A 113,513-nucleotide genomic window follows, 5' to 3' on the forward strand; every position below is an offset into this window, starting at 1 on the left:
TTCCCCGAACAGGACGAAAACATCGCCTTTGCGGAAGACCGTATTCTCGGAAAGACGTTTCAGTGCAACCGGATTTTCCATGCTGTCAGCTCTTTGATTCGTGTGCCGTCGAGCAGTGGCTCATACGAACTTTCCCAAAGACATGACTGCACTGGCACAGAATGGGAACTCATTTTCGGTGACCATTCATTTCAAATCGTGAGGTCGGTCTCTGTTGTTCCTAGAATGCAGCGAAATGCCGAGGCCGTTGGAGATCGGCGCGCCGATACTGAAACGAGTTCGCTGGAAACGCTGGTCTACGGATACTTGCGAGGCTATTGGCGCAGTCTGAGGCTCAATGTTGGCGCGTTCTATCATTGTCGAAGTCACCAATCGGCCGCGTTCCGGACGTGACCGCGCGAACAGCAGACCGACAGCTTCCGGGTACGAATGCGAGTGGCGTGAACGACCGACATCAAGGAGCTTTCCAGCCGTTTCGCGCTACCTGCTGGAGATTAAGTTAAAGCCGAAATATCCGGGATTAGGCAGCAATTGCCACCAAATTGGTAATCGTGGAGATTTCATGAAACAGGCAAATTCAATCCCGATTTTTCGACACGGATTTGTGAGCGCTGTTTAAGCGCTTTTCGGCCTTGTCGTCCGATGCCCCCTTCAATAGTTTCTCCCAGTCATCCGGAGGGTTGCCGCTATTCAGCATATCCTTAAACACTGCATATGCATCTGACTTCGATCCGTAAGTTCTCAAACTGTTTTCGTCATTCACCCATGCGAAAATGATCACCTTAGCTCGACTGCTATAGCGGAAGAAAAGGCGAAATCGCGCCGCGCCAAATTTCGCTCGAAACCAATGCCGTCGATTGGTTCCGAGTGTCTTGCCTTGAACATAGGATGTCGAAGTCGGGTCTTGGGGAATCTTTTCAAACATCAATTCCAGAAGCGCGGCCAGCAGTTTGGCGTTGGCGCTGTCCTGGTAACCCTCAAGTTCCTTGAGCTTCAGCGCATCGACCGATGCAGTTAGTTTTTCCAACTGGTCGAGCAGAAGTGGGTGAGCATGTACAGTCCAGCCGTTGATGACAGGCATAGGTCAGATATTCACATCGCCCGCGATGGGGTCTTCCAGATTGAAATGCATCCCCTTGGTCAGTTCAACCATTCGGTCGACCAATGCCTTCGGAAACTCCTGGACACGTTCTGGATGCTTCTCCATATCGTCAGCGAGGAAGCTCAAGAAGCTATCAATCACAGGGTCGTCATCAGCTTCGTCCAATTCCTTCTCGATGGAGACATGTCTGTTCTCATCGACATAGAACGCAACTCGTCCACCATAACCAAGGCCAAGTGCTTCGCGCACCGCCTTGGGAACGGTCACTTGGCCTTTCTCGGTGATCGTGCCTATCTTTTTCAACAGGGCAGGCATTTTAGTCCCTTATGAGTCTCTTTAGCTGGCCCGAAAAGTAAGGATTTTTGCTTACTTTGTCAATGCCCGAATAAATCTATAGCGCGGCCGCTAGGCAGCGCAGTTGGTGGCAGTTGCTACCTAATTCCGGAAATATCTTCGCTGTCCTCGTACGGTCAATTCTCCCCACCAGACTTTGGGTCTGTCTCGGATGGCGTGGGCGCGATGTGAGGCACCGCTGCGAGAATGACCAACACGATCGCGGTTGATAAGACGGCAGTTACTTCCATTCCCAGGCCAGCCACTATGCCGATCGCGGCTGTCGCCCAGATACTGGCCGCTGTGGTGAGCCCCTCTACCTCGCGCTGCGCCGAGCGGATTATGATAGCACCCGCGCCGAGGAAGCCTATTCCTTGAACGACACCCTGCAGTACCCGTGACAGATCGCTGATCTGCATGCCGCTCTGCAGTGGACCTAAAACGAACAGTGCAGCACCCACGGCAACCAACATATGTGTCCGCAAGCCAGCACTTCTGCCCTTGCTCTAGCGTTCGAACCCGAGAATCCCACCGAGAACCGCCGCGATCACAAGGCGCACAGTGATGCGAGTTATGGCCGCCGCGTCTGGCACATCAGAGAATTCTTTGACTAACGTCCCCCAAACTTCGTCTCCCACGGTCGCATCCTTATGTCGTTCGCAAATTTGGCATGTAGACGAGGTGACATACAAACACCGCGCTGGCAACTTCACTGCCGCCATCGTCACCCGTGAGCGTAGCGTTTGTGCTGATAGGGGAATAACAGCCATATCGGACGGTCAATTGCAGCGCGCCTTCCCCCAACCGTCTAGCGGAGCGATACTCGTGAGAGCGAAAGCAGCAAGCGCCGGGATGTAAAGCCGTGTCCGCATTTAGGGACGTGCAAACACGGTGTGAATGACGGGAATAAAGGCGCAAAGCTGCCTCTCAATCATGCAGCCATCGATGTCCGCTTCGGGCCGGCCGGAAGGCGTCATGGCACGGAAACGATATCGCGGCCGCTTCTCCATCGTCGGAGACATTAGCAGGCCCTGCCACGTCCAAAAGTCGATTTGAACAGCATTGCTCCCGCCTGAGGCGAAGCGATATCTGCGGGGTACATGGGCCTGCTTCTTCGGGCCTTGGTCTTTGGTGTCGTCCGTCATGCCCGCTGATATGGACGCAATAGGAAGCTTTTTAAAGATTTCGTGTTGCCATGGCGGCATGACAAAGCCGCCTCACCCCCCTCGATCAAAGCCGTTGCTCCGCGACGACGGCGGGCCGTTGCAAAGTCGGACGATCAATAAGCGGAATCCAGCGCAACCACGATTGCCGTTCGATCCCTTGCCGTCGCGGATCGAACCTGCGCTTGCCTCCCTGAAACAAACGCCGCCGGCGGCGGGCAATTGGGGCTGGGAAGTAAAATGGGACGGCTATCGTTTGGCAATCCACGTCAGCGCCGCGGGCGTCCAAATCCTAACGCGAGGCGGCTATAATTGGGTCGATAGATTTCCAGCAATAGAGAAAGCCGCCCGCGATCTCGGGCCAACATCGATGATCCTAGACGGCGAGGGTGTCGTTCTCGATGAACAAGGACGGTCGGATTTCAACGCCCTCCAGACCTCCCTCGGGGCCGTCGGCCGACGTAGCGGCAACAAGACGGCTGGCAACGCGATCTTCTACGCGTTCGATCTTCTGTATCTCGATGGCCACGATCTGCGCGGCCTCGAATACAGCGAACGGCGGCATCTGCTTGATGATACCTTGCGAGGGTTCGACGGTGCCATTCGCATTTCGGAAGAAATCGAGGCTGATCCCGCCGCCCTCCTTGAACATGCCTGCCGCCTCGGGCTTGAGGGCATTGTCGGCAAGAACCGCGATAGCCGTTATAGAAGCGGCCGAACTGGCGATTGGGTAAAACTGAAATGCGTCCAATCGGAACCGTTCTTCATCGTCGGTTATGAACCGTCCAAGGCGGCACCTGGCGGCTTCGGTTCGCTTCTCCTAGCCGCCTATAAAGGCGACGATCTCGTCTATGTCGGGTCGGTCGGCACTGGTTTTAAAGAGCGTGTCGCCCTCGATCTCCGTGCTATATTCGACAAGCTGGCATGGACGCGGAAAGCACCGCCTATGGCATACGACGGCAAGCGGGCGGTGGTATGGGTCCAACCAACGTTGATTGCAGAAATCGAGTTTCGGCAATGGACACCTGACAACAAACTTCGCCATTCCGCTTTCAAGGGACTGCGGGAACAGGAAGACAACGCCAGCGTTTACCGAATGGAACATTGAGACGGCGGCTTTCACTCCGTTTTTCGGGAGGATCGAAAATCAAAGCGCCGACACGCTCGGCCGACGGTGAAGATTACACCCTCGATCTGGAAGACACCTTAGACCACCAAGTAGATGAAGTTCTATCTCACACGTTTATTTGACGAGCAGATAATCGTCGGCACCATCGAGACGAGGTTCTACACGATCGTCGGAATTCTCGAGGTCCCTACAGCGCAGATATTCGGCTTTTCGAGCTTCTCTTACGAGCGGAGTGGCTTCTTACATCATCTCTCACCTTCTTCCTCGCCGCCGGTGCGTTGAAAAATTATGGTCAGCAACAGCTTCTTCGGCCGATTTCGAACCTCTTGATTGAGCACTCTAAATTTCCACAACGAGCGCGGGCTCGAAGCCAGTATTTTCTCCGGGATATCCACGGGGATTGGATACGATACGCGTGTCGGCAATGGTGTAGTCGGCGCGATGATGCACATGACCATGCACCCAGAGCGTAGGCCCGGTCTGGCGAATGAGGTCTTCGAGATCAGAGGCATAGCAGGCCGAGAGCGGGTCATGGCGAAACATGGCCGCAATCGAACGCGGAGACGGCGTATGGTGAGTGACGACCACACTCTTCTGGCCACCGCGCTTGCGGAGTTCGGCAGCGATGAAGTCCCTCGTCTCGACGTGTTTTCTGTAGGCATGCAACGGCCTGAACTTGGAAAACGGGTCTTTGGACAACTTGATCTTTTTGAAGTCGTTCATTCCGCTTTGGGCATATGACATTGCGACCTGTGGATCGTGTCCGAAAAGCCGGAAATCGGACCACAGCGTGCCGCCCACAAAAAACACACCATCGATCTCCACGCCTTCATTTTCCAGGAAATGAAGATCGGGGTAGCTTGCCATCTTGGCGTCGCGCAGGCTTTCCTGCAACGACGCGCCATAGAACTCGTGGTTTCCCGCCACGAAGACGATCGGTATCTTGAGAGCCATTCTTTTGGTCAGCCACGCCAGGCTTGGAAGTACACCTTTTATCAGCACGTCGCCGGCGCAGACCATAACGTCCGCGTCTGATGGCGGCTCAACGTTGAAAGGCTCACCAAATTCTAGGTGAAGGTCAGAAACGATCCAGATTTTCATAGGCTAAGCCATGCTCCATCGGGATAAAAACGGGAATTCTGGCAAATATCGGCTGGCAAACTTCATCCTCATATCGAGGGCGACCGGGTCAAACTGGAAATACAGAGTGCGCTTGGATTCCTCAAGGGAAAGCCACCCACCGTCCAACCGCCATCGCTTGCCAAATAGGCGATCAATGTCCATGCAGCTCAAAGACCGCAGTGATCGCAAGGCATCGTCCCGCGTTTTCGGAGTGGGCGCATGACGTTCGGCAACCTCCAGCCATTCTACGATGTCCTGCTCGGGAATGCTGGCCAGCTTCCTGATCTCCGCGGCTATGTCCTTCGGCACATCGGCCACCGCTGCTTTGCACGCCTCAACGAAACGGGGGTCTTCCGTGTAATCAATCCTCCACTGCTCGGGGTAGACACGCCAGAGAATCGTCTCCGCCTGCTCTGTCCACCGACCGTCGAGGATTAGTCCAAGAGTCTGGAAAACCTGAAACGCCCGTGGTTCGAGGTAGGCCGGACCGCTGCCATGGGCCGCGAGGATGTTGGGCCCGGGAAGGCCTACTGGATTCCGTCCGCCGCGAGTTCCAGCGAAGTGCCGGTAGCCTAAAACACTCGATTTACTGGACAGCCAAACGACGGCCGTTGCGATATCATCCCAGCGCGGCAGGTTCGCGGGCAATTTAGGTTGGGCTACAGGCTTCGCGCCTCCCGTTACTTCAACGGCGTGCCCGAGGGCAATCAAAGCCTGGCACGCCACCTCAAACGCGCCGATGGATAAATGGCTCCAACCCCCATCCGGAGCGTTTGGAAGGCTTTGCGCTAAAGACTCGGCGACCGGGCCTACCCAATCTGGAAGCGGAATTGGTTTTGCGACCACTCCTTTGCCAACGACGATTCGATGAAACAAAGGTTCGAAGCCGATTTCGTCAAGCGCTTCCCCCAGGGAACCAGGCATCGGTTTCCCGCCCGTCTTGCGTCTGGATGATTGTGTGCGTTTCGCCATCATGTACCCGTCCTCGGTTGCGTTTTCGCAAGACTGACGGCGGTCCGCCGATAACGGCGGATAGTTTCGACAACCTCCTCACCCGTCATCGTCTTGACTTCCACGAGGCGGTTTACAAGCTCCTCCAGCGCGCGTCGCTGAGCCTGAATTATAGACGTCGCTCTTCGTAGCTCCGCCTCCAGAACCGTATGGACCTCCCTGCGAAGCTCGGGATGGTATGTTCGCATGGCAGCCAACTCGGCCTCGGTGAGCCCTCCCACCATCAGCGTGTGCCCCATGCCCAGGGACCCTTCCACCGCCGTGGCAAGATCGGTCGCCCGGTTTAGGTCAGCACTACTTGATCCCGCCCGCCGTCTCCAAACGAACCAAAGACCTCGATTTCTGCGGCGATACCCCCCAAGCAGACCGCAATAGCGTTCTCGTAGTGCGTTCGCGTCTTTCGTTGCGCTCCTGCGTGCTCGTATTCAACGTAACCGAGCACGCGATTTTCGGCGTTGATTCGATAGCTCGAGATTTTCATGCCGGTGACGTTGCCGTGCCCTAGCTCGAAACCCACAATTGCGTGGCCCGCTTCGTGGACTGCCAAAGCGCGGATATATTCGTCCGGTAACGCAGACATGGGACGAAGCTTGCTGATTATGTGTCGACCGCTGACTTTTTCCGATTGACGCCGGGCAGAACGTTTCGCGTCCTTGACCAGTAGCTCGATATCGGCTCCGGACAAACCGTCCGTCGCGAGATCAAATTGCTCAACCTCACCGACATCGAGCGTGATGCCGCTATGAAACGTCAGGATCGATTGACGAGCCTTGGCGTCTGGAAATCCGACCTCGATGTGTCGGTCAAGCCGCCCCGCCCTCCTGATCGCGCTATCCAGCTGGTTCGGAAAATTGCAAGCGCCGACCACCACAACACCTTGTCGGGGCTCAAATCCGCCCAGCAGTTCCAAAAGTGTTGCGATGATAAACCCGAAATAAACGTCGTGCCGGTCCCTTCCACCCCGAGAGCCAATGGTGTCTATCTCGTCGATAAATAGTATGGCGGGCGCATTAATCTTCGCTTCGTTGAACGACGCTCGCGTCGCCTTGATGGCATCGTCGAGGTGGCCGGCCTCCAGCCACTTTGATACCGAACCGTACACAAGCGGTACGTCGCAGGTATTGGCGAGTGCACGCGCGAAAATGGTTTTTCCGACCCCGGGCGGCCCCGAAATCAAGACCCCGGCGTGGACATCGCTCCAAGGAACTAGTCCGGCTTTATAGTTCGCTAGGTCGTTCGCGAGTTCATGGCCCCACTCCATGAGCTCCCCATAACCGTGCAAGTCAGACAATGTCAGGCCGACGGGCTTGGGCTTAACGAGCCCTTCGGCAGTCGGCATTCGTTTCGGAAGACTTCGCAGCCGCTGAAAAGCCTGCAAAGGATCGCGTCGATCTTGGAAAGCCTTATAGAGGCGCGGCCACGGTTCGGTTAGCAGGAGCTCGACATTCTCACTGACTATCGGAAGTCCAGCCCGCCGAAGTGCGGCCTCGGCATGCCTTTCTGTTCGAGAGCCAAGTGGCACCACTGCATCGCAGAGGAGGCGGTCGTCGTCTTTGATTTCGTAGCCGACCGGCGCAAAGAATATCGCCCTCTCGTCGCGCAGGGCCTCGGCTTCGTTTCGAAAGGCTTCTCGCTCCATTCGAAGACATTGGATTGGAACACCGTGGTCTTCCAGATTTGCGAAGCGAAGTGGCGGGCAGCTTCCGCAAAAATGGGGAAATAGAAGTCTTCGTTCGCCACCAGCGTCAGAATGGCCTTCGTATCGATCCTGTTCCAGGATCGCAGAGCATCAGCGACTGCGCAGTAGGCCATGAAGGCCGGTAGCGTCAGAGCCTCGGCTTGACCGTTTCGGACCATACGCCATGGCACACGCGATTGTTTTCCAAACCGGTTCTTCGGCATGGACACCCCCAATTTATTGAACTCATCAATCCAGTTAGTAAAATCGACCGCCATAAAAGCGCACCCATAACCATCGGACCGCTTTCTGCGGCCGGAGATCGAACCTGTCAGCCCGCTCCAGCCGATGCCATCGAGAGAGAGTACGGGCGACACCTACCTCACACGAAGATAATAGGCATGTAGGGGGCACCGAACGAAGCCAGCCACAAAATACTCGCGCGATGCCGCCGTCCAGGATTTCGCCCGAGCAAAGGCACACGTCGGCATCTGGGATTTCGAGCAGCGTGAAGCCTGGGTCTGCCTCAAGATAGAGGCCGGAGAAAATCCAAGCTTTCATTGCTGCCTCGGAGAACGCTGTTCCCAGTAGCTTGGATCGACTTGCTCGCCAAGTTCGTACCATCGAGAGAAAGAACGGGCGATCCGAAGCCCAGGGTCCAAAAAATAAAGCTCACTGGTAAGTAGCGGCTGACCGTCAGAAAACTTCGGGTGAGCGCTAGGCAAACCTATTAGACACGGAACGGTTCGACGGGCGATTGTCCACTTGTCGATTTTTGTCATGCGCATAGTTGCGGCAATCTCTGGCTGTCTAAGATCGCAAGACAATTGCTGAAGATGCGCGGAGAGTTGCTCTCGCGTCATTCCAAACCAGGCAATCGAAGAAGATGCACTCACTGTACCACCTCAAAACTTCGCGGCCCCACCCTGAAGGCTGGGTCGGTAATTGCAGTCTAACCGCCCGAATCAGATTCGAGGCCACCTGCCGAAGTCTTCAATTACAGCTTTATTAACTATTTTCAATTGATAAAAGACGTAATTTACGTCTTATTTGACGGAGCGCCGGAATGTCTGTTTCTGCAAAGAATGGCTACTTTGTTGACTGGGGATTTGATACGCGCTGCAAGAGGCCTGATAGGGCTCAGCCAAAGCGCGTTGGCCAAAAAAGCTGGAATTACTCAAAAGGCGTTGAGTGAGTTTGAACTCGGGAGAAAGCCCATCACGGCGAAAGCCAGCGAAAAGCTGCGCCGCGTTTTCGAGGAAGAGCAGGTCCAGTTCATTGCGGCAAATATTGCGGAAAGCCACATCGCTGGAGCGGGCGTGCGATGGAAAATTGCTCATCCCTACACAGACATAAAAGTAATCTGATTTGTCGGCGGTCCGCTAATCCAAATTTGGATGCATGCAATACAGCCCGCCCTTCGCCTTACAGTTGTGGTACAGGTGCGAGCCGGCAAAGGCGGTGCGCCAGCTTGTATCTTTTAGGAGGGCATCGGCTGGCTGATCGCCCGCTGCCACGCATCGCCTTCACCACCAATGCCGAAAAAGGAATCCGCTGACGCGGATGCTTTACTGCTCGCCCGTAGAGTGATCAGCGGCATGGCATATCAAAGGGCGTTCGGTGGCGTACGAAACCTCCTCGCATGGATATCAAAATATTGAAGCTGCCCGCCGCCACCTCATCGCCAGTTTCGAAATTCGTGGCCTCGCAATTACGCCGCTGGCTTCAAGTTTTGTCCGCAAACCGCGGCTAATCTTTCGCCCGCAACAGTTTTCTCCCAGTTCAGGCTGGGCCCAACCGAGCAGGGCCCGAGCCGCCTGGATAAGATTGACCGTCAAATAAATTGAGGTCGCAGCCGTCGTCGGTCTCCGTGCAGCGTAGGGTGGTCGCTGACGACCGTGACGCAACAAAGGCGTCGTGTACGAGCGGTATTCAAAAATCCCGGCAACTGTGTCATTCTACGATAGATCCGCTAACTGCCCCCTCGCGGGCAACCTCGATCCCGGGGGCGAATCGGGAAATCCAGCAAAAGACCTTCGGAACATCAAAACTGACTGGTTTGTCGACCAATTCGTCGCCCAAAATCACTGGCATTTCGCGCAGAGGCTTGCCTCTTCAACAAATCGAGCGCGGCCGGTCGACGACTCGACCCATCGACCTTTCGGTCCCAAGCCGATTCTGCACATTATCGCGAGAGCAGCCCACGCCCGATCCCAAAATCAGGGCCGGCAACCGGTTGAATTATCAAGATTTTATGTTATATTCACGGTCGACAGAGGTACAATGAAAGAATTGGCCCTGTCGCCCAGGAGCACCGGCAAAACGGGCGTGTCCGACACAAAATCCTGGAAAAAGTGGTGGGCCCGGAGGCGGCAGCATAATACAATAAATTCAGATACTTAACAGGCCCGCACCTTCAAAAAACGGGCTTTGAATTCATTTTGTAAACTGAACCGCACCCCGCACCGCTCATCTTCAAGGATGAGTGTAAATGTACATATTAATTCCTGCAAAAACGGTCAACGTCAACACGTTGCCGGTGTTGCACAGATACTTCCTGACCGCCTTTGAAACGAGCTTCTCTGCGCAGGCAACCGCTGCACAGGCTCGTAGGGTCGTGTTCACAAAGGAGGCGGTCCGTTGACCCTACCGACAAAGTTCCCTGAGAATTATTGGAATCATAAAAAGCTATCACGGCGAGAACGGACAGCCTTACGTGATACGGCAGCATATATCCTTCAATCCGAAAACGGTCGCGGACGAGCAGTCTGCGCATGTGGACACTCGGGCAAAGGCACCAAAGTCGTCGCTCTGTTCCTGAAGAGTGATGGGACCGCCGGAACCAATGGAACACTTCGATGCGGATCGCCATGGCTTTGCGCAGATTGTGCACCGTTGAAGGCAAACCAACGTCTGGAGCGGCTTCAAGACCTGGCGAATGCTCTAGTTACAGAAAACGGGAAAATGGCATCGATCACAATTACTGTTGGTCACGATAGAGCCTCCCATTTGCAGGACATCAAGCAGGCAATCGAAACAGCGTCACGAAAGGCACGACAGGGGGCTCCATGGGAACGGCAGAAGCTTCGGCACGACGTCATCGGGGTCTTATCCGCTCCAGAGGTGATATATTCACTAAGACACGGTTGGCATTTCCACATTCACCATGCCTTTTTAACTGGGGAGACAGGGAACTCCGAAGAATTGGGTTGGTGGTTTGTTCGGCGATACCTCAAGTATCTGGCAAGCGCGGGCTTTACCGCCAACATCCAAAGCCAGGAAGTTTCAATGGTACGCGACCCGAGACGATTTTTTACCTATTTGAGAAAGGGAGTCACACGGTTGGCGCAGGATGTGTGGGGGCTGCGTAAACCTGGAAAACTCAGAGATAAACATCTTTATCCATTCGATATTCTCCAGAAAGCGTCTGGATGTAAAATCATGAAATCCCTTTGGAAAGAATACGCGGATGTCATGCCCGGAACACGGTCATGCGTATTGACCCGGTCGATAGCGGTTCGTCTGAACATCAATCAGGACGACGATACTGCAGAAGTAGCGCACGAACATATAGTAGGTCAGCTACCTGCACCTACCTGGAAAGTGCTCGTAAACAGACGCAAAACAAATGTCATCTTGAGCCTTCTCGAAGATCGTGGTGCAGCAGCATGGCAGGAAATCTGTTCGCTGGCTCTAACTTTGGCGGCAGAAAAGTCCTCGATCAATGCCGTCCAGACCCAGGACAAAATTCCTACAAAGACATTCGAGCATCGGCCGAGTGCAGCGCAGGTTGCAAATTTGGCGCTTCATTATAAATGGCATCTCACCCGTAAGGAGCGAAACGGCGAAGCGATCAGGATTGCATTAGATCGAGAACGTGGCCATGCGGTAGCCAATGGCCTTACCTTTTATCCGCCTAAAATCAGGGACGTTCTCGAAATATACGGCAATGAAGGCGTCTGCTCTTGATAGACGGGCACGGCCCAATGTCTGATAGCGGTCAAACCATCCAAAACGGCTTTACAGTTATTGCGACCAAGCATCGTTGCGCGGCCGCTTGGCATTTGACCGAACCAGTTGTTAGCCAAGCGCGAACTGGTATCGCAGGGTGCGTTTTCTGCCATTTCATCGAAACAGAGGTCCTGGTATGTTGAAGCCGCTGAGAAGACTTACCTACGCCTCGCAGATTTGCGCGAGACGTAGGCGCGCACTTTAAACGACAGCCAGATATTTCTGTTTCGGCTCAATTCGGGTAGATTTTGACCTTAAAATCGAAAATCTCTTTCCCGCCTTAGCAGTCAATTTCGCCGCCTTAGCAGCTTCGAAGCGGCCAGTATTAAAGGCACCCCGACTATGAACTGGGCCGCGACTCCGCCAGAAATCCAACCGATAGCAGCCATCTTGATCGTGCCACCATCCATAGCCCCAACAAGCCAAAGCCCACCAAAAAACCACATAGCTGAAGCCGTGGACTGGATTATGCCTGCCCACCAGATATACCGCGCCACATCGACAGGGCCACGGAGCCGCCAGTCGCTACGATAAACCCGATAAATTAGATATGGGAACAAGACGCCAAAAAGATTGCAAAAATTCAGTACCAAGGCAAAGGCGGAAAATCGCCCGGTAACTGCGGCTGCGGCGAGTAATCCAACATAAATCGCCGGAAATGCTGCACGGCCGCCCGCAAGCGCTGCAAGTGTAATTATCGGCGCACCGACGTAGAATCCTGACACCCCAAACACCGCCCAAGGAAACTGGACCACTCCAACTAGATCAGCTGCAAATGTGATCGTGGTGATTAGCACCCCATTTACAATTGTGCTCGTCCATCCCTCCGCTGATTGCAACTCAGAAGTTTCGATTAGATTTCGCATTAATGAATCCCCCTACGGCATTGATTTCGAAAAAGGGTACAGACCGCCAATTTTACTGCTCTGCAAATTAAGCGGATAGGGCACGGCATCAACAATGTTTTCTAGGCCAAGGAAACTCTGCAAAAGACGCTCGTAGCTAAAACCGATCAATGCAGAGGGAGAAGAAATTTTCTTCAAGCTAAAATCCAGGTTGCGGATAATTTCTTCAACACCAGGGTCAGATGCGAATGCCGATGACTTATAAGAGCTGATTAAGCGTTCTTGATCGAGTTCCAATCTACTCCCGGTCCCTACTTCTCCCGAGAAAGGAAGGATCACTTCGAAGAGCGACGATGAGGTCTCGTCACTGACAAACTCGTAGCGAAACGGCTCTGTTGACTTGGGCTTATTGGTCAGGATCACAGCCCTGTTTCCGTTCGCTTCAACCAGGCGTAGCTGGTCAGCACTACTGAGATCACGATCAGCGGGAATTTCGCTTGCTTCGCACGCTGTCGCAAAATCGAAATGTGCAAAATCGAGAACTTTACCTATACCAGCAGAAGCCTCCCAATTTCGCCATACGAAGGAAATCAAGTCCTGAAAAAGCTTCTTCGCTCGATGTTCATCCCCCGGAAATACAAGGGATACGTAAGTAAATTCAAGAAGCCTATTTCGTCCCTCTTCCGGCCTAAAAACGCGCATTGTACTATATACTTTTCCGACCAAAGCGGACGAGGCTATTAGACAATCCAAGTTACCTTGAGAAAGCTTAAGTTTAGTTCCGGACAATTCCGCATTTATGGAAGCTCTATCACCGTCATTTTCTCCAGACCTTTCCAGTGTTGGGGGGTGTACTTCTATTGCCCCGAAGTGGTCCATCCACGATCTAGTAGCCGCGAGCCCCGAAGAATAAAGCTTGATCAAATTACCTCTATCAATAAGGCTCATTTCCTATCCCTCCACCAATTATTGCATCAAATTACTTTTTGTATAAAAATGCAACTAGAGGGAATCTAAGAATGCTAAAAAAACTTATCCGCGTCGCCATCGGCGACATTATACCGAACCTGGCAGATGGAGGCCGCATCGACGAAGAAGTTCTGGAAATTTGCATCCGGTGTAAAGAACATCTATTCCTCCAGCTTGGAATTGATGTCCAGACACTTTATGTCCGTGGCTCTGTCGCCATAGGTTCAGATGTCCCAATGTATTCCGACTTAGATTTGGTCGGTTTTTGCAACTCTACAAGCTACGACAAAGCAGAAGCAGATGTGATTGTTCGTCGAATCGGCGAAAGTTACAGTCGATTTTCGTTGATCGACCTTCAAATCGTGTGCGCCCCACACGGTGTCGCACTCTCGAAGAACTTACAGTTATTCTATAACTTAAGTTTGCAGCGTATTTTGGCGGTTGGTCCGGACATTATGGCGACGATACCTAGAATAACAAGCACAACATATCTACACAGAACAATTTACAGTGAATATTGGCTGGAGTCGAATAAAATAAAGGAGTATATATTAAAAGGAGTACCTTTCAGCTACGCTGGGGAACCGAGAGGCCCTGATTTTTTGGCACGATGGTATGCCCGCCTTTTCCTTAGATTGTCAGTGATGCAAATGTACAAAAATACAGGCTATTTAGTGAGCGATCTTGAAACCTGTGCTACGATATGTGCAGCTTACCGACCAGAGCATGCTCAAGTCTTCGAGGAATTTTTCGTTGCAGAAAGATTTCCACCGAAAGACCCTCGGCAAGTTTTAACTTTGATTGCCGCTGGATTATCTTTGTCGCGCGAGCATTGGTAATTCACTGTTCGTCATGTTTTTCCCCAATCATATTTCGGCCAGCTCTTTCGAAAAGCTTAAGTAAGTTATCGTGTCATTCGGCGATTGCCAGTAAACCTTCTGACCTGCTTGTCTGCGTTCATAAGTTAGCTCTGCTCATTTTCTGGTCCTGCACCTGGACCGGGCTACACACTCGCAATGGGGAGAGCCTTTGAGGCTCGTACGCGGGCGGCCATAGTCACTTCTCCACACTTAGATAATCTGCCTCGCATGGCAGTAGCTGGTGAAGAGGTGCTCGTTTTGGCGATCAAAATGGCAGACAAGGAACGCACTCATGCGGCTGCATAGGACCTTGCGTTCTTTCTACAGAGGATAGAAGACGTTCTAGGAATCTACGGTGGTGCGCGGGGCCGTATCGGCAGCGTTTTCCGCATAAACGACAGCGTTTGGGCGATCTAAGGCACGCTTTACTGTCATAGCAGCCCATCCCCCACCACGAGCAGTTTTTATGCCGCGCTGGTTGAGAACTTCGGCCAAGGCGCGGAACGTTACCACGCCCTGATCCTGCAACTGCTTTACCACCGGCAGGATATTGGCGGCGAATGCGTCGGCAATCATTGCGTTCCGCGCCGCGCCAAACAACTGGGCTTGCGTAAGATTAGTTCGATTGCCGAGAGCAGCACCGGCTTTCTTTTTTGCCTGGAGCGCTTCCCGGGTACGCTTTGAGATGAGCGCTCGTTCCTTTTCAGCCAGCGCAGCATAGAGATGCAGCATAAAGGGATCGGCGTCTGCACCTAGTTCGGTCACGATGAACGGAACGCGTTGCGCCATGAGCCCGGCGATAAAAGCTACGTCGCGTGAAAGCCTGTCGAGCTTGGCTACAATAACAGGGACCTTTGTCTTCCGGGCGATCCGAAGGGCTTCGGAGAGGACTGGACGACGGTCAAGTGCATCAAACCCCTTGCCCGTCTCCACTTCCTGGAACCAGTCTGTGACGACAAGACCTTCCGCTTCTGCAAACCGCTCAATGTTGGCACGCTGGGCTTCAAGACCCAGTCCACTTTTGCCTTGGGCCTGGGTAGAAACGCGGACGTATGCGATGGCTGACTTCATGAAAGTGATTTCTGTAACATTTCTATATGCTCATTTAGCCATGTTACAGCCCTTAAATCAACAATGCGCGGCGTATTAGCCTTATGGACAGAACAGGCCTGGTGCATAGCGACAAAATCGCTGGGGTTCTATTGGTGGGTAGCAAGCTAGAAAAGATCAGGCTTTGGAAATCTGCCATTTTGCGAAATCAACAAACACATAGGAAAACCAATAAAGTAAGATTGGAACCAAAAGTGCAAATAATGGCTCTGACCCACCGATTCGAGACAGATTGAAGTTTGCGCGTGCCCCCAGATTGTGGAACGTTCGGTTCCGTACAGTAACAACGAATGAGCCGACATCCTTGAATGGAACCGAAAAAATTCCGTTCTCCTCGTCGATCACCAAGGTTTTTATCTCCGGTAGGATTATTGTCTTGAATTCATCAATGAGTGCCGTTGCAAGATCGTCTCCCAGCTCTGCCAAAGAAAAATCTAAAGTCGCTCTCGCGAAGCCCTCATTCAACCCAGTGTAGTGCTGTAGAAATTTTTGTAACATGCCAAGCTCACCTGGAGCTTTTTTCTCATCATAAATACTTGAAAGAAAGCTATGTGCGTGCCTGAAGTCCTTGTCATTAGAGACGTAGATGAGAGGACATGCGGCCGAAATTCTTTCAAGTATTCTATATGTGTAAAGGAAGCTCTCAGTGAATTTTTGCTCTCCGAGAGACTTAAGTAGAAATCCAAGCTCCGCAAGAATCTCAATATAAAAGCCTTTATTGAGAATTCTAGCTCTGCGAAAAAGTGAGGCAATCTCATCTTCGTCTGGGCGTTCTTCAAAAATATAGTCTAGAATCCGGTCAATCTCATCTAAAGCAATGTCATCGCCAGGATTTATAAAGTTTTGATTTGCCTCGTAGAGGACTTCATCCGTTCCGTCATCGCGAAGGTGCGCTGTCCCAGACAAAAGGCGCAATATTTTTATGATCTCCGGCGGCTCACTCGCGAGAAGCAACGAAGGGCTGCAGGAACCCACTGGGACTTCGAATTTTTCGACCATTCTTAATTTTATGACGGACATTAGTTAGCCGTCAGTTCGAAAAATACTTCTGTCAGTTGTTCCTCGCGCGCGTCCTTCAAGTCATCGATATTTTCGATGAAATGCAAAGATAACTCTCTCCTGTATTTACCGACATTTACCTTCGACGGGTTGATGGCTTGAAATGCCGCTTCGAAAGCAACTATACATGAGGCGAAATGATCGGCGGTGAGTTGGCTCAGTTCGGGATTTGACTTCTTAGCACCCAGAGTGAAGCCAATCAGATTATTTTCATTCCGTAGCCAATCCTTCGCAATATTGTTTGCCGACACTCGGTCAACCTGTGTCAGGACATCCGTAAAGCTTGTCTGCTCGGATGTAAGGCCTGATTCCATCACTTTTCCGACAAGGATTTCATCGAGTTTTTCTTCAATGAAGCGTGAATTCTGATTGTTCGGCCCCCCGGTAAGGAAAGCCAAGTAGGCAGACGCTACGTCCACCATGCGAAAACTACCTTTAGGCGAGTTCTGCTCAGTTTCCTTTTCTTTCAGGATAGTGATGTTTTGCAATGCACCATCACCCACCATCTTGCCTATGAGATTGCCAGTCAGCATCTCCACCTGGTGGCGAACAGTCATCGGCTTTTGACCGTTGTTAAGGGTGATCATGCGATACAGGAGGAGATCATACTTTTGTGCGATTATGACATTCACGAAAATAGGCCGGGCCGGATCAAAGCCATCCTCTTGGCTTGCAGCCTCTAGCGTGTTCAGCCGCTGCATTCCATCGAGTACATATCCTTCACTGATATTGTCTCGAATGAAATCAGATATAGCGTCGATATCGACCTCCGCAGACATCGCCTCATTGACAAAGGCGAGCGTTATGGAAGGCATTATGCAACCCGCAAGAATGTCTTTTTTCAACCTGTCGTAAAAACGCGGGCGTTGAAGTTTGCGCTGCTCCTCGAATCTATCAATAAGGGGGTAGAACCGCTCAAGCGCATCCTCATATGTAGTGCGCCCGCTAATCACCGCGCTCTTGATTACTTCGTCTCGCCTGACGTCAAAAAGGTCCATGATTCGCCCCGGAATTTACAATGCCTCCGTTTAGCTACACCATCGGTTGTTAATCGTCTCTAACGCCCTCCCCGAAATGTGGTGGAATGAGGCCGAAACTTGAAGTGCCAAGTTACGATTTCTACTCCGCATAGGATGTTTGTCCTTCTCCCGACCACTGGTGCCAGACTTACGCACTTATTTAAGGATGGCGCTTGAGATTATTTGGCTTGGCGATAATCTCCTTCAACCACAGATGGAGGGGTTGAATGACACTGACAAATCGGGATGCATCGCTGGTTTTGGGAATGTCGATGAGAGGCGACAAGAAGCACGACATCGCCGCTTGGTTCGGCGAGAACCAGGCACGGATCGCGGAAGTTGAGCAAGGACAATTTGGAAGCGTCTCCGCCGCGCCAGCGAACGAGCTTCCTCCTAAGGGTGCGCCTGGTCCAAAGGGGCGTCGTCTTCGGGGCAAGGTAACAAAAGCTGTGGAAGCCTTGGAGAAGAATGACGTCGCGACAGCGATGCAGTTGCTTAAAGATGGACTCGCCGACTTCGCCAAAAATGAAGCTTAGAGATAGTCTCTAGGGCGCTCCAGCAGTTTTCGACAAGGCGGTATCCAGGCAAGCCGAGGACCAGTCCGGTCTTCGGCTTTGCTCCAGACGAACCATGCGTATCCGGTTGCAGTGGAAGCTTTTTGATCTACGCGGCCCTTTACCATTGGAACGCGCTCCGAAAATTGGGCGAAAACAGATGGCGGCTTATGCCGAAAGATCGTTTCATATCTCCCAATACTTTCGAGAAAGACCGTCCTTGCTAGAATCGCTACTCCGACCCTCGCTACATCCAATGCCTGGTGAACGAATTCCTCTGCCAAACGAAACGGCGGGTTTGTGATGACCCAGTCATAGCTACTGCGCCGACAGGGCGAGGTCAAAAAGTCTCGGATCGGGCCGAAGCCATAATGGTACGCGTCGGCAGAATCCACCGATGAAAAATACTCTGCCAACGGACGGCTCATGTAACCCCTGCCACATGCCGGTTCCAAACAGGACATGGCTTTGACACCCTCAACGCCGACAACGTGCTCAATGAGCGCCCTGGTGGCCCATGGAGGGGTTGGAAAGTCGTCTGGACTGTCAGCGGCTTCATACCGTTGTGCCATCACAGCGTGGGATGTGTTTTGCATTACTGATTCCTGTGAGACTTGACCACCGGCAGCGGTGGCATGCCCATACCCGCCTTTCGTACAAATTAACATCGCTACTTTGTTTGAAGCTGATCACGTCGGCTATTGTAGCCGATGAATTTCCGGACAATCCTTGGTGTAGGCACAAACTTACCAGGGGCCTGCGGCTGCCAGCCATGCCTTCGTGAACACGAAGCCAGCAGGCCAGGGGGCGCTGCCCCCGTGGACCCCCAAAAGAAGTTAACATTGACCAAGAGCGCAATTGTAAAAATTCGAATTTCAAATGCTGACAAAGTGCGCCTGGAGCGTTTTGCGGATGAAGCCGGGAAATCCGTCTCCGAGATCGTCCGTTCTGCCATTAACGAAACCACACGAGGACAGGTTGCCGGTCAACAGCGGCGCGAAAATATCGCTAAACTGCGCCGTTCAACGAACCTCATGCTTGAAGCCTTCGCTGGGAAGCCCATCGATATCCCGAAGCTCAGGGATATCGCGGCGCAGGTGCGTAAAGATGCCATCAGGGCTCTAGCATGATTTGCGACATGATAATCAAAGCTCTCCGTTTTCTGACGAAGTCGAACGTGAACAGGCTGATAAGCCACCTCCGGAACGGCAACGACAACGATGCCGTTGAGTTCGTCAGCGGGACGCCAGCGGATATCACCGACATGCGTATTGACGCGTTGGCGAAGCGCTCAACATATTCGATCCGGCACTGGGTCGTGGCCCCGCACGAAGCCACAACAAGGGCGCAGATGCGGGAGGTCGTTTCCATGATTGCCGGAGAATTCGACTTCGACCCAGGGCGAGCGGTGATCATCGAGCACAGGAAGTCGCGTGTGACCTCAGACGCACATTCCACCCATTGGCATGTACTGGTCGGTGAAATTGATCCTGCTTCAGGTAAGGTGCTTAGATGCTCTTTTGATCGCGTTATTCACGAACTGGTCGCTCGGTGGTCCGAATACAAATTTGGGCACAAGTTTGTGCAGGGAAATCATACAAAATCGGTGATCGGTGGACTGCGAAAACGCGGTGCTGTCGATGCCGCGTCAAGCGTCGAGGCTCAACTTGGCGGAGCGTTGCCTCCATCGGGAGAAGCTTTTACGCATGCCGAGCATCAGGCAAGGAAAAGAGCCGGAACCGATCTCCCCGTTGTCAGGCAGGCGGTGAAGCACGCTATGTCGATAGCGACCACAAGAGCTGAACTGGAATCTATTCTGTCCAGTTCATCTTTGCTCGTCATGCCTGGCGACAAACCAGACACATGGATCGTAACCGACGGAGGCGGCGAGTTCATCGGCTCTCTTGCGCGCCTAGCCGGAAGCAGAAAATCAGAAATCACAAAAGTCATGGGAGCAGCCGGTGATGAGCCAGCCAGTAGAAAGACAGACAATCCAACAAGCAATTTTGACCGAAGCGCGAGTCATCCGCAGCCTGCTGGAGCCACAAAGCGACCAACAAACGCCCGGCCCCCAAGTCCTTATCGAGATACAGTTCAAAATCCTGGAAGCTCTCGAAAAGGTGTCGAGCGAGATCGAGAGCATCAATCAGAAACTGGATTACCCCAAAAAGGCAACCGGGACGCCTTAAGTTGGTTAGCAAAACTTGATGGATACAGTGATCAGCTCTCTTTGCTTCTCGGCAAGGCGAACATGCTCTCTATGCCCCAGGAAGAACGTATTATTGCGTCTCTCTGGGAGATTGAGGAGCAAGCGCGTGCCGATCTCAGTAGGCATATTCCTGTCCTTGATTATTCTGAAAAGACCCAGCGCCTGCGGGTCGAAGCCGCAGACCTGGAAGAAAGCTCAGCCAAGAAATGGGATCAACTCTTCTGTGCCGAGGAGCGACTCCGCAAGGCCAAACGGCCGAGATGGTGGCATTACCTATTAGGAATTGCTTTTGTTTTCGAGCGTCAGCATCGGCACCTGGCGTTAGTGACTCAGCAAGCCTCTGACGAACTGGAGGCTTGCAAGCACTGCCTGGAGGCAGTGAAATCGAAGCTGCTTCAGCAAGAAGTTCACGACAAACAGCGGCATGCCGATCTTGTTCGATACATAGCTCAGCGAAAGAAGGCTGCTGGCCCAACTCTTGCGCAGGTTGATGCTGCGAATGAAATCATTCGCCTTCATCCAGCACTCGCATTCTGTGGTCTCAATTTCGTTCTCGCCCGGGCGACCGCCCAGGTCGATGAAGAAAAGCGAACCGAGGCGAAAGTGGCCAGAAACCTCGATGATGATGGGTTCGGCTATAAGCGGTGACCACCAAATCGACCTTTGGGGCGGTACGCGAGTAGCCAAATATCCAGCGTCGAGATGCTTTTTCGTCGGGGCTATTTGAATGGCGAGGGCCTGGAGACAAAACGCCGGTCTGCATCTACAGCTGTATTCGCTTCTTCATGTCGTGCCGCATCCGAACCTGTCGATCAATGGCGGCTATCAAGTCCGCGCTGGGCCGAGCCCTGAACCGTGTCGTGATATCCCCTAACTTTCAAACGAAGTCCACTACATCACGTCACTAGGTCTTAGTGAAGTTCGATAGGAAACTCCGTTTGAAAGTTAGGGGATTGAATCTATTTTCATTTTTCCTTCTTTTTTTGTTGCCACACACAATTTTATGCAGCAGCATTTTGTCATCGACAACAGCGCAGCCCAGAAGCGCCCGATCCAAAAATGAAGAACTCAAAGGTGATTACCAAGGCCGAAATCGCTCGTGCCGCAGACGTAGCCAGGACTGAAAATGTGACAATTGAAATTGAATGCGTTGACCGGATCATTCGTGTAAGCCCAGCGGCTCCGCTTTCATGGACAATGAAGTCGGCTTCCTCCAGTAGTCGCGGGGTGGTACTCTGATGCCTCGCACGCTCCCCCTCTATGTCACTAAAGAAAAATCGCGGCACGGCAAAATCGTCTTCTATTTCAGAATTGGAAAAGGAGAGCGAATCCGTTTGCCTGGTTCTCCGGGTTCGAAAGAGTTCAAGGTAGCTTATCAAGCTGCGTTGACCGGTAAACATCTTGTGCAGCCTCATTACCAGGAATATGCCCGTTCACTACGCTGGTTGGTCCGCAGATACATGGAAAGCTCCGCCTGGGCTTCCCTTAGCGTTGCCACCCGGAAGCAGCGGGGGAATTTCTACAGCCAGGTCATCGAAGCCAGCGGCGACGTCGATTGCCGAATAGTAAGAGACAAAGACATCAGGCAAGCCCTGGAACGGCGGCGAAATACACCGTCATCCGCAAACAACTTCTTGAAGGCTATGTCGGCGCTGTTCAAATGGGCGCTCATTCAGGACTATGTTGAAACTGACCCTACGGTCGGCGTGAAACGCCTGAAGGTGAAAGATTCTGACGGCTTTCCAATTTGGACCATCGATGAAGTCCACGCATATATGCGACATTGGCCTGTAGGCACCCGCGAACGATTGGCCTTCGAACTACTCATAGCATCGGGCCTGCGCAGATCAGACATGGTTTTGGCAGGGCGTCAGCACCTGAAAGATGACGTCTTCTCAATCAGGACAGCAAAAACGCGAACGCCGGTCACACTGGAATTCTCCGCGAGAGTTTTGGAAATGATCGAGAAAACAGAAACAGGTGATTTCGCGTTTATTGTCGGTAGAAAAGGTCGACCTTTAACGAAGGAATCTTTTGGAAATTGGTTCCGTGAAGCGTGCCGTGCCGCCAATATTCCCAAAAGTGCGCACGGCCTCCGAAAATTTTCTGCAACACTCGCGGCAGAAGCCGGAGCGACGACTCATCAGCTGATGGCGCAATTTGGCTGGGTGACGGTTCAACAGGCTGAGCTGTACACGAAAAGCGCTGATAGAGCGCGACTGGGCAAAGACACATCGCGCATTGTGGCAGAACAAATCGAGACTATCCTTGCCCCGCACCTTGAGCAGGGTGCGGGAGAAAATTCAATTAAACAAACGAAAACAAAAGGATAGAATTTGAGTGGTGGGCCCGGAGGGACTCGAACCCCCAACCAAGCGGTTATGAGCCGCCGGCTCTAACCATTGAGCTACAGGCCCTTTTCCCGGCAGGCGGGGCAGCCGCGGATCAATGGTATTCAGCGGTGCATTTTGGCTCTAGCTTAGATTCTCTTCTGCCACAAGGCTTTGCCGCAATGCCTACACAATCCACCTCCAAGAAGGCCGCAGGGACAGATCAATTGGAGAGAACCATTCATGACGATCAGGAATTTTTCGCGACCGGCTTTCGGCATATTGACGGCTGCAGCAATCGCTCTTGCCGCAGCGACCGCTGCACGCGCCGATGAAGCCACGCCGCGCGAAGCCGTTATTTCTGTTTCCGGCGAAGGCCGGTCGGCAGCGACACCGGACATGGCCGTTCTGTCCTTCAGCGTCCTCAGCGACGCAAAGACGGCTCGCGAAGCGCTCGACGCCAACAACAAGACCATGGCCGACGTATTGAACGCGCTGAAGACGGGCGGCATCGCCGCTCGCGATCTTCAGACGTCCGGTTTTGCCGTCAATCCACAGTACCAGTATCCCGACAACAGCGATGGCGCAAACAAGCCGCCGGTGCTGATCGGCTATCAGGTGGCCAATTCGCTGACAATCCGGGTGCGCGATCTCGCCAAGCTCGGTGGCATCATTGATCAGGCCGTGACGCTCGGTGTCAACCAGGGCGGCAGCATTCAGTTTACCAATGACAAGCCGGAAGCCACCATCATCGAGGCCCGCAAGGCAGCCGTTGCCGATGCCGTGGAAAAGGCGAAGGTGCTTTCAGAAGCCGCCGGCGTCTCGCTCGGCCGGATCGTCGAGATTTCGGAGAACTCGCAGCGTCCTGAGCCGATGCCGATGATGCGCGCCATGGCAAAGGAATCGGCAGCAGACGGAGTGCCGCTCGCAACCGGCGAAAACGCCTACAGTGTGAACGTCAACGTCACCTTTGCGATCAAGCAGTAAAAAACGCCCTGCACCGCTGCCCGGCCGTTCCGGGTGGCGGACGCAGCAGGCTTAAAGGCCTCGACAAAAAGCCTCCCGCAGCACTGCGGGAGGCTTTTTGTCCTGAACCGTCGATCATCGTCAGCCGGGATGGAGACGTTGCGGGTGCGCCTCCTCCTGCGGTCGTCCGTGACTGCGTGTACAATGTTTACCGGCCGAGCGTCGGGCAGCCGCGAACATTGGCGAAGACGATACTACGGTAGTTGCCATGACGATGGCCTTCCACGACGACGCGGCGCGGGCTTACATGCACGACCTGTGCGCGGCGCAGGCCGTAGGCGCGAGCCTTGTCGGTCGCAAGCCAGGGCTCGCAACGACCGCGACGATCTGGCCCCCAGCCCGGACGACGATCATGGCCCCAGTCGGGGCGGCGGTCGGGATAACCGCCATACTGGACATCGACGATACCATCAGAGCGAATGCCGAAAGACAGGGTCTCGGCGGAAGCTGCCGTCGCACCAAGCCCAGTCACAGCGGAAAGACCGATCAGGCCGGCCACCATCAGTTTTGCAAAAAGCTGTTTCATCTTCTTTCTCCCTTGGACTTCGTTTGACCTGCCCTTTGCGGCTCCGCTGCGCGGAAACCATGTCTTCGGGCTATGAAACGGAGATTAAAGGGGATCACCTGAACGCCGGACGAACCGCCCATTCATGCGCGGTTCAGGCATATCGGCAGCCATTTGGCGAAGCAAAAAGCGAGGGATCAGCGCGCCAGAGCCTGTTCGAAAACGCGGATGTTGCGATAATGCGTCAGCCGGATGACGAGCCCGCCGTCGATCTCGAAGACGAAGACGCTGGGAATGGAATAGGATTGGCCGCTCGCTTCCGGCAGGCCGGGCGCCCGTTCGCGGTAGCGGCCGCGCGCCGTGGTATCGACGGCGACCCGCTGCCCGAAGGCATCGTGCATCACCACGATATCGCTGAAATTTTCGTCGAAATGGCGGAAATAGCTCATGATCGCCGTGCGCAGCGGTTCGGCGCCGATTGTCCTTTGCCCAAGCATGGTATCGAGCGCCACATCCTCATCAAGGAAGCTGCCGATAGTCTGGAAATCACGCTCGTTGAGCGCTTCGATGAAACGGCTGGCGATGGTTTGCGCGTCGGTCAATGATCTGTCTCCTGAAGCAGCCTGGACTAACACTCCCCCGGAGCGGTCCTGCCGATCTCAGGGAAACACCAAACCACTGATTTCGTTCCATGAATTATACGAGAATCGACTGCAATGCAGATCCGAGCCTGCTCTTCGGAAAACGCCGTGTCCAGAAAAAATACTGCCCGCTTTCAAGGCCCCAGATGCAGGACGATGTCCCGCCTGTGGGGCCGGCTGCGGTGCTCGAAGAGATAGATGCCCTGCCAGGTACCGAGCATCAATCGCCCTGCGAAAACGGGAACGCAAATCGACACCTGCGTCAACGCTGCCTTGATATGGGCCGGCATATCGTCGGGGCCTTCCATCGTATGGTGGAGCCATCCCATGGAGGGATCATCCGCCGGGGGAACGAGGCGATGGAAGAACAACTGGAGGTCGCGTTGGACGTCCGGATCGGCGTTCTCCTGGATCGTCAGGGAACAGGATGTGTGGCGCACGAAGAGCGTCAGCAGCCCCTCGCCCCTGCCCGCTTTCTCCACGAAGGCAGCGGCCTCCTCGGTGAACTCGTAAAGCCCGGCGCCGCGGGTGGAAACGGAAATGATCTGTTGCGGCATGGTGGCCTCGGCAATTGCAGGGAGACCTTACAATTCCAGAATGCTCTTGAAACCGCCATAGATCATGCGCTTGCCGTCGAAGGGCATGTCCCATTTATCCGGCGCGAGACGTGGATCCGCCATGACCTTGGCGTTGATTGCATCCCGCTGTTCGCGTGAGGGATAGGTGATGAAAGAGAAGATCACGACCTCGTCGTCGGTTGCCATCACCGCACGCGGGAAGGACGTCAGTTCGCCATAAGGCACATCGTCGGCCACGCATTCGACGTAGGAGAGCGCGCCGTACTCCTTCCAGACGCTGCCGGCGACAGTGGCCATCGTCAGATAGGCATCCAGATTGGCCTTCGGCACGGCAAGAATAAAACCATCGACATAGGTCATGACATCCTCCTCCTCCTGAAAGGCTTCAGAGACGATAGCACGGTTCCGGCGTTGCGGAAAAATCGCCTCGCTTCTCGGTTCGATCATTTTAATTGAACAATTTATGAGCAAAATTATGCTCACAAAAAAGGCGATATGCGTTATTTTCTTGCGCGTGCGGTGCGGGAGCCATAGCTAAAAGTCGCAACGGCGGAGATTTCGGTCATATTCGACAAGCAACCCGCCGCCGCACGACTTAGATCCTGCCTGAACGCGAGCGGCCAACGCCAGCACAGGGGATCGGGCCGATCGTCGGACTCTTGAAGTCCACCAAGGAGAGAGACATGAACCTGAAGACATTGACGGGCGCCACGCTGGCTGCCTCCCTGCTGTTTGCCTCGACTGCCTATGCCGATATCACCATCGGCCTCGTCGCCCCGCTTACCGGTCCGGTTGCCGCCTATGGCGCCCAGGTCAAAAACGGAGCAGAAGCGGCCGTTGCCGAGATCAACAAGAATGGCGGCATTCTCGGTGAACAGGTCGTCCTGAAGCTGGCCGACGATGCCGGCGAACCGAAACAGGGCGTTTCCGCCGCAAACCAACTTGTGGGCGAAGGCATCCATTTCGTCGTCGGGCCGGTTACATCCGGTGTCGCGATCCCCGCGTCCGACGTTTTTGCCGAAAACGGCGTCCTCATGGTGACCCCGACCGCAACGGCGCCAGATCTCACTGCCCGCGGCCTGACCAACGTGCTGCGCACCTGCGGCCGCGACGACCAACAGGCGGAAGTTGCTGCCGCTTACGTCCTGAAGACTTTCAAGGACAAGAAAGTCGCTGTTATCCATGACAAGGGAGCCTATGGCAAAGGCCTGGCCGATGCCTTCAAGGGGGCTATCAATGCCGGTGGCATCACGGAAGTGCTTTATGATTCCGTCACTCCCGGCGACAAGGATTTCAGCGCCCTCATCACTCGCCTGAAGGCGGAGGGTGTCGAGGCCATCTATTTCGGTGGCTACCATCCGGAAGGCGGTCTGCTGGCACGTCAGCTTCATGACCTGCAGGTCAACGCCACCATCATCGGCGGCGAGGGCCTCTCCAACACCGAATTCTGGGCAATCGGCAACGAATCGGCAGCCGGAACCATCTTCACCAACGCATCGGATGCGCTGAAGAACCCGGACTCCGCCGCCGCGGTCAAGGTTCTCGAAGCAGCCGGCATCCCGCCGGAAGCCTTCACGCTCAACGCCTATGCTGCTGTCGAAGTGCTGAAGGCCGGCATCGAAAAGGCTGGTAGCGCCGAAGATGCCGCAGCCGTCACGACCGTACTAAAGACCGGCGAACCGATCGCAACCGCCATCGGCAAGCTGACCTACGGCGAAACCGGCGATCTCACCTCACCGAGCTTCTCGCTGTTCAAGTGGGAAAATGGCAAGATCGTCGCTGCGGAATAAGCCCGCAACGATCCGAAATGATAAACGCCGGAAGGAAACTTCCGGCGTTTTTTATTGGAATTCTCTTCTCCCCGGCGAGAGAAAGGGCATCAAGAAGATGGAAAGCCCCTGCTCCGCCACTGGCTTTTCGGAACTTCGGCACCGACATCGAACCCAAAAGAGTAAATACGGGTCCCTTCCGCATCCACTTCGCAGCGGAAGGAGAGATCGTACCAGCGGTTCCTGGCGCGAAATGCGGCGCGCTGCACCTTGAGAATATTTCCCTTCGGCAGATCGTAGGAAGGAACAAGCTCAGCCTTGTAGGCTGGCGAACCGTTCTGCAACTGGGCATAAAGCTCACTGCTGCAGAGACGGGCGATGCGCTCGCTGCGCGACAGGTTGCCCATGGCAGTGCGCGCAATCGGGTCGTCGCTGACGTCCTTCGAAAACAGCTTTTTGACTTCCGGAATCTCCTTGTCGATTTCCTCCGGCTTTTCCGCTTCGGCCGGAGCCTTCGAATCCGCCTCGACAACACCGGGCAGAGGGTAGGCCTTTTCGGAAGGCACCGCATCCGCCATGGCTGTCAGCGCTTCGATTTCGGGCTTCTTTTCAGCCTCTGCCGCCTTTTCGGGCTCGGGGGACTTTGCCTCCTCCTGTGCTGTCTTTTCAGGCTCGGGGGGCTTTACCTCCTCTTGTGCCGTCTTTTCAGGCTCCGGTGGTTTCGCTTCCTCCTCTACCGTCTTCTCCGGCTGCGGCAGGGGTTGGTCTTCGGACGAGTTGCCTTCATCCGCGCGCTTGGCGCCGGTGTCTTTGTCCGCGAATTCATAGACCGGGCGCAGCACGGGGATCGGAACTTCCGCCGGGGGCTGCTCGGCGGCAGGCTGCTCCTGTGCCTGCTGCTCCTGAGGTGGCGGAGGCGGTTGTTCTTCGGCCTTTTTCTCCTCCGGTGTCGGCTCTGCGGCCTTTTCCGGTGGTGGCGGCACAATCTCGACGCTGATGGTCTCTTCCGCCGGCGGCGTGAAGTCGGGCATCGGCAGCTGGAAGAGCAGCACGAGACCGACGGCAATATGAAGCGCGACCGAGACAATCGTGCCCCAGCCAATCTCTTTCCAACGCCGTTTTATTTGCTGCTGCATCAATACCTTCACACCCGCCGTGCAAAAAATCGGCGGGTCAAAACGAAAACCATCCCCATCAGTTTGGCCGGCAGGTCCGAAATATCAATAGCACTACGCGCTTTTGAAGAACTGAGGTGCTGCAATCTAACCCGGAAAGGCTCTAAAGCGTGAGGACATCCCCATCGGCGGGAATCCGCAACTGAGATGCGTCGATACCGTTGGCATCTGCCACCTTTCGCAGATCCTCTCGAGCAACCGTGGCATGGTCCAGCGCTTCCATATGGACGGCGACAACCGTTGCAGCTTCAGCAAGTTTGCAAACGCTCACCGTCTCGGCCGCATCCATGACGATCAGGTCGCCATCCCACTTGGCACCACAGGAATGGGTGACGATCACGTCAGGGGCGGTCTCGCGGATCGTCTTCTCCACGGGGGGATAGAGAACGGTGTCACCGGCCCAATAGACTGTCGGTTCGCCCTGCCCCTCCAGGGTAAAGCCCATGACGGATCCCATCAGCTCGACCACCGGGCCAAGTCCGTGGCTGCCGTCCCTACGCGTCAGGGTCAGCCCCTTCCAGGTAGCGCGCTCCGTCAACCGTGTGACATCGGTGAAACCCGAACTGCGGATCGCTTCCTCGTCACCGGGCTGGCAGAAAATCGGCAGATCCTTGGGCAAGCGCTCCTTGGCCACATCGTCGAAGTGATCCGTGTGGAGATGGGAAATGACGACCAGCTCCACGCCATCCAGAATATCTTCGATCGCGACGGGAAGTTCGGTCATCGGATTGGGCGAGCGCCCTGTGAAGGACGGCAGTGAATGTTTTGACGCGAAATAGGGATCAATCAGCACGACATGGCCGGCATAGTCGAGCTTCAGGGTGGCGTTTCGGATGAGCTGTAGCTTCACGCGGTATATCCTCTGGCAGTAGAAAGCCTGTGCGCAAAATGATTGAGCACAGGCCTTAAAACAAGGGCGAAATCTCGTGCCGGAGCGACACCGCCTGGCTGCGCACCGGCTAAAACATGCCGCGTAAAAGTATGCGGCCGTTTTGCGATAGTCGCGACACTCGTCGCGACACACGAAAAGGCAAGATCACATTGTCCACTCCGCATCCAGTGAGTAGGCGCGAACATAGTCGACCTTCATCTGCGCACCATCATCAAAGTCGCTGGAAGGTGTTCCCGCCGTACCGCCCACGGCCAGGTTGAGGACCATATACATAGGACCGTGCATGTCGGAGGGTGTCCTCTCCCGGGCGATCTCCACGTCATCGAAATACCAGACCAGTTCGTCTTCGGTCCATAGCAGGCCGTAGTTGTGAAACCCGTCCGTAGTCGGCACCTGAGTGGCGGTTTCCTTCGTTGTGCGGGACCCCGTTTCCATCGAATGGACGGTCGTATGGATCGTCTGCGGCTCCTGTCCGCGCATTTCGACAACATCGAGTTCGGGCGGCCATTTGCCGTCTTCCGGCAGGAGCCAGAACGCCGGCCACGCGCCGCGATCATTTGGCATGTCTGCCCTTATCTCGAAGTAGCCATAGGTTTGCGCGAATGAGGAATGGGTCGTCAGCATGCCGGAGGTATAGGTGCGCCCCCCGACTTCCTGCTCCATACCCTGCGGGGTCCGTTCAGCGCTGATCGTCAGGATTCCGTTCTGCACGGAAAACGGATTGAGCGATCGGGTCGGCTCATAGGCGGGATTGACGTACCATTGCAATTCGCCGTTGGTATGAAGCGTGCCGCCACTCTCCGGTGCCCAGGGAAATTTCGCGTCCCAAATACCAGTCTTGCCGCTGTGGAGCCAGAGCGTCGAGAAATTATCGAAGAAACTCCGCGTCATCTCGGATTTATCGATCGAGAGATCGAACTGTTCCGCCTTCAAATCTTGCGCCTGGACGCCTGCCAGAACGAGCTTTTCGCCATTGCCGAGATCGAGGCTCAGATCATTTCCCTTCTGTGTCAGCCGGGCGAGCACGTCCTTGAAGGAGGTCAGACCGTAACCTTTCAGGCGCAAGGTATCCTCAGCCCCGAAATCACCGATCCGGTCGCTTCCCGATCCACGCTCCATCAGAAAAATGTCCGCGCCGGCGCCCCCGAACAGCACGTCATTGCCACGTCCACCATAGAGTGTCTGCGCACCCGAGCCGCCGGAAATTATATTGTCGGCGGCGTTGCCGAAGGCGTGTCGCCCGTCGCCGGACACCTGCAGGTTCTCGAAATTGGTGGGGAGCGTATAGCTCATCCAGGTCGAGATCGTATCGATGCCCTGGCCCACCGCCTCATCCGCGGCGTTTTTCGCGGAATAAAGGTAGTAAATGTCGTCGCCCGTCCCACCGCTCATCGTCACCTGGACATTGGCGCTGCCCCACATCGAGTCGTTTCCAATCGATCCATTCAGGATTGGGCCCGAGCCGACTGCGGAAAACCAGGCCGTGGAATCCGCACTGTAGTAGAGGACTTTGCCTATGGCATTGATAACGCTTTTACTCATCGGGCTGCTCCATTGCACGCAAAAGGCCCCAGCACCGACAAGGTTATCATCGAGAAGTTGCAGAACCAAGTGCTGCAGTGCAACAAACATGGACTAACAAGTTTTTATTTCGAGATGGAGCAGAGCCTAGCTGTTCCTTCAGGGAGGCTGCCGCTTTTGGAAAGCAAAGGCCCTCGCAGCAAAAAGGCCGGACAACAGGCCCGGCCTTTCAAAAGGTTCTGGTATCGACCCAGATCAGCTATCGAGGAACGAGCGCAGCTTCCTGGAGCGGCTCGGGTGCTTCAGCTTGCGCAGCGCCTTCGCTTCGATCTGACGGATACGTTCGCGGGTAACCGAGAACTGCTGACCGACTTCTTCAAGCGTATGGTCGGTGTTCATGCCGATGCCGAAGCGCATGCGCAGCACGCGCTCTTCGCGCGGGGTGAGCGATGCGAGAACGCGGGTCGTCGTTTCGCGCAGGTTCGCCTGGATAGCCGCGTCGATCGGCAGAAGCGCATTCTTGTCCTCGATGAAGTCACCGAGATGCGAATCCTCCTCGTCACCCACGGGGGTTTCGAGCGAGATTGGCTCCTTGGCTATCTTCAGGACCTTACGGACCTTTTCGAGCGGCATCGCCAGCTTTTCCGCCAGCTCTTCCGGCGTGGGCTCGCGGCCGATCTCATGCAGCATCTGGCGCGAGGTACGGACGATCTTGTTGATCGTCTCGATCATGTGCACCGGAATACGGATCGTGCGGGCCTGGTCGGCGATCGAGCGAGTGATTGCCTGCCTGATCCACCAGGTCGCGTAGGTCGAGAACTTGTAGCCACGACGGTACTCGAACTTGTCGACGGCCTTCATCAGGCCGATATTGCCTTCCTGGATGAGGTCCAGGAACTGCAAGCCGCGGTTCGTGTACTTCTTGGCGATCGAGATCACGAGACGCAGGTTCGCTTCGACCATTTCCTTCTTGGCGATGCGCGCTTCGCGCTCGCCCTTCTGGACCATAGAAACAATACGGCGGAATTCGGCGATCGAGATGCCGGTTTCGGTCGCAAGGTTCTGGATTTCCGCACGGATGGTACGGATCATCGTGTTCTCGCTCTTGGCGAATTCCTTCCAGCCCTTGGCCGCAAGGTTCGAGATCGACTTCATCCAGTTCGGATCGAGTTCGGCACCGGAATACTGCTCAAGGAACGAGTCTCGCTTGACGCCGTAGCTTTCAGCGAGGCGCAAGAGACGGCCTTCGTTCTGCATGAGGCGCTTGGAGATGTCGTAGAGCTGCTCGACGAGGCTGTCGACACGGTTCTGGTTGAGCGACAGCGACTTGACGGCCGTTATCAGCTCATCCTTGAGCTCCTTGTAACGGCGCTCCTGGGCTGGCGACAGCGTACCGGTTGCCTGCAGGCGGGCTTCCACCTGCTGGTCCTGCAGCTTGCGCAGCTTCTTGTAGGTGTCGGCGATCGTGTCGAGCGTTTCCATGACCTGCGGGCGCAGTTCCGCTTCCATCGCAGCAAGCGAAAGGTTCGACTCGTCGTCGTCCTCTTCCTCTTCTTCTGGCGGAAGGCCTTCACCACCGACATTGGTGATGTCGTCTTCGGAGCTGCGGACCCGGCGGGTCTTTTCCTTTTCTTCGGCAGCCTTGCGGTCTGCCTCGATCTTCTCCGGCGACTGGAACTGCGGTGCAGCCTTGGCCTCGGGACCGGAATAGGTGGTTTCGAGATCGATGATCTCGCGCAGCAGCGTCTGGCCTTCGTTGAGTTCGTCACGCCAGATAATGATGGCCTGGAACGTCAACGGGCTTTCACAGAGACCCGCGATCATGGTTTCGCGGCCGGCTTCGATCCGCTTTGCGATCGCGATTTCGCCCTCGCGCGACAGGAGCTCGACCGAGCCCATTTCGCGCAGGTACATGCGAACCGGATCGTCGGTACGATCGGTTGGCTCTTTCTTCTTCGCGGTTGCAAGCGCGGTGCCGCTCGAAGGCGCGATTTCGCCGCCTTCGCTCTCGTTATCGTCGCTGCTGTCGTCGTCGTCGCCACCGGCGGCTTCGTCGGCTTCCTCGTCCTCGACGACGTTGATGCCCATATCGGACAGCATCGCCATCGTGTCCTCGATCTGCTCGGAGGTCACTTCCTCGGACGGCAGAACAGAGTTGAGTTCGTCCATGGTGACGTAGCCGCGCTTCTTGGCGGCTTTGATCATCTTCTTGACCGCGTCATCCGAGAGATCGAGAAGCGGGCCATCGGGAGCGCCTTCGCGTTCAGCTTCTGCTTCTTCGTTCTCTTTGACTTTGGTTGCCATTCTTCGTCGCTTTCCCTGGACAAGCATTCGTGTATGCGGTGTGAACCCTTCCGGTTCGGGGGCTGCACCAGCTCCCGCCGCGAATCATTACCCCTGACGTAACGGGATGATGTTTAATTCCTGATTAACCACGACAGTCACCGTGGATGGTGTGGCCGGCTGCGACAGCAAGCCCATTGAAAGACCACTTGCATGATTGTCGTATCCGCCGTACCCATTTTCACCTTCTGCGCCAGAATGGTGATTCCCAGAAAATTCCGCTCCGTCAAGCGATTCCGGTAAAAAAACCGTTCAATTCGGTAAAAAACGCTGAATAGAGCCCTAAAGACCGCATTCCGGCTTCCTGTGGCAGATGTAGGCATGCGCGCCTAAAAGACAAGGGGTGCAGCGCAGCAGAAAGCATCGTTTAGCTCAACTTTCGATTCGGTCTGTTACGGTCCACAACCCGCCGAGAATCAGTTTTCGCTGAAAAAAGCGTGGAATCAACACAGCCGATCGCCAAGATACCGGGTACAATCTGCAGGTCCAGCGCAGCCTATGCGGCCTAAACGCCCCAGTCCATGACGACCTTGCCGGAATTGCCCGAGCGCATCGCCTCGAACCCTTCACGGAAATCATCAATGCCGATACGGTGGGTAATGACCGGTGTGAGATCGAGCCCGCCCTGCACGAAGGCGATCATCTTGTACCAGGTCTCGAACATCTCACGACCATAGATGCCCTTGAGGTTCAGCATCTTGAAGATGACCTTGTTCCAGTCGATCTCGAAGCCGGTGGGAGCGATGCCGAGAATGGCGATCTTGCCGCCATTGTTCATCTTGTCGATCATGTCGCGGAAGGCAGGTGCCGCTCCCGACATCTCAAGCCCCACATCGAACCCCTCCGTCATGCCAATGCTCTTCATGACATCGGCAAGGTTCTCCTTGGAGGCATCGACGACATAGTCGATACCGACCTTGCAGGCGAGATCCAGCCGGATCGGATTGATGTCGGTAATCACGACCTTGCGGGCGCCGGAGCGCTTGGCAACCATGGCGCCCATGATACCGATCGGTCCGGCGCCGGTGACGAGCACATCCTCGCCTACCAGATCGAAGGAAAGCGCCGTGTGTACGGCATTGCCGAAGGGATCGAAGATCGCAGCGATCTCGTCCGGCACGTCGTCGGGGATCGGAACGACATTGTATTCTGGAATGCAGACGAACTCGCCGAAGGAGCCGGGCCGGTGTACGCCGACGCCAAGCGTGTTACGGCAGAGGTGGCCCCGGCCCGCCCGGCAGTTGCGACATTTGCCGCAGACGATATGCCCCTCGCCCGAAACTCTCTCGCCGACATGATACTTCGTAACAGAAGAACCGATCTGCGCGATCTCACCACAGAATTCATGGCCGACGACCATCGGCACGGGAATGGTCTTCTGCGCCCATTGATCCCAGTTCCAGATGTGCACGTCGGTGCCACAGATCGCCGATTTGCGGACTCGGATCAGGACATCGTTCGGGCCTGGCTCAGGAACGGGCACATGCTCCATCCAGAGGCCTACCTCCGCCTTTGCCTTCACAAGAGCCTTCATCATGTTGGTCATCGCGCGCTCCTCATAAAGCAGATTCCTGCCTCGGCTCGCCAACCTAGCAACTTCCCGAGGGCTTTCACAATGGCTGCATCCGCCGTCTCATGACGCTGGAAAGCTGGGGTCAAGCAGCGTGGGGCGAATTAAAACGGAACGAAACTTCAACCCGCACGTTTTCCGGCCATCGAATCTAAAGGAGAACGTGATGAAAAAGACCCTCATTGCCGCTGCTGCCTTTGCAGCCCTTGCAACCACTGCCGTCGCGCAGGAAGCCACGGTCACTGGCATGGTCGGCGGCGCCGCAACCGGCGCTATCGTCGGCGGCCCGATTGGCGCCGGCGTCGGCGGTGTTATTGGGGCGGTCGCAGCCGCCACGATCGATCCGCCTCCGGCCAGGGTGATAACCTATGTCCAGCAGCAGCCGGTCCAGCAGTCCATCGTCGTGCAACAGCCTGTCGTGATCGGCAAGCCCATTCCGCGCGACGTCGTGCTCGTTCCCGTGCCGGAAGACCAGCGCTACGCCTATGCGGTTGTCAACAACCAGCGCGTCATCGTCGATCCGAACACCCACACGGTCGTTCAGGTCCTCAACTGACGGTATCGCCCAGATCAGTCCGCTGCAGCGTCGTTGCAGCGGACTTTGCATGCGCACGATGAAAAACGGAACATTATTGGGCGCGTTTGGCGTGTCTTTGGTCCCCCAACAAGTATAAAACAAACTAACATATTGAAAAATATAATATTTTTTCTATTAATCCTGTTTCATTTCCGACTATTTGAGACAGCCCGCATTCATCGGCCATTCATCCGATCCCTGCATAAAAAACCTGCGAATTTCAAAGGACTAGGCCTTATTCGAGGGTTAAGGGAAGACGATATGAACAAGTTCAAATTTGCCACGTTTGCCGCCGCTGCATTTCTCGCAGCCTCTGTATCTCATGCGGAAGACCTGGTCTTCACGCTGAAGAACGGCACCGGTTCCGTTCTCAACAATTTCTACGCTTCGCCGGTCGGCGTCGAGCAGTGGGAAGACGATATCTTCGGCCGCCAGGCTCTCGGCCCAGACGAAAGCATGGAAATTACCATCGCCGATGGCCGCGACGTCTGCAAATATGACATGCGTTTCGAATTCCAGGGCGACGAGCTGACGACCACGACCGACACGCAGGACCTTTGCGAATTGGGCGAATACACCATCACCGAATAAGCCCTCAAGCTATTCGGCCAGACGAGCGGCTCTGCCAGAGATGGCAGAGCCGCTTTCATTTCATGCCAGGGATTTCATCGGATCACGCCCAGCGAACGTCCGACATCCTCGAAGACGGCAATTGCCTGCCGGACATCCGCCTTGCTATGTGCGGCCGACATCTGCGTGCGGATACGGGCCTGCCCCTTGGGCACGACGGGGAAAGAGAAGCCGATCACATAGACGCCCTTTTCCAGCATGCGCGCCGCCATTTCCTGGGCGAGTGCGGCATCCCCCAGCATGACCGGGATGATCGGATGCCCCTCGCCCGCCAGCGTAAAGCCGAGCTTCGACATCTCGCTGCGAAAAAGAACGGAGTTCGCCTCAAGTCGTGCCCGCAAAGCACCACCATTGTCGATAAGATCAAACACCTTGAGGGAAGCCGCCGCGATGACCGGCGCCAGCGTGTTGGAGAAGAGATAAGGACGCGAACGCTGGCGCAGCCACTCGACCACCTCACCCTTACCGGATGTATAGCCTCCGGATGCGCCACCCAACGCCTTGCCGAGTGTTCCGGTAATGATGTCCACGCGGCCCTCGACGCCACAATATTCCGCCGAGCCACGACCGTTCTGACCGACGAAGCCCACGGCGTGACTATCATCGACCATGACCATCGCGCCGTATTTCTCAGCGAGATCGCAGACGCCGCCGAGATTGGCGATAATGCCATCCATGGAAAACACGCCGTCGGTCGCAATCAGCTTGAACCGGCTGCCTTCGGCCTTCTTCAGCTCCTCTTCCAGAGCGGTCATGTCGTTGTTGGCATAACGGAAGCGCTTTGCCTTGGAGAGACGCACGCCGTCAATGATCGAGGCATGGTTGAGGGCGTCGGAAATGATCGCATCCTCTTCTCCGAGCAGCGTCTCAAAGAGCCCGCCATTGGCATCGAAGCAGGAGGAATAGAGGATCGTGTCTTCCATGCCGAGGAAGGAAGAGATGCGGGCTTCGAGCTGCTTGTGCTCTTCCTGGGTTCCGCAGATGAAACGCACGGAGGCCATGCCATAGCCGTACCGATCAAGCGCCTGCTTGGCGGCGTCTGCCAGCTCGGCGTTGTCGGCGAGACCGAGGTAGTTGTTGGCGCAGAAATTCAGCACTTTCTGGCCAGATGCGACTTCGATCTCACCGCTCTGCTTGGACGTGATGACACGCTCGGACTTGTAAAGCCCAGCCGATTTAAGTTCGTCGATTTCGCGGATGAGGTGGTCGATAAAGGCTGATGTCATGATTGCGATCCGGGGTTCCAATACTGTATTCGACGATGACAGACATAACACAGCCAACCTCGCCTCGCATCGGCGCAAACGTCAGATCATGGCGCCGCGGCGGCCAGAAGGAAGACGATGAACATCTTCGAGAGATTTTCCCTGAAGGGTCAGGTGGCGCTTGTCACCGGCGGCGGACGGGGCCTCGGTTTCGAGATCGCGCGGGCACTTGCCGAGGCCGGCGCACATGTCGTGATCACCGGTCGAACGATAGAGACACTCGACACCGCCGTCATGACCATCGCAAATGCTGGCGGCAGTGCGCGAGCCGCCGCATTCGATATCGCAGACAGCGACGCCCAGCGGACTACCCTCGCAGATATCGAAAAAAAACACGGCCGGCTGGACATCCTCGTCAACAATGTCGGCGCCCGGGACAGGCGACCACTTGCCGATTTCGAGGATGACGCCGTGCTCGACCTGATCCGCACAGATCTGGTTGCCGCGATCACCTTGTCACGGGATGCGGCGACCTTGATGAAGAAGAGGCAATACGGGCGACTGATCTCGATTACCTCGATCAACGGCCAGGTGGCGATGCCGGGCGACGGCATCTATCCCGTCGCCAAACAGGGACTGACCGGTCTGATGCGTTCCATGGCGATCGAATTCGGCCCCTTCGGCATCACCAGCAATGCCATTGCGCCGGGCTGGTTCGCGACCGAGACCAATGCTGTCATGGCGGAAAACGAGGAGCTGATGCCGTTCGTTCGCCAGCGCATCCCCGTTCAGCGATGGGCGCGGCCGGACGAAATCGCCGGTGCGGCGCTGTTTCTCGCCAGCCCCTCGGCCTCCTTCGTCAACGGCCATGTGCTGACCGTCGACGGTGGAATGACCGTCAGGATGTAAGCTCAGCTTTTCTGCAAAGCGAGATGGGCGCCAAGGCCGACGAGTACGGCGCCACCGGCGCGTTGCAGCAGACGTTGCGCTGTGCTCGACTGCTGTAGTCTCTTCATGATAGCGCCTGCCAACATGACGCAGATGATATCGGCGGACGAGAACACGCAGTTGACGATCGTGCCGAGCACCAGAAACTGCAGCCAAACCGGCTGGGCAGCGGCTGCATCGACGAACTGCGGCAGAAAGGCGAGGAAGAAGAGCGCAGTCTTCGGATTGAGCACCTCGACCGTGACGCTTTCCAGAAAGGCGCGACGTGCGGATTTGGGGATAAACCCGACCGGACCGGTTCCCCCGCTCGCCTTGGCACGCATCAGCGAAAGGCCGAGCCAGACCAGATAGGCGGCGCCCATCAGCTTGACGGCCATATAGAGTGCCGGCACTGCATGAAACAGAATGGAAAGACCGGCCGCAGCGGCAATCACATGCACATAGCAGCCGATATGGATACCGAGCGTTGCCATCAAGCCGGCCCAGCGGCCCCGCGCCATCGTCTGCGCGGCGGCGTAGAGCATGGAGGGGCCGGGAATATAGGCAAAGATCGCGGTCGTGATCAGGAAAGTGACGAATAGTTCGAACGACGACATGTAAGCCTCTGGTTTTGGAAGACCGCCCAGCCGTTATGTAACCGGCGCAATACTCATTGATAGCCGAAAAAGGAATCCTGCCCAAGAACGCGCGGCCGTTTCAGCCACGCTCGTGGTCGCGGATCGCCTTCAGGAAGATATCGCCGTAACGTTCGCGCTTGGACTGGCCGATGCCCGAGATGTCGAGAAGCGCGTTGGCATCCGAAGGCCGCTCCTTGGAAAGGGCAACCAGCGTCGTATCCGGAAAGATCACATAGGGCGGCACGTTCAGCTCCTTGGCAAGCGTCGCGCGCACGGCCCTCAGCGCCTGGAAAAGTTCGCCGTCGCGGTCCGACAGTTCGCTTCGGGCCGCAGCCGCCGCTCCCGATTTGCCGTTGCGCTGGGATTTCCCCGATGTCGGCCGGTCCTTGCGGAAGCGCACCTCCCGTTCACGCTTGAATACCGCGCGGCTTTCGGGCTCCAGCTTGATGGCGCCGAAGGCGGAATGATCGACGCTGACGAGACCGCCGGCGAGAAGCTGGCGGAACACCGATTGCCAGGTCTTGGCCGCTATATCCTTGCCGGCGCCGAAGACAGGCATATCGACATGGCCGAAGCGCTCGGTCTTTTCGTTGCTAACGCCCATCAACACGTCGATCACATGACCGGTACCGAAGCGTTCGCCCGTGCGGTAGACGGCGGCAAGCGCCTTGATCGCCGCATCCGTGCCATCCCAGGTCTCGACCGGCTTCAGGCAGGTATCGCAGCTCTCGCAGCGCCCCGGATGCGCTTCTCCGAAATGTCCCAGGATTGCCTGTCTGCGGCAGGAAGCAGTCTCGCAGATCGCAAGCAACGCATTGAGCTTGGCGCGCTCGACGCGCTTGATTTCATCTGCCGCAGAACCTTCGTCGATCATCCGGCGGCGCTGGATGACGTCGGCCATGCCATAGGCCATCCAGACGTCGGACGGTTGGCCGTCACGACCGGCGCGGCCGGTTTCCTGATAGTAGGCTTCCACCGAGCCCGGCAGATCGAGATGGGCGACATAGCGCACGTCCGGCTTGTCGATGCCCATGCCGAAAGCGACGGTCGCGACAAGGCACAGGTTTTCCTCCTTGAGGAACGCATCCTGATTGGCGTCACGCACAGCGCGGTCCATGCCGGCGTGGTACGGAAGGGCTCGGATGCCCTGCGTGTTCAGCCATTCCGCCGTGTCCTCGACCTTGGCGCGCGAAAGGCAATAGACGATGCCGCTCGAACCCTCGTGGCGAGATAGAAAGCGCAGAAGCTGCTGGCGCGGCTGGTCCCGCTCGACGATTTCATAGGCGATATTCGGCCGATCGAAGCTGGTCGAGAAAACCTCTGCTCGCTGCAGGCCGAGCCGCTCGATGATATCTTCGCGCGTATGCGGATCGGCCGTCGCCGTCAGCGCAATGCGCGGCACGCCCGGAAAATGCTCGCCGAGCTGGCCGAGTTCGCGATATTCCGGCCGGAAATCATGGCCCCATTGCGAGACACAGTGAGCCTCATCGATCGCGAACAGCGCGATCTTCGCCCCGTTGATCAGGTCGCGGAAGGATGGCGTCAGGATACGTTCGGGCGTGACATAAAGGAGATCGAGCTTGCCGGCACGCAAGGCATCACGAACAGCAAAGGCCTCGTCGCGCGTGAGCGAAGAATTCAGTGCCGCCGCGCTGACGCCAACCTGCTTCAACGCCTCCACCTGATCGCGCATCAAGGCGATCAGCGGCGAGACGACAATGCCGACGCCGTTGCGGCACAAAGCCGGGATCTGGAAACACAGCGACTTGCCGGCCCCCGTGGGAAACAGCACGACCGCATCGCCACCTGCCGTCACATGCTCGACCACGCCGGCCTGCTTGCCGCGAAAGGCCGAGTAGCCATAGACGGTCTTCAAGACATCGAGCGGGTTTCGGGCACCTTCACGGTCAAACAGGGGATCGATACGGTCTTTTGTCTGCGGCATGGAATCGCTTTCTTGGAGAGCGGACTATGGCACGGATCATGACACGACAGCCATCGCCTGCGACCCCAATGCACGATTGGTCCCCTTCTACTTGCCCGCCGGCCCTTTCACGCGGCCCGACAACACGCCGAAACCGTCAATGATCGCTTCCTGGTTTTCAAGACGCGTCACTTCGAGCTGAACCTCCTGCAACGTCCGTAGGATCTGGCTGACACTCTCGTCGTCCCCCTCCTCCGTCGCGTGGGCAAGCTCGTTTTCCAGTTCATGCCGCTGCCACAGCAACGCCTTGGTGCGCTTGTGCAAAGAGAGCGCCTGGAGATAACCCTCCCGTGCATCCTCGGGTGCCGCCTGAATGGTCGCGGTCCAAAGCCGCGTGTAGCGGATCTGCTGATCAAGCCCCTTCAGAAGTGCGCCAAAACCTTCCGCTTCCAGCTGTTCCATCAAACCTTCGCGAGACAGGCGCGGTCCCTTGGCGGCGGCGGCATTGAGCACAGACGACCAGAAGCGCTGGAGATCGCGATTGTCGTATTCGATCGCGGAAATCTCGTCATATTCCTCGAACAGAAGCTGCGGGTGATTGACAATCGTCAAGGCCAGCACACTTTCGCGCAACGGCGGGAGGCTCTGGCTGCCGCTCACCAGTGAAGAGCGGGCCAGGCGTTCAGAAACACCGCCGGTCCCTCGCTGGGCCGAAGGCCCGCCACGCCCCTGCGGGCCGTTGCGTGCTCCGTCTCTTCCCTGATTGCGGTCGAAATTGCGCTGAAAACCCTGTTGCCGATTGCTGCCCTGGAAGAAGGCATTCAGCCGGTCGCGAACATCCTGTCCGTAGTGGCGACGCACGTTCTCGTCGGCGATGACCGCAACCACCTGCTTCAATGTCGCTTCCAGTTCAGCGCGCTTTTCCGGCGTATCGAAGCCTCCAGACTGCACTTCGCGGATCCACACCATCTCGGACAGTGACCGCGCCGACGCCATCACCTTGTCGAAGGGACCGCGCCCTTCGTTGCGGACGATATCGTCGGGGTCCTTGCCATCAGGCAGAAGCGCAAAGCGCACGGACCGGCCGGGCTTCAGATGCGGCAGGGCGAGGTCCACGGCGCGGTTTGCTGCGCGAATGCCGGCGCCGTCGCCGTCGAAGCAGAGCACCGGCTGCTGCGTCAGCTTCCACAGAAGTTCGAGCTGGTTCTCGGTCAGCGCTGTTCCCAGCGGCGCGACGGCGTTCTCGATGCCGACCTGATGGAGCGCGATAACGTCCATATAGCCTTCGACGGCAATGATCGTGCCAGCGCCATTTTCGTTTTGCGCGGCGTTGCCGTCGCGGCCAGCCCCAGACATGGCTTTTCTGGCACGAGCAAAATTGTAAAGCACGCTTCCCTTATGGAAGAGTTCGGTCTCGTTGGAATTGAGGTATTTCGCCGGCGCATCCGGTGACATGGCGCGTCCACCGAAGGCAATGACCTTTTCGCGGGATGACAGGATCGGGAACATGATGCGGTCGCGGAAGCGGTCGTAGGAAACCGGAATGTCCGGCCCGTGAACGACAAGACCGCAGGCCTCGATCTGCTCCTTGGCAATACCCTTGGTCGCCAGATGCTCCTTCAGCGCATTGCGGCTCTCGGACGCATAACCAAGTCGGAACGTCTCGATCGTGCGCCCCGTCAGCCCGCGATCGCGCAGATACGCACGCGCCTTGGCGCCGTTGGCCGTCTGCAGCTGATCCTGGAAAAACTGCGTCGCCATTTCCATGACGTCCTGCAGGCTCGCCCGCTGGCGGTCACGCTTCTCGGCCTCGACATCCGGCTGCGGCATCGCCACGCCGGCAAGATCGGCGATCTGCTGCACGGCCTCAGGAAAGTTCATGCCGTCGAGATCAGTCAGGAAACGGAAATGATCTCCCGATACACCGCAGCCGAAGCAGTGATACCTCCCCTTGCGATCCTCGCAATGGAAGCTCGGTGACTTCTCCCCGTGGAAGGGGCAGCACGCCCAGAAATCGCCGCGCGACGCATTGGTCTTCTTGCGATCCCAGGTCACGCGTTTGCCGATCACGTCCGAAATCGGAACGCGGTCACGAATCTCATCGAGAAAGGCGTTGGAAAAGCGCATGAAAACCTCTGATCTGGCCTTCATATAGGCGTCAAAATCCCGCCACGCCACCGCCGATATCAGGCATGCCCGCAATTCACAGGCAGTCGTGACGGAGCATTCACCTTAAACGGTACAGAAACAACAAAGCGTTTGACATTGCTGCGTTGCAACAGCGATGAAGTCATCCATATTCCGGAAACATGATCATGGCTCTCACCGCACAAAGCCTGGCCGAAAGCGAAGATTTCTTCGCCGCTATGCGTGCGAGCGCCCGCGCGCTGACAGCGATGTTCGCAGAGTTTCCGCGCCTGAGCTCGATCTTCGCGTCTCAACAGCGCTGGCTGCTGGCGCAGGCGGGATTTGCAATTTATTTCGGCTGCCCGGCACTCGGACGGGAAGCAGGCCTCTATTCCGGCCGCTTCGTTGCAACCGCGGTCGAATACGATATCGCCAGCCGAAACACGGCAGCAGCCTTCCTGCAGGAAATGCTCGCCTACCGTTTCGTCAAATATATCGACAACCCGCCCGATAATCGCACGCGTCCGCTGGAGCCGACGGAGACCGCCCTTCATCCCGTCCGGCAATGGATGCATGTGCATCTTGCCATCCTCGACGGCCTGGACGGCGGTCGCCGAGCAGATATGCTTGCCAAAGACCCGGCAATGTTCCCCGGCCTGGAAGCAAGGACCGCCTACAGCATCCTTGAAAACCAGCGGCTTCGCCAACCGGGCGAAGCCTTCAATCTTTTCACATGGGCCAATGCCGGCGGCGGGGTGATGGACTACTTCATCGGTCGTATCGAAAGCTGGGATCGGAATGATCAACAGGTGGCGGTAGGGCCGATCGTGGCGGCAGAACTCTGCCGCACCTTCATGATTTCGAAAACCCACTTCAAGCGCCTGATGAAACGCGCGTCGGAAATGGGAAGCCTTGGCTTCCAGAGTACCGGCCCAAGCGCCGGCCTCTGGCTCTCCCAAGGCTTTGTGACCGAATATCGCAATTATCAAGCCGAGAAATTTGCGATTATCGACGCTGCATTCGAAGCTGAAGCAGGTAAGGCTCCCGCTTTCAGAGAGCTGAAAGCAGTTCTTTGAGGATGCCGGAGGCCTTGGCGAAATCCATCTGGCCTGCATAACGTTCCTTGAGGATCGCCATGCACTTGCCCATGTCGCGGATGCCCGCAGCACCGACTTCCGCGATCACTTCGGCTGTTACCGCACGCACCTTATCGTCGGAAAACTGTTCCGGCTGGAAGTCGGCGATGATGGCGATTTCCTCGCGCTCATGTTCCGCAAGCTCCGGGCGGCCGGCATCGTCGTAGATCTTGGCCGATTCTTCGCGCTGCTTGACCATCTTGGCGAGGATCTGCAGGAGGTCGTCGTCGGAGGCCGCGTCCTTGCCGATGCCGCGATTAGCGATGTCGCGCTCCTTAATCGCCGCCTGCACGAGGCGCAGCGTCGAAACGCGGCGCGTGTCCTTAGCCTTCATTGCGGTCTTCAGCGCTTCGCTGATCGTGTCGCGCATATCGTTTTCTCCCGCCGGTAGCGAAGGCCGGCCGCTTGAAATGCGCCGTGCCCAGGGTTGTGATTTTGCGCAGTCTTAGACCAGCAAGGGCAAAACAATCAAACCGAATAGTCAAATAATTGATTTTATTATTCTTTTATTTCAAAACAATTCACAGGGAGGTGTTGACCGCAAGGGCGGTCGGGACTATTTTCCGGCACCTGCACCGAAATTGGCATGACACAGAGCGACCGCGGGGTTTCCGCGCGCCCATGCCTGAGCACGAGATTTGGCACACGGCCGCGGGAGGCGTCTCCCCGCTTCCCGTCACACGAACGGGATAGAAACGATGACCGCGACTGCTCCTTGGACCACCGAAAAACCCACCGCCCTGCTCGTTCTGGCCGATGGCACCGTCATCGAGGGCAAGGGGATCGGCGCCACTGGCCACGTCCAGGCCGAAGTCTGCTTCAACACGGCGCTGACCGGCTACGAGGAAATCCTGACGGACCCTTCCTATCTCGGCCAGATCGTTACCTTCACGTTTCCGCATATCGGCAATATCGGCACCAATGACGAAGACATCGAAGACCTGACGCCGGCTGCACGCCACGGCGCGGTCGGCGTCATATTCAAGGCCGAGATCACCGAACCGTCCAGCTACCGCGCGTCCCAGGACCTCGACGAATGGCTGAAGGCCCGCGGCATCATCGGCCTCAGCGGCATCGACACGCGCGCACTGACCGCCTGGATACGCGAAAACGGCGCCCCGAACGCCGTCATCGCCCATGATGCGAACGGCGTCTTCGATATCGAAGCCCTGAAAGCAGAAGCTGCCGCCTGGAGCGGCCTTGAAGGCCTCGACCTCGCCAAGGCCGCCTCCTCCGGCCAGTCGTCGCGCTGGACGCAGACCCCCTGGGTCTGGAACGAAGGCTACGGCGAACTCGACGAGGCGAAGGCTCGCCACCACATCGTCGCCCTCGACTTCGGCGTGAAGCGCAACATCCTGCGCCTGTTCGCCGGCCTCGACTGCAAGGTCACCGTCATGCCCGCAACCACCAGCGCGGAAGAAGTTCTGGCCCAGAAGCCGGATGGGATCTTCCTGTCGAACGGCCCCGGTGACCCGGCCGCAACGGGCGAATACGCCGTGCCAGTTATCAAGCAGCTGATCACCACGGATATCCCGGTCTTCGGCATCTGCCTCGGCCATCAGATGCTCGGGCTCGCGCTCGGTGCCAAGACCGAGAAGATGCACCAGGGCCACCACGGCGCCAACCATCCGGTGAAGGACCACACCACCGGCAAGGTCGAGATCGTCTCGATGAACCACGGCTTTGCGGTCGACTCGAAGTCGCTGCCGGACGGCGTCGAGGAAACGCATATCTCGCTGTTCGACGGCAGCAATTGCGGCCTGCGCATGAACGGCAAGAACGTCTTCTCCGTCCAGCATCACCCGGAAGCTTCCCCCGGCCCGCAGGACAGCCACTATCTCTTCCGCCGCTTCATCAACATGATCAACGAGAAGAAGGGCGAACCGGCTTTGGCCGAACGCTGAGAGTCAGGAAGACCGGAGTGGAATGGAAAAGGCCCGCGCGTTGCGGGCCTTTTGGTGTCTGCGGAACCTGCGAGCCGGCTCAGGCTGCTCGCTGCAAAGCCTTTCTCTCCCGCGACAGGAAGCGGAAGAAGCGCCAGGTCAGCGAGATGCTGGCAGCCGTCAATCCGATGACGAAGCCGTACCAGATTCCGACGCCGCCGAAGCCCAGCGGGAACGCCAGCACATAGGCCGCAACAAAACCGATCGCCCAATAGGAGATCAGCGCGAAGATCATCGGCACCGTCGTATCTTTCAGGCCGCGCAGCATGCCGGCTGCAAGGGCCTGCACGCCATCAACGAGCTGGAAGGCACCGGCAATCACGATCAGCGGCCCGGCATAGGCAACGACGTCCATCGCATCCGGGCGGCGGATATCCAGATAGAGCATGGCAAGCTCGTGCGAAAACAGCGCGAAGACAAGGCTGCCGATGACGGCAAAGCCGCAGCCAAGCACCAGAACGGAGATTGCGGCACGCTTGATGCCTTCCGCATCCCCTCGCCCATGTGCCAGGCCAATGCGCACGGTCGCGACCTGCGCCAGGCCGAGCGGGATCATGAAGGCGACCGACGCAAATTGCAGCGCGATGCCATGGGCGGCAAGCTCGACAGTACCGATCATGCCCATCAGCAAAGATGCGACCGTAAAGAGGCTCACCTCGGCAAGAATCGTCACGGCAATCGGCAGGCCGAGCTTGACGACTTCCTTCAGCACCGGCCAGTCGGGGCGCCAGAACCGGACGAAAATCTCGTAATCGTGTGTCTGTGGCGTCCGCTGGATATAGATGTAGAGCAGAACGAAGCTCATCGTATTGACGACCAGCGCGGAAATGGCTGCACCGACAATGCCCAGCACGGGGGCACCGAGATGGCCGAAAATCAGGATATAGGCGAGCACGGCATTGGTCGCGAGGATGGTGATCGTCACATAGAGGATGACGCCAGCCCGCTGCAGCGAGCTCAAGAAGCCGCGCAGCACCATGAAAAGGAGCGCCGGGAAGATGCCCCATTGCGCCACCCGAAGATAATGGCCGGCAAGCTCCGCCACGGCCGGCTGCTGCCCCATAGACCGCAAGACCGTCTCTGCGTTCCAGAGCAGCGGCGCAGTGATGACGCCATAGCCCAACACGGCCCACATGCCCATGCGCACGGCGCGGCGCACGGCGACACGATCGCCACGACCTTCGGCCTGCGCCACGATCGGCACGACGGCATTGGCGAAACCGGACCCGAAAATGAAGACGGTGAAGAACATCTGCGCAGCCAGAACCATCGCCGCAAGCTCGGTGGTACCGAGACGGCCAACCATCAGCACGTCGGTTGCATGGATCGCAAACTGTGCGATCTGCGCCCCGATGAAGGGGATTCCGAGCGTGATGCTGGCGCGGTAATGCGCAGACCACGAATTGTTCGCGCCAACTTCCGCTGGGTTATCGATCCTCGTCAACATGATGGGGTTAGGCCTTTGACTTCGTCGCAGCCGGACAATGGCCGCACGATGGGAAGCCGGGAAATACCGCAATATGCGACAAATGGCCAGAGATCGGATCAAAATCGCTTATTTTTTCATCAAAACATCACAGAAACTGATGGATTTTGAGAAAAGAAGTCTGGGCTCTTTAAATCCGAGGCCATTTGAAAAGCGCCGCCTACGACGCGACGCTCTCCAGGGCGGCACCCACTGGCATTGGCCGCAGCTTTGCGAGATAGACGGCGAGTGCCAAGACGATGAAAAATCCCGACAGAACATACGGCGCACCAGCAAAGTGAACGGTCGCTCCGGGTGCGGTAAAACTACTGAAGATCTGCGTGAACATCAGCGGACCGATGATGGTGGTGAAGCTGGAGATGCTGGACAACGCACCCTGCAACTCGCCTTGCGCAGAAGGTGGAACCCGGGCTGCCGCGATGCTGCGCAGCGGTGGATCGGCGAGAGCTTCGATGCAGGTCAAGAGGATCACCGCATAGACCATCCAGCCCTGGAAGGCCAAGGCATAGCCGAACAGCCCGAGCCCGGTGAAGGCCAGCCCCACCGCACCGGATTTCCATTCGCCGAGCCGTGGCACGACACGCGGCAGCACGAAGCCCATGACCAAGGCCCCGCAAATACCGAAGATGCCGAGCGACAGACCGATCTGCCCTTCGCTCCAACCATAGCGCTCGGACGTTACGAAGGACCAGACGGCAGGATAAACCGCATGGGCCTGCCAGTAGAGGAAAAACACCAGCAGGATCCAGCCGATGCCCGGATAGTTGCGCATCTGCTTCACCGCACCCAGCGGATTGGCCCGCTTCCACTCGAACCTGCGGCGATGCTCCTTGCCCAGCGTTTCCGGCAGCAGGAAAAAGGCGACGACGAAATTGATGAAGGAAAGGGCTGCGGCGCCGTAAAAGGGAATGCGCGGCCCGAATTCACCAAGGATGCCGCCAAGCACAGGCCCGAGCGCAAATCCCGTGCCGAAGGCGATGCCGATCAGTCCGAAATTCTTGGCCCGGTTGCTGTCGTCGCTGACATCGGCAATGTAAGCGGAGGCCGTGGAAAAGCTTGCGCCGCTGATGCCGGCGAGCACGCGCCCGACAAACAGCATCCAGTAGGTCGTAGCCAGCGCACAGATCAGATTGTCGAGCGCGAAGGTTAGCACGGATGCAAGCAGCACCGGGCGCCGACCGAAGCGATCGGAAAGATTGCCAATCAGTGGCGCGAAAAGTAACTGCATACCGGAATAAACAAGCAGCAGCCAGCCACCCTCGACCGCCGCCTCGCTGATCGTGGCGCCCGTCAGCTCCTCCAGATAGGCAGGCAGCACCGGCGTGATGATGGCGATGCCCATGATATCGAGAAACAGGATGACGAAGACGAGGAACAGGCCGCGCCGTGCCGATTTCGGATCGATCATCATTCCCTCCACCGGCCAGAAACTCGATACGGAACGGGAACAAACCGATCCATTTCCTGCGTAACGCAAAAAATCAGGCGAAACAATCCATGAACATTTCAATGTTCGTGATGCAGAGATAGCCGGAATTGATGACACGCCGATTGTTCGTCATCGATTGTCAGCGGTTCTGTTTGATGAAGTCAACAAAGGCGCGCAGCGGCGCGGGCATATGACGGCGGCTGGCGTAATAGAGAAACGGCCCCGGAAAAAACGAAACCCAATCTTCCAGGATCGGCACGAGTTTGCCCTCGGCAAGCGCCGGCACCAGAAAGTCCTCGAATGTCCGGATGATGCCGAAGCCATCGATAGCCGCCCGTATCTCCAGTTCGACTGTATTGGCAATCAGCCTCGCTGGCGGCGTGATGCGCAAGACTTCGTCTCCCCGCTCGAATTCCCATGGCGACATCGCGCCGCTCAGGAAGCGGTGACGGATGCAGGTGTGGTCGAGAATATCGTTGGGATGGAGAGGCTCGCCCTGATCGGCAAGATAGGACGGTGCAGCGGCGGTGACATAACGTTGCTCGCCAGGACCAATCGGGACGGCGATCATGTCGCGCTCCAATCGCTCGTCATAACGAATACCGGCATCGAAGCCTGCGGCAAGCACGTCGATGAAGCTATCCTCTCCCCGCACTTCCAGCGTGATGTCCGGATACTTTTTCAGGAAAGCACCGATAAGCGGCGGGAGAAAGGTCATCGCCACAACGGTCGGCACGTTGAGCCGCAGGGTGCCAGCGGGGCTTTCGCGAAAACTGTTGATCTGGTCGAGCGCCAACGCCACGTCACCGAGCGCCGGGGTCAACCGTTCCAGCAGGCGTTCCCCCGCCTCCGTAACGGTAACGCTGCGGGTGGTGCGGTTGAGGAGGCGAACCCCGAGCCGCTGCTCCAACCGCCGCAGGGCCTCGCTCAGTGCAGAAGCAGATACGCCCCTTTTGAGTGCCGCAGCGCGAAAACTCCGCTCTTGGGCAACCGCAGTAAACGCATCGAGGTCAGCAAGGGGAAGGTCGCTCATTGTTTTAAATTCCGCACAAGCTGAAGAACCGAAGGCGGAATATCGCACAAGACGCATTTCTACGAAACAGACGTCATGGCGGGAAAATTGCAAGAAGCGTCCGGTAGAAACGCAGAACACGATTCAAATGCGCAGTCTTCAACAACAAAAAAGGCCGGGCGAAATTCGCACCGACCTTCCTCACTCCATCTCTACGACACTGCCAGTACATCCGTGGTCAGGCGGAGATGAATCTCTTGTTGAAGCGAATATGGTGGACATATGTGTCCGTTTCAAGACAGCCGTGTAAAATATTTAAAACAAAGGAAAATCCGACTTCACTTCATCCAGTCTGGAAAGGCTCTTTCAGCCGTATTCCTTTTGTCGCGGTCATCGAAAGCTGAGCCCGTAGTTAGAACGTGATCTTCACCGAGGGTGCACTTCGATTGGCAGCACCGTGGAACACGGCCTCGATATTGTTGCCATCCGGATCGAACAGGAAGGCGGCATAGTAACCGGGGTGATAGGGCCGCTCGCCCGGCCCGCCATTATCCGTGCCGCCATGGGCAAGTCCGGCCTCGTAAAAGGCCCGCACGGTCGCCTCGTCCGCCGCCTGAAAGGCGAGATGATGGCGGCCGGTCAGTGCACCGGTGGAGGCTTCGCTGTCGAGCGAGGAGATGAAGAGTTCGTCAACCCAGAAAAAGCCGTTTCCTTCTCCACCGATCGGGATACCCAAAACCTCGAGAACGGCGCCGTAGAAGCTGCGGCTTGCCGATAGGTCCCGCACGACCAGCTGGATATGGTCTATCAGGCGCCCGCGATGCAGTTCGTTGGTTTCCATATTCCATCTCCTCTGGCTTGAGACAGGACATCTAGGCGGCGACGCCGGGCTTTCAATGCCTCTCACTCAGTCGTCGGGAAACGCGTCATAGGCCGGCAGGCAATTCGTGATCTCGTGCCAGATGGCCTTCGATCCCGCGAAGATATGGGCTGACGGACGGATGGAGGGCGCATCAACGAGCGTCCCCATCGTCACGTGCACATACTGCCCCTCGCGCACAACGGAATAAAGAAGAGAGCCACAAGTGGCGCAATGGACATCATGCGCCGCCTGTTCATCGCCGTAGATGAGAATGCCATCGGCGCCGCACACGAGTTTCAGCTTGTCCCGCCCGATCCCTGCAAAGGGCTTGAAGGCGGAACCAGTGGCCCGACGGCAATTGGAGCAATGGCAGTTCATGGCGTATTCGAACGCATCCGCCACTTCATATTCGACAGCACCGCACAGGCATTTGCCCCGCAAGCGCCGTGCTGCCGGATCGACCATCTCTCCTACCACCGCAGCCATCCGTCAGCTCAGATATTGCCCTTGAACGTATCGCAAGCCGAAAGCTTGCCGCTGTCGAAGCCGCGCTTGAACCAGGCTGCGCGCTGCTCCGACGTGCCATGATTGAAGCTTTCCGGAACCACATAGCCCTGGGTTCGCTTCTGCAGCGTGTCGTCGCCGATCTGCGTCGCGGCATTCAGCGCTTCTTCAAGGTCGCCCTGTTCAAGCAAGCCCTTCTGCTCGGTGTATTTGCCCCAGATGCCCGCAAAGCAATCGGCCTGAAGCTCGACACGCACGGACATCTGGTTCGAATCCGCCTCGCTCATGCTCTGACGCTGGGCATTGACCTTGGGCAGGATGCCGAGAAGATTCTGGACGTGGTGGCCGACTTCATGCGCAACGACATAGGCTTCGGCAAAATCGCCGGCCGCATCGAAACGCTGGGCGAGCTCGTCAAAGAACGCCATATCGAGATAGACCTTGTGATCGCCGGGGCAATAGAACGGCCCGGTCGCCGCCGATGCCATGCCGCAGGCCGAGTTGATGCTATCGCGGAAGAGAACCAGCTTGGGCTCCTCATAGGTTTCGCCACCGGCCTTGAAGATGCCGTTCCAGGTGTCTTCCGTCTCGGCGAGCACGGTGGAGACGAAGGCCTTGCGCTCCTCTTCTTCAGCGGAGCCTTGCGTGGTGCCCTGGCTCTGCTCGTAGCCGGAGGGGCTGGGGCTCGTCTGCCCGCCATCCATGACCTGTAACAGGTCAATGCCCATCATCTTCAGAATGAAATAGATCACGACGAGAAAGATGATCGTGCCGATGCTCATGCCGCCGCCGCGACCACCGCCACCGGTTGGAATACGAAAGCCGCCGCCGCGGCCGAAGGGGTTGCCGCCCATTCCGCCGCGCACCGGCCCGGAACCGCGCGCATCCTCGACATTGCCCGACTGGCGACGGCCTTTCCATTCCATGATGCAACTCCCGTCTGCATATCTTTCTATAGCGGCTGCGAAAACGAAGCCTTAACCCGCATATAACGCGCCAGAACGAAATTTGTGCAAGGTCAAATCAATAAACTTCATCACGCATGACGGCAGCTTCCCGCTGGCACACAATGAGCGAACATGCCAGCATGGGCGCTTGCTTTGGGAGGAGCGCATCATGAAAGCCATGCGTCTGGAGGCGATCGGAAAACTGTTCGTGCGCGAGGTCGAAAAGCCAGTGCCTGGATCGGAAGATTTGTTGGTGAGAGTAGAGGCCTGCGGTATCTGCGGCACCGACCGGCATCTTCTGCACGGCGAGTTTCCGTCCACGCCTCCCGTGACGCTCGGCCACGAATTCTGCGGCATCGTCGAGGTAGTGGGTGAAGCGGTCAAGGGTTTCAAGCCCGGCATGCGCATCACCGGCGACCCCAATATTTCCTGCGGCCTCTGCCCGCAGTGCCAGGCGGGCCGCGTCAATCTCTGCGCCAACCTCAAGGCGATCGGTATCAGCCGCGACGGCGGTTTTGCCGATTATGTCATCGTGCCACAGAAGCAAGCTTTCGATATCCCGCTGACATTGCCGCCCGAACACGGCGCCTTCTGCGAGCCGCTTGCATGTTGCCTTCACTGTATCGATATGGCTCGGATCAAGGCCGGATCATCCGTCATCGTGCTCGGTGGTGGTGTGATCGGGCTCTTGACGGTGCAGCTTGCGCGGTTGGCAGGCGCGACGACTGTTATCCTGTCGACACGACAGGAATCGAAGCGTCGGCTTGCGGAAGAACTCGGCGCGACCGCCAGCTTTGATCCTTCCGAGGACGATCCGATCGGCGGGCTTGCGGGTCTAAAGGGATTGCTGCCGGGAGGCGCGGATGTCGTCATCGAATGCGCCGGTGTCCGCGAGACGGTAATGCAGGCGCCGAAACTGGCGAAATCCGGTGGCACCGTCGTCATCCTCGGCGTGCTTGCTCAAGGCGAGAAGGTTGAGATCGAACCTTTCGACATTCTCTTTCGCGAATTGCGCCTCATCGGTTCTTTCATCAATCCGCATACCCACCGCCGCGCGGCCGATCTCGTCGCTTCCGGCAAGATCAATGTCGAAAAGCTGATCTCGCGTAAGATCACGCTTGATGAGGCACCAGAGACGATCCGCAATCCCGCCCGGGCGGGCGAGATCAAGGTTCTGGTGATGGCAGGGACGTAGCCCGTGCTACCGATCGATCATCGCCAAGGTAGCGGGCGCATACCGCGCACCGGAAATCCGATCCGATGCAAGGGCCGCATCGAGTTCTGACATCTCGTCGCCGCTCAGGACGATATCCGCCGCGGCTACGTTTTCCTCCAGATACCGGCGGCGCTTGGTGCCAGGGATCGGCACGATGTCCTCTCCCTTGCCAAGGATCCAGGCGAGTGCGATCTGGCCGGGCTTGGCATTACGGCGGGCGGCAATATCCTTGACGATCCCGGCCGCCTTGACATTCGCGTCGTAATTTTCACCCTGATAGCGCGGATCATTCTTGCGGAAATCACCTTCCGGATACTCCTCCGCCCGCTTGACCTCGCCCGCCAGGAAACCGCGACCAAGCGGCGAGAACGGCACGAGACCGATGCCCAGTTCGCGCAAGAGCGGAATGATGTCGGCTTCCAGATTGCGCTCCCAGAGCGAACACTCGCTCTGCACGGCGGAAACCGGATAGACAGCATGCGCCTTGCGGATATTCGCAACACCCGCTTCGGAGAGGCCGAAGAAGCGTACCTTTCCTTCCTGAACGAGCTCGCTCACCGTGCCGGCGACATCTTCCATCGGCACGGCCGGATCGACCCGGTGCTGATAGATGAGATCGATATGATCGGTGCGCAGGCGCTTGAGCGATCCCTCAACCGCACGCCGGATATTTGCGGGCGAGCTGTCCAGATCCCGTCCCTGCTGCTTGCCTTCATTGATGACAAAACCGAATTTCGTCGCGAGCGTCACCTCGTTGCGCTGTCCTTCGAGCGCGCGGCCGAGAAGCTCCTCGTTCCTTAGCGGACCGTAGACCTCCGCCGTATCGAGAAAGGTGCAGCCGAGTTCGATGGCGCGGTGAAGGGTGGCGATCGATTCTGTTTCGTCCGCCGGCCCGTAGGACTGGCTCATGCCCATGCAGCCGAGGCCAATGGCGGAGACCTCAAGCCTTTGCGAGCCGAGTTTTCGTTTCTGAAGTGTCATGGATCAAGTCCTTCCGAAACCTGGAATTGCATGAAGAGACATAGGTTTGCCGGTGACCGATTGAAGGCTCCAGGCAGAAATATCGTCGTTACGATCAAGGATTCACAGTGAACCGCAAAGGATTCGGATTTTCTGTCGATTCCTTGATTTTCGGGGTTCCGCTCAAAGGCACATTTGCCTATAAGCCGCTTCTAGCCTTTTAAGACTGACAGCATGCGCCCCGGCCGGTGACGTTCTCACCCTGGCCGGTTTTTCGCGCACGCGCAAGAACGGATAGAGCCCATGCCCAAGCGCCAAGATTTGAAATCGATCCTCATCATCGGCGCGGGTCCGATCGTCATCGGCCAGGCTTGCGAGTTCGATTATTCCGGCACCCAGGCCTGCAAGGCGCTGAAGGAAGAGGGTTACCGGGTCATCCTGGTCAACTCCAACCCGGCGACTATCATGACCGACCCCGGCCTTGCCGATGCGACCTATGTCGAGCCGATCACCCCGGAAGTCGTCGCTAAGATCATCGCCAAGGAGCGCCCGGACGCACTCTTGCCAACCATGGGCGGCCAGACGGCGCTCAACACCGCGCTCTCCCTGAAGCGCATGGGCGTGCTCGACCGCTACAATGTCGAGATGATCGGCGCCAAGCCCGAGGCTATCGACATGGCCGAAGACCGGGCCCTGTTCCGCGAAGCGATGTCGCGCATCGGCCTCGAAACCCCGAAGTCGCTGCTGGCCAACGCCACCGAAATCAAGGATATCGACCGCAAGCTGCATGTTGCCGAGCGCGACAAGCTGAAGGCGCAGCTTTCCGGCGCGGAACTCGACAAGGCGCTGGACGCCCTGGAAAACACCTGGAACCTCGGCGAAACCGACCGCAAGCAGCGCTACATGAGCCACGCCATGGCGATCGGCGCGCAGGCGTTGGACACCATCGGCCTGCCGGCGATCATTCGTCCGTCCTTCACCATGGGCGGCACCGGCGGCGGTATTGCCTACAACCGCTCGGAATTCTTCGAGATCGTCAATTCCGGTCTCGACGCCTCTCCTACCACCGAAGTCCTGATCGAAGAATCTGTTCTCGGCTGGAAGGAATACGAGATGGAAGTTGTCCGCGACACCGCGGACAACTGCATCATCATCTGCTCGATCGAAAACATCGATCCGATGGGCGTTCACACCGGCGATAGTATCACGGTTGCCCCTGCCCTGACGCTGACCGACAAAGAATACCAGATCATGCGCAACGCATCGATCGCGGTGCTGCGCGAGATCGGCGTCGAAACCGGTGGCTCGAACGTACAGTTCGCCGTCAACCCCGCAAACGGCCGTCTGGTCGTCATCGAAATGAATCCGCGCGTCTCGCGCTCGTCTGCGCTTGCCTCGAAGGCGACCGGCTTCCCGATCGCCAAGATCGCCGCAAAGCTTGCTGTCGGCTACACGCTCGACGAACTGGACAACGACATCACCGGCGGCGCGACGCCTGCTTCGTTCGAACCGTCGATCGACTACGTCGTCACCAAGATCCCGCGCTTCGCCTTCGAGAAGTTCCCCGGCGCCGGCACCACGCTGACGACGGCGATGAAGTCGGTCGGTGAAGTCATGGCCATCGGCCGCACCTTCTCCGAATCGCTGCAGAAGGCGCTTCGCGGCCTTGAAACCGGCCTCACCGGCCTCGACGAGATCGAGATCCCTGGCCTCGAAGGCACCGGCGACAACCGCAACGCCATCCGCGCCGCCATCAGCACGCCGACGCCCGATCGTCTGCGCATGGTCGGCCAGGCGCTGCGCATGGGCATGAGCGAAGCCGATGTCCATGACGGCTCCAAGATCGATCCGTGGTTCATCGCCCAGCTCAAGGCAATCGTCGACATGGAGGCCCGTATCCGCGAACACGGCCTGCCGGGCGATGCCGAAAACCTGCGCAAGCTGAAGGCCATAGGATTCTCCGATGCTCGGCTTGCCACCCTCTCCGGCAAGCGTCCGAAAGAAGTGGCCGAGATACGCAACGGGCTGAATGTTCGCCCGGTCTTCAAGCGCATCGACACCTGCGCTGCCGAATTCGCCTCGCCGACCGCCTATATGTACTCGACCTACGAAACGCCCTTCAACGGCGCTGCGCGCTCGGAAGCCCTCATCTCCGACCGCAAGAAAGTCGTGATCCTCGGCGGCGGTCCCAACCGGATCGGCCAGGGCATCGAGTTCGACTATTGCTGCTGCCACGCCGCCTTCGCCCTGAAGGATGCCGGCTATGAAGCGATCATGATCAACTGCAACCCGGAAACCGTCTCGACTGATTACGACACCTCCGATCGCCTCTATTTCGAGCCATTGACGGCCGAAGACGTGATCGAGATTCTCAAGGCCGAGCAGGAAAACGGCGAACTGGTTGGCGTCATCGTCCAGTTCGGCGGCCAGACCCCGCTGAAGCTTGCCGAAGCGCTGGAGCGGAACGGCATCCCGATCCTCGGCACCGCGCCCGACATGATCGATCTTGCCGAAGACCGCGACCGTTTCCAGAAGCTCCTGATGAAGCTGGACCTCAACCAGCCGAACAACGGCATCGCCTACTCCGTCGAGCAGGCCCGCATCGTCGCGTCGGAAATCGGCTTCCCGCTGGTTGTTCGCCCGTCCTACGTTCTCGGCGGCCGCGCCATGCAGATCATCCATTCGGAATCGATGCTGCAGACATACCTGCTCGACACCGTGCCGGAACTGGTGCCGGAAGACATCAAGCAGCGCTATCCGAACGACAAGACCGGTCAGATCAATACCTTGCTCGGCAAGAACCCGCTGCTGTTCGACAGCTATCTCAGCAACGCCATCGAAGTCGATGTCGATTGCCTGTCCGATGGCACCAACGCCTATGTGGCCGGCATCATGGAGCATATCGAAGAGGCCGGCATTCACTCCGGAGACTCGGCGTGCTCACTTCCGCCGCGCACGCTGTCGAACGGGATGCTCGACGAGCTCGAGCGCCAGGCGAAAGCCATGGCCAAGGCGCTGAACGTCGTCGGCCTGATGAACGTGCAGTTCGCCATCAAGGACGGCACCGTTTACGTTCTTGAAGTCAACCCGCGCGCTTCGCGTACCGTGCCCTTCGTCGCCAAGACCATCGGCGCGCCGATCGCCAAGATCGCCGCCCGCGTCATGGCTGGCGAGAAGCTCGATGCGAGTTTCGCGGCCTATGGCGAAAAGCCCGATCCGCGCAAGCTGAAGCACATCGCGGTCAAGGAAGCCGTCTTCCCGTTTGCCCGCTTCCCCGGCGTCGACATCCTGCTCGGACCGGAAATGCGCTCGACTGGCGAAGTCATCGGCCTCGACACCGATTTTGCTCTCGCATTCGCCAAGGCCCAGCTCGGTGCCGGCGTTGATCTGCCGCGCGATGGCGCCGTGTTCGTCTCGGTGCGCGACGAGGACAAGGAGCGCGTGCTCCCGGCGATCCGCATCCTCACCGACATCGGCTTCAAGGTTATCGCCACCGGCGGCACCCAACGCTTCCTCGCCGAAAAGGGCATCGCTGCAACCAAGGTCAACAAGGTGCAGGAAGGCCGTCCGCACATCGAGGATGCGATCCGCAACCGCCAGGTCCAGCTCGTCATCAACACGACGGATAGTAACAAGGCGATCTCGGACTCCAAGTCCCTGCGCCGCGCGACCCTCATGCAGAAGGTGCCGTACTACACGACAATGTCCGGTGCCGAAGCAGCCGCCAACGCCATCAAGGCACTGAAGGCCGGAAGCCTCGAAGTCCGGCCGCTGCAGAGCTATTTCTGAGGTTATCGAAATTTAGGCATGAGAGGTGAGAAATCTCCTCACCTCTCACAATCATCATTCATAAGCATCATCTAAATTTCCTATTGCGCCTACCTTAGGTTTTTGCTCTTATGCAAAAATACTACCGGAGGACGCGCAACGCCCGCTGATAATGCTTCCTGGCTTGCTCAGAATTATCAATTTCTGCTGGGCCTTATTCCCGTAGCTGCCGGTACGCTAATTATTCTGAGTGTTTGTATTGCAGTAATTCGCAATCAGACATCCGTCGCGGCGCTTGGGGTTTTAGCGTTTGGGGCTGCTTTATGTGGATCTGCCGTTTTCGCAAGCATCTCATGGGGCACGAAGGAGGGAAAAATTCAAACCATTGCAGGTGCTCTGGCTGAAGCGGCAGCAGCCGCTGACCGGACCAATTCCGCAATAGAAAGTCTGAAGGGGGCTTTGGTCGCCCTAACAGGATGCGGAAAAAGGCGCTTGCTGCGAGCGGACTGCCGTGATTCCATGCCCGAGTGATTGGCCGGCAGGAGCAGGACATGCGGGGCAGTGATATCCAGACGGCGGGTCTGTTTTCTTATGTGAGCTGCGAAGCACGCGTTCCGGCAAGCCATCCGCTGCGGGCAATCCGCGTGATTGTCGACGAGGCACTGGAAGTTCTGTCGCCTGATTTCGAGGCGATGTATTCAGCGATCGGCCGCCCGTCGATCCCGCCGGAGAAGCTTCTGCGCGCCCTGTTGTTGCAGGCTTTCTACACGATCCGCTCGGAGCGCCAGCTCATGGAGCAGATGGACTACAATCTGTTGTTCCGATGGTTCGTCGGCTTGTCGATGGACGCGCCGATCTGGGACGTCACCGTGTTCACCAAGAACCGTGAGCGGCTCCTGGCTGGCGACATCGCCGCCAAGTTCCTGGCCGCATTGCTGAGCCAGCCGCGAGTTAAGGCTCTCTTGTCAGACGAGCACTTCTCGGTGGACGGCACCTTGATCGAAGCCTGGGCCAGCATGAAGAGCTTCAAGCCCAAGGACGAGACTGATGGTGACGGTGATGACAACAACGGCTCCGGCGCTGACGCGAACAAGCCCGCAAAGGCTACGGCACGCAACCCTGAGCGGGATTTCCACGGCGAGAAGCGCAGCAACGCAACTCACGCGTCGACCACCGACCCGGATGCCAGGCTTTACAAGAAGGCCCGTGGGCAGGCGGCCAAGCTTTGCCACATGGGCCACGTCACCCTGGAAAACCGCAACGGGCTGGTTGTCGACGCCACGCTGACCCATGCGACAGGAACCGCAGAGCGCGAGGCTGCACTGGATATGGTGGGCCGCATGGATGGTCGTCATCGCATCACATTGGCTGCAGACAAAGCCTACGATACGGCAGACTTCGTTGCCGCCTTGCGGGATATCAAGGTGACGCCACACGTTGCTCAGAACACGGCGAACCGACGCTCAGCCATCGATGGTCGTACCACCCATCACCCCGGCTACGCTGTCAGTCAGCGCATCCGAAAACGTATCGAAGAGGTATTCGGCTGGGCCAAGACCAGCGGCGGAATGCGCAAGACCCGCCATCGCGGAAAGGATCGCGTCGGTTGGATGTTCACCCTGACAGCGACGGCTTATAATCTGGTGAGGCTGCCAAAGCTGCTGACGACGGCATAATCGCGCCCGCAATCCGCCGAGACAGGGCGGATGACGACAAAAGGACCGAAAAGGCCGCTGAAAAAGCCTCATCCCCGCTCGTCTTCGAACCGTCTAGCGAGGATCGGTAGAAAAATTAGCGCTATTTCCGCAACCTGCTAAATGAGAGAGTCGACAGAATAGTCCCTACTCCGAAAACTATCGATTCAAATGGAAAACCAACCTTCAAGACGGATAACACATTCTTTTTATGCGCTACAAATCCAGAACCGTGCAAAGAAAGTAAATTTGAATATAATACTGAATTCGATTGGAAATCGATACTAGCAGACTCAAAAACATTTCAAGGAAATATAGCTGAAATCGACAAATCCGTACGTGCCAATCAAGATTCTCTTGGCAGTATTCAGGATGCCTTGAAAGATATCAGGCCAAACACTTAACCCTCACGATTCTGAGGAGGCTCAATATCCGCCAATGATCGGCAATATCTCGCCGGTGATATAGCTTGAGCACTGCGGCGAGGCGAGGAACACATAGGCCGGTGCGATTTCCTCAGGCTGAGCGGGGCGCTTCATCGGTGTATCCTCCCCGAAATGCGCCACATCCTCCGCCTCTTTGTCAGAAGGGTTGAGCGGGGTCCAGACAGGCCCGGGTGCCACCGCGTTGACGCGAATGCCCTTGGGTGTCAGCTGGCTGGCAAGAGAGCGCGTAAAGGCATGGATACCGCCTTTGGTCATCGAATAGTCGAGGAGAGCCTTGCTACCCTCCAGCCCGGTCACCGAGCCCGTGTTGACGATTGCGCTGCCCTCCTTCATATGCGGGACAGCGGCCTGCACCATGAAGAAATAGCCATAGAGATTGGTCCTCAGCGTCTCATCGAAATGTTCTTCCGTCAGATCCAGTACGTCGGCCGTATGGACCTGAAAGGCTGCGTTATTGACCAGCACATCCAGCGTTCCGAAGACCTCGACCACGGCCGCAACCGCCTTTTGACAAAACGCTTTGTCCTTAACATCTCCCGGGATCGCCATTGCCTTGCGTCCTTCAGCCTCGATTGCATTCACGGTATCGTCGGCATCGCGTCCCTCCGCCAGATGCAGGATAGCGACATCAGCGCCCTCCCGCGCGAAGAGAACAGCAACGGCACGGCCGATACCACTATCACCGCCCGTGATCAGCGCAACTTTGCCCTCCAGCTTGCCGGATCCCTTGTAGAAGGGCGCCTCGTAAAGTGGAGCGGGATCGAGCTTGAACTCGGCACCGGGCTTTGGCAGATGTTGCTTGGGAAACGGGGGAACGGGATAGGCTCTCGCGCCGGCCTGCATCGCCTTTGGACGGGACGATTTCGCCCGCCGGTCCTTGGCATCGGCCTTGGCGACCTGCTCTTGTATATCCCGCTGCTGCTCCGCCGTGCGCTTGGCCGGGCTCATCGTGTTCGAAGGGTTTGCCTTGGCGACCATGTCACCTCTCCTTACGTGTTTACCCTCAGGAAACCTGGGTAGGCTTGATCGTCCCAACTGACACCGTGCCTTCAACGACGCCTCGCGGCTCGTCGCGTCGGGCAGCCTGCGAAGACTGTTCTTCGCGAACGGCATAAAGTCGCTCGTTGCGAAAGGCGCTCGCATCGCGCGTCGAGTTACCTTCAGCGGGCATCGCATCGATTTCCATGAAGTCAAGTTCGGCCTGGGCCGCGACCACGCGTGCATCAGCAGGTGAAAACGCCCTGACGACCACCTCGCCCATATTCTCCGCGACATCCCAATTGGGATCGGTGGGCTGAGCCACGGGTACAAGTCTGAACAGTTTAAGAGTTTTGGTTGCCTGAAGCATCGGATCATCCTCCATCCTTGAACGCCGCCGCCACACGACCTGCACCCTTGCTGGCAAAACCTTCCACAGCATCGGCGCGAGAGAGTGCCGCACGAACGATCGACTGAATTTCCTCATCGCCGATCTGTTGTCCGGCAAAACCTTCGTCTGGCTCGATGCCGGGATCTTCCTCATGATCGCTGACGATCTCGGTGTCGCGCACGAGTTCCTCGAGAAATTCACGACCCTTGGCATCTCGCGCGATATAGGCGACAAGCGCGACGAAAAGGCGCCTGTGGGCGTTCAGCCGTCCGTCAATCTGCTCGAAAGTCAGTGTCTGCATGCCTGGTCCCTTTCAAAGGAACAATGAACCGACCGGACATTTGTTCCGCCTGCCTGCCGCCTTCGCGCACAACATGGAATTCCATGACGCGGGCGCGACGTTTCGAACCATGCGAATAATCTGGCTTTTGCGATGCACTTTCTGCTATAAGCGTCGTTCAAATGTTTCGGACGGTTCCGGGGTTCGCGCTCCGGAAGCCGTTTTCTTTTGCGTCGGGCCCGCCATGCGTGGGCCCAGCGCGCATTATGAAGGACAGTGCAATGGTCGAAAAAGTGCCGATGACTCAGAGCGGATTCGTCAAGCTGCAGGATGAACTGCGCTGGCGTCAGCAGGAAGAGCGCCCGCGGATCATCGAAGCGATTGCCGAAGCTCGCGCCCATGGCGACCTTTCGGAAAACGCAGAATATCACGCCGCCAAGGAAGCGCAGAGCCACAACGAGGGCCGTATCGGCGAACTCGAGGACTATGTTGCGCGCGCTGAGGTGATCGACCTGTCGAAGATGTCCGGTACCACCATCAAATTTGGCGCGACCGTCAAGCTGATCGACGAAGACACGGAAGAAAACAAGACCTACCAGATCGTCGGTGACCAGGAAGCAGACGTGAAGCAGGGCCGCATCTCCATCTCCTCGCCGATCGCCCGTGCGCTCATTGGCAAGGAAGTCGGCGATTCTATTGAAGTGGTCGCCCCCGGCGGCTCCAAGGCCTACGAAATCCTCGCGATCAACTGGGGCTGATCCACAGGCAGGCTTTTCACTGAAGGCCCGGTGGCTTTTGCCCCGGGCTTTTTGCATGCAGAAGGATACGATACTTGACCGATATCCGTAACGTCGAGATCATCGCGCCAAACTTCAAGAAGCGCCTTTCCGGGGTGACATCGACCATCGTGCAACTCGTGCCCGTGCAGCACAGGCAGGGTCAGAAGATCGCCACGTTAGGCCCCGGCCTTCCCGAGAATATGCCACGCATCCGGTTTTCTGACCTCCTTTCCCTATGGACGCCGCCCAAGGGACGGAAGGATCGTGTGTGGCATGCGCGTCGCAACATAGAGATGCTGCCGGGCATCTTGATGCGCGATGTCCTGCGCATGCCACTCAAGCTGCTCTTCACGTCGGCAGCTCAGCGAAAACATTCGGCATGGACCCGCTTTCTCATCCGGCGCATGGACGCGGTGGTCGCCACGTCCTCACGCTCCGGCTCGTTTCTCGACGTGCCTCATACGGTGATAAATCACGGTATCGACCTTCAACTCTTTCACCCCGATATGACCGAACTTTGCGGGAATGCCACCGGCACACGTCTGGTCGGCTGCTTTGGTAGGGTGCGTCACCAAAAGGGCACAGACCTCTTCGTGCGGGCCATGGTCGATCTGCTGCCGCGCTACCCGCAATGGAGCGCGATCGTTTGCGGACGTGTTACGCCCGAACACCAGGCATTCGCAAACGATCTCAAGCGGCTTGTCGAGAAAAATGGTTTAACCGATCGCATCAAGTTCATGGGAGAGGTAGACGACATCAAGCCTTGGTATCGGCGCTTGTCCCTTTATGTCGCACCCTCGCGCAACGAGGGGTTCGGATTGACGCCTCTTGAAGCAATGGCGTCCCAGACAGCCGTCGTTGCTTCCGATGCAGGCGCCTATGCTGAACTCGTCAACCCCGGCAAAACAGGGTTGATCGTACCGGCGGGTGACTATGAGGCGCTACGTGACGCAATTGAAATTTACCTGAAAGATAGTCGCAAAACGGAGGAAGATGGAAAGGCAGCGCTGGAGTGGACGCGCGCATTTTTCGACATCTCCCGCGAAGCCTCCGCCCTGGCTGATGTTTATGAACGCCTTCTGACCTAGAGTTTGTCAGAGACAAAATGGAAACCGGCTTTCCCGAAAAGACAAACGAAAACAAACGAATCTAGAGGATGTCCGGTTTAATCTGAACCGGACATCCTCTAGTCAGCTTTTTTCCAATCGGTCGCTGAAGGGAATTCCACATTTTCCCAATGCCGAAATTCGGGAAAAATTCGTGAAAGCTATACCGCTTCCCCCCGCAATCTCGCTGGCGAAATCAAGGTGTTTGAGGATACGCTCTTCTGCGCGCGCAATTCCTGAAAACGCTGCGTTTTCCTTACCCTCATAGAAACGGGGCATATCAGCGTTGGAAATATCCACGCCGACAAATCCAATCATTTCAGGACGACAGGCAACAGCGAATTGCACCGCCGATACCGCGACGGATCCTCCTTGAAACACGCCCTTTTCCGGAGCGACAGAAAAGCCGGCGCTATGATCGCCGTTGAAACAAACGAACGGCAGCGTCTCCAACTCGTCAATGCTTCGGGCATCACGCCCGTAAGGCTTAGCGATGCTATCAATGAGCAGAATTTTCCTTTCGGCCAGCCAATCCTGCTTCAGTTCACAGATCGCACGCATGACAGCGACGGAGAGCAGGCAGGGGATGTCACACCTCAATGGTGCCAGGAATCGCTCAAAATGCCGATAGACAAAGCGTTCGTCCTCCACCGCGATCGCAAGCGGAGCGGGCAACCCCTGATCCATGAGCGCCATGGCGCCATTCAGAAGAACTGCCGAATGGGGAGGTATCTTGCTGACATCGGTCGATTTGATTGAAGGGCCGGAACCGACGACGAAAATTTCATTTGTCGCCAGTTGCTTCCATTCATCGAGCGGGGTCAGCGTCGCAACGCGCTGGCCGCGAAATCGGATCGCATCGAACGCATCGTCGTTTCGCTGTTCCAGACGAAGATGCGGCAACCAGTCCTGTGCGTGGGCGCGTTTTTTCCCGAGTATCAGCCGACTGCCCAGCTTCCATACCTTGCGAGCAAACGGCCTATCAATCCCCATCAGACTTCAACAAGACCGTGCTTCTTCACCTGGCGAATGGTGAGCATGGAGCGAACGGTGTCCACCTGTTCGTTTGCAGTCAGCACCTCGATGACAAAATCCTGAAACGTCGTTAGATTTTCGGCCACGCAATGGAGCAGAAAATCGCTGTCGCCAGATACCATCCAAGCCTGACGCACCAATGGCCAGTCGGCCGTTGCCAAGGCAAAGGACTTCAGATTTGCCTCCGACTGATGACGCAGCCCCACCATGCAGAAAGCAACGAGATCCAGGCCGAGAGAAGGGCCATTGAGAATGGCATGATAGCCTTCGATGATCCCTTTTTCCTCCAGACGTCGAACACGTCGCAGACAGGGTGGCGCAGATATTCCAACCCTGGAGGCAAGCTCGACATTCGTCATTCGTCCATCGGCCTGCAGCGCGCGCAGGATACGGATATCAATGCTATCGAGTTCGGCGCGAAACACGGTCTTCTCCTGTTTGAATCGTCGTCTTTCTGAACCAGAACGCCTGCTCCGCGCAAGAAAATTTCAACGTCGCGCATGTATTGTTGGTAACATCAACGCCGCACTTGTATATGTGGCTTCGGTATCCATAAATAACAGGAACGTTTTTTGAACTGGTCGATCGGCTGGGCGTGTAAATGCGCCCGCTATCTGCCCAGAGCTTAGGAATTACAAAATGACTGCCCGTCACACCAAAGTTCTCATCATCGGCTCCGGCCCGGCCGGCTACACAGCTGCGATCTATTCGGCGCGTGCCATGCTCAACCCGGTGCTCATCGCCGGCATGGAACAGGGCGGCCAGCTGATGATCACCACGGATGTGGAAAACTATCCCGGTTATGCCGATCCGGTCCAGGGTCCGTGGATGATGGAGCAGATGCTGAAGCAGGCGCAGCATGTTGGCGCCGAGATCGTCAACGATCTCGTCACCAGCGTCGATTTCTCCGTGCGCCCCTTCAAGCTGACCACCGACAGCGGCACCGACTGGACGGCCGACGTCGTCGTCATCGCCACCGGCGCCAAGGCGAAGTGGCTGGGCATCGAGACGGAACATACCTTCCAGGGTTTTGGCGTGTCGGCCTGCGCCACCTGTGACGGCTTCTTCTATCGCAACAAGGACGTGATCGTCGTTGGTGGTGGCAACTCCGCTGTTGAGGAGGCCCTCTATCTCTCCAACCTCGCAAAGACCGTGACCGTCGTTCACCGCCGCGACAGCTTCCGTTCGGAAAAGATCCTGCAGGAACGCCTGTTCGCCAAGGAAAACGTCAAGGTGCTCTGGGACCACGAGGTCACCGAATATCTGGGCACGCCACCCAAGCCGCCGATGCCGGCCTCGGTCAACGGCGTCAAACTGCGCAACACCAAGACCGGTGCGACCAGCGACATGCCGATCGATGGCGTCTTCGTGGCCATCGGCCATGCGCCGGCCGTCGAGCTTTTCAAGGACCAGCTGCGCCTGAAACCGAACGGTTACCTCTGGACCGCACCGGATTCGACCGCGACCAATATTCCCGGCGTTTTTGCTGCAGGCGACGTCACCGACGACATCTACCGGCAGGCGATTACCGCCGCCGGCATGGGCTGCATGGCGGCCCTCGAGGCGGAAAAGTTTCTGGCGGGCCACATGCCTGTCGCAATTGCAGCCGAATAGAAGCTGCGAATAACCGAAGCGGATCAACCGCTTCGGCACGGGAACAGACAATTGAGCTCCCCGGCGGAACGAGGCACCGTTTCCGCCGAGGGCGTATATGGGGGAAAGCATGCCGCTAGACTGGGATAAACTGCGTATTTTTCATGCGGCAGCTGAGGCGGGTTCATTCACCCATGCGGCAGACAAGCTCCATCTTTCCCAATCGGCCATCAGTCGACAGGTCTCCTCGCTCGAGCAGGATGTCGGCCTGAAGCTGTTTCACCGCCACGCGCGCGGCCTGATCCTCACCGAGCAGGGCGAAATTCTCTATCGCACCGCCCATGAAGTCCTCATGAAACTTGAAAGCGTCAAGGTGCAACTCACCGAGACGACCGACAAGCCGAGCGGCAAGCTGCGCATCACCACCACCGTCGGCCTCGGCCAGGGCTGGTTGACGGACAAGGTACAGGAATTCCTGTCGCTCTATCCCGACATGCAGGTTCAGCTGATCCTCGACAACGAGGAGCTGGACGTGAACATGCGCCATGCCGATTGCGCCATTCGCCTGCGCCAGCCGCAGCAATCGGACCTCATTCAGCGCAAGCTCTTTACCGTGCACATGCACGTTTACGCCGCGCCGTCCTACATCAACAAATACGGCGAACCGCAGTCGATCGAGGATCTGGACAACCACCGGATTATCACCTTCGGCGAACCGGCGCCGAACTATCTTCTCGACGTCAACTGGCTGGAAATCGCAGGGCGAGAATCGGACAATCCCCGCCCCTCGCACCTGCAAATCAACAGCCAGACCTCGATCAAGCGTGCCTGTTTGCTCGGCATCGGTATTGCCATGATGCCCGACTATATTGTCGGCCGCGATCCGGGCCTGATCCAGCTGCCCATCGGCGCCGACATCCCCTCGTTCGATACCTATTTCTGCTATCCGGACGAGATGAAGAACGCCGCCAAGCTGAAGGTCTTCCGCGATTTCATCGTCGCCAAGGCCAGAAACTGGAACTTCTGAACCGACGCCTAGAACTGCCGAAAAAATCGGCCGCTTTGGATCAGCGCCCAACTCTATGATTATTATGGATTTTCCGGAACGACAAAGTTAACGCATTGTCGCAAAATGGAATTCTGCACATTTTATTCGCAGGAGTGCGCCCAGCACATGGCTGGCATGCACATTAAATGATTGCTAACAGCCCAAAAAACCAGCATACCGCACCCAGCTGATGCACTTTTGGTGGCTTTTTTCCTCCCAGTGCCACCGCAGCAGCTGTTCCCCTCTGGAGGTTTAATTACCTTCATAACTATAAAGGCCCCAAGTTTTCTTGTGGGCCTCTTTTTTTGTCCTGATTTTGGCGAGAGTGGCGCGACCGGCGTGGTGTTCGCCGGCCGCGCGACCGGATAATTAAGAGAGCGACGCGTTGAGGCTGATCGGGACCGCCGAGAGCGCCTTCGATACCGGGCACCCCGCCTTGGCCTTGTCCGCGAGCTCCTTGAAGGTCGCTTCATCCGCGCCCGGGACGCTGCCTGTCAGGTTGAGTTCGATCGCGGTAATCGCAAAACCATCGGGAACCTGCTCAAGCGTGACGACTGCCTTGGTATCCAGACTGTCGGCGGTAAAGCCGGCCTCGCCCAGGATCATGGAGAGCGCCATGGTGAAGCAGGCGGCGTGTGCCGCGCCGATCAGCTCTTCCGGATTGGAGCCCACAACCCCTTCAAACCGGGTCTTGAAGCCGTAGGGGTGCGATTTCAATGCGCCGCTTTCGGTGGAAACCTCGCCTTTTCCATCCTTCAGGCCGCCGGACCAGTGCGCGGATCCATTTTTCTGAATTTTCATCTCAAGTCTCCCTGTTTCGCTCGCGTTGGGCGAGCCGCCGTTGGTGGCGACCGCCAAGTTCTCCTTGGTCAACAAACTATGGCAGACGAGTTGAGAGACAACCGGGGCGGCGGAATTTCATGAAATGCTCTGCCCGGCTCGCAGATTTTTTTAATAGCAAGCATTGAAAATTTACCAACGCGCGCCATATTAGAGATAGCTGAGGCACATGGTGGTCTTCTCCTCCCGGTATCCACCGCCGCAGCTGTTCCCCTCTGGAGGTTTTAACCTTCACACCTAGATGGCCCCCAACTCCGTTGCGGGGCTCTTTTTTTGCCTGCATCCCAAAAAATCGGAACACGATACCTTTAAAATCGCGATCTTCCGATCTATGTATCGGTATATCGGGATTTAACGATACAGAGTTTCGAGATGGACAGAGACGATATTCTGAAAGCGCTTTCCCACCCCATGCGGATGGAGATTCTTTCCTGGCTGAAGGAGCCGGAAGCGCATTTCAAAAACCAAGAGCATCCGCTCGACATGGGTGTCTGCGCCAGCCAGTTTGAACGCTGCGGCCTGTCGCAATCCACTGTTTCCGGCCATCTCGCCACCCTGCAGCGCGCCGGTCTGGTAACGACCCGGCGCGTCGGGCAGTGGATTTTCTACAAAAGGAACGAGGAGACCATCAAGGCGTTCCTGAAAGACATCGGCGAGGCGCTTTAGGCCTCGCCCACATCATCCGGCTTGGACCGGACCTCCCAAGCATCCTTCCCGCAACGAAAAGGACGACCAATGGCTTCCCTCTTTGACCCCATCCAGATCGGCGATATTGCGCTTGCAAACCGCATCGTCATGGCGCCGCTGACCCGTAACCGCTCCCCGGGCGCCGTGCCGAACACGCTGAACGTCACCTACTATGAACAGCGCGCCTCTGCCGGCCTGCTGATCACCGAAGCAACCGCCATTACCCATCAAGGTCAGGGCTATGCCGACGTTCCCGGCCTCTACAGCAAGGAAGCGCTGGATGGCTGGAAGAAGGTAACAGACGCCGTTCACAAGGCGGGCGGAAAGGTCGTCGTGCAGATGTGGCATGTCGGCCGCATCTCCCACACAGACCTGCAGCCCAACAACGGCAAGCCGGTATCCTCCTCGGCCATCCGGGCAAAGTCCAAGACCTACCTCGTCAATGAGGACGGTACGGGCTCCTTTGCCGAAACCTCCGAGCCCCGCGCCCTGGAACTTTCGGAAATCCCCGGCATCATCGAGGATTACCGCAAGGCCGCACGTGCAGCGATCGACGCCGGCTTCGACGGCGTGGAAATCCATGCCGCCAACGGCTATCTGATCGACCAGTTCCTGCGCTCCGACATCAACCAACGCACCGACCAGTACGGCGGCTCGATTGAAAACCGCGCCCGCTTCCTGTTCGAGGTGGTCGATGTCATCACCAAGGAAATCGGCGCCGGCCGCACCGGCATTCGCATCTCCCCGGTCACCCCGGCCAATGACGCAAGCGATCCGCAGCCGCAGCCGCTGTTCACCTATGTCGTGGAAGGCCTGGCGAAATATTCGCTCTCTTATATCCACATCATCGAGGGCGCGACCGGCGGCCCCCGTGACTTCCAGCAGGGCGAAAAGCCGTTCGACTACAAGGCACTGCGCACAGCTTACGAACAGGCCGGCGGCAAGGCGGCCTGGATGGTCAACAACGGTTACGACCGGCAGGAAGCCATCGACGCTGTCGAGCAGGGCCGCGCTGATCTCGTCGCCTTTGGCAAGCCGTTCATTGCCAATCCGGATCTCGTCGAGCGGTTGAAGGAAAACGCCCCGCTCAACACCCCGGACCAGGCCACCTTCTACGGTGGCGGTGCCAAGGGCTACACCGACTATCCGGCGCTCGAACAGGTCGCCTGATCGTCCCGTTCGAACCTTGGAATATCGAAGCCGTCCGCAATTCGCGGGCGGCTTTTTTGTCGATAATCCGAAGCGAATGACAAACGGCAATCATTTACAGGATGTCCGATGCCGCCGGATCGTATAGAGCCAAGGCAATCGAGACCGGAGTTGAACCAATGATCATTCGCGATGCGACCCTTGAGGACCTGCCAGCGATCCGAGACATCTATAACGATGCCGTCGCCAACACGACGGCGATCTGGAACGAGACGATCGTCGACCTCGAAAACCGCGCCAAATGGTTCGCCGATCGGCAGAAGAGTGGCTATCCGGTCATCGTTGCCGTGGCGGAAGATGGCACTGTTGCCGGCTATGCCTCCTTCGGCGACTGGCGCGCATTCGATGGCTATCGTCACACGGTCGAACACTCCGTCTATGTCGAGAAAAACCAGCGCGGCGGCGGCATAGGCAGGGCGCTGATGGTGGCTCTGATCGAGCGCGCCCAGGCACTTGGCAAGCATGTGATGGTCGCCGGTATCGAGGCCGGCAACACGGGCTCCATTCGCCTGCACGAAAAACTTGGCTTCGAAATCACCGGCCAGATGAAGGAGGTCGGCACCAAGTTCGGCCGTTGGCTTGACCTCACCTTCATGCAGATCATCCTGCCGGGTTCAGACCCGAAGTAATCCCTACGCCGCCAACTCCCTGCCGACCAAACGCCGTGGCGCGAGCGCTTTGACACAGAACAGCGCGTAGACGATCAGCGGCAGGCAGACGAGATAAGAGATGCGGATGCCCGCATGCTCGGCAACAAAGCCCAGCAGCGGCGGCGCAAGAAAGAAGACAATAAACGTCACCTGTCCAAGAGCCGCGACATTGAGATGCGATGCGCGATCGGTGCGCTGCGCCGCCGCGGAGACGGCAAGCGGGTAGACCGCACTGCAACCTGCTCCCATGGCCGCAAAGCCGAACAGCGCGATGTAGGCATGCGGCGCGAGCCACACGGCGGCAAGGCCGAAGGCTGCCAGAAGAAGAAGCCCCGCGGCAACGTTTCGGGCACCAAAACGATCGACCACCGGATCGGCAAAAAGCCGCATCATCGCCATGAAGAATGTGAAGAGTGTCAAACCAAGCCCGCCGATGAATGGCTCAACCGCGAATACATCGCGCATATAGATTGCAGACCAGTCGATCCCTGCCCCCTCCACCAGGAACGCAGCGACGCCGATGATGCAGAGCGGTAGCAGTCCCATTGTCGGCACGGCAAATAGAGGCGCTGCCGCATCCTCCTGCAACTCCCGCGCTGGCGCATTGCGGATGCCGGTGATCACAAATCCACCAATGACGAAGACGATGGCGACCGTCACCGCCATGTGCGTCTGCATGGAGATATCGGCCTGTCGGATGCCGGATGCGATCAGCGCGGTAACGAAGAAGCCGAGGCTCCAGAAGCCATGGGCACGGTTCATCATGCCATGCCCGGCCTGTGCCTCAATGCGGTCGATCTCGACATTGAGGTTGATTTCGAGCGCACCAGCCAGAAGCCCGGCGCAAAAGAAGGCTGCAAAGACTGCAGGTGCGGCACCCAGCCACGGAATGAGCGCGAGTATGGCGCTGATCCCCAGAACGGTGATAAAGGCTGTCGTTCTTGCACCCAACCGCGCAATCAGATGCGAGGAGAAGGTCAGCGAGATCAACGCACCGATTGACATGCCGATCAGCGTCAACCCCAGCTCGGACTTGTTGACGCCAAGCGCCACCTGCAGGTCGGGCATGCGGGCAAGCAAGGCCCCCAGCGACACGGCAAAGAGAAAAAAGCAGGCATAGATTCGGTGTTGCGGCGCAAGCATGGGTGTCTCCTCGTAGAACGTTCTATAGAAGGAGTCGCCGCATAAAAAAACTGCCGGGGCGATGCCACCGGCAGTTTTCGCTACAAATTCAGCAGTATGTCGCGCAAAAGTGCGCAGCGGTTTTGCGACAACGACATGTGCAGCAAAAATCTGCAGCACAGCGCAATTGAAAGATTGCGCTGTGCTGCAATCTTTTTACTTGCAGGCTGCACAGAAGCGCTGGATGCGCTTGCAGGCTTCCTCAAGCTGGGCTTCCGAAGTCGCATAGGAAATGCGGAAGTTGGGGCCGAGACCGAAAGCCGAACCATGAACGACGGCGACGCCTTCCGATTCGAGCAGCTCGGAGACGAAATCTTCGTCTGACTCAATCAGCTTTCCGGTCGGGGCAGTCTTGCCGATCAGCCCTTTGCACGACGGATAAACGTAGAAGGCGCCTTCCGGCGACGGGCACTCGATGCCCTTGGCCTGGTTCAGCATCGAGACGACGAGGTCGCGGCGGCCTTCGAAGATCTTCTTGTTTTCCGGGATGAAATCCTGGGTGCCGTTCAGCGCTTCCACGGCCGCCCACTGGGCAATCGAGGTCGCACCCGAGGTCTGCTGGCCCTGGATCATGTCCATCGCCTTGATCAGCTGCAGCGGCCCGGCTGCATAGCCGATACGCCAGCCGGTCATTGCATAGGCCTTGGAGACGCCGTTCATGGTGAGCGTGCGGTCATAGAGCGACGGCTCGACTTCGACCGGGGTAACGAACTTGAAGTTGCCATAGGTCAGGTGCTCATACATGTCGTCGGTCAGGACCCAGACATGCGGATGCTTGACGAGAACGTCGGTCAGCGCCTTCAGCTCATCGTAGCTGTAGGCAGCGCCCGACGGATTGGACGGCGAGTTGAAGATGAACCACTTGGTCTTGGGCGTAATCGCCTTGTCCAGGTCTTCGGCCTTCAGCTTGAACTTGTTTTCCTGGGTGGTCGCCACGAACACCGGGGTGCCGCCGCACAGCGACACCATCTCGGGATAGGAAACCCAATAAGGTGTTGGGATAACGACTTCATCGCCCGCATTCAGCGTTGCCATGAAGGCATTGAAAAGAATCTGCTTTCCACCGGTGCCGACGATCGTCTGCTCCGGGGCGTAGGTCAGGCCGTTTTCGCGCTTGAACTTCTCGGCGATTGCCTTGCGCAATTCCGGGATGCCGGAAACCGGCGTGTACTTCGTCTCGCCTCGGTTGATCGCGTCGATGGCCGCTGCCTTGATGTTGTCAGGCGTATCGAAATCCGGCTCGCCTGCACCAAGTCCGATCACATCGCGACCCTTGGCTTTCAGCTCACGGGCTTTCTGGGAAACGGCGATGGTGGCGGATGGCTTCACACGGGAAAGAGCGTCGGCAAGAAAGGCCATGATACGGTTGTCCTGATCAGGTTGAAACGGCATGCGGGCCAATGGAGCGGCGCAGGCTCCATAGCGGTTAGGTGTATGTCGAAAGAGAGGCTGCGTTTCAAGCGGAAACACCCGGCAAAGCCGGCAAAAATCGTGACCATGACAATGTTTCATCGGTGCCGTCAGCCTCCAAGATGAATTAGCTTCTCCACTTATCCATCCAGCCACCTGAAATGACTCTGCTTTTCCGCCTGACCTCGAAAGCGTTGGAGCGCCAAAAATCAAAGTTGAATCAGACGTTGAAGAAGGTTGATTTATTCAAGGAAAACAGTTGGTTTTCCGCTTTTTCATAAAATCACGATTTCGACACAACAAATGCGTCGGCAGGCCGCAATTCAGTCTTCGTGCAGCCGATTTCCGGGCCTCTTCTCATGCCGAACATGAATCTTTTGTAATGAAGGGGTCCTGGAATGTTTCTTGATGAACAACTGATCCGGACACAGACGAGCCGGCGCGATCTGCGCCTTGGCGTCGCGCTTGCGGCACTGAGCCTGAGTTTTCTGATGCTCGCCGGGCTCTTCGCCCGCGCTCTCGCCGAAACGCCGCAGCCGCGGGAAGCAGCACCCGGCCTCGTGCGGCCCAACGACATGGGCACCGGCGCCCTGCTCTTTCCCTCGCCACAGCCCGGCTATTTCGTCGAGGCGCTGCGGCTGGCGACGGACGTCGAGATTGATGTGTCAGGTCCCATCATGCGCACCCGTGTCACCCAGCGCTTCCAGAACCCGTCGAAGGGCTGGGTGGAAGTCTTTCCGCTTCCCGACGATTCCGCCGTCGATGTCATGAAGATGCAGATCGGCGACCGCTTCATCGAAGGCGAGATCAAGCCGCGCGAAGAGGCCCGTCAGATTTACGAAGACGCGAAAGCCGAGGGCAAGAAGACCGCACGGCTGGAGGTGCCGCTCAACCTGCCGGCCGGCTGGCACTTCGACACGGTGTTTGGCGAGGAAGGCTCAGGTGGGGGCACCGAGCACGCCGCAGCAATGCCCTCCCCTGAAGCGGAGATGGTTGCAGACCTCATAGCCGCTGCCCCGACCGCACGCGCCGCCAGCATGATCGCCCAGGCGGCCAAGCCTGTAGCCTTGCCGCAGACCACAACCCTTGCCGACCGGCATATCCTGATCGGCCTGATGCTGATCGCCATCGCCGCGATGGCGGCCATCGCCTTCGGCCTGTGGCGCTGGCAGATGCAGGGTCTTTTCACCGCGAAAGCTGAATCCCGCCATGAGCCTTGAGAGATCGAACGAAAGGCGCGCCGGGTTTCTGGCGCGCCTCAGTGCCGGCGAAACCGTCGTCCTGGCCATCATCGCCATGATCGCCCTTGCCGGAACGCTTCTGATCGGCAAAGGCCTCTACATGAAGGCCAAGGCGGAACTCTCGCAGGTTCTGCTGCAACGCAGCTTTGCCGCCGAGCTGCGCGGCGAGACAGGGGCGAAACCCTGGCCCTGGGCCGACTTCACCACCGAAGCGGAGATCACAGCGCCGCGCCTTGGGAAAAGGCTGTGGTACTCGCCGGGGCCAGCGGCGAAGCCGTTGCCTTTGGTCCCGCCCATCTTTCCAACACGCCGCAGCCGGGCGACAGCGGCACCGCCGTCATTGCCGCCCATCGTGATACATATTTCCGCTGGCTGAAGGACGTGAAGCCCGGCGACCTGCTCCTCATCACCCGCAAGGACGGCCGGGAGCTTACTTTCCGCGCAGGGCCGGGCCGGATCGCCCGCTGGGACGAAAGTGGCATCAATGCCAATGCCGCGGGCCATCATCTCGCACTCGCGACTTGCTGGCCTTTTGATGCAACAGCGCGAGGCCCGATGCGTTACATCGTGAGCGCTGAGCTGATGGAAGACGCCTCGCTTGCAGCGACCGATGCAGGCGGCGCAGGGCAAGAACTCCCGGAAAAGTCGTCTGACAACGCACTTGCCCAAAATTCGGTCAACTGATACTTGACGGCCTCGATCCGCTACCGTCAGGACTTCCCATCGTGAATCGCATTCAGGCCAACCTGCTTCTGCTTCTGTCGGGCGCCATCTGGGGTGCCGGTTTCGTCGCGCAATCCACTGCGATGGGTCAGGTCGGCCCTTTTTGGTTCACAGGCATGAAATTCGCACTGGCAGCGCTGGTCGTCGCGCCGCTCGCCTTTTTCGAGACACGCAGGGCAACAACCGCGATGCCGAAAAACAGTATCCGCAATTTCACGATCATTGGGCTTGCCCTGTTCTGCGGCGCCATCACGCAACAAATCGGCCTCTTGACGACCAGTGTCACCAACTCCGGTTTTCTCACCGGGCTCTATGTCGTGTTCGTGCCGTTGCTGACCGTCATCTTCCTGCGCCGCCAGCCGCACTGGATCATCTGGCCGGCGGCAGCCATGGCGATGTTTGGTATTTTCCTGCTCAGCGGCGGCTCGCTCGCGGGCCTCAATAGTGGCGACCTCATGACCATCGTCTGCGCGGTCTTCTGGGCCATTCAGGTGATGCTGGTCGGGATTTTTGCAGTCAGCACCGGCCGTCCCATGATGTTGTCGCTGGTGCAATTTTCCACCTGCGCCTTCGTCAGCTCCATCCTCGGCTCCGTCATGGAACCGATCAGTTTCACAGCGATCAACAACGTCCTGCCGGAAATCCTCTATGCCGGTATCCTGTCGAGCGGTGTCGCCTTCACCTGCCAGGTTGTCGCTCAACGCTACACGACAGCCCCGCAGGCGGCGATCTTCCTGTCCAGCGAAGCGCTCTTCGCCGCGCTCTTTGGAATGCTGCTTCTCGGTGAAACGATTACGCCGATCGGCTATGTCGGCTGCGGCATCATCTTCGCCGCCATGATGTTGGTGGAGCTCGTTCCCGAGCTGACGAAGCGCAATGCCGAAATGAAGGCCTCGACCTAAAACGGCCTGATCCCGGCAGGAACAATAACGTCTCCACCTGCCGAAAACGTGCTGTTCCAAATCGAGACAAGCAGCTCGGCCGTTAACGTATCGTTTACGGATTGTCTCGGCGATTCAGGTATCAATATCAGAAACGACTGCGACATTTCCTGACGCAGACGCCTAAATTTTTCTCACAATCAGACAAAAACAAGCGATTTCAATAGCTTGCAATGCAACCTGAGAAAGTCTTCTTTTTTCAGCAATTGATCTCATTTTGCGCAAAGTGAAAAGGCGCATTTGTTTCGTCAAACTTTTGCTTGCCAATTCAAAATAAACGCATCAATCTTACTGTGTTCGGGCAATTTACGGACACGGGAAGACCTTGAATAAAGCGCGCCGGAGACGCCAAATGTTCCGGGCAGTCGGGCAAGATAAGCTTTGTGTTGACTGGCTGCAATTACAGGACCCTTTCCTCCTCGATAACTGCCTGCCCCACGCCCTATGGGCAAAATCGTAATGCTGCCCGCCGCTTCGGGCAGAGGAAAAAGGACCTGACGCATGGCCGAAACTGGCATTGTTAAATTCTTCAACACCGATAAGGGCTTTGGTTTCATCAAGCCCGACAATGGTGGGGCTGATATCTTCGTGCATATCTCCGCCGTACAGGCTTCCGGCCTGAACGGACTGTCTGAAAACCAGAAAGTCAGCTTCGACACGGAACCGGATCGCCGCGGCAAAGGCCCCAAAGCGGTCAATCTGCAGATTTCCGGCTGATCGCAAAATCTGCACACGATTCAAGTTGAGGCCCGGCACTGTTGCCGGGTTTTTTCGTTCAGGCTGCATTCAGCCTCATGGTCTTAACCTCTTGTCATCATGAAGACCGGAAATCCTCCGGTTATCAACGGGACCACGACCATGAAGAAGATGATCAAAGCTGCTGTGCTCGGCCTTGCAACGTTCGCTACGGTGCTGCCGGCTCTTGCCCCCGCCCATGCTGGCGACTGGGACCGGCGCTATTATCGTCGTGACTACCACCACGGCCACCACAACGATGGCGACGCCGTTGCTCTGGGCGCACTCGGCCTTGCGACCGGCCTCATTGTAGGCGGCGCGATCGCCAGCCAGCCGCGCTATCAGGAACGGGTCTACGTCGATCCGGAACCCGAATATTACGAGCCTGCACCGGTCTATCGTCGCCCGCGCCCCGTCGTCGTCGATAATGGCTATGGATACGGCGCAATCGAGCCTTGGAGCTCCGGCTGGTACGACTATTGCGAACGCCGCTATCGTTCCTTCAACCCGCGCACCGGCACTTTCCGCGGCTATGACGGCCGCGACTACTTCTGCCAGGCTGGCTAAGGGATGTCGCGTCAGAACTTAAATCGCCGCACTCTTTGAGAATTTCCGGTTGAACCCGACAAAAGGCCCGCGTCCAGGAATGGAGCGGGCCTTTTTCTGTTTGTACTCTGCCTCAAAGACCGCGCAGATAAGGATTGGTGCGGCGTTCTTCGCCAATCTGCCCGCCAGGGCCATGACCGCAAATGAAGCCCACGCCATCCCCAAGCGGCAGGATCTTGTCACGAATGGAATCGAGAAGCTGCTGATGATTGCCGCCGGGCAGATCCGTGCGCCCTATCGAACCATGAAAGAGCACATCTCCGACATGAGCAAAGCCCTGGATGCGATTATAGTAGACAACATGACCCGGCGCGTGACCCGGGCAATGTAGAACCTCGAATATATGCTCGCCGAAGGAAACAGTATCACCATCTTCCAGCCAGCGATCGGGCAGCACGTTCTCGACTTTCATTGCCAATCCAAAACGCTCTGCCTGACTTTCCAGCCGCTCAAGCAGTGGCAGATCGTCCTTGTGCGGACCAATGATCTCCAGACCGAGCGTGTCCTTGAGTTCCTTGGCGCCGCCGGCATGGTCGATGTGGCCGTGCGTCAGCCAGATCGCTTTCAAGGTGATGCCGTTTTCCTTGATCGTCTGCAAAATGACATCGACATCCCCGCCAGGATCGACAATGACACCTTCCTTCGTGTCGGTGTCGAAAAGCACCGTACAGTTCTGCTGGAAATGGGTAACCGGAATAATGCCCGCCTGTAACATGCCTGCCTCGCTGAACAACAATCAGCCTGCATATAGAACGGCAATGACGGGAATGAAACCTGCCTTCAGACCGAGCCCCGCAGCTTCGCGTTCATATTAACGAAGCTGGGCAAGTTCTACGGGCGGTTGAACCGGCGCAAGGTTCACAGTTGTCATCAGCAGGGCAGCCACGGCCAGCTTGGCGGCAATAACCGTAATAACAACGGGTCGCAACTGGCTGGCGGCTGCGGATTCGACGTAGGTGACAGACTGGTTCATCGGACGGGTCCTTTTCATTTGGCCTGTTAACACCGGGAAATCGGAAAGGTTCCTGAAAACGGAACAACTGCAGTATTTTAGATTTCAGCGAAATACGCTGTTCCCTGCGATACAGGCGCCCGCCAAAGGAAGGACCGGAGATGCTGCACCTGGAGTTTGTCAGGGAAAAGTGAGAACCGGTTTTTCCGAAAAGACAAACGAAAACAAAAGAATCTAGAGGATGTCTGGTTCAATCTGAACCAGACATCCTCTAATACTTTCTCAAAGTTGAAAATTGACTCCCATCCTCATACGCTGCACGTTATGGTGGCCGAATGACCGGCGTAGAGCCCGCTCACGGGGGGAGCCTGGTAGCGGGACAGAGACGGGAGCACTCATCATGGAAGCACTCTTGCCCATCATTACCCAGTTGATCGCAGGCGCTGCGGGCGGAAACGCCGCCGGGGCGGCCCTCAAGCAGCAAGGTCTCAGCGTCATCGCCCGCACGATCGTCGGAGCGATCGGCGGCCTTGGCGGCGGCTTCATCGTGCAGATGGTCGGTGGTGAAGCTGCTGCGGCGGGTCTTGTCGCTCAGGCGATCGGCGGCCTTGTCGGTGGCGGCGTGCTGACCGGACTTGCTGGCGCCGTTCTCGGCCGCAAGGCGTAAACAACTCGGTCCGTCCTGCGATTTGCAGTGGAGACATAGCTATTGGGACAGGAAAAAGGCGGCCTCCATCTTGGGCCGCCTTTGTCTTTACTGGCACAAATAAATGCTTATTCGGCAACGGCTGCGACCGGATAGACTTCCTTCATGTAGTCGTTCATCAGCGTTTCGCAGATGGTCGACGGCGTGAAGCGGTGAGGACCGATTTCGGAAACCGGCGTTACTTCCGCGGCCGAGCCCGTCAGGAAGCATTCGGTGAAGCTGTCCAGCTCTTCCGGCATGATCGCCCGCTCAATGACCTGATAGCCCCGACGCTTGGCGAGCTCGATGACGGTCTGGCGGGTGATGCCATTGAGGAAGCAATCCGGCACCGGCGTATGGATGACGCCATCCTTCACGAAGAAGATGTTGGCACCCGTCGCTTCCGCAACCTGCCCACGATAGTCAAGCATCATGGCATCGGCGTAGCCCTTGGCTTCGGCGGCATGCTTGGAGATGGTGCAGATCATGTAAAGGCCGGCGGCCTTGGAAGCGCAAGGGGCGGTTTTCGGGTCCGGACGGCGATACTCGGCGATGTCCAGGCGAATTCCCTTCAGCTTTTCGACCGGGTTGAAATAGCTACCCCACTGCCAGATGGCGATAGCGACATTGATGCGATTGCTTTGGGCGGAAACGCCCATCATCTCCGAGCCGCGCCAGGCGATCGGGCGGACGTAGGCATCCGAGAAGCCCTGACGCTTCAGAAGCTCGATCGTCGCCGCATCCAGCTCTTCAACGCTACAGGGGATGGTAAAACCAAGAATTTCAGCCGACTTGTGAAGACGCTGATTGTGTTCGGTCAGCTTGAAGATGCGGCCGCCATAGGCGCGCTCGCCTTCGAAAACAGCACTTGCATAGTGAAGCCCGTGGGTCAGCACATGGATCTTGGCGTCCTTCCAGTCGACAAACTCGCCGTTGAACCAGATCTGTCCATCCATCTGGTCGAAAGGAACTCCTGCCATGCTCTTATCCTCCGGCGTATCCGCGCCATTTTCTTTGCGATTTCGATATCTCCACGCGCCGCTCGGACGGCAAATTGTGGAGGGGAATGATCCTGAGTGAATTTGGATTGGCGATCGCATCGCCACCGCCTACATTCAACGCAGGACGCTGGCGTCGATTGTCTCGCCTTTCTAGGGTGAAGACTTACCAACCGTAGAAAATTATGTCAATAAAGCTGACATAATTTTTCGAAAGTTGCAGCGAAGGCCTTGCAAACGAAAGGAAATGACTGCGTGGCAGGACAGCCCAATCAGAACTCCGCGATCAAGGCCACCCCTGAAGGCTCCGATTCCGTCGATTATGAGATCATCGAGCTGCTGTTCTTTGCCTATCGTGACTTTACCTCCGATCCGGATGTGATCCTGGAGAAGCGTGGTTTTGGACGCGCCCATCACCGTGTCCTGCATTTTGTGGACCGTGAACCCGGCATGACGGTGGCCGACCTGCTCGATACGCTGAAAATCACCAAGCAGAGCCTTGCGCGGGTGCTCAAGCAGCTGATCGATTCTGGTTATATCCACCAGATCGCCGGGCCTGAGGATCGGCGCCAGCGTAAGCTCTATACCACCAAGGAAGGCAAGGCTTTGGCCCGAGCCTTGGCAGAGCCACAGTCACGGCGCATAGCCGATGCGATTGCCGCAAGTGGGCCTGAAGCAAGAGATATCGTCACGCGCTTCCTGGCCAGCATGAAGAACAAATCGGACGACTGAGACCATCGCCATCCCCGCCGTCGCAAGGATGGATTTCAAATCGAGGGCAGCGCCCGGACATGGAACCATGACCAAGACAGTGAATATTCCCGATGATGCCGCCCATTTGCTGGTGGTGGACGACGACCGGCGCATCCGTGAACTTTTGAACCGCTACCTGATGGAGCAGGGTTTCCGGGTTACCACGGCAGCGGATGCAGACGAGGCACGGCGCCGTCTGCAGGGCATCGACTTCGACCTCCTGATCGTGGACGTGATGATGCCGGGCGAAACGGGTATTTCCCTCACCCAGGACCTGCGCAAGATCAAGACTGTGCCGATCATCATGTTGACGGCGCTTGCCGAATCCAATGCTCGTATCGAGGGCCTGGAGGCCGGCGCCGACGACTATCTGCCGAAACCTTTTGATCCGCGCGAACTCGTGCTGCGCATCAACAACATCCTGCGACGCAACGCTCCGGCCCAGCAGCCGAAGGTGGAGCAGGTCATTTTCGGCCCCTTTACCTTCTCAGTCGTGCGCAAGGAACTGCGCCGCGGCGCGGATCATATTCGGCTGACGGACCGCGAACAGGAAATCATGATGCTGTTTTCCCAGCGTCCCGGCGAAACCATCCCGCGTCACGAACTTGTCAGTGACGACGCGGAGGTCGGTGAACGCACCATCGACGTCCAGATCAACCGGTTGCGCCGCAAGATCGAGGACGACCCGTCCAATCCGGTGTTTCTCCAGACAGTGCGCGGCATCGGCTATCGGCTGAGCGTGGACTGACGAATGAGGTCTCATGGCAAGCTTTAAGGGAATGTGCCGGGGCCTGAAGGTGAGACGGCGAACCTTGAACCGCAACAGCGCCTGGGGTCGCTTTACACTCTGGCTGCGCCGCCGGCTGCCGATGGGGCTTTACGCCCGCTCGTTGCTGATTGTCATCATTCCGATGGTTCTGCTGCAGTCCGTGGTTGCCTTCGTCTTCATGGAACGGCACTGGCAGCTGGTGACGCAACGCCTTTCCTCGGCTGTAACCGCCGATATCGCCGCCATAATCGACCTGATAAACCATACGCCGGAAAGTGAAGTCAATGACATCATCCGTATCGCCCGCGAGCGTCTGAACCTCAATGTCTCCATCGAGACCGGCGGTGAGCTACCTCCGCCCCGCCCGAAACCATTCTTTGAAATTCTCGACCAGATTCTGAGCGAGGAAATATCCGACCAGATTCGCCGGCCATTCTGGATTGATACCGTCGGCGACTCCTCTTTCGTCGAAATCCGCATCAAGATTGATGGCGACCGCATCCTGCGCGTCTATGCCCGGCGCAGCCAGGCCTATGCCTCCAACACTCATATTTTCATTGTCTGGATGGTCGGCACGTCACTGGTGCTGCTCGCCATTGCCATTCTCTTTCTGCGCGGTCAGATCCGGCCGATCCTGGCGCTGGCGCATGCAGCAGAAAGTTTCGGCAAGGGACAGAAGATCGACGACTTCTCACCGCGCGGCGCCGAAGAAATTCGTCGCGCCGGCCTCGCCTTCATTCAGATGCGCGAGCGCATCGAGCGGCAGATCGAGCAACGCACCGCCATGCTCACGGGCGTCAGCCACGACCTTCGCACCATCCTCACTCGCTTCAAGTTGCAACTCGCCCTGGCGCCGGACCACCCGGATTTCGAAAGCCTGAACCAGGATGTCGAGGACATGCAAAGCATGCTCGAAGGCTATCTGGCTTTTGCCCGCGGGGAAGCGGAAGAAGACGTCGGCGAACTCAAGCTCAGCGACCTGATGATCAGACTGGAAGCTGAGGCCGAACTCCATGGCAAGGCACTTGCCGTGACGCTTGAAGGCAAGGACGATATTCGCGTCAGACCGAACGCTTTCACCCGCCTTGTGGCCAACATCGTGTCAAATGCCTACCGCTATGCCAATTCGGTCAATGTGGAGGCCAAACATGGCGCCAAGTGGCTGACCATTACCGTCGATGACGACGGTCCCGGCATTCCCGAGCGCTCACGCGATGACGTTTTCAAGCCGTTTTTCCGATTGGACGAAGCACGGAATCTCGACAATTCCGGCACTGGCCTTGGCCTTGCCATTGCCCTCGACATCGCCCGCAGCCACGGCGGCAACATCACGCTTGCCGACAGTCCCCTTGGCGGTCTGCGCGCTGTTATCCGTGTCCCGGCTTGATCAGCGGGGATAGATTGCCATCAGCCCGCGACGCTCGTTGAACCGAGCCAGGCCCTGATATTTTCCTAAAGCAGCTTCTTGCCGTTCGGCACCGGTTTATCAGTCGCGGCAAGAACGATCGCATTCGCCTCGTCCTCAAAGCCGAGCGTTAGGACTTCAGAGCGAAACGGCCCGATCTGACGGGGCGGAAAATTGACGACGCCGAGCACCTGACGGCCGATCAGGCTCTCTGGCGTGTAGTGAACTGTGATCTGGGCAGAAGATTTCTTGAGGCCTATCTCGGGTCCGAAATCGATCACCAGCTTGATCGCAGGCTTGCGCGCTTCCGGAAAGGGCGAGGTTTCGACGATCGTGCCGACGCGAATATCGACACGCTCGAAATCGGCATAGGTGATGGTATCGGTCATGAGAAATCCAGAGTTAACCGGCGAGCTCTTCCGCCCGCTTGCGGGCTGCGGCAATCGCCCTGTCGAAGAGAGGCTGCATACCGTCATCGGCCATGAGGATGGAAAGCGCTGCCGCCGTCGTGCCGCCAGGAGAGGTAACGTTCTGGCGCAGACGCGAAGCATCGTCGGGGGACTGGTAGAGAAGTTCACCAGCCCCCGCGACGGTTTCTCGAGCGAGCCGCATGGCGAGGTCCGCCTGAAGACCGGCCTTGCGACCGGCCTCCGCCATGCACTCCACGAGATAGAACACATAAGCAGGACCACTGCCGGATACCGCCGTTACCGCGTCGATATCGGCCTCCGTCTCGACCCATTCGACCGGACCGCTGACTTTCAGAAGATCATGCACCGCTGCCCGCTTTTCGGGAGAAACGGCACTGTTGGCAAAGGCGCCGGTGACGCCGCGGCCGATCATTGCGGGCGTGTTGGGCATGGCACGAACCATGGCCGCTTCGCCGAGATGGGACGCCATGAAGGCAAGAGTGGTACCAGCCGCGACCGAAACGACGACCGTCTCAGGGCCGACAAGAAACTTCAACGGCGGCAGCACCGCTCCCATCAGCTGCGGCTTCACCGCCAGGAACAGGACCCCCGCCTTCAGGCCTTCGGGTGCTGTCGTCACATGGGTTGCACCATTGTCGGCGATGAGCTTGGCCATGGCCGGCGACGGGCCGGGATCTATGACGAGGACGTCGCTGCCCTTGATGCCGTTTTTCAGCCAGCCAGACAGCATCGCGCCACCCATGTTGCCAGCACCAATGAGAACGATTGGTCCCACCGCCTTGGTCACCTCAAGCCTCGCCGACAGTTTCGAACATCACGGCCTCGACGGCCTTGTGCGCTTCGACACCGGACCAGACGACGAACTGGAAGGCCTGGAAGTAGGATTCACAAGCATCGAGCGCGCTGGACAACAGGACTTCCACCTGCTGGTTGGTCGGCTCCGCGCCGCCTGAAAGCAGAAGCGACTGGCGGAAGATCACGACATCCTCCTGCCGCCACAGGTCGAAATGCCCCATCAGCACCTGCCCGTTGATATGGGAAAGCAACCTGATGACTTCGTTGACGCGGCTCTCGGGAACCTTGATGTCGAACGCGCAGGCGAGATGCAGCGCTTCAAACTCTTCCATCCAGGAAAAGGAGACATGATAGTCGGTCCACTTGCCCTCGACCGTCATGGCGATTTCATCTTCGCCGGAGCGCTCGAAGCACCAGTCATTGTTGGCTGCGACAAACTCGATCATGTCGACCGGGTTTGATTGACGCTCAAGGTCCAATTCCATCAGGCTCATATGTCACCTTAAAAGTCCCGATACAGACATGCGTCGTCGTGCTCACACACGACAGCGGCAAACTCAAACACCGGAAACAAACACTATGATTGCTGGACACACGGCTATCCTGGCTTACTTACCCTGCCCGGAGCTTGCGTGACCCGTTTCGAATCATCATTTAAAATCAGTGTATAACGGCGGAGTCTGCATGCCAGCCCCTCCACTCGAAAATACGTCTACGAGGTTGTGGAAAGAACTTTGAAACAGATTCAGCGGGAGTTCTTAAACGACTCTGCCGTAAGCATTTTTTGGCAGTGTCCACAGGGGTAAAAAATTTATGAAAAAAGCTGCCGGAAACACTCCCCGGCAGCGGATGAAATGCCCGGATGTTACAAAACGAAACAGGTCGCACGCGACATCGCGATCAAGGCCTGCCGAATCCCTCCGAAAGCCTACTTGCCGGCTGCGTCGAGGCGAGCTTCAAGGGCAGCGATCCGGGCCAGCAGCGCGTCGTTTTCGTCGCGCGCCCTGAGCGCCATTTCGCGCACGGCCTCGAACTCTTCACGCTTGACGATATCCATCGAGTTCATGAGCTTTTCGCCCTGCGCCCGAAAGACCGTTTCCATTTCCCGCCTGACACCCTGCGCAGCACCGGCCGCATCGGTCATCAGCTTGGCGAATTCGTCCAGAATACGGTTGGTGCCCGTCGTCATCGTCTCGATCTCCGATCTTCCCTGCCGCTGGTCATTGCTGCCGCAGTCTCATGAATGAGGTAGGAGCGGCGGCGGCGCGATGCAAGGAAAAATACAAGTGAATGATTTCCTTTAGCGCCCGGCGCGTGCCTTGACCCTGCCGGGTTGGAGAGCCATGTTCCGGCAAACGACAGGCTGGAGAAAAGCAAGACCTTGGAAACAACCGCGACTTTTCTCGCCATCATGCCCTTCCCCCAGATCGATCCTGTCCTTGTGACCATCGGTCCCTTGCAGATTCACTGGTACGGTCTCGCCTATGTCGCGGGTATTCTCATCGGCTGGCAATATGCACGCAGACTGGTGCGCAACATCACGCTTTGGCGCAACGGCCAACCGGCCATGACGGAACCACAGCTGGACGACTTCCTGCTCTGGGTTGCGGCCGGCATCGTCGGTGGCGGACGGATCGGTTACATTCTCTTCTACGATCTTGCGACCGTCATCGAAAACCCGATACGGGCGATTGAAATCTGGAACGGCGGCATGTCTTTTCATGGCGGTCTGATCGGCACGATGATTGCCATGATGATCTTTGCACGACGCAGAGGCATCGCGATGTGGAGCCTCTTCGACATCGTCTCCGCCGTCGTCCCCATCGGCCTGTTTTTCGGCCGCATCGCCAATTTCATCAATGGTGAACTCTGGGGTCGCTTGTCTTCCCTCCCGTGGGCAGTCGAATTCCCGCCGGGAAGCGGCCTTGCCTACCATCCGAGCCAGCTCTACGAGGCGAGCCTTGAAGGCATCGTGCTGTTGCTAGTGTTGACCTACGTTATCTATCGGCGCCACGCACTGAAGACGCCGGGTCTCGTCTGTGGCATCTTCGTGCTTGGCTATGCGATCTCGCGTATCCTGGTTGAATTCTTCCGCCAGCCGGATGCCCAGATCGGTTATCTCGCCGGCGGTTGGCTGACGATGGGCATGGTGCTGTCGACACCGATGGCGCTGGCCGGACTTTGGGCGATCCTCCGTGCCCGTCGTACAGCCGCAACCGTCACCTGAGGAGGAGCGCGATGAGCACGCCCCTGGGAGAAAAGATCAAGGCCCTGATCACCGCAAGCGGTCCGATCAGCGTCACCGACTATTTCTCGCTCTGCCTCGCCGACCCGCAGCACGGATACTACAAAACGCGCGAGCCGTTCGGCGCAGCCGGCGATTTCACCACTGCGCCCGAGATCAGCCAACTCTTTGGCGAAATGATCGGTATCTTCCTCGTCCAGGCCTGGCAGCGTCATGGCGAGCCGGATCCGGTGCATATCGCCGAGATCGGCCCGGGGCGTGGAACGATGATGGCCGACATCATGCGCGTCATCTCCAAGCTTGCTCCGTCGCTTTATGAGGCAGCCCAGTTCCACCTCATCGAGACCAGCGAACGACTGCAGAAGATCCAGAGCCAGACGCTCGTCGCCCACAAGTTCAAAATCACCTGGCACGAGAGCTTCGACACGCTGCCGGAAGGCTTTCTCCTTCTGGCCGCCAATGAACTCTTCGACGCCATCCCCATCCGGCAGTTCGTGAAGACGCCGCAAGGTTTCCGCGAGCGCATGGTCGGCCTGGATGCCGAAGGCGAGCTGACATTCGCGGCCGGTGTAGCCGGTCTCGACCCTGCCTTGCTACCACAGTCGCCGACCGAAGTGCCGGCGGGCACGATCTTCGAGATTTCTCCCGCGCGTGACGCGGTCATGGCAACGCTTGCCTTGCGTATCCGCACCGGCGGCGGCACTGCCGTCATCATCGACTACGGCCACCTGTCGACCGGCTATGGAGATACGCTGCAGGCAGTGCGCGAGCATCAGTTCGACCCGCCGTTGAAGCAACCCGGTCAAGCCGACATCACAAGTCATGTCGATTTCGAGCAACTGGCTCGCAGGGCTGTGACGGAAGAGCTTCAGATCAACGGCCTGACCTATCAGGGTGATTTTCTCGTTGGGCTCGGGCTCATCGAGCGAGCTTCCTCCCTTGGCAGCGGCAAGGATACACTGACACAGGAAGGCATCAGTCTTGACGTCGAAAGGCTGGCTGGCAGCGGGGAAGGCAAGATGGGAGAACTTTTCAAGGTTCTTGTCGTCAGCAGCCCTGCCGTTGCGCTCACGCCATTTCAACGCTGAACGGCTGCCCGTTGCCCGCCTTGTCTCGATCCCGTGAAATGCGATTATTGACACGGCGACAGGCGGAGGCCAACATCGCGCCAAATCGAACAGGCCCTCCGCACGGGGTCCGAAATCCCAGATATCACAGACATGAAAGGGCAAAAACACCGATGAAGGATGACGCCCTGCCCTCGCCTGTTTTCAGTCCGATTCTCTCTGACCTCGCAAAAAACGGCATCTCTCACGGTTATTTCACCCGCGAGGGCGGCGTGTCCGAGGGCATTTATCGTGGTCTCAATGTCGGCCTTGGCTCAAACGACGAGCGCTCGCATGTCGTGGAAAACCGCCAGCGGGTCGCAGCGTTTTTCGATGCTGCGCCGGAGAAGCTCGCCACCGTGCATCAGGTTCATTCGCCAACGGCAATCGTCGTTGATGAAACCTATAACGGCGCCCGGGCGGAAGCCGATGCGCTGGTGACGATGACCCCCGGCCTCGTCATCGGCGTGCTGTCAGCCGATTGCGGCCCGGTCCTCTTCGCCGACCCATCCGCGGGCGTCATCGGTGCCGCCCATGCCGGCTGGAAGGGCGCGCTCGGTGGCGTGCTTGAAAGCACGATAGACGCCATGGTGTCGCTCGGCGCAGGGCGCGAAAACATCATTGCCAGCCTCGGTCCCTCAATCAGCCGCCGCAGTTACGAGGTGGGTGCAGAGTTCGTCGAGCGTTTCCTCGAACGCGATGCGAGCTACACGTCGTTCTTCACCCCATCTGCGCGCGATGGCCACGCGATGTTCGATCTGCCGGCGCTGACGATCAAGCGGCTGACCGACGCGGGCGTAACCGCGGAGAACCTCGATCTCTGCACCTATGCGGACGAAGCCCGATTCTTTTCCTATCGCCGGACGACCCACCGCAACGAGCCGGACTACGGCCGACAGATTTCGGCAATTTCCATTCGGGAGGCATGACATGGCACTGCACTTTGGCCAGGACGAATTTACCGCGCGATTGGAACGGCTGAAAGCCTCCATGAAGGAGGAGAAGCTCGACGCGCTTCTGCTCTTCGCCCAGGAAAGCATGTACTGGCTCACCGGCTATGACACCTTCGGCTATTGCTTCTTCCAGACGCTGGTGGTCAAGGCCGATGGCTCAATGGTGCTGCTGACCCGTTCCGCCGACCTTCGGCAAGCGCGGCATACCTCGAACATCGAGCGCATCGAGATCTGGGTGGATAGGGTAAATGCCGATCCGACGATGGATCTCAAGAACCTGCTGAGCGATCTCGATCTCCTCGGCATGCGCATCGGCGTTGAATATGACACCCATGGCATGACCGGCCGCGTTGCACGGTTGCTCGACCAGCAGCTTACCAGCTTCGGTCAGCTCATCGGCGCATCTGGCATGGTCGGCAAGCTTCGGCTGATAAAGAGCCAGGCCGAAATTGCCTATGTCGAGAAGGCAGCAAGCCTTGCCGACGATGCCCTCGACGCTGCCCTGCCCCTGATCCGTCCCGGCGGCAGCGAGGCCGATATTCTGGCCGCTATGCAGGGCGCCATCTTTGCCGGCGGCGGCGACTATCCGGCCAACGAGTTCGTCATCGGCTCGGGTGCCGACGCGCTTCTCTGCCGCTACAAGGCCGGCCGGCGCACGCTCGATGCCCAGGACCAGTTGACTCTGGAGTGGGCGGGCGTCAGCGCCCACTATCATGCAGCCATGATGCGCACCGTTGTCATCGGAGAAACGACGAACCGGCACCGCGAACTCTACAGCGCCTGCCGGGAAACCATCCAGGCTGTGGAAATGGTGCTGCGGCCGGGCAATACCTTCGGCACGGTCTTCGAGATCCATGCCAAGATTATGGATGAGCGCGGGCTGGCCCGCCATCGTCTCAATGCCTGCGGTTATTCGCTGGGTGCCCGCTTCTCGCCCTCATGGATGGAACAGCAGATGTTCCACATCGGCAACCCGCAGGAAATCCTGCCCGACATGTCGCTCTTCCTGCACATGATCATCATGGACAGCGAGAGTGGAACGGCCATGACACTCGGGCAGACCTACATCACCACCGACGGCGCGCCGAGACCGCTGTCACGGTACGGACTGGACTTCATCACTGCTTAGGAAAATTGCCGTATCGTTTTGGCGAGCAAGGTGAAGGTGGGGGCCTTCGCGCTCCTCCTCGCGACGAATGAACGGTGGAACGATGCACAAGCTGATCATTGCCATTACCGGCCTTGCCCTGCTCGCCGGCTGCAACTCGACCGATGCCCTGATCCCCCAGGTCGATGTCGGCGAAGGAACGTTTCGTTCCCCGCCGGTCAACCAGGCCGACCTCGACACCATGTCCTCGCAACCGGCCTATGTGCCGCCCCAGGAAACGGCATCCGTGCAGAGCGCGCCGCTTGATGCGCAGCCGGACTACCGGCAGCCGCAGCCCGACACGAGTTTTGCACAGGGCGACGTCGACTACACTGATCCCGCCGGATCCCTGGAAGCACAGGCAAGCCGGCTTTCCCAGGGAGATGTTCCCGCGCAGGAACGCCAGATCGCCCGTAGCACGCCTCAGCTGACGCAGACGGCAGACAACGCGCCTGCCGAAAACGAACAGCCCGCTGAACAACAAGTGCCTCCCTTGCAGGCCGCCGCCGAGCAGCCGCGGCTGGAAAAGCCGCAACAATCCGCAGCCATCGCTCCCAAGGGCGAGGCCAACAGCATTCGCTTCCTTCCGATCATCGGCGCGCCGGTCGCCGCCGTGACCTCGCTTTCCAAACAGCTCGGTGCCGATGCGCGTGCACACGGCTTGACGATCAAGAGTTCGTCGGACGCCAGCAGCCAGCACATCCTCAAGGGCTATTTCTCGGCCCTGAAGGACGGCGGCAAGACGACCGTGGTCTATATCTGGGATGTTCTTGATGGCAGCGGTAACCGGCTGCACCGCATTCAGGGGCAGGACACGGTCGATGCCACGGCGGCGGACCCTTGGGCGGCAGTGCCACCGGAGACGATGCAGGCCATTGCCAGCAAGTCGATCGAGACCTACCTCGCCTGGGCCCGCGCCAACGCGGGTTAGAGTTGTCGCAAAACGATGCAGAATGGCAACGCCGGGCGTCCGATTCGAGCCAACGGGCAACGCCGCTTAAAACTTTTTCGGATAAACCGCACGAGAAGGCGGCATTCCCCTTGCATTCAGGGTCAGGGACGTTATGAAGCGCCCAAGCGGCTCTGTTTCAAAGCCCCTCGGGCTGACAGCGCACACCGAACACTGCTTACGGAATTCGCGCGACACGACCCGGACTGGAACCAACGGTCTGGAACCACTCGCGCCAGCACAGGCGGACCATCGATGAAGGTTTTCGCAGGCAATTCGAACCGGCTGCTTGCCGAAGCGATCTGCAACTATCTTAACCTGCCGCTCGGCAAAGCAACTGTCAGACGATTTGCCGACCAGGAAATCTTCGTAGAAATTCAGGAAAATGTACGCGGCGAGGACGTTTTCGTCATCCAGTCCACGTCGTTTCCGACCAATGATCACCTGATGGAATTGCTGATCATGATCGATGCCATGCGCCGCTCGTCGGCGCGGCGCATTACGGCTGTAATCCCCTATTTCGGTTATGCCCGTCAGGACCGCAAACCCGGGCCGCGCACGCCGATCTCGGCCAAGCTCGTCGCCAACCTGATCACCGAAGCCGGCGCAGACCGCGTGCTGACGCTAGATCTTCATGCAGGCCAGATCCAGGGCTTCTTCGACATCCCGACCGATAACCTCTATGCCGTGCCGATCCTGTCGCGCGACGTCAAGGAAAACTACGACCTCAAGAACGTCATGGTCGTTTCGCCTGATGTCGGCGGCGTCGTGCGCGCCCGCGCCCTTGCAAAGCGTCTCGATTGCCAGCTGGCCATCGTCGACAAACGCCGCGAACGCGCTGGCGAATCGGAGGTCATGAACGTTATCGGCGACGTGACCGGCAAGGACTGTCTGCTGATCGACGACATCGTCGATTCCGGCGGCACGCTCTGCAATGCGGCCGAAGCCCTCCTGAAGAACGGCGCGACCAGCGTCACCGCCTATATCACCCACGGCGTGCTATCGGGCGGCGCGGTTGCCCGCGTCACGTCTTCGAAGCTCAAGGAACTGGTGATCACCGACTCGATCCAGCCGACCACGGCTGTCCAGTCCGCCCACAATATCCGCGTCATCACGACCTCGACGCTGATCGGCGAAGCCATCAACCGCACCAGCCAGGAAGAATCGGTTTCCAGCCTGTTCGATTGACCCGCGCAAGCGGCCCGGTCAGACAATTGGCATTCGAGCGAGCCTTCAGCCCCGTTTGACCAACGGAATGGCGCAGGCTTCACCGCCATCGAACATTCGCGAGCGCGTCAGGAAACGCCGTTCGCGGCCGTTGTCCAGCGAGAACATCCCGCCCCGGCCCGGCACGACATCAATGATCAGCTGGGTGTGGCGCCAGACTTCGAACTGGCTGGCGCTGATATAGACCGGCACGCCGCCGATCTCACCGAGCTTCACATCACGATCGCCGACAATGTAGTCGTCCGCCGGATAGCACATCGGCGACGAGCCATCGCAACAGCCGCCCGACTGGTGGAACAGGATGTCAGGGTAGTCTTTGCGAATTTCGTCGATAAAGGCCAAGGCCGCATCGGTTGCAACGACACGAGGTTGTCCGTCGATTGTATCGGTATCCATTTTTTTTTGCTCCAAGCATAAAGCGCCCTCCCCCCGCAGGGCACGGGGAGAGGGTCGGGCTGAGGGGCTTGAGAGGAGATGCCAGCAGCGCTCCTCGGCCAATATTCGAACACCCTTGGCGGGGAACGACGTCCTCAGAAGAAACCGAGCGCCTTCGGGCTGTAGCTCACCAGCATGTTCTTCGTCTGCTGATAGTGGTCGAGCATCATCTTGTGGGTTTCGCGACCGATACCCGACTGCTTGTATCCGCCGAAGGCGGCATGAGCAGGATAGGCATGGTAGCAATTGGTCCACACGCGACCGGCCTGGATGTTGCGACCGAACTGATAGCAACGGTTGGCTTCGCGGCTCCACACGCCGGCACCGAGGCCGTAGAGCGTGTCGTTGGCGATTTCGAGCGCTTCGGCATCGTCCTTGAAGGTCGTGACGGACACGACCGGCCCGAAGATTTCCTCCTGGAAGACGCGCATCTTGTTATGGCCGCGGAACACCGTCGGCTTGACATAGTAGCCGCCGGCCAGATCGCCTTCGAGCGTGTTGCGCTCGCCGCCGATCAGAACTTCTGCTCCCTCCTGGCGTCCGATATCCATATAAGACAGGATTTTCTCAAGCTGCTCGGAAGAGGCCTGCGCACCGATCATTGTTGCCGTGTCGAGCGGATTGCCCTGCTTGATCGCGGCCACGCGGGCAATCGCCTTTTCCATGAAGCGGTCGTAGATCTTCTCATGCACCAGCGCGCGGCTCGGGCATGTGCAGACTTCACCCTGGTTGAGCGCGAACATGGCAAAGCCTTCGAGCGCCTTGTCGAGATAGTCGTCGTCCTCGTTCATCACGTCGGCAAAGAAGATGTTCGGCGACTTGCCGCCCAGTTCCAGCGTGACGGGGATGAGGTTCTGGCTGGCGTACTGCATGATCAGCCGGCCGGTCGTCGTTTCGCCGGTGAAGGCGATCTTGGCGATGCGCGGGTTGGAGGCCAGCGGCTTGCCGGCTTCAAGACCGAAGCCATTGACGATGTTGAGCACGCCACCCGGCAGGAGATCGCCGATCAGTTCGGCCCAGACGAGGATCGAGGCCGGTGTCTGTTCGGCAGGCTTCAAGACGACGCAGTTGCCGGCAGCAAGCGCCGGTGCAAGCTTCCACGCGGCCATCAGGATCGGGAAATTCCAGGGAATGATCTGGCCGACGACACCGAGCGGCTCATGGAAATGGTAGGCAATCGTATCGTGATCGATCTCGCCGATCGAACCTTCCTGGGCACGGACGCAAGATGCGAAATAGCGGAAATGGTCGATGGCGAGCGGAATGTCGGCCGCCATGGTTTCACGCAGTGGCTTGCCGTTGTCCCAGGTTTCGGCGCGCGCCAGAAGGTCGAGATTGTCTTCCATGCGCTGGGCGATTTTCATCAGGATGTTGGCGCGTTCGGTGGCCGAAGTGCGGCCCCACTTGTCCTTGACCGCATGCGCGGCATCGAGCGCCAGCTCGATATCGGCCGCCTCTGAGCGCGCAATCTGGCAGATCACGCCGCCGGTGACGGGGGTTATGTTGTCGAAATAGCGGCCGCTGACCGGCTCGCGCCATTCTCCGCCGATGAAGTTTCCGTACTTCTGCTTGAACGGGCTTTCGACGATCTTCTGGTGCAACATCTGTTTTCTCCTCCAATACAGATATTCATCATCTGTACGAGAGAGACTGCGCCTGAAGAACAAATTGCGATAGCCGTAAACAAGAAGCGAACGGCAGCTTCTGTTTCAGAATTGAGACATGGGAATTACAGCATCCATGCTGCAGCGCCGCAAACACAGGTGCAATCGCAGCAAATTCCGTCAGAGCTCTACTCTACGGAAAGCTTTTTCATCTTTCTGTAGAGCGTTGCACGGCTGATGCCGAGAATGTCCGCGGCCTGGGAAACATTGCCCCGCGCGCGCGACAGAACCCGGCGCAATGCCGCCCGTTCGGCATCCAGAAGATCCCCACCGTTAGAACTGCGATCCTCGTGCAGCAGATCTGCGGCGGGGACGCCGGCAGCAATCCTGCGATCGTCGAGACCCAGCGTCTGGCGCGCCGCGCGGGTGGCGCCAAGCACCAGATCGTCGCGGTCGATCGCAAGCAACGCAGGCGTGCTCTTTCCCTCCGAGGACACAAGCAAAATGCGCGCGCCGTTAAAGGCACGGCGGAAGAGATTGGCTTCGATGCGGCTGGCAGCATCCCGCACCGCCTGTGAGAGAATGAGAACCGCCATGTCGTTGACATCGTCGCGGCAGGTCGAGATATCGATCGCCGCTGTGATCCGCCCGAGATGATCGCGGATCGGTGCGGTGGCGCAGCTTAAGCCGGTATTGGCGCTCAAAAAATGCTGGTCGCGGTGGATGACGACGGCACGTTCATCGGCAATCGCCGTTCCGATACCGTTCGTACCGACACTCGCCTCGCTCCAGACGGTGCCGGACCAGAGACCGAGCCCCCGAAAATCCTTGTCGTCGCCGACCGCACCGCGCCGCTCCAGGGCAACGCCGCGCTCATCGGTCAAAAGAAGGCAGCATCCAGCCTTGCCAACCGTCAGGAAAAGACGGTCAAGCTCGTCCCGGGACTCTTCGATGATGTGGCCCGAACGCTCCCTTGCCTGCAGAAACTCAGCTTCCGTCAGGCGCCAGGGCGTACGCTGCTCTTCCGGAGAAAGGCCATGAATGGTCATGCAGCGGCGCCACGAGGCAGCGACCGGCGAGCTGGCTGCAGCTGACAGCTGCTGTGCAACGGCATTGACGTGATCGGAATGGTTCATCCGCTCTCCTCCCTGAGGGCTGACGCAGGCCGTCAGTATAGGCGTATTCTTGATGGAACGTCCACCAGCACGAAAGTCGATGGTTACGCTTGCAGCAAAAGATTCTGTAGTCGCATGCACCGACAAGGCGAAATTCGCGCAACGGCGCTTGTGCAGGCATTATTCCAGCGCGCGGGGTTTTGCAGTAGGCAATGTGTCACACTCCTCAACCGGTGATTCCTTGAAGCCCATGATCCGCGACTTTTCCCTTCAAGCCCTGTTCATGGGCCTGCTCACAGCCTTCGTCGGGTTTGCCAGTTCTTTTGCGGTGGTTCTGCACGGGTTGACGGGTGTCGGCGCCACGGAGGCGCAGGCAGCGTCCGGGGTGATGGCGCTGTCGATCGCCATGGGCGTCTGTGCCATCGTCCTTTCGGTCGCCACGAGGCTGCCGGTATCGATCGCCTGGTCGACACCGGGTGCGGCGCTGCTGGCGAGCTCCGGTATCCTGCCGGGCGGCTTCAACGTCGCTGTCGGCGGCTTTGTTGTCTGCGGCGTTCTGATCGTGGCCGCAGGCTTGTGGAAGCCGCTGGGGCGCATGGTCGCCGCCATTCCCGCAGCCCTTGCAAACGCCATGCTCGCCGGCGTGCTGATCGGACTTTGTTTTGCCCCGGTGAAAGCAGTCGCCTTCAATCCCCTGCTCGGCTTACCGATCGTCCTGGCCTGGGTGATCGTCGGTGCAATCAACAGGCTCTTTGCCGTGCCGGCAGCCCTCCTCGCCTTCGCGCTTGTGCTTGCCTTCGGCATCGACATGCCCACCGACGCGCTGGCCCGCGTTTTCGGAACACTTGTTCCCCACGCCGAGTGGATAGTACCGTCCTTCACGCTTGCGGGTCTTGTCAGCATCGCCCTGCCGCTCTTTGTCGTGACCATGGCATCGCAGAATATTCCCGGCATCGCCGTCCTGAAAGTCAACGGCTATGAGCCGCAGCCAGGACCGTTGTTTGCCACGACGGGTATCTTTTCGATCCTGAGTGCCCCCTTCGGCGGTCATGCGGTCAATCTCGCCGCCATCACCGCCGCCATGTGCGCCGGCGAAGACGCCCATCGCGATCCCGCGCGCCGCTATTGGGCCGCCATCGTTGCCGGTGCCGGCTATATCGCCTTCGGATTGCTCGCAGCAACGGTCACGGCCTTCGTGAGCCTCGCCCCGAAAATCCTGATCGAAGCGGTAGCGGGTCTCGCCTTGGTAGGTGCCTTTTCGGGATCGGCCATGGCCGCTTTCAAGGAGCCGGAAAGCCGGGAAGCGGCGGCCGTCACATTTCTGGTGACAGCATCCGGCGTCAGCTTTGCAGGAATATCCGGTGCGTTCTGGGGACTGTTGTCAGGCGGGCTGATGCTGGTGCTTGCCCGCTTCACCTCGCGCAAGAAATAGATTGGCCTAGCTCCTCACACTCAAGCAGCTGCGCTGCTGGGTTTGGCGTTCCGATCTTCGTCTTCCCCGGCGTCTCCGTTCACCACATGATCGAGGTCGCTGAGCGGCATTGGCTTGCCGAACAGATAACCCTGCACCTCCATGCAGCCTTCCTTCCGCAGGAAGTCCATATGGGCTTCGTTTTCAACGCCTTCGGCCAGCACGGGGATATCCAGACTCTGGGCGAGGATGATCGTCGAGCGTACTATTGCCGCGGAATGCCGGTTGCGCGTGACGCCGCCGATGAAGGCCCGATCGATCTTGATCTTGTCGAAGGGGAAGTTCTGCAGCGTGGAAAGCGAGGAATAGCCCGTTCCATAGTCATCCATGGCGATGCGTACACCGAGCGCCTTCAGCTGCCGGATGATCTGCAAGGCATGCTGCTGGTCGGCAATGATGCCCGACTCGGTGATTTCCAGCTCGAGGCGGGATGCGTCGAGACCGCTTTCGCGCAGGATTTCCTTCACCCGTGCTGGAAGATTGACATCGGCAAGCTGCGCCGGCGCGACGTTGACGGCGATCTTGAGCGGCCGTTTCCAGGACGCTGCCTCGATGCAGGCGGTACGCAGGACCCAGTCACCGAGTTCATGGATGAACCCGTTCTTTTCCGCGATCGGAATGAACTCCACGGGCGACACCATGCCGCGTACGGGATGCTTCCAGCGCAACAGAACCTCAAGGCCAACGACATCGCCGGTCATCGAATTGTTCTGCCTTTGGTAGTAGAGTTCAAACTCGTTGCGTTCGATGCCGTTTCGCATATCCATGGCCAGCAGCGCACGATCACGCGCAGCAACGTCCATTGAGGGTTCATAGAAGCAGACCATGCGATTACCGGCAGCCTTGGAGCGATACATCGCGAGATCGGCCTGGGCCAGCAGCTCCTCCGGTGTTCTGGCATCTTCCGGGTAAAGTGCGATGCCGACACTCGTGCCGACAAGAAGCGTATTGCCATCCCACTCGACCGGTTTGACGATTTCATGGGTCAATCTGTCGGCAAAAGCCCGGATATCGCTTTTGAGAAAGCAGTTTCGGGTCAGCGCGACAAACTCGTCGCCGCCGATACGGGCCAGAAACTCGCCCTCATCGAGAATAGCAGTCATACGTTCTGATACCGTCCGCAAAACGGCGTCTCCGGCCGCATGGCCGTGGACATCATTCACGTCCTTGAACCTGTCGAGATCGAAGGACAGCACCGCAAACTTGGCATTGTCGGCTTTCTGTCGGCGAACACGCTCACCCAGGTAGTCATTCAGGGCGGCTCTGTTCGGCAACCCTGTCAATGGATCGTGCAGCGAAAGATAACGAAAGCGCTCTGCGGCAATCTGGGAAGAGTGCATGTCGATCACATAGGTCGAGGCACCGAGACCGAGCATGACCCCCATCAGCGCGAGCACGATAATGATCAGCACATTGTCGGGTATCATGGCGGTGGGAATGGTGACCAGATCCGCCGGAAGGATCGTGATCGCGCTCATGCCGGTGAAATGCATGCCGGTGATGGCCAGGATCAGCGCCACGACGGCACCATGCTTGCAGAACCGCGTCACCGGACGGGCGATGCGGTTTGCCGACACGGCGCCGAAGACAACACCGATCACAATCGACGCAGCGTAGGTGCTGTAATCCCACTGCAGCACGCCCATGATCTGGTAAGCGGCCATGCCCATATAGTGCATCAAGGCAATACCGCCGCCGACAATGGCACCCCCGAGCTCTATCGTCGGCCCGGTCTTGCGCATGGCGGTCACCAGGAACCCGAGCGTCGTCATACCGATGGCGGCAGCGAGTGACAGCATGGTCAGCGTCGGCTCATAGGCATGCGGCAAGGATGACTTGTAGCTCAGCATCGCAATGAAATGCGTCGTCCAGATCGTCGATCCGCCGATAATGCCGCTCATGAACAACCAGTTTATCTTCTGCAAGCCCTCCGTGCGCCGCACGCGGGCATAGAGCCTCATTGTGAGAACCGACCCCAGGACACAAACAAGAGCGGCCAGCGCAACCAGGCCGTAATCGTGATCCATAGCGATGCAGGAGAGTACCGTGAGCATAAAACACCCATATTGAAGACGGCGGCACCATCCCATGTGGGCTTTAAGATACTTTAATGATGGGAAATTTGTCGGTTGCGAAGGTTAGTAACTGATAAAATATCACGCATGACGTGCACACCATTAAAAGAGATCACGCATTCCGGGATTTTCGGGCATTTTCTTGCGCCGGCCGGGTTGCTTGCATTTCCAGGCATTCTCGGTTAAAGACGCGCGTCCGCGCAGACACCCTTGGAGGCAAACGCGGATGGGACCTCACGGTCTCAGGTCCATCCGGCACATATCATATGTGGATGGGCTCTCCAAAAACACCAGAAAGGTAATGCCATGAGCCACGCATCATACGAGCTCAAGGCCGAAACGCGCGAACGGGTTGGTAAGGGGTCCTCCCGTGAACTTCGCCGCAACGGCCTTATTCCTGCTGTCATCTATGGCGACAAGCAGACTCCGATTTCCATCGCCCTCTCCACGAAGGAAGTCACCCAGAAGATCCATGCCGGCGGTTTCATGACCACCGTTGCAACGATCGACGTCAACGGCGAAAAGATCCGTGTCCTTCCGAAGGACTACCAGCTGGATCCGGTCCGCGACTTCACCATGCACGTCGACTTCCTGCGCGTTTCTGCGGATTCCCAGGTCACCGTCGAAGTTCCGGTTCACTTCATCAACGAAGAGAAGTCCCCGGGCATCAAGACCGGCGGCGTTCTCAACATCGTTCGTCACGAAGTTGAACTGCATGTATCGGCAGACGACATTCCGGAATTCATCACTGTCGACCTGACCGGTCTGAAGGTTGGCGACGGCGTTCACATTTCGCATGTCAAGCTGCCGAAGGGCGCGACCCCGGTCATCGCTGACCGTGACTTCACGATCGCCACCATCGTTGCTCCGGCAGCCGGCCTTTCGGCGGAAGCTACCGAAGAATAATCGGACCCCAATTCGATATGAAAACCCGCCATGCTCGAAAGTTGCCCCGGCAATTCGCGAGCATGGCGGGTTTTTTATTGCCTGCAGGCGACAAAGCCTCTGATTACAAAGTTTGATCTGCGAATTTTAGCAACATTTAAGATTTCTGTGATGTGTTGTCCGTGGGGGATTGAACCGGCCTAGCGCGTACGAGAATCCTATATGACATGTGACACCCGAAACACGATCGGATGCATACGATGATGCATTCTGTCGAGAACCGCTTCATTGCGATCGTCTGCGGCGCCGTCCTGGTTTTTGTCGCGCCCCTCATCGTTCTGTTTCTCACACTGTCATCGGAACGTGTCGCACGCGAACGTCTCACCAACACGCAGGTGCTGATGAAGACCGGTGCGGAGGCACTGGGAAAACCGCTTTGGGATTTCGATACCGACGGCGTCAAGCAGATTGCCCGCGCGCTGATCGCCGGTGAAAACGTGCTGGCGGTCCATGTCCGCGACAGTTCCGGAACGATTTCCGTTCGCATTCCCGACGGGCCGCTCAATGTTTCCGAAACCGACTACACGGTCCTTTCAAGCGATATTCAGTACAGCTCGCAGGACGGAGAACGCCGCGTCGGCTCTGTCGAGATCTGGGTCGAAGAACCGGGGCTGATTTCCCGTTTCAGCCGAGACGAAATCAGCGTCTTCCTCATTCTGGTTGTTGCCGTCACCATCGTCTTCGCAGCTGCGATCTTCAGCAATCGCATCACCGTCATCAAGCCGCTGATGCGTTTGACGGCCGCCATCGAGGCGACCCGCCGCCTGGGCTCCCGTCATCAGGTAGACTGGAACTCGGACGACGAGATGGGCACGCTCGCCCAGAACTTCAATGAAATGCAGACGCGCCTTGAGCAGGAACAATCCGAGCTGAAGCTGGCACATGGTCGTGCATCGAATATCTACAACAAGACGCCGGCTATGCTCTTTTCGCTGGATACCGCCAACGACATTACTGCCGTCAGCGATTACTGGCTGGTCGCCACGGGATACCGCCGCGAAGAGGTCATCGGCCGCGCCTTTACCGATTTCGTCGATGAACATTGGCATGAAACCTACAAGGCTCGCCGCGTCAGCCCGGGAAATAGCGGCATCTGCGAAGTGACCGTGCCGTTTCGCAAGTCGAACGGCGAGATGATGATCGTGCTGATCCTGGAAATGCGCAACTTCGTCAGCGACGATGTCGGTGGCGTTTCGCTTTCGGTGATGACCGATGTTACTGCGCTCAAGCAGGCAGAGAGCCGCAACCATGCGCAGGCGATCACCGACCACCTGACCGGGCTGCTCAATCGCCAGGGTTTTGAAGCCGCACTTGACGAGGGCATCAAGGATGTCGATGCAAAAGCCATGCAGCTCGCCTGCATCTTCATCGACCTCGACCGCTTCAAGTGGATCAACGACAATTTCGGCCACGCGGCCGGTGACGAAGTGCTGCGTCAGGTCGTTGCCCGCATCAAGACGACGCTGAGACCCGGCGACGCCATGGCCCGCCTTGGCGGCGACGAGTTCGCGATCCTGGTCAGCGCCGAAAGCGTGTCGGATCTTGCGAGCGAAATCGGCGAGCGGATTTGCGATTGCCTGAATGAGCAGATCATCGTCGAGGGTGCGGACCTTTCCGTCACCGCCAGCATCGGTATCGCTCTTTATCCCGACCATGCGGCCAATGCCGCCGATCTGCTGCTGAAGTCGGACATGGCCATGTATACGCGCAAGCGCGATGGCAAGAACGGCATGCTGGTGTTCGACAATTCCATGCTCGACACGGCGCGCGAGCGTCACGAGATCGAGCAGTATATCGAAGCCGGCCTCAAGGAAGACTGGTTCGAAGCCTATCTGCAGCCGATCGTCAGCCTTGGCGATGGGCGCATTGCCGGCTTCGAAGCCCTGATGCGGCTCAATCACCCTGAAAAGGGCATTCTGGCGCCAGGCAAGATCATCGGTATCGCCGAAGAAACCGGGACCATCGGCCGGATCGGCGATCGTGTGCTGGAAAAGGCGATCTCGCACCTCGCCCGCATCAGCAAGCTCGAGGGAACGGAAGCCACCTATCTTGCCGTCAACTTCTCCCCACTGCAGTTCGAACTCACCCTGCCCCACAAGCTGGCAGCCCTGCTGCTCAAGCACCATATCGCCCCAAGCCGGATCGTCGTGGAAATCACCGAGGCGGTGCTGATGCTCGACAACCCGGATGTCCACGCCGTCCTGAAACAGCTCAGCGAATTCGGCTGCCGCATTGCGCTCGATGATTTCGGCACCGGCTACTCGTCCCTGAGCTATCTCAACCGTTTCCCTGTCAATATCGTCAAGGTCGACCAGTCCTTCACCCGGTCACTCAGCACAGGCACCAATGACGTTCGCCGCAAGAGCCGCATGCTGATCAAGGGCATTCGCACCATCTCGCATCAGATGGGATGCTCCGTGGTTGCCGAAGGCATCGAGACGACGGAACAATGGGAATTCCTGCGCAAGCTTGGCGTCGATTACGGCCAGGGGTTTCTGTTCAGCAAACCCATGCCGATCGACAACATGCTGACGATGCTTGAAATGAATTCCGAAGCGAAGAGCAACACGATCGCCTGACGGGCGGAGGGCATGCATGAAACGCATATTTTTCGCGCTCGCATTGAGCTTTCCGGCTATCGCGCAGGCAGAACCACTGAAACTGCTTACAGAAGAATATCCGCCCTACAATTTCACCAGCAACGGCGCCATCACCGGCGCCTCGGTGGAACAGGTGCGATTGATGATGAAGGCGATCGACGCGCCCTTCGAGCTTGAAATACTGCCCTGGGCTCGTGCTTTTGCCCGCGCCAAAAACGAAGACAGCACCTGCGTCTTCACGACGGGTCATGACGACGAGCGCGACAAGCGGTTCAAGTGGATCGAGCCGCTGCTCATCGACAAGATGGTGATGGTTCGCAAGGCCGGCTCCGGCATTGATCCTCTCACCATCGAAGCTGCCAAGCGCTTTACCATCGGCACCCAGCGCGACGATTTTTCCTATAGCTTCCTGACTGCCAATGAGTTTCCAAAGATCGATCTCGCTGCCGATATGGAAGCAACGCTGAAGAAGCTGCTCAACAACCGCATCGACCTGATGATGACATCGGAAAAGACATTCGAAGCCATGAAGGCTCAAGGCAAGGGCGTGGAGCCGGCCCTCGTGCTCGGCGGCAAGCGTTATGGCCTCGCCTGCAATCTCTCGGTTCCGGACGCGCTCATCGGCAAGATGCAGAAAGCCCTCGAGGATCTGATCGCAGATGGCACACAGGACCGGATCTCCGCCGACTACGGTCTACGTCCCAACCGGTGAGCCGCACGGGCAAAAATCTGAAAAACGCCTCTTCCGGCGTTGACTTGCGCATCTGCCCGCCGCATCTGAGGTCAAACATCTTGGAGAGTGTCCGTGCAGATTTTTGCAGGCCTTGGCAATCCCGGTAGTAAATACGCCGGCAACCGTCACAACATCGGCTTCATGGGCGTCGATGCCATCCAGCGTCGGCACAGTTTTTCGCCGTGGTCGAAGAAGTTCAAGGCCGAGATTTCCGAAGGTGAGCTCGGTGGCGAGCGGGTGCTTCTGATGAAGCCGCAAACCTTCATGAACCTTTCCGGCGAAGCAGTCGGAGAAGCCATGCGCTTCTACAAGCTGGAGCCAAAGGATATCGTCGCGATTTACGACGAACTCGACCTCCTGCCGGGCAAGGCGCGCATCAAGACCGGCGGTGGCCATGGCGGCCACAACGGCATCAAGTCACTGGATGCCCATTGCGGCAGGGACTATCGCCGCCTGCGCCTCGGGATCGGACATCCCGGCTCCAAAGAGCAGGTGCACAATCATGTGCTGGGGGATTTTGCCAAATCCGACCAGGTCTGGCTTTCTCCCCTGCTCGATGCACTGGCTGATAACGCCGAGATGCTCGCAAAGGCCGAGGATTCACGGCTGATGAACAAACTGGCCCTTGCCATCGGCGGCAAGCCGGAAGCCGAGGCTCCGGCGCCCAAGCCGGCGGGAAAGTCGCATATCCATCAGGCGAGAAATCACCAGCAGCCGAAGATATTGCCGACGACCGGACCAATGGCCGAGATGCTGAAGAAGATGTTCGGCAACAAGGGTGAATGATGGCCTCCCTCTTCTCCCCAGCGGGGAGAAGTGCCGAGCGCGTGCGAGGCGATGAGGGGGGCTTCGCCACGAATTCAGAGCCCATCGGCCCCCTCATCCGGCGCTTCGGGCCACCTTCTACCCGCTGGGGAGAAGAGGGAGAAAGCCGCTCAACTCCAGATTCCCTTAGAGCGGAATAGACCCTGAAAGCTCGTGAATCCTACTCCTCCGGCTCTGTCGTAAACATCAGCGGGAAACCCGCCTCCTTGCCGAGATCGGTCGCTTCCTTCGCCTTGGTCTCGGCAATATCCTGGGCGCAGATGACAATCACGCACGAGCCGAGCTTGTGAGCGGTCATCATGATGCGATAACCGGCTTCCTCGCTCATGTGGAAGACAGCCTTCAATACCAGCGTCACGAATTCGCGTGGCGTGTAATCGTCATTGAGCAAGATCACCTTGTGAAGCTTGGGCCGCTCCAGCTTGGGCTTGATCTTCAATTTCGGTTTGAGATCGGTTTCGTTGTCGCTCATCGTGGAGGCACCCATGGATGAAGAACTGGCGGACGAACACGCGAAAGTCTGCCCCGATCTCACTCTGATCGCAAGAGTGGGCCCATCACAAGGTGCGTGAAATGCCCATTCGTCCAAACTTTCCGGCCACCACCCTTGACCTTGCCATGTCCTATCCCCCATAGGCAGGTCAAAGATTTTCCAGAATAGACGGACGACAGGCCATGGGCTTCAAATGCGGTATCGTCGGACTGCCGAATGTCGGCAAGTCCACTCTCTTCAACGCACTGACCAAAACGGCGCAGGCGCAAGCGGCAAACTACCCGTTCTGTACGATCGAGCCGAACACCGGCGAAGTCGCCGTGCCGGATCCGCGCATGCGTGCGCTGGCCGACATAGCCAAGTCCAAGGAAATCATCCCGACCCGCATTTCCTTCGTCGATATCGCCGGCCTCGTGCGCGGCGCCTCGAAGGGTGAAGGTCTCGGCAACAAGTTCCTTGCCAATATCCGCGAAGTCGATGCGACGGTGCATGTGCTGCGCTGTTTCGAAGACGACGATATCACCCACGTCGAAGGCCGCATCAACCCGGTCGGCGATGCAGAAACCATCGAAACCGAGCTGATGCTCGCCGATCTGGAGAGCCTGGAGCGCCGCACCGAGCAGACGCGCAAGCGCGCTGCTTCCAAGGACAAGGAATCACTGACACTGCTGCCCGTCATGGACGCTTCCTTGAAGCTGCTGAACGAAGGCAAGCCGGTTCGCACCCTGCTGCCGACGCTCGACGCCGAGGAGCGCGATATACTCAAGAGCCTCAACCTTCTGACCGCGCATCCGGTGCTCTACGTCTGCAATGTCGCGGAAGCCGACGCCGCAACCGGCAACGCCCACACGAAGGCCGTTGAAGAGATGGCTAAGGCGCAGGGAGCCGAAACCGTTATCATTTCGGCAGCGATCGAATCCGAGGTTGCCCAGTTGCCTGAAGAGGAAGCCAAGGAATTCCTGGAAGCTCTAGGTCTTCACGAAGCCGGCCTCGACCAGTTGATCCGCGCTGGCTACAAGCTGCTCGACCTGATCACCTATTTTACCGTCGGCCCCAAAGAGACGCGGGCCTGGACGATTTCGCGCGGGACCAAGGCACCCGCTGCTGCCGGGGTCATCCATACGGATTTCGAACGCGGCTTCATCCGCGCTTTCACCATCGCCTATGACGACTATATCGCCTTCAAGGGTGAAACTGGTGCCAAGGAAGCTGGTAAGGCCCGCGACGAAGGCAAGGAATACGTCGTCCAGGACGGCGACGTGATCCACTTCCGTTTCAACACCTGATCGATATCCGATAGCGAAATCGATATCCGATAGCAAAAAAAAGCTTTTGCGGCCCGTGGCGCTTGCCGTGCCGGGCGGTTTTCATATCTTCCGTCAAACAGAATCTGATGGAGAACACGTTTCATGCGATCACTGGCCGCTGCCCTCGTTTTACTCGCCGTCCCCCTTCAGCCGGCGATCGCAGCGGATATCAGCTATGAGGGCGCAACTGCTCTCGAAAAGAAACTGACCACCTACATTCCCGAAAACTTCGTCAAGGACGGCCTGATCAAGGTGCGTCCCGGCACCACCGATTACGAAGTGATCTTCGATCCGAATGTCCTGCTGAAGGACATTAATCCGGTTGACGTTACCGTTACCGGGCTGAAGCCGCTGCTCTCGCTGGTGCGCCCGCTGGAAGACGGGCTGTGGAGCTTCGCCCAGGACGCCGACCTGGACGTCAAGGGCACGTTTACCGTCGGCCCGGAGAAAACCGACTTCACCTACCGCATCGACAAGATGCACAGCGACGGCGTGGTCGATCCCGACCTCCTCTACTTCAAGTCCCTTGCCATGAAGGCCGATGGCCTTGCCTTCACGTCGAAATCGCCGAAGCAGACGATTGAGGCCTACTTCGCGAATATGACCGGCACCCTGAATGCCACGCGCGAAGGAGCGGACACAGTCGATGTACGTTCCAATTCGACGCTCGGCGCCTTTACCGAGGCAGTCACGGACGACAAGAACACTCGCGTCGACATTGCGGCTCAGAGCATTATCGCGGATGCCGCCGTCAATGGTCTCCGTTATAAACCGCTTCAGGAAATTGTCTTCTTCGTCCTCGACCGGGCGCGTCAGCAGAAACTGACGAGCGAAGAAGAAATGCGACTCAAGAAACTCGTTCGCTCCAATCTGCCCTTGTTCGATCAATTGCTGGAAACGATCGAGTTTGCGGGCCTCAGGGTTGCCACGCCGCAGGGCGAGTTCGGCGCCGAAAGTGCCCGCTACAACATTTCCGCCGACGGACTGCGTGATGGTGCCTCCTTCAGCTTCGGTTTCGGTGTCGAGAAACCAACCACGCCGCCGAACCTCGTTCCCATAGTCTACCGGCAGGCGATCCCGGAAAGCCTCGATTTCGAGATCGGCGTGAAGGATGTCAATGTCGCGAGCGGTCTCAACTACTTCCTGGACAACGCCAGTTTCACCGCCGAAAAGCCGCTGACCGACGCCCAATCCGCTGAACTGGGCAGGGTTATCCTCCCGGATGGCGCATTGCATCTGACCTACAAGAACGTCTCCGCACGCTCCTCGATCTACGACGTCACATTGACCGGCGAAACCACTGTTTATCCGGAACTCAAGGGTCGCCAGAAGACGGATGTAACGATCGTCGCCCACGATTTCGACAAGACCGTCTCCTATCTGCAGGACAACGCGAAGGCTGTTCCCCAATACGGTCAGGCCGCGTTCGTCCTACTGATGATCAAGGGCTTTGCGAAGGAGACCGCAGACGGCGGCCAGAGCTGGCGGCTGGAGATCGATGAAAATAACCGGATGAAGGTCAACGGCCGCGACATGGCTATTCCTCACTGAAAAACCGTCCATCCCGCCTTGCGGCTTCCGGGTTGCAACCAGCTCCTATCGGCTTTATCCGGTTGGAACGGAACGGGTGGGAGAAACGCATGCTTCATTTCGAGGACTTTTCACCGGGCCGCCGGTTTGACTATCTTCCACGACCGGTGCAAACGGCCGAAATCGTCGCCTTTGCACGTGAATTCGACCCGCAGCCCATGCATCTCGACGAGGAAGCAGGCAAGAAAAGTATTCTCGGCGGCCTTGCTGCTTCCGGCTGGCATACCAGTTCCATCGGCATGCGCATGATGATCGACGCCTTTCTCGGCGATTCCACCTCGCAAGGTTCGCCCGGCATCGAGTTCATGGACTGGAAGCGCCCCGTGATCACCGGTGACATATTGTCCGGCTACAGCATTGTGCTCGACGCCCGCCCCCTCCGCTCGAAACCCGGACTTGGCGTCGTGCGGTTCCGCAACGAGATCGTCAACCAGCGCGGCGAGACGGTTGCCGTTTCCGAATGCCCGATCATGTTTCGGATGCGGGAGGCCGGCCAATGACCATGGAGACGCTTTATCGCGACAAGGGCAAAACCCTGATCGGCGAGGTCACATTCAAGGCTGACGATATCATCCGCTTTGCCCGCGATTACGATCCGCAACCCTTTCATCTCGACGCCGAAGCCGCGAAATCGTCGCTGCTTGGCGGGCTCTGCGCTTCCGGCTGGCATACGGTCGCCGGCTGGATGAAGTGCTTCGTGCCCTATTGGATAAGGGAAATGAAGCGGCTGGGACGCGAAGGCGTTGATGCCCCGAAACTTGGTCCGTCTCCCGGATTTCGCAACTTGCACTGGCTGAAGCCGGTCTATGCCGGCGATACCATCCGCTATTACACGACATTCCTGGAAAGCAAGGAACTCGCTTCCCGTCCCGGTTGGCGGATCAACACCATCCTGAACGAGGGCGAAAACCAGAAGGGCGAAGCCGTTATCCGTTTTGAGAGCAAGGTGATCGAGTTTCCCTGAAGCCCAAAGCATCCTGCATCACAAAGCGGGATGCAGGTAGGCCTTGATCATGTCGGGCAAGGGGCGGATCGTCAGGCGGCGAAGCGACTGCCAGAAGACGCCGATGGACAGAACCACAATTCCGACGAGGAGCACTGTAACGGAAGCGTAGTCGCTGAGCACGGCCTGACCACGCGACAGGATCGTCCAGATCGCCAGCCCCAGCGAAACAAGTCCAGAGGTGACGAAGGCGCGGCGATCGATCACCAGCCCGATGGCCATGAAGACAGCCACAATCAGGACCACCGTGATCGCATGAAAGAGCGTGCTATCGTTCCACCAGTCGCCCGACAGTTTTTTCAGAAAGACGAACGAAAGCATTGCGTAAAGCAGCATCGGCGCGGCCGCGAGATGCATCCAGAAGGCCACGTCCGACAGCCGCGTCCGGCGATGCGGGTCCGACACGTCGTAAGCCATTGCCACCCCGAAGACGGCAAGCGCAAACACCAGGAAAACGCCGGCTGAAAGTGTGCTGTAGTCGATCAGAAGATTGGCCGACCCCGTCACCTTCTCGAGCACGGTGAAGACGAGGCACATGGCAAACGCCGCCAACGACAGGAAGAGCAGCGACAGGGCCAGCGGCACGCGGTAGCGCCAATAGAAAACACCCAGTGCCACGGCTATGACGGGTAGCACCTTCAGGCCTTCTGTAAAGACGGGACCGGCGCCCTCGTCGATCAGGAGCGCCGCCGCGATCGCCGTCGCCTGAACCAGCGCCAACGTCAGGACGACCGCAGGCAAAGCCAAGCGCTGCCGCCGAACCAGGATTTCCGCGAGAAGCAGGACAGCCGGGAAAACGGCGAAAGCGCTTCCCAGGCCCCAGACACCGACAAGCGCCACGACGACGCCGATCGTGATGAGGATGTCGTGAAAACCCCTGACGAACCGCGGCTGTTCGCTATCCTCGGCAAGGCGCGCATCCGTCAGGACATCATGCTCGTCGGCCTCGACCGGCGATACACTCGAGATCCCTCTCTCATTGAGATAGGGCTCCAATGCCAACGCCTGATCGGCCGTGATGATACCGTCTCCGGCTGCGGCGGTGAGTGCCGATTTCAGCGATGTCATTGCTGTCTCGCCTCAATGACCGTCGAATTCGACGAGGGTGAGGACTTCGACGCCGAGCGCTTCGAGTTTCTTGCGGCCACCGAGTTCCGGCAGATCGATGACAAAGCAGGCGGCGATGATCTCGGCACCCATTTGCTGGAGAAGTTTGGTGGCGGCCTCGGCCGTGCCGCCGGTGGCGATGAGGTCATCGACGAGGATCACCTTTTCACCAGGCTTGATCGCGTCGCGATGCATCTCCATCTCATCGACGCCGTATTCGAGGCTGTAGGCGATGCGCACCGTGTCGTGCGGCAGCTTGCCCTTTTTGCGGATCGGAACAAAGCCGGACGACATCTGGTGGGCCATGGCGCCGCCGAGGATGAAGCCGCGTGCTTCGACACCGGCGATCTTGTCGATCTTCTGGCCGGCAAAGGGATGAACCAGTTCATCGATCGCCCGGCGGAAGCTGCGGGCATTGCCAAGCATGGTGGTGATATCGCGGAACATCACGCCCGGTTTCGGATAATCCGGGATGTTGCGGATGGAAGCGATCAGATCCTGCTTAATCGAAGAGCTCATGGTATGCCTTTGCGCGACGTCTCTTTTAGGAAGCGCCAGCCATAGCACCAAACGGCTCGAATTTTATAGCCCTTTCTCCGATCCCGCCCGTGCAATACAGCCTTCGCCACGCAGCGTCGCAGATAAACGGGACAGGGCACAAGGCCCCGTCCCGCCCGTGTTTACTTGGCAGGCGACGTCTTCAGTTTCTCCTGCACCTTGCGTGCCACTTCCGGGTTGGTCTGCGCAGTGCTGACGATCGTCTTGTATTCTTCGACGGACATGCCCGGCGAATTCTGGACGGCATCGATCATCTGCTTGTTCGCTTCGTTCTGCAGTTTCTGGCGCGAGGTCGCATTCTTCTCGGCACCGATCTTGGCCGCATAGGTCTGCCGAACGCTATCGACTTTCAGATAGGCCACGGCAAAGGCTTCAAGCTTCTGATCGCTGATGGCGGCAGGCGCGCCGGTTTGTATCTGCGGTGTCGTTTGAGGTGATGTCGCCTGGGGTTCTGCTGCCCCTTGCGCGAAGGCGGGTGTGCTGACGACGATCAGGCTCCAGGCTGCGGCGGTGAGTGCCGCGATGGGCATGTGGGCCATAGGCTTTCCTTCCTTTTGGTCATTTCCAGCCCCGGCGCAAAACTTGGCGACCGATCGGGCGAGAATGTGACCCCGAAAAGGGCATTACAGGGCCATTGAAGGGCCATCCTCGGGCAGCGCGGTCGAGACCGATGAGAAAGAAGGAACCAATTCGGCGGTTTTCAGGTTATGATGACAAGCGCCCCGCGGCCTTTCGGCTCTGGGGCGGGACGCCCCATGGAAGGAGGAAAATCATGAGATTGTTTGAATGCGGTTCTCTGGTTCCCGGCTGCGACTGGCATACCCGGGCAGATAGCGACGCCGAAGTGGTGCGCCGCGCGGTCGAACACATGCGCCAGGCTCACGGAGAAACCCTCATCCGCGAAAACATGGTCGACAACATCAAGATGCGGATCGTCGAGGAAACCAAAGCAGCCTGAGGCCGCCTCTTTCAGCCTCAGATCATGGCTTTCAACCGGGCGACAAGCGTTGCCCGGTCAGCATTGAAATTGCCATCGACCCAGCCGTCTTCCAGCCTCTGCAAAAGCTCCCCCACACGCGGCCCGGCCGGGACGCCTGCCTCCAGCACATCGGCACCGCTCACCGGCAAAACCGGCTTCTCCCAAGCCTCAGCCCGCGCAAGCAACCGCTTCAGGCGCGCGGTTTCAGCAAGAAGCGAAAGATCGCCTTCTGTCTTCTGACGAGTAACGGCGGCGGCGAGCTTAAGACGGGTGACAAGACCTGCAGCACCGTTACGGTAAAGCATGCGATCGAACGCGGTATCGGCAATCGCAGCTGGGATCGTCGGCGACGCGGCCCAAGCCGCAAAGAATGCCGTCTCTGCCTTCGACACACGCAATCTCTTTGCCATCTCGGCAAGTCGTTCCGCATTCGGTGGAACGATGGACGCCAGCCGCAGAAGCGGATCGGGCTTCCAGCCGAAAGCGCGCTCGGCCGCGATCAGGCCAGGAATGGCATCAATGCCCCATTTTTCGCTTTCCGGCACAACCTCCGTCAGCACACCGGCCTGCCGCATCCAGAGCAGCGCCCGGCCGGGGTCCTCGGCCGAAAGCAGCTTTTTCATCTCGGCCCAGACCCGCTCGGCCGAAAGACCGGAAAGTTTCGAGCGTGCACGGGCGCAGGCTCTCAAACCATCCGCATCAGGTCGACCAGACCCGTACCAGGCGAAGAAACGGAAGAAGCGGAGCACGCGCAGATAATCTTCCGCCACCCGTTTTTCGGCCTCGCCGATAAAGCGCACGGTGCGGCTTTCGATATCGGCAAGGCCACCCACCAGGTCGATCACTTCACCTGCAGCATCAGCATAAAGAGCATTGATCGTCAGGTCGCGCCGCTCCGCATCCACCTTCCAGTCGGTGCCGAAGGCAACTTCGGCGTGACGGCCATCGGTTTCGACATCGCGGCGCAAGGTGGTGACCTCAAAGGGCTTGCCGTCGATGATCAGCGTGACCGTGCCATGCTCGATGCCGGTCGCAACCGCCTTGATACCGGCCGTGCTCGCCCGCGCCATCACCTCCTGCGGCAGCAGCGTCGTCGCCATGTCGATATCGCTGGCCTGAAGGCCCATCAGGCTGTTGCGCACCGCGCCACCGACCACCCTGACCTCACCGCCATCGGCATTCAGAAGATCGAAGACGCGCCTGAGCGCGGGCGCCGAAAACCAGGCCTCGGCGGCAACGGATGTCATGCGTAAAGCCTTTCGTAGAGCATGCGGATAATGCCGGCGGTGATACCCCAAATGTTCCGTTCGCCATAGGGCATGCGATAGAATTGGCGTTCGCTGCCCTGCCACGTCGCCCGGCCGCGACCGTGGTTGCGCGGGTTCATCAGGAAGGAGAGCGGCACTTCGAAGGCGGCATCGACCTCCGTGGGATTGAGCGTCAGGTCAAAACCCGGCTCCACCACCGCCAAAATGGGAGTGATGCGAAACCCTGACATCGCCATATAGGACGGCAGACGCCCCACCGTCTCGACAAAACGGCGATCAAGGCCGATCTCCTCCTCCGTCTCGCGCAAAGCTGCACGCTCAGGCGTATCGTCGCCGGGATCGATGGCGCCGCCGGGAAAAGCCACCTGCCCCGAATGCTTGCGCAACGTCGAGGTGCGCTGGGTAAGGATGACCCGCGCATCGTCGCCATCGTCTATGACCGGGATCAGGACCGCCGCATCCCTGAGTTTCAGGGCTTCGACCAAGGGCACGAAATCAGGATTGAGCAGGAAATCGCCGTGTTCGCGCCAGGCATCCTCTGCCTGACTGCCCTGCTGGTTTAGCGCACGGCGGCGAAAATCAGTCGCGGAAAAATCAGCAGGCGACACAAGCGGCTCGCTCACGCCGAAAGCGCCTCAAGTTCGGCCGCCGGCATGATTGGGAACAACACGCCCCCCGACCGCACGCAAAACATCACGACGCCATCGACCTCGGCCTTCTCGCCAAGCTCCACCATCTCATACATCACGGCCCGCGAAACCAGCGCTTCCAGCCGCCCACGCACGTGCAGATAGGGCTTCAACTCGCGGTTTTCGCCATGGATGACGAACCGCAATGCATGATGGGCACCGGCCTCCACGACATCGCCGGCATTGGTGCGGAAAGTAAGCAGCTGCTCGCCATCCTTTTCCGTCACGCTCATTTCGACGGCGATGAACGGCGCATCGGCGATACGGATGCCGAGTTTTTCCACAGGTGTCACGAGATAGGTCTTGCCGTCCTCGTCCTTGCGCAACACGGTCGAGAACAGTCGCACCAGCGGCTGCCGGCCGATCGGCGTTCCCATGTAGAACCAGGTACCGTCAGAACGGATTTCCATGTCGATATCGCCGCAAAACGGCGGGTTCCAGCGGTCTACGGGCGGAAGCCCCTTGGCTCCGCTGTTGACCTGACCCGCCGCTCTCGCGATCATCTCGGCCAGTCCGGCCGCGTCGCCAGCTCTGGCGTTTGTGTGATTTGCTTCTATTTCTGCCATCGTTCGGTCCCGATTGGCCCTATTCTTGCCTGTTCAAAGTCTCGCTCACGAGATAGTGCGCCTAGGGCGTCTTGTCAGCCGCTGACCGGAGCATAGATTGAAAATTGAAGACGGAAAGATCGTATTCGTCGATTCGACCGACCGGCAGGGAGACAATAGATGGGTGTAATGAAGACCTCGGACAAGCTGGTCGATGAAAAGATGATCGTCGCGTCCGCTGAAAAGGCCCTCGCCGACATCGCGATCATCCACAAGGAAGTCGGCAAGGTGATCTTCGGCCAGGAAAGCGTCATCGAGCAGACGCTACTGGCCGTCTTGTCCGGAGGCCACGCGCTGCTGGTCGGCG

General features: G+C 57.9%; 109 protein-coding genes, 1 tRNA gene and 3 pseudogenes (2 of these 113 running past the window's edge). 51 read left to right on the forward strand and 62 right to left on the reverse strand.

From position 1 onward, the window contains the following. The 4 genes and pseudogenes from QO002_RS16210 to QO002_RS16225 all read right to left on the reverse strand — a co-directional run. Positions 1-81, reverse strand: the start of a protein-coding gene (locus tag QO002_RS16210; protein ID WP_307231476.1) for an enoyl ACP reductase FabMG family protein. It extends 1,299 nt beyond the left edge of the window; the window shows 81 of its 1,380 coding nt (coding positions 1-81); its start codon is at positions 79-81; its stop codon lies beyond the left edge, outside the window. 496 nt (positions 82-577) lie between these two features. Next, positions 578-1,081, reverse strand: a complete 504-nt coding sequence (locus QO002_RS16215) for a type II toxin-antitoxin system YhaV family toxin (protein WP_307231478.1) — start codon at positions 1,079-1,081, stop codon at positions 578-580. 3 nt (positions 1,082-1,084) lie between these two features. Continuing rightward, complete coding sequence (locus QO002_RS16220) at positions 1,085-1,417, reverse strand: type II toxin-antitoxin system PrlF family antitoxin (RefSeq protein WP_307231480.1); 333 nt, start codon at positions 1,415-1,417, stop codon at positions 1,085-1,087. A gap of 155 nt (positions 1,418-1,572) precedes the next feature. After that, positions 1,573-1,926 (reverse strand): annotated as a pseudogene (locus QO002_RS16225) (MgtC/SapB family protein); the annotation flags it as partial. A 712-nt stretch (positions 1,927-2,638) separates the two neighbouring features. Between QO002_RS16225 and ligD the strand changes: the two are divergent. Then, complete coding sequence (gene ligD / locus QO002_RS16230; protein WP_307231482.1) at positions 2,639-3,706, forward strand: non-homologous end-joining DNA ligase; 1,068 nt, start codon at positions 2,639-2,641, stop codon at positions 3,704-3,706. Positions 3,707-4,066: 360 nt separating this feature from the next. Here ligD and QO002_RS16235 read toward each other — a convergent pair whose 3' ends face one another. The 5 genes from QO002_RS16235 to QO002_RS16250 all read right to left on the reverse strand — a co-directional run bounded on the left by QO002_RS16235 (position 4,067) and on the right by QO002_RS16250 (position 7,816). After that, positions 4,067-4,828 carry a metallophosphoesterase gene (locus QO002_RS16235; RefSeq protein WP_307231483.1) on the reverse strand — a complete coding sequence of 254 codons (762 nt, stop codon included), beginning with the start codon at positions 4,826-4,828 and terminating at the stop codon, positions 4,067-4,069. Positions 4,829-4,831: 3 nt separating this feature from the next. After that, positions 4,832-5,824, reverse strand: a complete 993-nt coding sequence (locus QO002_RS16240; protein WP_307231485.1) for a hypothetical protein — start codon at positions 5,822-5,824, stop codon at positions 4,832-4,834. Then, positions 5,821-6,225, reverse strand: a complete 405-nt coding sequence (locus QO002_RS30905; protein WP_370878553.1) for a M41 family metallopeptidase — start codon at positions 6,223-6,225, stop codon at positions 5,821-5,823. Before QO002_RS30905 ends, QO002_RS16240 begins: the two co-directional genes overlap by 4 nt. Further along, positions 6,144-7,199, reverse strand: a complete 1,056-nt coding sequence (locus QO002_RS16245; protein ID WP_307231487.1) for an AAA family ATPase — start codon at positions 7,197-7,199, stop codon at positions 6,144-6,146. The genes QO002_RS30905 and QO002_RS16245 overlap by 82 nt, the downstream gene beginning before the upstream one ends. A gap of 116 nt (positions 7,200-7,315) precedes the next feature. Continuing rightward, positions 7,316-7,816, reverse strand: a complete 501-nt coding sequence (locus QO002_RS16250) for a hypothetical protein (RefSeq protein WP_307231490.1) — start codon at positions 7,814-7,816, stop codon at positions 7,316-7,318. An 807-nt stretch (positions 7,817-8,623) separates the two neighbouring features. Between QO002_RS16250 and QO002_RS16255 the strand changes: the two genes are divergently transcribed. Together QO002_RS16255 and QO002_RS16260 are read left to right on the forward strand one after the other, a co-directional pair. After that, complete coding sequence (locus tag QO002_RS16255) at positions 8,624-8,905, forward strand: helix-turn-helix domain-containing protein (protein ID WP_307231492.1); 282 nt, start codon at positions 8,624-8,626, stop codon at positions 8,903-8,905. Positions 8,906-10,502: 1,597 nt separating this feature from the next. Then, a complete protein-coding gene (locus tag QO002_RS16260) occupies positions 10,503-11,507 on the forward strand; it encodes a hypothetical protein (protein ID WP_307231494.1) in 1,005 nt (334 codons plus the stop codon). Between the two features lie 329 nt (positions 11,508-11,836). Here the strand turns inward: QO002_RS16260 and QO002_RS16265 are convergent, their stop codons facing one another. Continuing rightward, a complete protein-coding gene (locus tag QO002_RS16265) occupies positions 11,837-12,415 on the reverse strand; it encodes a hypothetical protein (protein ID WP_307231496.1) in 579 nt (192 codons plus the stop codon). Between the two features lie 12 nt (positions 12,416-12,427). Then, a complete protein-coding gene (locus tag QO002_RS16270; RefSeq protein WP_307231497.1) occupies positions 12,428-13,342 on the reverse strand; it encodes an amino acid--tRNA ligase-related protein in 915 nt (304 codons plus the stop codon). A gap of 71 nt (positions 13,343-13,413) precedes the next feature. On the opposite strand from QO002_RS16270, the gene QO002_RS16275 reads away from it, so the two are divergent. Then, positions 13,414-14,202: a hypothetical protein gene (locus QO002_RS16275; RefSeq protein WP_307231499.1), complete on the forward strand. Its 789-nt coding sequence runs from the start codon at positions 13,414-13,416 to the stop codon at positions 14,200-14,202. Positions 14,203-14,565: 363 nt separating this feature from the next. Here QO002_RS16275 and QO002_RS16280 read toward each other — a convergent pair whose 3' ends face one another. The 3 genes from QO002_RS16280 to QO002_RS16290 all read right to left on the reverse strand — a co-directional run bounded on the left by QO002_RS16280 (position 14,566) and on the right by QO002_RS16290 (position 17,390). Further along, the gene (locus tag QO002_RS16280) at positions 14,566-15,294 is read right to left on the reverse strand and encodes a recombinase family protein (RefSeq protein ID WP_307231501.1); all 729 of its coding nucleotides are present in this window, start codon (positions 15,292-15,294) and stop codon (positions 14,566-14,568) included. 156 nt (positions 15,295-15,450) lie between these two features. Then, positions 15,451-16,353: a hypothetical protein gene (locus tag QO002_RS16285; RefSeq protein ID WP_307231503.1), complete on the reverse strand. Its 903-nt coding sequence runs from the start codon at positions 16,351-16,353 to the stop codon at positions 15,451-15,453. Beyond that, positions 16,353-17,390: a hypothetical protein gene (locus tag QO002_RS16290; protein ID WP_307231505.1), complete on the reverse strand. Its 1,038-nt coding sequence runs from the start codon at positions 17,388-17,390 to the stop codon at positions 16,353-16,355. The genes QO002_RS16285 and QO002_RS16290 overlap by 1 nt, the downstream gene beginning before the upstream one ends. 248 nt (positions 17,391-17,638) lie before the next feature. On the opposite strand from QO002_RS16290, the gene QO002_RS16295 reads away from it, so the two are divergent. The 4 genes from QO002_RS16295 to QO002_RS16310 all read left to right on the forward strand — a co-directional run bounded on the left by QO002_RS16295 (position 17,639) and on the right by QO002_RS16310 (position 22,507). Next, a complete protein-coding gene (locus tag QO002_RS16295) occupies positions 17,639-17,947 on the forward strand; it encodes a hypothetical protein (protein WP_307231507.1) in 309 nt (102 codons plus the stop codon). Between the two features lie 860 nt (positions 17,948-18,807). Continuing rightward, positions 18,808-19,095, forward strand: a complete 288-nt coding sequence (locus QO002_RS16300; protein WP_307231509.1) for a hypothetical protein — start codon at positions 18,808-18,810, stop codon at positions 19,093-19,095. Positions 19,096-19,334: 239 nt separating this feature from the next. Further along, positions 19,335-20,822 carry a hypothetical protein gene (locus tag QO002_RS16305; protein WP_307231511.1) on the forward strand — a complete coding sequence of 496 codons (1,488 nt, stop codon included), beginning with the start codon at positions 19,335-19,337 and terminating at the stop codon, positions 20,820-20,822. Between the two features lie 590 nt (positions 20,823-21,412). After that, positions 21,413-22,507, forward strand: coding sequence for a tyrosine-type recombinase/integrase (locus tag QO002_RS16310; RefSeq protein ID WP_307231514.1), 1,095 nt, complete (start codon positions 21,413-21,415; stop codon positions 22,505-22,507). Positions 22,508-22,515: 8 nt separating this feature from the next. On the opposite strand, the gene QO002_RS16315 is transcribed toward QO002_RS16310, so the two are convergent. Next, positions 22,516-22,591, reverse strand: a tRNA-Ile gene (locus QO002_RS16315). Positions 22,592-22,747: 156 nt separating this feature from the next. Between QO002_RS16315 and QO002_RS16320 the strand changes: the two genes are divergently transcribed. After that, entirely contained in the window at positions 22,748-23,491 is a 744-nt protein-coding gene (locus QO002_RS16320) for an SIMPL domain-containing protein (RefSeq protein ID WP_307231515.1), read from the forward strand. A gap of 187 nt (positions 23,492-23,678) precedes the next feature. On the opposite strand, the gene QO002_RS16325 is transcribed toward QO002_RS16320, so the two are convergent. The 4 genes from QO002_RS16325 to QO002_RS16340 all read right to left on the reverse strand — a co-directional run bounded on the left by QO002_RS16325 (position 23,679) and on the right by QO002_RS16340 (position 25,614). Continuing rightward, positions 23,679-24,056 carry a hypothetical protein gene (locus QO002_RS16325; RefSeq protein ID WP_307231517.1) on the reverse strand — a complete coding sequence of 126 codons (378 nt, stop codon included), beginning with the start codon at positions 24,054-24,056 and terminating at the stop codon, positions 23,679-23,681. A 176-nt stretch (positions 24,057-24,232) separates the two neighbouring features. Then, a complete protein-coding gene (locus QO002_RS16330; protein WP_307231520.1) occupies positions 24,233-24,637 on the reverse strand; it encodes a ketosteroid isomerase-related protein in 405 nt (134 codons plus the stop codon). A 173-nt stretch (positions 24,638-24,810) separates the two neighbouring features. Then, on the reverse strand, positions 24,811-25,233 hold the full coding sequence (locus QO002_RS16335) for a secondary thiamine-phosphate synthase enzyme YjbQ (protein WP_307231521.1): 423 nt from the start codon (positions 25,231-25,233) through the stop codon (positions 24,811-24,813). 27 nt (positions 25,234-25,260) lie between these two features. Continuing rightward, positions 25,261-25,614: a DUF1428 domain-containing protein gene (locus QO002_RS16340; protein ID WP_307231523.1), complete on the reverse strand. Its 354-nt coding sequence runs from the start codon at positions 25,612-25,614 to the stop codon at positions 25,261-25,263. A gap of 323 nt (positions 25,615-25,937) precedes the next feature. Here QO002_RS16340 and QO002_RS16345 point away from each other — a divergent pair, with 323 nt between their 5' ends. Further along, a complete protein-coding gene (locus QO002_RS16345) occupies positions 25,938-27,044 on the forward strand; it encodes a branched-chain amino acid ABC transporter substrate-binding protein (RefSeq protein ID WP_307231525.1) in 1,107 nt (368 codons plus the stop codon). A gap of 89 nt (positions 27,045-27,133) precedes the next feature. Here QO002_RS16345 and QO002_RS16350 read toward each other — a convergent pair whose 3' ends face one another. The 5 genes from QO002_RS16350 to tdh form a co-directional block, all read right to left on the reverse strand. Then, positions 27,134-28,159, reverse strand: a complete 1,026-nt coding sequence (locus QO002_RS16350; protein WP_307231527.1) for a DUF930 domain-containing protein — start codon at positions 28,157-28,159, stop codon at positions 27,134-27,136. Between the two features lie 142 nt (positions 28,160-28,301). Further along, the gene (locus tag QO002_RS16355; protein WP_307231529.1) at positions 28,302-29,048 is read right to left on the reverse strand and encodes an MBL fold metallo-hydrolase; all 747 of its coding nucleotides are present in this window, start codon (positions 29,046-29,048) and stop codon (positions 28,302-28,304) included. Between the two features lie 186 nt (positions 29,049-29,234). Next, on the reverse strand, positions 29,235-30,632 hold the full coding sequence (eglC, locus tag QO002_RS16360; protein WP_307231531.1) for an endo-1,3-1,4-beta-glycanase EglC: 1,398 nt from the start codon (positions 30,630-30,632) through the stop codon (positions 29,235-29,237). Between the two features lie 234 nt (positions 30,633-30,866). Then, positions 30,867-32,915, reverse strand: coding sequence for an RNA polymerase sigma factor RpoD (rpoD, locus tag QO002_RS16365; RefSeq protein ID WP_307231533.1), 2,049 nt, complete (start codon positions 32,913-32,915; stop codon positions 30,867-30,869). 544 nt (positions 32,916-33,459) lie between these two features. Further along, positions 33,460-34,500 carry an L-threonine 3-dehydrogenase gene (gene tdh, locus QO002_RS16370; protein WP_307231536.1) on the reverse strand — a complete coding sequence of 347 codons (1,041 nt, stop codon included), beginning with the start codon at positions 34,498-34,500 and terminating at the stop codon, positions 33,460-33,462. Between the two features lie 190 nt (positions 34,501-34,690). Here tdh and QO002_RS16375 point away from each other — a divergent pair, with 190 nt between their 5' ends. Together QO002_RS16375 and QO002_RS16380 are read left to right on the forward strand one after the other, a co-directional pair. Beyond that, the gene (locus QO002_RS16375) at positions 34,691-35,080 is read left to right on the forward strand and encodes a DUF1236 domain-containing protein (RefSeq protein ID WP_307231538.1); all 390 of its coding nucleotides are present in this window, start codon (positions 34,691-34,693) and stop codon (positions 35,078-35,080) included. 282 nt (positions 35,081-35,362) lie between these two features. Then, positions 35,363-35,692 carry a hypothetical protein gene (locus QO002_RS16380; RefSeq protein WP_307231540.1) on the forward strand — a complete coding sequence of 110 codons (330 nt, stop codon included), beginning with the start codon at positions 35,363-35,365 and terminating at the stop codon, positions 35,690-35,692. Positions 35,693-35,766: 74 nt separating this feature from the next. Here the strand turns inward: QO002_RS16380 and QO002_RS16385 are convergent, their stop codons facing one another. After that, complete coding sequence (locus tag QO002_RS16385; RefSeq protein ID WP_307231542.1) at positions 35,767-36,957, reverse strand: glycine C-acetyltransferase; 1,191 nt, start codon at positions 36,955-36,957, stop codon at positions 35,767-35,769. 117 nt (positions 36,958-37,074) lie between these two features. Here QO002_RS16385 and QO002_RS16390 point away from each other — a divergent pair, with 117 nt between their 5' ends. Next, on the forward strand, positions 37,075-37,845 hold the full coding sequence (locus QO002_RS16390; RefSeq protein WP_307231544.1) for an SDR family oxidoreductase: 771 nt from the start codon (positions 37,075-37,077) through the stop codon (positions 37,843-37,845). 2 nt (positions 37,846-37,847) lie between these two features. On the opposite strand, the gene QO002_RS16395 is transcribed toward QO002_RS16390, so the two are convergent. The 3 genes from QO002_RS16395 to dnaG all read right to left on the reverse strand — a co-directional run bounded on the left by QO002_RS16395 (position 37,848) and on the right by dnaG (position 42,552). Beyond that, positions 37,848-38,480, reverse strand: a complete 633-nt coding sequence (locus QO002_RS16395) for a LysE family translocator (RefSeq protein WP_307231546.1) — start codon at positions 38,478-38,480, stop codon at positions 37,848-37,850. Positions 38,481-38,580: 100 nt separating this feature from the next. Next, a complete protein-coding gene (gene recQ / locus QO002_RS16400; RefSeq protein WP_307231548.1) occupies positions 38,581-40,446 on the reverse strand; it encodes a DNA helicase RecQ in 1,866 nt (621 codons plus the stop codon). Positions 40,447-40,533: 87 nt separating this feature from the next. Then, positions 40,534-42,552 carry a DNA primase gene (dnaG, locus tag QO002_RS16405; protein WP_307231550.1) on the reverse strand — a complete coding sequence of 673 codons (2,019 nt, stop codon included), beginning with the start codon at positions 42,550-42,552 and terminating at the stop codon, positions 40,534-40,536. A 188-nt stretch (positions 42,553-42,740) separates the two neighbouring features. Here dnaG and QO002_RS16410 point away from each other — a divergent pair, with 188 nt between their 5' ends. Continuing rightward, positions 42,741-43,628, forward strand: coding sequence for a hypothetical protein (locus QO002_RS16410; protein WP_307231552.1), 888 nt, complete (start codon positions 42,741-42,743; stop codon positions 43,626-43,628). Here QO002_RS16410 and QO002_RS16415 read toward each other — a convergent pair. Next, the gene (locus QO002_RS16415) at positions 43,603-44,058 is read right to left on the reverse strand and encodes a GatB/YqeY domain-containing protein (RefSeq protein WP_307231554.1); all 456 of its coding nucleotides are present in this window, start codon (positions 44,056-44,058) and stop codon (positions 43,603-43,605) included. The two genes, QO002_RS16410 and QO002_RS16415, sit on opposite strands and share 26 nt — an antisense overlap. Before the next feature lie 328 nt (positions 44,059-44,386). Between QO002_RS16415 and carA the strand changes: the two genes are divergently transcribed. Next, positions 44,387-45,592 (forward strand): glutamine-hydrolyzing carbamoyl-phosphate synthase small subunit, encoded by a 1,206-nt coding sequence (carA, locus tag QO002_RS16420; RefSeq protein WP_307231556.1) that lies wholly within the window; start codon positions 44,387-44,389, stop codon positions 45,590-45,592. A gap of 79 nt (positions 45,593-45,671) precedes the next feature. Here the strand turns inward: carA and QO002_RS16425 are convergent, their stop codons facing one another. The 6 genes from QO002_RS16425 to ypfJ form a co-directional block, all read right to left on the reverse strand. Continuing rightward, complete coding sequence (locus QO002_RS16425) at positions 45,672-47,078, reverse strand: MATE family efflux transporter (protein ID WP_307231558.1); 1,407 nt, start codon at positions 47,076-47,078, stop codon at positions 45,672-45,674. 199 nt (positions 47,079-47,277) lie between these two features. Beyond that, a complete protein-coding gene (locus QO002_RS16430) occupies positions 47,278-48,525 on the reverse strand; it encodes a TCR/Tet family MFS transporter (protein WP_307233457.1) in 1,248 nt (415 codons plus the stop codon). A 160-nt stretch (positions 48,526-48,685) separates the two neighbouring features. Further along, positions 48,686-49,579 (reverse strand): LysR family transcriptional regulator, encoded by an 894-nt coding sequence (locus QO002_RS16435; protein WP_307231560.1) that lies wholly within the window; start codon positions 49,577-49,579, stop codon positions 48,686-48,688. Positions 49,580-49,970: 391 nt separating this feature from the next. Next, entirely contained in the window at positions 49,971-50,399 is a 429-nt protein-coding gene (locus tag QO002_RS16440) for a VOC family protein (RefSeq protein ID WP_307231562.1), read from the reverse strand. A gap of 66 nt (positions 50,400-50,465) precedes the next feature. Beyond that, the gene (locus QO002_RS16445) at positions 50,466-50,885 is read right to left on the reverse strand and encodes a GFA family protein (RefSeq protein ID WP_307231564.1); all 420 of its coding nucleotides are present in this window, start codon (positions 50,883-50,885) and stop codon (positions 50,466-50,468) included. A gap of 29 nt (positions 50,886-50,914) precedes the next feature. Further along, positions 50,915-51,850, reverse strand: a complete 936-nt coding sequence (gene ypfJ, locus QO002_RS16450) for a KPN_02809 family neutral zinc metallopeptidase (RefSeq protein WP_307231566.1) — start codon at positions 51,848-51,850, stop codon at positions 50,915-50,917. Between the two features lie 190 nt (positions 51,851-52,040). On the opposite strand from ypfJ, the gene QO002_RS16455 reads away from it, so the two are divergent. Continuing rightward, positions 52,041-53,066, forward strand: a complete 1,026-nt coding sequence (locus tag QO002_RS16455; RefSeq protein ID WP_307231569.1) for a zinc-dependent alcohol dehydrogenase family protein — start codon at positions 52,041-52,043, stop codon at positions 53,064-53,066. A 6-nt stretch (positions 53,067-53,072) separates the two neighbouring features. On the opposite strand, the gene QO002_RS16460 is transcribed toward QO002_RS16455, so the two are convergent. After that, on the reverse strand, positions 53,073-54,068 hold the full coding sequence (locus tag QO002_RS16460; RefSeq protein ID WP_307231571.1) for an aldo/keto reductase: 996 nt from the start codon (positions 54,066-54,068) through the stop codon (positions 53,073-53,075). Between the two features lie 282 nt (positions 54,069-54,350). Between QO002_RS16460 and carB the strand changes: the two genes are divergently transcribed. Both carB and QO002_RS16470 read left to right on the forward strand, forming a co-directional pair. After that, positions 54,351-57,836 (forward strand): carbamoyl-phosphate synthase large subunit, encoded by a 3,486-nt coding sequence (gene carB / locus QO002_RS16465; RefSeq protein WP_307231574.1) that lies wholly within the window; start codon positions 54,351-54,353, stop codon positions 57,834-57,836. Positions 57,837-58,366: 530 nt separating this feature from the next. Beyond that, positions 58,367-59,491, forward strand: a complete 1,125-nt coding sequence (locus tag QO002_RS16470) for an IS5 family transposase (protein WP_307231576.1) — start codon at positions 58,367-58,369, stop codon at positions 59,489-59,491. A 443-nt stretch (positions 59,492-59,934) separates the two neighbouring features. Here the strand turns inward: QO002_RS16470 and QO002_RS16475 are convergent, their stop codons facing one another. Genes QO002_RS16475 through QO002_RS16485 form a run of 3 tightly spaced genes read right to left on the reverse strand, consistent with a single transcriptional unit; the run spans position 59,935 to position 61,625 of the window. Next, positions 59,935-60,933 carry an SDR family oxidoreductase gene (locus QO002_RS16475; RefSeq protein WP_370878508.1) on the reverse strand — a complete coding sequence of 333 codons (999 nt, stop codon included), beginning with the start codon at positions 60,931-60,933 and terminating at the stop codon, positions 59,935-59,937. 25 nt (positions 60,934-60,958) lie between these two features. Next, complete coding sequence (locus QO002_RS16480) at positions 60,959-61,303, reverse strand: hypothetical protein (RefSeq protein ID WP_307231578.1); 345 nt, start codon at positions 61,301-61,303, stop codon at positions 60,959-60,961. Between the two features lie 4 nt (positions 61,304-61,307). Then, positions 61,308-61,625, reverse strand: a complete 318-nt coding sequence (locus QO002_RS16485) for a hypothetical protein (RefSeq protein ID WP_307231580.1) — start codon at positions 61,623-61,625, stop codon at positions 61,308-61,310. Between the two features lie 260 nt (positions 61,626-61,885). Here QO002_RS16485 and greA point away from each other — a divergent pair, with 260 nt between their 5' ends. Together greA and QO002_RS16495 are read left to right on the forward strand one after the other, a co-directional pair. Further along, positions 61,886-62,362: a transcription elongation factor GreA gene (greA, locus tag QO002_RS16490; RefSeq protein WP_307231584.1), complete on the forward strand. Its 477-nt coding sequence runs from the start codon at positions 61,886-61,888 to the stop codon at positions 62,360-62,362. A 74-nt stretch (positions 62,363-62,436) separates the two neighbouring features. Continuing rightward, a complete protein-coding gene (locus QO002_RS16495) occupies positions 62,437-63,471 on the forward strand; it encodes a glycosyltransferase family 4 protein (protein ID WP_307231586.1) in 1,035 nt (344 codons plus the stop codon). Between the two features lie 102 nt (positions 63,472-63,573). Here the strand turns inward: QO002_RS16495 and QO002_RS16500 are convergent, their stop codons facing one another. Then, positions 63,574-64,482, reverse strand: a complete 909-nt coding sequence (locus tag QO002_RS16500; protein WP_307231589.1) for a glycosyl transferase — start codon at positions 64,480-64,482, stop codon at positions 63,574-63,576. After that, positions 64,482-64,949, reverse strand: a complete 468-nt coding sequence (locus tag QO002_RS16505) for an Lrp/AsnC family transcriptional regulator (RefSeq protein WP_307231591.1) — start codon at positions 64,947-64,949, stop codon at positions 64,482-64,484. The genes QO002_RS16500 and QO002_RS16505 overlap by 1 nt, the downstream gene beginning before the upstream one ends. Before the next feature lie 214 nt (positions 64,950-65,163). Between QO002_RS16505 and trxB the strand changes: the two genes are divergently transcribed. Together trxB and QO002_RS16515 are read left to right on the forward strand one after the other, a co-directional pair. Next, positions 65,164-66,138 carry a thioredoxin-disulfide reductase gene (trxB, locus tag QO002_RS16510; protein WP_307231593.1) on the forward strand — a complete coding sequence of 325 codons (975 nt, stop codon included), beginning with the start codon at positions 65,164-65,166 and terminating at the stop codon, positions 66,136-66,138. Between the two features lie 109 nt (positions 66,139-66,247). Then, on the forward strand, positions 66,248-67,144 hold the full coding sequence (locus tag QO002_RS16515) for a LysR family transcriptional regulator VtlR (protein ID WP_307231595.1): 897 nt from the start codon (positions 66,248-66,250) through the stop codon (positions 67,142-67,144). Positions 67,145-67,534: 390 nt separating this feature from the next. Here the strand turns inward: QO002_RS16515 and QO002_RS16520 are convergent, their stop codons facing one another. Further along, entirely contained in the window at positions 67,535-67,966 is a 432-nt protein-coding gene (locus QO002_RS16520; protein WP_307231597.1) for an OsmC family protein, read from the reverse strand. Between the two features lie 411 nt (positions 67,967-68,377). On the opposite strand from QO002_RS16520, the gene QO002_RS16525 reads away from it, so the two are divergent. From QO002_RS16525 to QO002_RS16535, 3 genes are all read left to right on the forward strand, one after another. Beyond that, the gene (locus QO002_RS16525) at positions 68,378-68,671 is read left to right on the forward strand and encodes an ArsR/SmtB family transcription factor (protein WP_307231599.1); all 294 of its coding nucleotides are present in this window, start codon (positions 68,378-68,380) and stop codon (positions 68,669-68,671) included. A 69-nt stretch (positions 68,672-68,740) separates the two neighbouring features. Continuing rightward, positions 68,741-69,862, forward strand: coding sequence for an alkene reductase (locus tag QO002_RS16530; RefSeq protein WP_307231601.1), 1,122 nt, complete (start codon positions 68,741-68,743; stop codon positions 69,860-69,862). 158 nt (positions 69,863-70,020) lie between these two features. Continuing rightward, positions 70,021-70,530 carry a GNAT family N-acetyltransferase gene (locus tag QO002_RS16535; protein ID WP_307231603.1) on the forward strand — a complete coding sequence of 170 codons (510 nt, stop codon included), beginning with the start codon at positions 70,021-70,023 and terminating at the stop codon, positions 70,528-70,530. A gap of 3 nt (positions 70,531-70,533) precedes the next feature. Here the strand turns inward: QO002_RS16535 and QO002_RS16540 are convergent, their stop codons facing one another. Beyond that, positions 70,534-71,694 carry an MFS transporter gene (locus QO002_RS16540; RefSeq protein WP_307231606.1) on the reverse strand — a complete coding sequence of 387 codons (1,161 nt, stop codon included), beginning with the start codon at positions 71,692-71,694 and terminating at the stop codon, positions 70,534-70,536. A gap of 195 nt (positions 71,695-71,889) precedes the next feature. Then, positions 71,890-73,092, reverse strand: coding sequence for a pyridoxal phosphate-dependent aminotransferase (locus QO002_RS16545; protein ID WP_307231608.1), 1,203 nt, complete (start codon positions 73,090-73,092; stop codon positions 71,890-71,892). Between the two features lie 449 nt (positions 73,093-73,541). Between QO002_RS16545 and QO002_RS16550 the strand changes: the two are divergent. From QO002_RS16550 to QO002_RS16570, 5 genes and pseudogenes are all read left to right on the forward strand, one after another. Then, positions 73,542-74,024 (forward strand): annotated as a pseudogene (locus tag QO002_RS16550) (VIT domain-containing protein); the annotation flags it as partial. A 328-nt stretch (positions 74,025-74,352) separates the two neighbouring features. After that, a pseudogene (locus tag QO002_RS16555) lies at positions 74,353-75,068 on the forward strand (class GN sortase). Between the two features lie 41 nt (positions 75,069-75,109). Continuing rightward, positions 75,110-76,009, forward strand: a complete 900-nt coding sequence (locus QO002_RS16560) for a DMT family transporter (protein ID WP_307231610.1) — start codon at positions 75,110-75,112, stop codon at positions 76,007-76,009. Between the two features lie 540 nt (positions 76,010-76,549). Beyond that, complete coding sequence (locus QO002_RS16565) at positions 76,550-76,765, forward strand: cold-shock protein (RefSeq protein ID WP_018326972.1); 216 nt, start codon at positions 76,550-76,552, stop codon at positions 76,763-76,765. A 141-nt stretch (positions 76,766-76,906) separates the two neighbouring features. Beyond that, entirely contained in the window at positions 76,907-77,350 is a 444-nt protein-coding gene (locus QO002_RS16570; RefSeq protein WP_307231614.1) for a BA14K family protein, read from the forward strand. A gap of 112 nt (positions 77,351-77,462) precedes the next feature. On the opposite strand, the gene QO002_RS16575 is transcribed toward QO002_RS16570, so the two are convergent. Beyond that, entirely contained in the window at positions 77,463-78,104 is a 642-nt protein-coding gene (locus QO002_RS16575; RefSeq protein ID WP_307231616.1) for an MBL fold metallo-hydrolase, read from the reverse strand. A 96-nt stretch (positions 78,105-78,200) separates the two neighbouring features. Then, complete coding sequence (locus QO002_RS16580) at positions 78,201-78,362, reverse strand: hypothetical protein (protein ID WP_307231618.1); 162 nt, start codon at positions 78,360-78,362, stop codon at positions 78,201-78,203. Positions 78,363-78,741: 379 nt separating this feature from the next. Here QO002_RS16580 and QO002_RS16585 point away from each other — a divergent pair, with 379 nt between their 5' ends. Beyond that, positions 78,742-79,008 (forward strand): hypothetical protein, encoded by a 267-nt coding sequence (locus QO002_RS16585; RefSeq protein WP_307231620.1) that lies wholly within the window; start codon positions 78,742-78,744, stop codon positions 79,006-79,008. Between the two features lie 107 nt (positions 79,009-79,115). Here QO002_RS16585 and QO002_RS16590 read toward each other — a convergent pair whose 3' ends face one another. Continuing rightward, complete coding sequence (locus tag QO002_RS16590) at positions 79,116-80,006, reverse strand: branched-chain amino acid aminotransferase (RefSeq protein WP_307231622.1); 891 nt, start codon at positions 80,004-80,006, stop codon at positions 79,116-79,118. A gap of 273 nt (positions 80,007-80,279) precedes the next feature. On the opposite strand from QO002_RS16590, the gene QO002_RS16595 reads away from it, so the two are divergent. The 3 genes from QO002_RS16595 (at position 80,280) to QO002_RS16605 (ending at position 82,933) form a co-directional block, all read left to right on the forward strand. Further along, complete coding sequence (locus QO002_RS16595) at positions 80,280-80,756, forward strand: MarR family winged helix-turn-helix transcriptional regulator (RefSeq protein WP_307231624.1); 477 nt, start codon at positions 80,280-80,282, stop codon at positions 80,754-80,756. Positions 80,757-80,823: 67 nt separating this feature from the next. Beyond that, on the forward strand, positions 80,824-81,525 hold the full coding sequence (locus QO002_RS16600; protein WP_307231625.1) for a response regulator: 702 nt from the start codon (positions 80,824-80,826) through the stop codon (positions 81,523-81,525). Between the two features lie 13 nt (positions 81,526-81,538). Continuing rightward, positions 81,539-82,933, forward strand: a complete 1,395-nt coding sequence (locus QO002_RS16605; RefSeq protein ID WP_370878509.1) for an ATP-binding protein — start codon at positions 81,539-81,541, stop codon at positions 82,931-82,933. A 65-nt stretch (positions 82,934-82,998) separates the two neighbouring features. Here QO002_RS16605 and QO002_RS16610 read toward each other — a convergent pair whose 3' ends face one another. From QO002_RS16610 to QO002_RS16625, 4 genes are all read right to left on the reverse strand, one after another. After that, positions 82,999-83,340 carry a tRNA-binding protein gene (locus QO002_RS16610; RefSeq protein WP_307231630.1) on the reverse strand — a complete coding sequence of 114 codons (342 nt, stop codon included), beginning with the start codon at positions 83,338-83,340 and terminating at the stop codon, positions 82,999-83,001. A gap of 13 nt (positions 83,341-83,353) precedes the next feature. Continuing rightward, on the reverse strand, positions 83,354-84,169 hold the full coding sequence (gene proC / locus QO002_RS16615; RefSeq protein ID WP_307231632.1) for a pyrroline-5-carboxylate reductase: 816 nt from the start codon (positions 84,167-84,169) through the stop codon (positions 83,354-83,356). Between the two features lies 1 nt (position 84,170). After that, positions 84,171-84,671 (reverse strand): type III secretion system chaperone family protein, encoded by a 501-nt coding sequence (locus QO002_RS16620; RefSeq protein ID WP_307231634.1) that lies wholly within the window; start codon positions 84,669-84,671, stop codon positions 84,171-84,173. A 434-nt stretch (positions 84,672-85,105) separates the two neighbouring features. Next, the gene (locus QO002_RS16625; RefSeq protein ID WP_307231636.1) at positions 85,106-85,366 is read right to left on the reverse strand and encodes an accessory factor UbiK family protein; all 261 of its coding nucleotides are present in this window, start codon (positions 85,364-85,366) and stop codon (positions 85,106-85,108) included. Positions 85,367-85,588: 222 nt separating this feature from the next. Between QO002_RS16625 and lgt the strand changes: the two genes are divergently transcribed. The 6 genes from lgt (at position 85,589) to QO002_RS16655 (ending at position 91,765) form a co-directional block, all read left to right on the forward strand. Continuing rightward, positions 85,589-86,404: a prolipoprotein diacylglyceryl transferase gene (gene lgt, locus QO002_RS16630; RefSeq protein WP_307233460.1), complete on the forward strand. Its 816-nt coding sequence runs from the start codon at positions 85,589-85,591 to the stop codon at positions 86,402-86,404. An 11-nt stretch (positions 86,405-86,415) separates the two neighbouring features. Next, on the forward strand, positions 86,416-87,510 hold the full coding sequence (locus QO002_RS16635) for a class I SAM-dependent methyltransferase (RefSeq protein WP_307231638.1): 1,095 nt from the start codon (positions 86,416-86,418) through the stop codon (positions 87,508-87,510). Between the two features lie 152 nt (positions 87,511-87,662). After that, positions 87,663-88,457 (forward strand): peptidoglycan editing factor PgeF, encoded by a 795-nt coding sequence (pgeF, locus tag QO002_RS16640; RefSeq protein ID WP_307231640.1) that lies wholly within the window; start codon positions 87,663-87,665, stop codon positions 88,455-88,457. A gap of 1 nt (position 88,458) precedes the next feature. After that, on the forward strand, positions 88,459-89,610 hold the full coding sequence (locus QO002_RS16645; RefSeq protein WP_307231642.1) for a M24 family metallopeptidase: 1,152 nt from the start codon (positions 88,459-88,461) through the stop codon (positions 89,608-89,610). Between the two features lie 82 nt (positions 89,611-89,692). Next, positions 89,693-90,559 (forward strand): hypothetical protein, encoded by an 867-nt coding sequence (locus QO002_RS16650; protein WP_307231644.1) that lies wholly within the window; start codon positions 89,693-89,695, stop codon positions 90,557-90,559. Between the two features lie 273 nt (positions 90,560-90,832). Further along, positions 90,833-91,765 (forward strand): ribose-phosphate pyrophosphokinase, encoded by a 933-nt coding sequence (locus QO002_RS16655; protein WP_307231646.1) that lies wholly within the window; start codon positions 90,833-90,835, stop codon positions 91,763-91,765. 45 nt (positions 91,766-91,810) lie between these two features. Here the strand turns inward: QO002_RS16655 and QO002_RS16660 are convergent, their stop codons facing one another. The 3 genes from QO002_RS16660 to QO002_RS16670 form a co-directional block, all read right to left on the reverse strand. Next, positions 91,811-92,200 (reverse strand): DUF779 domain-containing protein, encoded by a 390-nt coding sequence (locus QO002_RS16660; RefSeq protein ID WP_307231649.1) that lies wholly within the window; start codon positions 92,198-92,200, stop codon positions 91,811-91,813. A gap of 134 nt (positions 92,201-92,334) precedes the next feature. Next, positions 92,335-93,843 carry an aldehyde dehydrogenase gene (gene adh, locus QO002_RS16665; protein ID WP_307231651.1) on the reverse strand — a complete coding sequence of 503 codons (1,509 nt, stop codon included), beginning with the start codon at positions 93,841-93,843 and terminating at the stop codon, positions 92,335-92,337. A 188-nt stretch (positions 93,844-94,031) separates the two neighbouring features. Beyond that, complete coding sequence (locus QO002_RS16670) at positions 94,032-94,979, reverse strand: helix-turn-helix domain-containing protein (RefSeq protein ID WP_307231653.1); 948 nt, start codon at positions 94,977-94,979, stop codon at positions 94,032-94,034. A 229-nt stretch (positions 94,980-95,208) separates the two neighbouring features. On the opposite strand from QO002_RS16670, the gene QO002_RS16675 reads away from it, so the two are divergent. Continuing rightward, positions 95,209-96,390 (forward strand): benzoate/H(+) symporter BenE family transporter, encoded by a 1,182-nt coding sequence (locus tag QO002_RS16675; protein WP_307233462.1) that lies wholly within the window; start codon positions 95,209-95,211, stop codon positions 96,388-96,390. A 20-nt stretch (positions 96,391-96,410) separates the two neighbouring features. Here QO002_RS16675 and QO002_RS16680 read toward each other — a convergent pair whose 3' ends face one another. After that, a complete protein-coding gene (locus QO002_RS16680) occupies positions 96,411-98,483 on the reverse strand; it encodes a putative bifunctional diguanylate cyclase/phosphodiesterase (protein WP_307231655.1) in 2,073 nt (690 codons plus the stop codon). A 327-nt stretch (positions 98,484-98,810) separates the two neighbouring features. On the opposite strand from QO002_RS16680, the gene QO002_RS16685 reads away from it, so the two are divergent. The 4 genes from QO002_RS16685 (at position 98,811) to pth (ending at position 103,568) form a co-directional block, all read left to right on the forward strand. After that, positions 98,811-99,410, forward strand: coding sequence for a 50S ribosomal protein L25/general stress protein Ctc (locus tag QO002_RS16685; protein ID WP_307231657.1), 600 nt, complete (start codon positions 98,811-98,813; stop codon positions 99,408-99,410). Between the two features lie 239 nt (positions 99,411-99,649). Further along, positions 99,650-102,028, forward strand: a complete 2,379-nt coding sequence (locus QO002_RS16690; protein ID WP_307231659.1) for a putative bifunctional diguanylate cyclase/phosphodiesterase — start codon at positions 99,650-99,652, stop codon at positions 102,026-102,028. A gap of 16 nt (positions 102,029-102,044) precedes the next feature. Continuing rightward, complete coding sequence (locus QO002_RS16695) at positions 102,045-102,761, forward strand: substrate-binding periplasmic protein (protein WP_307231660.1); 717 nt, start codon at positions 102,045-102,047, stop codon at positions 102,759-102,761. 93 nt (positions 102,762-102,854) lie between these two features. Beyond that, positions 102,855-103,568 carry an aminoacyl-tRNA hydrolase gene (pth, locus tag QO002_RS16700; RefSeq protein WP_307231662.1) on the forward strand — a complete coding sequence of 238 codons (714 nt, stop codon included), beginning with the start codon at positions 102,855-102,857 and terminating at the stop codon, positions 103,566-103,568. 199 nt (positions 103,569-103,767) lie between these two features. Here pth and clpS read toward each other — a convergent pair whose 3' ends face one another. Next, positions 103,768-104,079: an ATP-dependent Clp protease adapter ClpS gene (gene clpS, locus QO002_RS16705; RefSeq protein WP_307231664.1), complete on the reverse strand. Its 312-nt coding sequence runs from the start codon at positions 104,077-104,079 to the stop codon at positions 103,768-103,770. A 203-nt stretch (positions 104,080-104,282) separates the two neighbouring features. On the opposite strand from clpS, the gene ychF reads away from it, so the two are divergent. The 4 genes from ychF (at position 104,283) to QO002_RS16725 (ending at position 107,961) form a co-directional block, all read left to right on the forward strand. Further along, the gene (gene ychF, locus QO002_RS16710; RefSeq protein ID WP_307231666.1) at positions 104,283-105,386 is read left to right on the forward strand and encodes a redox-regulated ATPase YchF; all 1,104 of its coding nucleotides are present in this window, start codon (positions 104,283-104,285) and stop codon (positions 105,384-105,386) included. A 123-nt stretch (positions 105,387-105,509) separates the two neighbouring features. After that, positions 105,510-106,958, forward strand: coding sequence for a hypothetical protein (locus tag QO002_RS16715; protein ID WP_307231669.1), 1,449 nt, complete (start codon positions 105,510-105,512; stop codon positions 106,956-106,958). Between the two features lie 89 nt (positions 106,959-107,047). Next, complete coding sequence (locus QO002_RS16720; RefSeq protein ID WP_307231671.1) at positions 107,048-107,497, forward strand: MaoC family dehydratase; 450 nt, start codon at positions 107,048-107,050, stop codon at positions 107,495-107,497. After that, positions 107,494-107,961, forward strand: a complete 468-nt coding sequence (locus QO002_RS16725; RefSeq protein WP_370878510.1) for a MaoC family dehydratase — start codon at positions 107,494-107,496, stop codon at positions 107,959-107,961. Before QO002_RS16720 ends, QO002_RS16725 begins: the two co-directional genes overlap by 4 nt. Before the next feature lie 18 nt (positions 107,962-107,979). Here the strand turns inward: QO002_RS16725 and QO002_RS16730 are convergent, their stop codons facing one another. From QO002_RS16730 to QO002_RS16740, 3 genes are all read right to left on the reverse strand, one after another. Beyond that, a complete protein-coding gene (locus QO002_RS16730; RefSeq protein ID WP_307231673.1) occupies positions 107,980-109,068 on the reverse strand; it encodes a hypothetical protein in 1,089 nt (362 codons plus the stop codon). A gap of 12 nt (positions 109,069-109,080) precedes the next feature. Beyond that, entirely contained in the window at positions 109,081-109,626 is a 546-nt protein-coding gene (locus QO002_RS16735; protein ID WP_307231674.1) for an adenine phosphoribosyltransferase, read from the reverse strand. Between the two features lie 161 nt (positions 109,627-109,787). Beyond that, the gene (locus tag QO002_RS16740) at positions 109,788-110,204 is read right to left on the reverse strand and encodes a DUF4168 domain-containing protein (RefSeq protein WP_307231676.1); all 417 of its coding nucleotides are present in this window, start codon (positions 110,202-110,204) and stop codon (positions 109,788-109,790) included. 233 nt (positions 110,205-110,437) lie between these two features. Here QO002_RS16740 and QO002_RS16745 point away from each other — a divergent pair, with 233 nt between their 5' ends. Further along, positions 110,438-110,623, forward strand: a complete 186-nt coding sequence (locus QO002_RS16745) for a DUF1059 domain-containing protein (RefSeq protein ID WP_307231678.1) — start codon at positions 110,438-110,440, stop codon at positions 110,621-110,623. A 17-nt stretch (positions 110,624-110,640) separates the two neighbouring features. On the opposite strand, the gene QO002_RS16750 is transcribed toward QO002_RS16745, so the two are convergent. Genes QO002_RS16750 through QO002_RS16760 form a run of 3 tightly spaced genes read right to left on the reverse strand, consistent with a single transcriptional unit; the run spans position 110,641 to position 113,167 of the window. Then, on the reverse strand, positions 110,641-111,891 hold the full coding sequence (locus tag QO002_RS16750) for a CCA tRNA nucleotidyltransferase (protein ID WP_307231680.1): 1,251 nt from the start codon (positions 111,889-111,891) through the stop codon (positions 110,641-110,643). Beyond that, the gene (locus tag QO002_RS16755; protein ID WP_307233466.1) at positions 111,888-112,520 is read right to left on the reverse strand and encodes a CoA pyrophosphatase; all 633 of its coding nucleotides are present in this window, start codon (positions 112,518-112,520) and stop codon (positions 111,888-111,890) included. Before QO002_RS16755 ends, QO002_RS16750 begins: the two co-directional genes overlap by 4 nt. Before the next feature lie 11 nt (positions 112,521-112,531). Further along, positions 112,532-113,167, reverse strand: coding sequence for a DUF1285 domain-containing protein (locus QO002_RS16760; protein WP_307231682.1), 636 nt, complete (start codon positions 113,165-113,167; stop codon positions 112,532-112,534). A 159-nt stretch (positions 113,168-113,326) separates the two neighbouring features. Between QO002_RS16760 and QO002_RS16765 the strand changes: the two genes are divergently transcribed. Further along, positions 113,327-113,513 carry the beginning of an AAA family ATPase gene (locus tag QO002_RS16765; RefSeq protein ID WP_307231684.1) on the forward strand. 827 nt of this gene lie beyond the right edge of the window, so 187 of the gene's 1,014 nt are visible here — the first part of the coding sequence; the start codon lies at positions 113,327-113,329; its stop codon lies beyond the right edge, outside the window.

Origin of the sequence: Pararhizobium capsulatum DSM 1112, assembly GCF_030814475.1 — a bacterium.
GTDB classification, from domain to species: Bacteria; Pseudomonadota; Alphaproteobacteria; order Rhizobiales; family Rhizobiaceae; genus Pararhizobium; species Pararhizobium capsulatum.

Excerpts from the sequence above, each read along its gene's own strand:
- QO002_RS16215 (WP_307231478.1), bottom strand. The coding sequence starts at position 1,081 with ATGCCTGTCATCAACGGCTGGACTGTACATGCTCACCCACTTCTGCTC.
- QO002_RS16220 (WP_307231480.1), bottom strand. The coding sequence starts at position 1,417 with ATGCCTGCCCTGTTGAAAAAGATAGGCACGATCACCGAGAAAGGCCAA.
- ligD (WP_307231482.1), top strand. The coding sequence starts at position 2,639 with ATGACAAAGCCGCCTCACCCCCCTCGATCAAAGCCGTTGCTCCGCGAC.
- QO002_RS16235 (WP_307231483.1), bottom strand. The coding sequence starts at position 4,828 with ATGAAAATCTGGATCGTTTCTGACCTTCACCTAGAATTTGGTGAGCCT.
- QO002_RS16240 (WP_307231485.1), bottom strand. The coding sequence starts at position 5,824 with ATGATGGCGAAACGCACACAATCATCCAGACGCAAGACGGGCGGGAAA.
- QO002_RS16245 (WP_307231487.1), bottom strand. The coding sequence starts at position 7,199 with ATGCCGACTGCCGAAGGGCTCGTTAAGCCCAAGCCCGTCGGCCTGACA.
- QO002_RS16250 (WP_307231490.1), bottom strand. The coding sequence starts at position 7,816 with ATGGCGGTCGATTTTACTAACTGGATTGATGAGTTCAATAAATTGGGG.
- QO002_RS16255 (WP_307231492.1), top strand. The coding sequence starts at position 8,624 with ATGGCTACTTTGTTGACTGGGGATTTGATACGCGCTGCAAGAGGCCTG.
- QO002_RS16260 (WP_307231494.1), top strand. The coding sequence starts at position 10,503 with ATGGCATCGATCACAATTACTGTTGGTCACGATAGAGCCTCCCATTTG.
- QO002_RS16265 (WP_307231496.1), bottom strand. The coding sequence starts at position 12,415 with ATGCGAAATCTAATCGAAACTTCTGAGTTGCAATCAGCGGAGGGATGG.
- QO002_RS16270 (WP_307231497.1), bottom strand. The coding sequence starts at position 13,342 with ATGAGCCTTATTGATAGAGGTAATTTGATCAAGCTTTATTCTTCGGGG.
- QO002_RS16275 (WP_307231499.1), top strand. The coding sequence starts at position 13,414 with ATGCTAAAAAAACTTATCCGCGTCGCCATCGGCGACATTATACCGAAC.
- QO002_RS16280 (WP_307231501.1), bottom strand. The coding sequence starts at position 15,294 with ATGAAGTCAGCCATCGCATACGTCCGCGTTTCTACCCAGGCCCAAGGC.
- QO002_RS16285 (WP_307231503.1), bottom strand. The coding sequence starts at position 16,353 with ATGTCCGTCATAAAATTAAGAATGGTCGAAAAATTCGAAGTCCCAGTG.
- QO002_RS16290 (WP_307231505.1), bottom strand. The coding sequence starts at position 17,390 with ATGGACCTTTTTGACGTCAGGCGAGACGAAGTAATCAAGAGCGCGGTG.
- QO002_RS16295 (WP_307231507.1), top strand. The coding sequence starts at position 17,639 with ATGACACTGACAAATCGGGATGCATCGCTGGTTTTGGGAATGTCGATG.
- QO002_RS16305 (WP_307231511.1), top strand. The coding sequence starts at position 19,335 with ATGATTGCCGGAGAATTCGACTTCGACCCAGGGCGAGCGGTGATCATC.
- QO002_RS16310 (WP_307231514.1), top strand. The coding sequence starts at position 21,413 with ATGCCTCGCACGCTCCCCCTCTATGTCACTAAAGAAAAATCGCGGCAC.
- QO002_RS16320 (WP_307231515.1), top strand. The coding sequence starts at position 22,748 with ATGACGATCAGGAATTTTTCGCGACCGGCTTTCGGCATATTGACGGCT.
- QO002_RS16325 (WP_307231517.1), bottom strand. The coding sequence starts at position 24,056 with ATGAAACAGCTTTTTGCAAAACTGATGGTGGCCGGCCTGATCGGTCTT.
- QO002_RS16335 (WP_307231521.1), bottom strand. The coding sequence starts at position 25,233 with ATGCCGCAACAGATCATTTCCGTTTCCACCCGCGGCGCCGGGCTTTAC.
- QO002_RS16340 (WP_307231523.1), bottom strand. The coding sequence starts at position 25,614 with ATGACCTATGTCGATGGTTTTATTCTTGCCGTGCCGAAGGCCAATCTG.
- QO002_RS16345 (WP_307231525.1), top strand. The coding sequence starts at position 25,938 with ATGAACCTGAAGACATTGACGGGCGCCACGCTGGCTGCCTCCCTGCTG.
- QO002_RS16350 (WP_307231527.1), bottom strand. The coding sequence starts at position 28,159 with ATGCAGCAGCAAATAAAACGGCGTTGGAAAGAGATTGGCTGGGGCACG.
- eglC (WP_307231531.1), bottom strand. The coding sequence starts at position 30,632 with ATGAGTAAAAGCGTTATCAATGCCATAGGCAAAGTCCTCTACTACAGT.
- rpoD (WP_307231533.1), bottom strand. The coding sequence starts at position 32,915 with ATGGCAACCAAAGTCAAAGAGAACGAAGAAGCAGAAGCTGAACGCGAA.
- tdh (WP_307231536.1), bottom strand. The coding sequence starts at position 34,500 with ATGACCAACATGATGAAGGCTCTTGTGAAGGCAAAGGCGGAGGTAGGC.
- QO002_RS16375 (WP_307231538.1), top strand. The coding sequence starts at position 34,691 with ATGAAAAAGACCCTCATTGCCGCTGCTGCCTTTGCAGCCCTTGCAACC.
- QO002_RS16380 (WP_307231540.1), top strand. The coding sequence starts at position 35,363 with ATGAACAAGTTCAAATTTGCCACGTTTGCCGCCGCTGCATTTCTCGCA.
- QO002_RS16385 (WP_307231542.1), bottom strand. The coding sequence starts at position 36,957 with ATGACATCAGCCTTTATCGACCACCTCATCCGCGAAATCGACGAACTT.
- QO002_RS16390 (WP_307231544.1), top strand. The coding sequence starts at position 37,075 with ATGAACATCTTCGAGAGATTTTCCCTGAAGGGTCAGGTGGCGCTTGTC.
- QO002_RS16395 (WP_307231546.1), bottom strand. The coding sequence starts at position 38,480 with ATGTCGTCGTTCGAACTATTCGTCACTTTCCTGATCACGACCGCGATC.
- recQ (WP_307231548.1), bottom strand. The coding sequence starts at position 40,446 with ATGCCGCAGACAAAAGACCGTATCGATCCCCTGTTTGACCGTGAAGGT.
- dnaG (WP_307231550.1), bottom strand. The coding sequence starts at position 42,552 with ATGCGCTTTTCCAACGCCTTTCTCGATGAGATTCGTGACCGCGTTCCG.
- QO002_RS16410 (WP_307231552.1), top strand. The coding sequence starts at position 42,741 with ATGGCTCTCACCGCACAAAGCCTGGCCGAAAGCGAAGATTTCTTCGCC.
- QO002_RS16415 (WP_307231554.1), bottom strand. The coding sequence starts at position 44,058 with ATGCGCGACACGATCAGCGAAGCGCTGAAGACCGCAATGAAGGCTAAG.
- carA (WP_307231556.1), top strand. The coding sequence starts at position 44,387 with ATGACCGCGACTGCTCCTTGGACCACCGAAAAACCCACCGCCCTGCTC.
- QO002_RS16425 (WP_307231558.1), bottom strand. The coding sequence starts at position 47,078 with ATGTTGACGAGGATCGATAACCCAGCGGAAGTTGGCGCGAACAATTCG.
- QO002_RS16430 (WP_307233457.1), bottom strand. The coding sequence starts at position 48,525 with ATGATCGATCCGAAATCGGCACGGCGCGGCCTGTTCCTCGTCTTCGTC.
- QO002_RS16435 (WP_307231560.1), bottom strand. The coding sequence starts at position 49,579 with ATGAGCGACCTTCCCCTTGCTGACCTCGATGCGTTTACTGCGGTTGCC.
- QO002_RS16440 (WP_307231562.1), bottom strand. The coding sequence starts at position 50,399 with ATGGAAACCAACGAACTGCATCGCGGGCGCCTGATAGACCATATCCAG.
- QO002_RS16445 (WP_307231564.1), bottom strand. The coding sequence starts at position 50,885 with ATGGTCGATCCGGCAGCACGGCGCTTGCGGGGCAAATGCCTGTGCGGT.
- ypfJ (WP_307231566.1), bottom strand. The coding sequence starts at position 51,850 with ATGGAATGGAAAGGCCGTCGCCAGTCGGGCAATGTCGAGGATGCGCGC.
- QO002_RS16455 (WP_307231569.1), top strand. The coding sequence starts at position 52,041 with ATGAAAGCCATGCGTCTGGAGGCGATCGGAAAACTGTTCGTGCGCGAG.
- QO002_RS16460 (WP_307231571.1), bottom strand. The coding sequence starts at position 54,068 with ATGACACTTCAGAAACGAAAACTCGGCTCGCAAAGGCTTGAGGTCTCC.
- carB (WP_307231574.1), top strand. The coding sequence starts at position 54,351 with ATGCCCAAGCGCCAAGATTTGAAATCGATCCTCATCATCGGCGCGGGT.
- QO002_RS16470 (WP_307231576.1), top strand. The coding sequence starts at position 58,367 with ATGCGGGGCAGTGATATCCAGACGGCGGGTCTGTTTTCTTATGTGAGC.
- QO002_RS16475 (WP_370878508.1), bottom strand. The coding sequence starts at position 60,933 with ATGGTCGCCAAGGCAAACCCTTCGAACACGATGAGCCCGGCCAAGCGC.
- QO002_RS16480 (WP_307231578.1), bottom strand. The coding sequence starts at position 61,303 with ATGCTTCAGGCAACCAAAACTCTTAAACTGTTCAGACTTGTACCCGTG.
- QO002_RS16485 (WP_307231580.1), bottom strand. The coding sequence starts at position 61,625 with ATGCAGACACTGACTTTCGAGCAGATTGACGGACGGCTGAACGCCCAC.
- greA (WP_307231584.1), top strand. The coding sequence starts at position 61,886 with ATGGTCGAAAAAGTGCCGATGACTCAGAGCGGATTCGTCAAGCTGCAG.
- QO002_RS16500 (WP_307231589.1), bottom strand. The coding sequence starts at position 64,482 with ATGGGGATTGATAGGCCGTTTGCTCGCAAGGTATGGAAGCTGGGCAGT.
- trxB (WP_307231593.1), top strand. The coding sequence starts at position 65,164 with ATGACTGCCCGTCACACCAAAGTTCTCATCATCGGCTCCGGCCCGGCC.
- QO002_RS16515 (WP_307231595.1), top strand. The coding sequence starts at position 66,248 with ATGCCGCTAGACTGGGATAAACTGCGTATTTTTCATGCGGCAGCTGAG.
- QO002_RS16520 (WP_307231597.1), bottom strand. The coding sequence starts at position 67,966 with ATGAAAATTCAGAAAAATGGATCCGCGCACTGGTCCGGCGGCCTGAAG.
- QO002_RS16525 (WP_307231599.1), top strand. The coding sequence starts at position 68,378 with ATGGACAGAGACGATATTCTGAAAGCGCTTTCCCACCCCATGCGGATG.
- QO002_RS16530 (WP_307231601.1), top strand. The coding sequence starts at position 68,741 with ATGGCTTCCCTCTTTGACCCCATCCAGATCGGCGATATTGCGCTTGCA.
- QO002_RS16535 (WP_307231603.1), top strand. The coding sequence starts at position 70,021 with ATGATCATTCGCGATGCGACCCTTGAGGACCTGCCAGCGATCCGAGAC.
- QO002_RS16540 (WP_307231606.1), bottom strand. The coding sequence starts at position 71,694 with ATGCTTGCGCCGCAACACCGAATCTATGCCTGCTTTTTTCTCTTTGCC.
- QO002_RS16545 (WP_307231608.1), bottom strand. The coding sequence starts at position 73,092 with ATGGCCTTTCTTGCCGACGCTCTTTCCCGTGTGAAGCCATCCGCCACC.
- QO002_RS16565 (WP_018326972.1), top strand. The coding sequence starts at position 76,550 with ATGGCCGAAACTGGCATTGTTAAATTCTTCAACACCGATAAGGGCTTT.
- QO002_RS16570 (WP_307231614.1), top strand. The coding sequence starts at position 76,907 with ATGAAGAAGATGATCAAAGCTGCTGTGCTCGGCCTTGCAACGTTCGCT.
- QO002_RS16575 (WP_307231616.1), bottom strand. The coding sequence starts at position 78,104 with ATGTTACAGGCGGGCATTATTCCGGTTACCCATTTCCAGCAGAACTGT.
- QO002_RS16580 (WP_307231618.1), bottom strand. The coding sequence starts at position 78,362 with ATGAACCAGTCTGTCACCTACGTCGAATCCGCAGCCGCCAGCCAGTTG.
- QO002_RS16585 (WP_307231620.1), top strand. The coding sequence starts at position 78,742 with ATGGAAGCACTCTTGCCCATCATTACCCAGTTGATCGCAGGCGCTGCG.
- QO002_RS16590 (WP_307231622.1), bottom strand. The coding sequence starts at position 80,006 with ATGGCAGGAGTTCCTTTCGACCAGATGGATGGACAGATCTGGTTCAAC.
- QO002_RS16600 (WP_307231625.1), top strand. The coding sequence starts at position 80,824 with ATGACCAAGACAGTGAATATTCCCGATGATGCCGCCCATTTGCTGGTG.
- QO002_RS16605 (WP_370878509.1), top strand. The coding sequence starts at position 81,539 with ATGGCAAGCTTTAAGGGAATGTGCCGGGGCCTGAAGGTGAGACGGCGA.
- QO002_RS16610 (WP_307231630.1), bottom strand. The coding sequence starts at position 83,340 with ATGACCGATACCATCACCTATGCCGATTTCGAGCGTGTCGATATTCGC.
- QO002_RS16620 (WP_307231634.1), bottom strand. The coding sequence starts at position 84,671 with ATGAGCCTGATGGAATTGGACCTTGAGCGTCAATCAAACCCGGTCGAC.
- QO002_RS16625 (WP_307231636.1), bottom strand. The coding sequence starts at position 85,366 with ATGACGACGGGCACCAACCGTATTCTGGACGAATTCGCCAAGCTGATG.
- lgt (WP_307233460.1), top strand. The coding sequence starts at position 85,589 with ATGCCCTTCCCCCAGATCGATCCTGTCCTTGTGACCATCGGTCCCTTG.
- QO002_RS16635 (WP_307231638.1), top strand. The coding sequence starts at position 86,416 with ATGAGCACGCCCCTGGGAGAAAAGATCAAGGCCCTGATCACCGCAAGC.
- pgeF (WP_307231640.1), top strand. The coding sequence starts at position 87,663 with ATGAAGGATGACGCCCTGCCCTCGCCTGTTTTCAGTCCGATTCTCTCT.
- QO002_RS16645 (WP_307231642.1), top strand. The coding sequence starts at position 88,459 with ATGGCACTGCACTTTGGCCAGGACGAATTTACCGCGCGATTGGAACGG.
- QO002_RS16650 (WP_307231644.1), top strand. The coding sequence starts at position 89,693 with ATGCACAAGCTGATCATTGCCATTACCGGCCTTGCCCTGCTCGCCGGC.
- QO002_RS16655 (WP_307231646.1), top strand. The coding sequence starts at position 90,833 with ATGAAGGTTTTCGCAGGCAATTCGAACCGGCTGCTTGCCGAAGCGATC.
- QO002_RS16660 (WP_307231649.1), bottom strand. The coding sequence starts at position 92,200 with ATGGATACCGATACAATCGACGGACAACCTCGTGTCGTTGCAACCGAT.
- adh (WP_307231651.1), bottom strand. The coding sequence starts at position 93,843 with ATGTTGCACCAGAAGATCGTCGAAAGCCCGTTCAAGCAGAAGTACGGA.
- QO002_RS16670 (WP_307231653.1), bottom strand. The coding sequence starts at position 94,979 with ATGAACCATTCCGATCACGTCAATGCCGTTGCACAGCAGCTGTCAGCT.
- QO002_RS16675 (WP_307233462.1), top strand. The coding sequence starts at position 95,209 with ATGATCCGCGACTTTTCCCTTCAAGCCCTGTTCATGGGCCTGCTCACA.
- QO002_RS16680 (WP_307231655.1), bottom strand. The coding sequence starts at position 98,483 with ATGCTCACGGTACTCTCCTGCATCGCTATGGATCACGATTACGGCCTG.
- QO002_RS16685 (WP_307231657.1), top strand. The coding sequence starts at position 98,811 with ATGAGCCACGCATCATACGAGCTCAAGGCCGAAACGCGCGAACGGGTT.
- QO002_RS16690 (WP_307231659.1), top strand. The coding sequence starts at position 99,650 with ATGATGCATTCTGTCGAGAACCGCTTCATTGCGATCGTCTGCGGCGCC.
- QO002_RS16695 (WP_307231660.1), top strand. The coding sequence starts at position 102,045 with ATGAAACGCATATTTTTCGCGCTCGCATTGAGCTTTCCGGCTATCGCG.
- clpS (WP_307231664.1), bottom strand. The coding sequence starts at position 104,079 with ATGAGCGACAACGAAACCGATCTCAAACCGAAATTGAAGATCAAGCCC.
- ychF (WP_307231666.1), top strand. The coding sequence starts at position 104,283 with ATGGGCTTCAAATGCGGTATCGTCGGACTGCCGAATGTCGGCAAGTCC.
- QO002_RS16715 (WP_307231669.1), top strand. The coding sequence starts at position 105,510 with ATGCGATCACTGGCCGCTGCCCTCGTTTTACTCGCCGTCCCCCTTCAG.
- QO002_RS16720 (WP_307231671.1), top strand. The coding sequence starts at position 107,048 with ATGCTTCATTTCGAGGACTTTTCACCGGGCCGCCGGTTTGACTATCTT.
- QO002_RS16725 (WP_370878510.1), top strand. The coding sequence starts at position 107,494 with ATGACCATGGAGACGCTTTATCGCGACAAGGGCAAAACCCTGATCGGC.
- QO002_RS16730 (WP_307231673.1), bottom strand. The coding sequence starts at position 109,068 with ATGACATCGCTGAAATCGGCACTCACCGCCGCAGCCGGAGACGGTATC.
- QO002_RS16735 (WP_307231674.1), bottom strand. The coding sequence starts at position 109,626 with ATGAGCTCTTCGATTAAGCAGGATCTGATCGCTTCCATCCGCAACATC.
- QO002_RS16740 (WP_307231676.1), bottom strand. The coding sequence starts at position 110,204 with ATGGCCCACATGCCCATCGCGGCACTCACCGCCGCAGCCTGGAGCCTG.
- QO002_RS16745 (WP_307231678.1), top strand. The coding sequence starts at position 110,438 with ATGAGATTGTTTGAATGCGGTTCTCTGGTTCCCGGCTGCGACTGGCAT.
- QO002_RS16750 (WP_307231680.1), bottom strand. The coding sequence starts at position 111,891 with ATGACATCCGTTGCCGCCGAGGCCTGGTTTTCGGCGCCCGCGCTCAGG.
- QO002_RS16760 (WP_307231682.1), bottom strand. The coding sequence starts at position 113,167 with ATGGCAGAAATAGAAGCAAATCACACAAACGCCAGAGCTGGCGACGCG.